The sequence below is a fragment of the Chryseobacterium sp. JJR-5R genome (assembly GCF_034047335.1).
GTDB lineage: Bacteria > Bacteroidota > Bacteroidia > Flavobacteriales > Weeksellaceae > Chryseobacterium.
In genome coordinates, this window is the sequence record NZ_CP139137.1 from 1,498,611 (window position 1) to 1,613,953 (window position 115,343).

At 39.2% G+C, this 115,343-nt stretch carries 87 protein-coding genes (2 of these 87 cut by a window edge); 51 read left to right on the plus strand and 36 right to left on the minus strand.

Translation table 11 applies throughout. From position 1 onward, the window contains the following. The 11 genes from SD427_RS06945 to SD427_RS06995 all read left to right on the plus strand — a co-directional run. On the plus strand, nucleotides 1–124 hold the end of the coding sequence (locus SD427_RS06945) for a hypothetical protein (protein ID WP_320560547.1). The gene continues 293 nt to the left of window position 1, outside the view; only the last 124 of its 417 coding nucleotides appear in the window; its start codon lies off the left edge, out of view; its stop codon occupies nucleotides 122–124. Beyond that, nucleotides 111–923, plus strand: coding sequence for a hypothetical protein (locus SD427_RS06950; protein WP_320560548.1), 813 nt, complete (start codon nucleotides 111–113; stop codon nucleotides 921–923). The genes SD427_RS06945 and SD427_RS06950 overlap by 14 nt, the downstream gene beginning before the upstream one ends. A 243-nt stretch (nucleotides 924–1,166) precedes the next feature. Further along, the gene (locus SD427_RS06955) at nucleotides 1,167–1,421 is read left to right on the plus strand and encodes a hypothetical protein (protein ID WP_320560549.1); all 255 of its coding nucleotides are present in this window, start codon (nucleotides 1,167–1,169) and stop codon (nucleotides 1,419–1,421) included. 76 nt (nucleotides 1,422–1,497) lie between these two features. Beyond that, on the plus strand, nucleotides 1,498–2,391 hold the full coding sequence (locus SD427_RS06960; RefSeq protein ID WP_320560550.1) for a TIGR01777 family oxidoreductase: 894 nt from the start codon (nucleotides 1,498–1,500) through the stop codon (nucleotides 2,389–2,391). Between the two features lie 119 nt (nucleotides 2,392–2,510). Continuing rightward, nucleotides 2,511–3,953, plus strand: a complete 1,443-nt coding sequence (locus tag SD427_RS06965) for an alpha-L-fucosidase (RefSeq protein WP_320560551.1) — start codon at nucleotides 2,511–2,513, stop codon at nucleotides 3,951–3,953. Continuing rightward, nucleotides 3,953–6,610, plus strand: a complete 2,658-nt coding sequence (locus tag SD427_RS06970) for a glycoside hydrolase family 3 N-terminal domain-containing protein (protein WP_320560552.1) — start codon at nucleotides 3,953–3,955, stop codon at nucleotides 6,608–6,610. Before SD427_RS06965 ends, SD427_RS06970 begins: the two co-directional genes overlap by 1 nt. Before the next feature lie 114 nt (nucleotides 6,611–6,724). After that, nucleotides 6,725–8,041, plus strand: coding sequence for a sorbosone dehydrogenase family protein (locus SD427_RS06975; RefSeq protein ID WP_320560553.1), 1,317 nt, complete (start codon nucleotides 6,725–6,727; stop codon nucleotides 8,039–8,041). Nucleotides 8,042–8,398: 357 nt separating this feature from the next. Further along, a complete protein-coding gene (gene lpdA, locus SD427_RS06980) occupies nucleotides 8,399–9,787 on the plus strand; it encodes a dihydrolipoyl dehydrogenase (RefSeq protein WP_320560554.1) in 1,389 nt (462 codons plus the stop codon). A 41-nt stretch (nucleotides 9,788–9,828) separates the two neighbouring features. Next, nucleotides 9,829–10,443 carry a PH domain-containing protein gene (locus tag SD427_RS06985; RefSeq protein WP_320560555.1) on the plus strand — a complete coding sequence of 205 codons (615 nt, stop codon included), beginning with the start codon at nucleotides 9,829–9,831 and terminating at the stop codon, nucleotides 10,441–10,443. Nucleotides 10,444–10,519: 76 nt separating this feature from the next. After that, nucleotides 10,520–11,107, plus strand: a complete 588-nt coding sequence (locus SD427_RS06990; protein ID WP_320560556.1) for a hypothetical protein — start codon at nucleotides 10,520–10,522, stop codon at nucleotides 11,105–11,107. Nucleotides 11,108–11,224: 117 nt separating this feature from the next. Continuing rightward, nucleotides 11,225–12,034 (plus strand): patatin-like phospholipase family protein, encoded by an 810-nt coding sequence (locus SD427_RS06995; protein ID WP_320560557.1) that lies wholly within the window; start codon nucleotides 11,225–11,227, stop codon nucleotides 12,032–12,034. A gap of 96 nt (nucleotides 12,035–12,130) precedes the next feature. Here SD427_RS06995 and SD427_RS07000 read toward each other — a convergent pair whose 3' ends face one another. The 9 genes from SD427_RS07000 to SD427_RS07040 all read right to left on the minus strand — a co-directional run bounded on the left by SD427_RS07000 (nucleotide 12,131) and on the right by SD427_RS07040 (nucleotide 24,600). Then, entirely contained in the window at nucleotides 12,131–12,580 is a 450-nt protein-coding gene (locus SD427_RS07000; RefSeq protein ID WP_320560558.1) for a hypothetical protein, read from the minus strand. 49 nt (nucleotides 12,581–12,629) lie between these two features. Continuing rightward, entirely contained in the window at nucleotides 12,630–13,349 is a 720-nt protein-coding gene (locus tag SD427_RS07005) for an ABC transporter ATP-binding protein (protein WP_320560559.1), read from the minus strand. A gap of 83 nt (nucleotides 13,350–13,432) precedes the next feature. Next, nucleotides 13,433–14,020 (minus strand): hypothetical protein, encoded by a 588-nt coding sequence (locus SD427_RS07010; RefSeq protein WP_320560560.1) that lies wholly within the window; start codon nucleotides 14,018–14,020, stop codon nucleotides 13,433–13,435. Between the two features lie 749 nt (nucleotides 14,021–14,769). Next, nucleotides 14,770–15,963 carry a hypothetical protein gene (locus tag SD427_RS07015; protein ID WP_320560561.1) on the minus strand — a complete coding sequence of 398 codons (1,194 nt, stop codon included), beginning with the start codon at nucleotides 15,961–15,963 and terminating at the stop codon, nucleotides 14,770–14,772. Beyond that, nucleotides 15,944–17,050 (minus strand): UDP-galactopyranose mutase, encoded by a 1,107-nt coding sequence (gene glf, locus SD427_RS07020; RefSeq protein ID WP_320560562.1) that lies wholly within the window; start codon nucleotides 17,048–17,050, stop codon nucleotides 15,944–15,946. Before glf ends, SD427_RS07015 begins: the two co-directional genes overlap by 20 nt. Further along, complete coding sequence (locus SD427_RS07025; RefSeq protein WP_320560563.1) at nucleotides 17,043–18,140, minus strand: glycosyltransferase family 1 protein; 1,098 nt, start codon at nucleotides 18,138–18,140, stop codon at nucleotides 17,043–17,045. Before SD427_RS07025 ends, glf begins: the two co-directional genes overlap by 8 nt. A 363-nt stretch (nucleotides 18,141–18,503) precedes the next feature. Further along, a complete protein-coding gene (locus tag SD427_RS07030; RefSeq protein WP_320560564.1) occupies nucleotides 18,504–19,412 on the minus strand; it encodes a universal stress protein in 909 nt (302 codons plus the stop codon). A gap of 208 nt (nucleotides 19,413–19,620) precedes the next feature. Further along, on the minus strand, nucleotides 19,621–23,355 hold the full coding sequence (locus tag SD427_RS07035) for an SbcC/MukB-like Walker B domain-containing protein (RefSeq protein ID WP_320560565.1): 3,735 nt from the start codon (nucleotides 23,353–23,355) through the stop codon (nucleotides 19,621–19,623). 6 nt (nucleotides 23,356–23,361) lie between these two features. Further along, entirely contained in the window at nucleotides 23,362–24,600 is a 1,239-nt protein-coding gene (locus SD427_RS07040; RefSeq protein WP_320560566.1) for an exonuclease SbcCD subunit D C-terminal domain-containing protein, read from the minus strand. Nucleotides 24,601–25,126: 526 nt separating this feature from the next. Here SD427_RS07040 and SD427_RS07045 point away from each other — a divergent pair. The 7 genes from SD427_RS07045 (at nucleotide 25,127) to SD427_RS07075 (ending at nucleotide 31,917) form a co-directional block, all read left to right on the plus strand. Then, nucleotides 25,127–25,687, plus strand: a complete 561-nt coding sequence (locus tag SD427_RS07045) for a PAS domain-containing protein (RefSeq protein WP_320560567.1) — start codon at nucleotides 25,127–25,129, stop codon at nucleotides 25,685–25,687. Nucleotides 25,688–25,747: 60 nt separating this feature from the next. Then, nucleotides 25,748–26,170 (plus strand): ATP-binding protein, encoded by a 423-nt coding sequence (locus tag SD427_RS07050; protein WP_320560568.1) that lies wholly within the window; start codon nucleotides 25,748–25,750, stop codon nucleotides 26,168–26,170. A 163-nt stretch (nucleotides 26,171–26,333) separates the two neighbouring features. Next, nucleotides 26,334–26,693 carry a response regulator gene (locus tag SD427_RS07055; RefSeq protein WP_320560569.1) on the plus strand — a complete coding sequence of 120 codons (360 nt, stop codon included), beginning with the start codon at nucleotides 26,334–26,336 and terminating at the stop codon, nucleotides 26,691–26,693. A gap of 32 nt (nucleotides 26,694–26,725) precedes the next feature. Beyond that, on the plus strand, nucleotides 26,726–29,218 hold the full coding sequence (locus SD427_RS07060) for a PAS domain-containing protein (protein WP_320560570.1): 2,493 nt from the start codon (nucleotides 26,726–26,728) through the stop codon (nucleotides 29,216–29,218). Nucleotides 29,219–29,642: 424 nt separating this feature from the next. Beyond that, nucleotides 29,643–30,074, plus strand: coding sequence for a hypothetical protein (locus SD427_RS07065; protein WP_320560571.1), 432 nt, complete (start codon nucleotides 29,643–29,645; stop codon nucleotides 30,072–30,074). A 54-nt stretch (nucleotides 30,075–30,128) separates the two neighbouring features. Next, nucleotides 30,129–30,509, plus strand: coding sequence for a hypothetical protein (locus tag SD427_RS07070; RefSeq protein ID WP_320560572.1), 381 nt, complete (start codon nucleotides 30,129–30,131; stop codon nucleotides 30,507–30,509). Nucleotides 30,510–30,795: 286 nt separating this feature from the next. Continuing rightward, on the plus strand, nucleotides 30,796–31,917 hold the full coding sequence (locus SD427_RS07075) for a 1-acyl-sn-glycerol-3-phosphate acyltransferase (protein ID WP_320560573.1): 1,122 nt from the start codon (nucleotides 30,796–30,798) through the stop codon (nucleotides 31,915–31,917). Between the two features lie 139 nt (nucleotides 31,918–32,056). On the opposite strand, the gene SD427_RS07080 is transcribed toward SD427_RS07075, so the two are convergent. The 5 genes from SD427_RS07080 to SD427_RS07100 form a co-directional block, all read right to left on the minus strand. Next, nucleotides 32,057–32,869, minus strand: a complete 813-nt coding sequence (locus SD427_RS07080) for a hypothetical protein (protein ID WP_320560574.1) — start codon at nucleotides 32,867–32,869, stop codon at nucleotides 32,057–32,059. Between the two features lie 224 nt (nucleotides 32,870–33,093). Next, complete coding sequence (locus tag SD427_RS07085; protein WP_320560575.1) at nucleotides 33,094–34,296, minus strand: PepSY-associated TM helix domain-containing protein; 1,203 nt, start codon at nucleotides 34,294–34,296, stop codon at nucleotides 33,094–33,096. Between the two features lie 77 nt (nucleotides 34,297–34,373). After that, nucleotides 34,374–34,994 (minus strand): hypothetical protein, encoded by a 621-nt coding sequence (locus SD427_RS07090; protein WP_320560576.1) that lies wholly within the window; start codon nucleotides 34,992–34,994, stop codon nucleotides 34,374–34,376. A 14-nt stretch (nucleotides 34,995–35,008) separates the two neighbouring features. Beyond that, nucleotides 35,009–37,189: a TonB-dependent siderophore receptor gene (locus SD427_RS07095; protein ID WP_320560577.1), complete on the minus strand. Its 2,181-nt coding sequence runs from the start codon at nucleotides 37,187–37,189 to the stop codon at nucleotides 35,009–35,011. Nucleotides 37,190–37,699: 510 nt separating this feature from the next. Then, nucleotides 37,700–38,839: a DUF3800 domain-containing protein gene (locus SD427_RS07100; RefSeq protein WP_320560578.1), complete on the minus strand. Its 1,140-nt coding sequence runs from the start codon at nucleotides 38,837–38,839 to the stop codon at nucleotides 37,700–37,702. Between the two features lie 289 nt (nucleotides 38,840–39,128). On the opposite strand from SD427_RS07100, the gene SD427_RS07105 reads away from it, so the two are divergent. Next, nucleotides 39,129–42,221 carry a hypothetical protein gene (locus SD427_RS07105; RefSeq protein ID WP_320560579.1) on the plus strand — a complete coding sequence of 1,031 codons (3,093 nt, stop codon included), beginning with the start codon at nucleotides 39,129–39,131 and terminating at the stop codon, nucleotides 42,219–42,221. A gap of 218 nt (nucleotides 42,222–42,439) precedes the next feature. Here the strand turns inward: SD427_RS07105 and SD427_RS07110 are convergent, their stop codons facing one another. The 5 genes from SD427_RS07110 to SD427_RS07130 all read right to left on the minus strand — a co-directional run bounded on the left by SD427_RS07110 (nucleotide 42,440) and on the right by SD427_RS07130 (nucleotide 50,603). Then, the gene (locus SD427_RS07110) at nucleotides 42,440–43,588 is read right to left on the minus strand and encodes a cytochrome-c peroxidase (RefSeq protein ID WP_320560580.1); all 1,149 of its coding nucleotides are present in this window, start codon (nucleotides 43,586–43,588) and stop codon (nucleotides 42,440–42,442) included. A gap of 1 nt (nucleotide 43,589) precedes the next feature. Continuing rightward, nucleotides 43,590–45,122, minus strand: coding sequence for a DUF6850 family outer membrane beta-barrel protein (locus tag SD427_RS07115; RefSeq protein ID WP_320560581.1), 1,533 nt, complete (start codon nucleotides 45,120–45,122; stop codon nucleotides 43,590–43,592). A gap of 1 nt (nucleotide 45,123) precedes the next feature. Next, complete coding sequence (locus SD427_RS07120) at nucleotides 45,124–46,359, minus strand: DUF4876 domain-containing protein (protein ID WP_320560582.1); 1,236 nt, start codon at nucleotides 46,357–46,359, stop codon at nucleotides 45,124–45,126. A 17-nt stretch (nucleotides 46,360–46,376) separates the two neighbouring features. After that, nucleotides 46,377–49,136: a TonB-dependent receptor plug domain-containing protein gene (locus SD427_RS07125; RefSeq protein WP_320560583.1), complete on the minus strand. Its 2,760-nt coding sequence runs from the start codon at nucleotides 49,134–49,136 to the stop codon at nucleotides 46,377–46,379. 1,026 nt (nucleotides 49,137–50,162) lie between these two features. Continuing rightward, nucleotides 50,163–50,603: a hypothetical protein gene (locus SD427_RS07130; RefSeq protein WP_320560584.1), complete on the minus strand. Its 441-nt coding sequence runs from the start codon at nucleotides 50,601–50,603 to the stop codon at nucleotides 50,163–50,165. A 283-nt stretch (nucleotides 50,604–50,886) separates the two neighbouring features. Here SD427_RS07130 and SD427_RS07135 point away from each other — a divergent pair, with 283 nt between their 5' ends. From SD427_RS07135 to SD427_RS07175, 9 genes are all read left to right on the plus strand, one after another. After that, nucleotides 50,887–53,391, plus strand: coding sequence for a PIG-L family deacetylase (locus SD427_RS07135; protein ID WP_320560585.1), 2,505 nt, complete (start codon nucleotides 50,887–50,889; stop codon nucleotides 53,389–53,391). 100 nt (nucleotides 53,392–53,491) lie between these two features. Next, entirely contained in the window at nucleotides 53,492–55,183 is a 1,692-nt protein-coding gene (locus SD427_RS07140; RefSeq protein WP_320560586.1) for a sodium:solute symporter, read from the plus strand. Between the two features lie 309 nt (nucleotides 55,184–55,492). Then, nucleotides 55,493–56,011, plus strand: coding sequence for a DUF2911 domain-containing protein (locus SD427_RS07145; protein ID WP_320560587.1), 519 nt, complete (start codon nucleotides 55,493–55,495; stop codon nucleotides 56,009–56,011). A 499-nt stretch (nucleotides 56,012–56,510) separates the two neighbouring features. Further along, complete coding sequence (locus tag SD427_RS07150; protein WP_320560588.1) at nucleotides 56,511–56,663, plus strand: hypothetical protein; 153 nt, start codon at nucleotides 56,511–56,513, stop codon at nucleotides 56,661–56,663. 489 nt (nucleotides 56,664–57,152) lie between these two features. After that, nucleotides 57,153–57,389, plus strand: a complete 237-nt coding sequence (locus SD427_RS07155; RefSeq protein WP_320560589.1) for a grasp-with-spasm system A modified peptide — start codon at nucleotides 57,153–57,155, stop codon at nucleotides 57,387–57,389. A gap of 156 nt (nucleotides 57,390–57,545) precedes the next feature. After that, nucleotides 57,546–58,424 (plus strand): hypothetical protein, encoded by an 879-nt coding sequence (locus SD427_RS07160; RefSeq protein ID WP_320560590.1) that lies wholly within the window; start codon nucleotides 57,546–57,548, stop codon nucleotides 58,422–58,424. Between the two features lie 2 nt (nucleotides 58,425–58,426). Next, entirely contained in the window at nucleotides 58,427–59,323 is an 897-nt protein-coding gene (gene gwsG / locus SD427_RS07165; RefSeq protein ID WP_320560591.1) for a grasp-with-spasm system ATP-grasp peptide maturase, read from the plus strand. 175 nt (nucleotides 59,324–59,498) lie between these two features. After that, entirely contained in the window at nucleotides 59,499–60,566 is a 1,068-nt protein-coding gene (gwsS, locus tag SD427_RS07170) for a grasp-with-spasm system SPASM domain peptide maturase (protein ID WP_320560592.1), read from the plus strand. 135 nt (nucleotides 60,567–60,701) lie between these two features. After that, nucleotides 60,702–61,112, plus strand: a complete 411-nt coding sequence (locus tag SD427_RS07175) for a DUF2911 domain-containing protein (RefSeq protein ID WP_320560593.1) — start codon at nucleotides 60,702–60,704, stop codon at nucleotides 61,110–61,112. A 144-nt stretch (nucleotides 61,113–61,256) separates the two neighbouring features. Here SD427_RS07175 and SD427_RS07180 read toward each other — a convergent pair whose 3' ends face one another. The 3 genes from SD427_RS07180 to SD427_RS07190 form a co-directional block, all read right to left on the minus strand. Next, nucleotides 61,257–62,324 (minus strand): protein kinase domain-containing protein, encoded by a 1,068-nt coding sequence (locus SD427_RS07180; protein WP_320560594.1) that lies wholly within the window; start codon nucleotides 62,322–62,324, stop codon nucleotides 61,257–61,259. Between the two features lie 110 nt (nucleotides 62,325–62,434). Then, nucleotides 62,435–65,728: a reverse transcriptase domain-containing protein gene (locus SD427_RS07185; protein ID WP_320560595.1), complete on the minus strand. Its 3,294-nt coding sequence runs from the start codon at nucleotides 65,726–65,728 to the stop codon at nucleotides 62,435–62,437. 122 nt (nucleotides 65,729–65,850) lie between these two features. Beyond that, a complete protein-coding gene (locus SD427_RS07190; RefSeq protein WP_320560596.1) occupies nucleotides 65,851–66,159 on the minus strand; it encodes a helix-turn-helix transcriptional regulator in 309 nt (102 codons plus the stop codon). 515 nt (nucleotides 66,160–66,674) lie between these two features. Here SD427_RS07190 and SD427_RS07195 point away from each other — a divergent pair. After that, nucleotides 66,675–67,280 (plus strand): hypothetical protein, encoded by a 606-nt coding sequence (locus tag SD427_RS07195; RefSeq protein WP_320560597.1) that lies wholly within the window; start codon nucleotides 66,675–66,677, stop codon nucleotides 67,278–67,280. 519 nt (nucleotides 67,281–67,799) lie between these two features. Here the strand turns inward: SD427_RS07195 and SD427_RS07200 are convergent. The 3 genes from SD427_RS07200 to SD427_RS07210 form a co-directional block, all read right to left on the minus strand. Beyond that, a complete protein-coding gene (locus tag SD427_RS07200) occupies nucleotides 67,800–68,753 on the minus strand; it encodes a hypothetical protein (protein WP_320560598.1) in 954 nt (317 codons plus the stop codon). Between the two features lie 239 nt (nucleotides 68,754–68,992). Then, nucleotides 68,993–70,168, minus strand: a complete 1,176-nt coding sequence (locus tag SD427_RS07205) for a hypothetical protein (protein ID WP_320560599.1) — start codon at nucleotides 70,166–70,168, stop codon at nucleotides 68,993–68,995. 283 nt (nucleotides 70,169–70,451) lie between these two features. Beyond that, on the minus strand, nucleotides 70,452–71,012 hold the full coding sequence (locus SD427_RS07210; protein WP_320560600.1) for a hypothetical protein: 561 nt from the start codon (nucleotides 71,010–71,012) through the stop codon (nucleotides 70,452–70,454). Between the two features lie 871 nt (nucleotides 71,013–71,883). Here SD427_RS07210 and SD427_RS07215 point away from each other — a divergent pair. Next, nucleotides 71,884–72,714 carry a GLPGLI family protein gene (locus SD427_RS07215; protein ID WP_320560601.1) on the plus strand — a complete coding sequence of 277 codons (831 nt, stop codon included), beginning with the start codon at nucleotides 71,884–71,886 and terminating at the stop codon, nucleotides 72,712–72,714. 12 nt (nucleotides 72,715–72,726) lie between these two features. Next, nucleotides 72,727–72,999, plus strand: a complete 273-nt coding sequence (locus SD427_RS07220; RefSeq protein WP_320560602.1) for a hypothetical protein — start codon at nucleotides 72,727–72,729, stop codon at nucleotides 72,997–72,999. 611 nt (nucleotides 73,000–73,610) lie between these two features. Here the strand turns inward: SD427_RS07220 and SD427_RS07225 are convergent. Beyond that, nucleotides 73,611–74,732 carry a hypothetical protein gene (locus tag SD427_RS07225; protein ID WP_320560603.1) on the minus strand — a complete coding sequence of 374 codons (1,122 nt, stop codon included), beginning with the start codon at nucleotides 74,730–74,732 and terminating at the stop codon, nucleotides 73,611–73,613. Nucleotides 74,733–75,805: 1,073 nt separating this feature from the next. Between SD427_RS07225 and SD427_RS07230 the strand changes: the two genes are divergently transcribed. The 6 genes from SD427_RS07230 (at nucleotide 75,806) to SD427_RS07255 (ending at nucleotide 85,735) form a co-directional block, all read left to right on the plus strand. Then, nucleotides 75,806–76,612 (plus strand): cell wall anchor protein, encoded by an 807-nt coding sequence (locus SD427_RS07230; protein ID WP_320560604.1) that lies wholly within the window; start codon nucleotides 75,806–75,808, stop codon nucleotides 76,610–76,612. Nucleotides 76,613–76,616: 4 nt separating this feature from the next. Continuing rightward, complete coding sequence (locus SD427_RS07235; protein WP_320560605.1) at nucleotides 76,617–77,099, plus strand: hypothetical protein; 483 nt, start codon at nucleotides 76,617–76,619, stop codon at nucleotides 77,097–77,099. Between the two features lie 18 nt (nucleotides 77,100–77,117). Then, nucleotides 77,118–83,936, plus strand: a complete 6,819-nt coding sequence (locus SD427_RS07240; RefSeq protein WP_320560606.1) for an RHS repeat-associated core domain-containing protein — start codon at nucleotides 77,118–77,120, stop codon at nucleotides 83,934–83,936. A 3-nt stretch (nucleotides 83,937–83,939) separates the two neighbouring features. Continuing rightward, on the plus strand, nucleotides 83,940–84,329 hold the full coding sequence (locus SD427_RS07245; RefSeq protein ID WP_320560607.1) for a hypothetical protein: 390 nt from the start codon (nucleotides 83,940–83,942) through the stop codon (nucleotides 84,327–84,329). Between the two features lie 109 nt (nucleotides 84,330–84,438). Continuing rightward, nucleotides 84,439–84,609, plus strand: coding sequence for a hypothetical protein (locus tag SD427_RS07250; RefSeq protein WP_320560608.1), 171 nt, complete (start codon nucleotides 84,439–84,441; stop codon nucleotides 84,607–84,609). 958 nt (nucleotides 84,610–85,567) lie between these two features. After that, the gene (locus tag SD427_RS07255) at nucleotides 85,568–85,735 is read left to right on the plus strand and encodes a bacteriocin-like protein (protein WP_320560609.1); all 168 of its coding nucleotides are present in this window, start codon (nucleotides 85,568–85,570) and stop codon (nucleotides 85,733–85,735) included. Nucleotides 85,736–86,052: 317 nt separating this feature from the next. Here the strand turns inward: SD427_RS07255 and SD427_RS07260 are convergent, their stop codons facing one another. After that, entirely contained in the window at nucleotides 86,053–88,188 is a 2,136-nt protein-coding gene (locus SD427_RS07260) for a catalase (protein WP_320560610.1), read from the minus strand. Between the two features lie 361 nt (nucleotides 88,189–88,549). Here SD427_RS07260 and SD427_RS07265 point away from each other — a divergent pair, with 361 nt between their 5' ends. From SD427_RS07265 to SD427_RS07275, 3 genes are read left to right on the plus strand one after another with little or no spacing between them, the layout of a single operon-like run. Further along, nucleotides 88,550–89,728: an acyl-CoA dehydrogenase family protein gene (locus SD427_RS07265; RefSeq protein WP_320560611.1), complete on the plus strand. Its 1,179-nt coding sequence runs from the start codon at nucleotides 88,550–88,552 to the stop codon at nucleotides 89,726–89,728. Then, a complete protein-coding gene (locus SD427_RS07270) occupies nucleotides 89,725–90,450 on the plus strand; it encodes a PIG-L deacetylase family protein (protein ID WP_320560612.1) in 726 nt (241 codons plus the stop codon). Before SD427_RS07265 ends, SD427_RS07270 begins: the two co-directional genes overlap by 4 nt. Next, on the plus strand, nucleotides 90,450–91,034 hold the full coding sequence (locus SD427_RS07275; protein WP_320560613.1) for a class I SAM-dependent DNA methyltransferase: 585 nt from the start codon (nucleotides 90,450–90,452) through the stop codon (nucleotides 91,032–91,034). Before SD427_RS07270 ends, SD427_RS07275 begins: the two co-directional genes overlap by 1 nt. On the opposite strand, the gene SD427_RS07280 is transcribed toward SD427_RS07275, so the two are convergent. Then, on the minus strand, nucleotides 91,004–92,185 hold the full coding sequence (locus SD427_RS07280) for a glycosyltransferase (RefSeq protein ID WP_320560614.1): 1,182 nt from the start codon (nucleotides 92,183–92,185) through the stop codon (nucleotides 91,004–91,006). The two genes, SD427_RS07275 and SD427_RS07280, sit on opposite strands and share 31 nt — an antisense overlap. 589 nt (nucleotides 92,186–92,774) lie before the next feature. Here SD427_RS07280 and SD427_RS07285 point away from each other — a divergent pair. Continuing rightward, nucleotides 92,775–93,869: an NAD(P)-dependent alcohol dehydrogenase gene (locus SD427_RS07285; RefSeq protein ID WP_320560615.1), complete on the plus strand. Its 1,095-nt coding sequence runs from the start codon at nucleotides 92,775–92,777 to the stop codon at nucleotides 93,867–93,869. 436 nt (nucleotides 93,870–94,305) lie between these two features. Continuing rightward, on the plus strand, nucleotides 94,306–94,665 hold the full coding sequence (locus SD427_RS07290) for a hypothetical protein (protein WP_320560616.1): 360 nt from the start codon (nucleotides 94,306–94,308) through the stop codon (nucleotides 94,663–94,665). Between the two features lie 306 nt (nucleotides 94,666–94,971). Here the strand turns inward: SD427_RS07290 and SD427_RS07295 are convergent, their stop codons facing one another. Continuing rightward, nucleotides 94,972–97,524: an AAA domain-containing protein gene (locus tag SD427_RS07295; protein WP_320560617.1), complete on the minus strand. Its 2,553-nt coding sequence runs from the start codon at nucleotides 97,522–97,524 to the stop codon at nucleotides 94,972–94,974. A gap of 188 nt (nucleotides 97,525–97,712) precedes the next feature. Between SD427_RS07295 and SD427_RS07300 the strand changes: the two genes are divergently transcribed. Continuing rightward, the gene (locus tag SD427_RS07300) at nucleotides 97,713–101,378 is read left to right on the plus strand and encodes an Eco57I restriction-modification methylase domain-containing protein (RefSeq protein WP_320560618.1); all 3,666 of its coding nucleotides are present in this window, start codon (nucleotides 97,713–97,715) and stop codon (nucleotides 101,376–101,378) included. A 62-nt stretch (nucleotides 101,379–101,440) separates the two neighbouring features. Here the strand turns inward: SD427_RS07300 and SD427_RS07305 are convergent, their stop codons facing one another. Beyond that, on the minus strand, nucleotides 101,441–102,085 hold the full coding sequence (locus SD427_RS07305) for a TaqI-like C-terminal specificity domain-containing protein (protein WP_320561030.1): 645 nt from the start codon (nucleotides 102,083–102,085) through the stop codon (nucleotides 101,441–101,443). 137 nt (nucleotides 102,086–102,222) lie between these two features. Between SD427_RS07305 and SD427_RS07310 the strand changes: the two genes are divergently transcribed. Continuing rightward, the gene (locus tag SD427_RS07310) at nucleotides 102,223–102,831 is read left to right on the plus strand and encodes a master DNA invertase Mpi family serine-type recombinase (RefSeq protein WP_320560619.1); all 609 of its coding nucleotides are present in this window, start codon (nucleotides 102,223–102,225) and stop codon (nucleotides 102,829–102,831) included. 71 nt (nucleotides 102,832–102,902) lie between these two features. Here the strand turns inward: SD427_RS07310 and SD427_RS07315 are convergent, their stop codons facing one another. After that, the gene (locus tag SD427_RS07315) at nucleotides 102,903–103,265 is read right to left on the minus strand and encodes a helix-turn-helix transcriptional regulator (protein WP_320560620.1); all 363 of its coding nucleotides are present in this window, start codon (nucleotides 103,263–103,265) and stop codon (nucleotides 102,903–102,905) included. 563 nt (nucleotides 103,266–103,828) lie between these two features. Between SD427_RS07315 and SD427_RS07320 the strand changes: the two genes are divergently transcribed. From SD427_RS07320 to SD427_RS07330, 3 genes are all read left to right on the plus strand, one after another. Then, nucleotides 103,829–104,401, plus strand: coding sequence for a hypothetical protein (locus tag SD427_RS07320; protein ID WP_320560621.1), 573 nt, complete (start codon nucleotides 103,829–103,831; stop codon nucleotides 104,399–104,401). Between the two features lie 618 nt (nucleotides 104,402–105,019). Further along, nucleotides 105,020–107,590, plus strand: coding sequence for a TonB-dependent receptor (locus SD427_RS07325; protein WP_320560622.1), 2,571 nt, complete (start codon nucleotides 105,020–105,022; stop codon nucleotides 107,588–107,590). Between the two features lie 231 nt (nucleotides 107,591–107,821). Next, the gene (locus SD427_RS07330) at nucleotides 107,822–108,031 is read left to right on the plus strand and encodes a hypothetical protein (RefSeq protein ID WP_320560623.1); all 210 of its coding nucleotides are present in this window, start codon (nucleotides 107,822–107,824) and stop codon (nucleotides 108,029–108,031) included. Between the two features lie 72 nt (nucleotides 108,032–108,103). On the opposite strand, the gene SD427_RS07335 is transcribed toward SD427_RS07330, so the two are convergent. Together SD427_RS07335 and SD427_RS07340 are read right to left on the minus strand one after the other, a co-directional pair. After that, nucleotides 108,104–108,997, minus strand: coding sequence for a cation diffusion facilitator family transporter (locus SD427_RS07335; protein WP_320560624.1), 894 nt, complete (start codon nucleotides 108,995–108,997; stop codon nucleotides 108,104–108,106). Nucleotides 108,998–109,057: 60 nt separating this feature from the next. After that, nucleotides 109,058–109,435 (minus strand): helix-turn-helix domain-containing protein, encoded by a 378-nt coding sequence (locus SD427_RS07340; protein ID WP_320560625.1) that lies wholly within the window; start codon nucleotides 109,433–109,435, stop codon nucleotides 109,058–109,060. A 105-nt stretch (nucleotides 109,436–109,540) separates the two neighbouring features. Here SD427_RS07340 and SD427_RS07345 point away from each other — a divergent pair, with 105 nt between their 5' ends. The 4 genes from SD427_RS07345 to SD427_RS07360 all read left to right on the plus strand — a co-directional run bounded on the left by SD427_RS07345 (nucleotide 109,541) and on the right by SD427_RS07360 (nucleotide 112,222). Then, nucleotides 109,541–110,170 carry a nitroreductase family protein gene (locus tag SD427_RS07345; RefSeq protein WP_320560626.1) on the plus strand — a complete coding sequence of 210 codons (630 nt, stop codon included), beginning with the start codon at nucleotides 109,541–109,543 and terminating at the stop codon, nucleotides 110,168–110,170. Nucleotides 110,171–110,711: 541 nt separating this feature from the next. Next, nucleotides 110,712–111,248, plus strand: a complete 537-nt coding sequence (locus tag SD427_RS07350) for a hypothetical protein (protein WP_320560627.1) — start codon at nucleotides 110,712–110,714, stop codon at nucleotides 111,246–111,248. A 78-nt stretch (nucleotides 111,249–111,326) separates the two neighbouring features. After that, nucleotides 111,327–111,575 carry a hypothetical protein gene (locus SD427_RS07355; protein ID WP_320560628.1) on the plus strand — a complete coding sequence of 83 codons (249 nt, stop codon included), beginning with the start codon at nucleotides 111,327–111,329 and terminating at the stop codon, nucleotides 111,573–111,575. A 53-nt stretch (nucleotides 111,576–111,628) separates the two neighbouring features. After that, nucleotides 111,629–112,222 carry a hypothetical protein gene (locus SD427_RS07360; protein WP_320560629.1) on the plus strand — a complete coding sequence of 198 codons (594 nt, stop codon included), beginning with the start codon at nucleotides 111,629–111,631 and terminating at the stop codon, nucleotides 112,220–112,222. A gap of 251 nt (nucleotides 112,223–112,473) precedes the next feature. Here SD427_RS07360 and SD427_RS07365 read toward each other — a convergent pair whose 3' ends face one another. The 3 genes from SD427_RS07365 to SD427_RS07375 form a co-directional block, all read right to left on the minus strand. Next, entirely contained in the window at nucleotides 112,474–113,127 is a 654-nt protein-coding gene (locus SD427_RS07365) for a hypothetical protein (RefSeq protein ID WP_320560630.1), read from the minus strand. A gap of 150 nt (nucleotides 113,128–113,277) precedes the next feature. Then, on the minus strand, nucleotides 113,278–113,901 hold the full coding sequence (locus SD427_RS07370) for a CatB-related O-acetyltransferase (RefSeq protein ID WP_320560631.1): 624 nt from the start codon (nucleotides 113,899–113,901) through the stop codon (nucleotides 113,278–113,280). 270 nt (nucleotides 113,902–114,171) lie between these two features. Next, nucleotides 114,172–115,343, minus strand: partial view of an erythromycin esterase family protein gene (locus SD427_RS07375; RefSeq protein ID WP_320560632.1) — the 3' portion only. Its footprint extends 97 nt past the window's final position; 1,172 of the gene's 1,269 nt are visible here — the last part of the coding sequence; the start codon falls outside the window, past its right edge; the stop codon is at nucleotides 114,172–114,174.

Genomic DNA, 115,343 nt, shown 5'->3' on the forward strand with positions numbered 1-115,343 from the left:
AGAAAACTTATCTGAACTTTTATGTTTATCATGGATGATCCTTTCACCCTTATTAATTGTTATTTCTTTAATTATAAGTGTCTCCGATTTTAATTTAAAAAAACAAAACCATGAAAATGCTTAAAAACCATACCCTCACCTACGATAACGAATGCCCGATGTGCAATATCTATTCAAATGGCTTTATTAAAGCCGGGATGCTTGATGCCGACGGAAGGGAAGCTTTTACGGAATTGACCCTGGATAATAAAAAGACAATTGATTTCCGCCGGGCAAAAAATGAAATCGCCTTGATTGATCATGAAACAGACAAAGTGATTTACGGTTTGGATAGTTTGCTTTTAATCATCGGGCATTCTTTTCCAATACTGGAAAAAATTGCAAGGGTACAGCCTCTGTACCGGTTCTTTAAAAAGCTGTATTCCTTTGTTTCTTACAACAGGAAGCAGATTGTTCCGGCAGGAAAAGAAGGTACGGAGGAATCCTGTATTCCTGATTTTAATCTGAAATACAGGTTGGTTTACCTTATATTTATAGTACTGTTTTCATCTTATGTCTTAAGTTTGTTTACGGTGAAATCAGGATTGGATTTACATCAGAATTTTCTCAGGGAATTTGCAGTCTGTTTAGGCCAGATAGTTTGGCAGACGGTGTTCTTGAAAACTTATCTGAAAGAAAAAATATGGGATTACCTCGGAAATATGATGACGGTTTCCCTGATCGGGACCCTGCTTTTAATCCCGGCCTTATTTACGGATTTTAAGCCTGTTTTTTACCTGATGTATTTCGGGGCTGTGGTTTCCGTTATGTTTCTGGAACACATAAGAAGATGCAGAATATTAAAACTGAATTTTCTTCCGACTGTTTCATGGACGGTTTTCAGGATGACCGTTCTGGCAATAATTATTTGGATGAATTTTTAACAACAATCAAATATTAATCATAAGATAATTTCAACAATCCATCTACAGACCGTCATCAAAGCCGATATCCAAACGGTTTTTGACCTGGCAAGAGATATTGATCTTCACCAGCAATCCACTTTTAAAACAGATGAAAAAGCGATTGCCGGAAGAACTTCAGGATTAATAGAACAAGGGGAAACCGTAACCTGGAGAGCAAAACACTTGGGCGTTTATCAGACACATACTTCAGAGATCATACAGATGGAAAAGCCATATCAATTTACGGATATCATGATAAAAGGGACCTTCAAATCTCTGAAACACCGGCACATATTCAGGCAGGAAGGGCAGCATACCATCATGACGGATATTTTTGAATTTGAATCTCCGCTGGGCATCATCGGAAAACTGTTTAACAGGTTTTTCCTTAAAAACTACATGACCGGTTTTCTTCTGGAACGTAACAGGCTGATTAAAGCAACTGCAGAGATCCAAGCCGGTAAAGTGCAGGTGTAAACAGCCATTTTCGATTATAACCGAAGACTTGCTGATGCAGTTGACAAAACATCTTTTAATATCAAAACTCAAAAAAATGAATATCATTATCGCCGCCGGAACCGGATTTCTCGGTAAAAACCTGGAACAGTATTTTACGGAAAAAGGGCATCAGGTCCATATCCTGACCCGAAACCCGAAACGTGAAAATGAAACCTACTGGGATGCCAAAACCCTGGGCGCATGGAAAGACCTGCTTGAAAATGCGGATGTCCTGATCAATCTTACGGGAAAATCCGTTGATTGCCGGTATAATGCAGAAAATAAAAAGGAAATCTATTTTTCAAGAATCGACAGCACAAAAGTACTTCAGCAGGCTGTAGATCAGTGTATCAGTAAACCTGAACTGTGGCTGAATGCAAGTTCCGCAACCATCTATATCCATTCCGAAAACCGACTGAATACAGAAGAAAACGGAATCATCGGTGACGATTTTTCCATGAATATCTGCAAAAGCTGGGAAAAAGAATTTTTCAGGGTCAATAATGAAAAGGTAAGAAAAGCAGCTTTGCGGACTTCCATTGTTTTAGGAAATAACGGCGGTGCTTTTCCCAAGCTGAAAATGGTTACGAAGCTGGGGCTGGGCGGAAAGCAGGGGCCGGGGACCCAGAAAGTAAGCTGGATCCATATTGATGATTTCTGCAGAGCGGTAGAATTTATCATTGATAACAAAAATATTTCAGGCAAAGTGAACGTAACTGCGCCGGAACCTTTGTCCAATGTAGATTTCATGAGCAAATTACGAAAAGAAATGAAGATCCCGTTCGGGCTGAATGCTCCGGTATGGCAACTGAAAATCGCATCCGTATTCCTAAAGACGGAAACCGAGCTGCTGCTGAAAAGCAGGAACGTATATCCTGAAAAATTAATCCAAAGCGGTTTTGAATTCATGTTTCCGGATGTGGGATCCGCATTTCAGGATCTGGTTTAAAATAAGTACACCCGAAAAATTCAACTATTTAAAATTAAAAAATTACTGTCTTAAACATACCACATTAAAGGTTTGCCGTTTTATCAAATGATGATTAAATTAGCGCAAACTAAAAATAGATGCCGATCCATCAAAAAACGAAAACCCTGTTTCTCTCATCCTTATTTCTGTCCTCTGCTCTGTTTTCACAGGCGCACAACGTTTCCGAAGGTTACCAAAAGCCGGATGACCCTCTGGTCATGAAGAATCTTGAAGAATGGCAGGACCTGAAATTCGGGCTGTTCATGCATTGGGGAACCTACAGCCAGTGGGGGATCGTGGAAAGCTGGAGCTTGTGTCCGGAAGATGAATCCTGGACGCAGCGCAGGCCTGAACATGGGAAATCGTACAATGACTATGTGGCAAACTACGAAAACCTGCAGACAACGTTCAATCCTACACAGTTTGATCCGCAAAAATGGGCGGACGCAACGAAAAAAGCGGGAATGAAATATGTGGTGTTTACCACAAAACACCACGACGGTTTTGCGATGTTTGACACCCAGGAATCCGATTATAAAATCACATCGCCCAAAACCCCTTTTTCCAAAAATCCTAAAGCAGATGTTACAAAAGAAATCTTCAGTACCTTCAGAAAAGAAGGATTTAAGATCGGTGCCTATTTTTCAAAACCCGACTGGCATTCTGAAGACTACTGGTGGCCGTATTTCCCGCCGAAAGATCGCAATGTTAATTATGATCCGAAAAAATACCCTGAACGATGGGGAAATTTTAAAAAGTTCACCTTTAACCAGCTTAATGAAATCACTTCCCATTACGGAAAAATAGATATCCTTTGGCTGGACGGCGGCTGGGTGCGGCCTTTCCATACCATTGACCCGAATGTGGAATGGCAGAGAACCATCAAGGTGGAGCAGGATATCGATATGAATAAAATCGGGGTGATGGCCCGTAAGAACCAGCCTGGCATTATTGTGGTAGACAGGACCGTTCCCGGAAAATGGGAAAATTATGTAACCCCAGAACAGGCCGTTCCGGAGCATGCGCTTTCTATCCCGTGGGAAAGCTGCATCACCATGGGTGATTCATTTTCATATGTCCCCAATGACCGTTATAAATCTTCCCAGAAAATCATTGAAACCCTAATCAAAATCATTTCAAGAGGCGGGAATTACCTGATGAACATCGCGCCCGGTCCCAACGGTGATTATGATCCGGTAGTGTATGAAAGATTAAAAGAAATTTCAGGATGGATGGAGAAGAACGGTTCTGCGGTTTTTGCCACAAGAAGCCTGGCTCCGTATCATGAAGGGGATTTTTACTATACCCAAAGCAAAGATCAAAAAACGGTCAATGTCTTTCATCTGGATGATAGAGCAGATTACCGTTCTCCTGCAATATTAACATTCACTGTTCCTGAACATTTTGAACCCCGGTCCGTAAAAGTTTTAGGAATTCCGGGTAAAGTTCAATGGAAGAAATCCGGAAAGTCAATTGAAATAAAAATTCCTGAAGAAAGATCCAGTCTAAAATATTCAACCGTAATCCAGCTGACACAATAATGAAATTAAACAGTATATACATCGGGATTTCATTGTTGAGTTCCGTTTTTACCCAAGCCCAGAAACCATTATACAAAGACGCGAAACAGCCTGTGGAAGTAAGGGTTCAGGACCTGCTTCGACGGATGACCCCCGAAGAGAAATTCTGGCAGTGTTTTATGATCCCCGGAGATCTGGATAACGTTCCCAAAGGGCAGTATGCCCACGGAATCTTCGGATTGCAGGTGAGCGCGGGAAACCGGGGAGGCGGTGCGGCCGGGCAGCTCTTGACCTATAATGCCAATGAAGATGCGGAAAGGCTGGCCAAGAAAATCAATACGATCCAGAAATATTTTGTGGAAGAATCCAGGCTGGGCATCCCGATTATCCCTTTTGATGAAGCACTGCACGGGCTGATGCGCGAAGGAGCTACCGCTTTTCCGCAGGCAATCGGTTTATCGGCAACCTTCAATCCTGAACTGATGAAGGAAATTTCAGGGGCGATTGCCAGGGAATCTAAATTAAGAGGGATCCGTCAGATTCTTACGCCGGTTGTCAACCTTGCAAGCGACGTCCGGTGGGGAAGGACAGAGGAAACGTATGGTGAAGACCCTTTTCTGACGTCGGTAATGGGCGTGAGTTTTGTCAGTTCTTTTGAAAAACAGGGCATTATCACCACACCGAAACATTTTTTAGCCAATGTGGGCGAAGGCGGCCGGGATTCTTACCCTATTCACTGGAGCCAAAGGTATCTCGAAGAAACCCATTTAATCCCTTTTAAAAAAGCGTTTAAAGAAGGGAAGAGCAGATCTGTCATGACTTCATATAACCTGCTGGACGGAAGGCCCTCAACGGCAAATCACTGGCTGCTGACCGAAAAACTTAAGAAGAAATGGGATTTCAAAGGATTTGTGATCAGTGATGCCAGTGCGGTAGGCGGTGCCAATGTGCTGCATTTTACGGCAAAGGATTATGACGATGCTTCTGCCCAGGCTATCAATGCGGGACTGGATGTTATTTTCCAGACCGAATACCAGCATTACAAATTATTTATGCCTCCGTTCCTGGACGGCAGGATTTCCAAAGAACGGATGGATGATGCAGCAGCTAGGGTTTTAAGGGCGAAATTTGAATTGGGGTTATTTGAAAATCCTTACGTTTCCGATGCCGATGTTGCAGCATTAAAACAAATCAACCACAAACCGCTGGCCGAAAAAGCGGCAACTGAATCCTTTGTCCTGCTTCAGAACAACAACCGGACACTGCCGGTTCCTGAAAGAGTGAAAAAGATTCTGGTAATCGGTACTGACGCTGCCGACGCAAGATTGGGAGGCTATTCCGGGCCGGGAAACAAAAAAGTAAGTATCCTGGACGGCATCAAAAATTACGTTAAAAATAAAAAAATTGAGATTACCTATGCAAAAGGAATCGACTGGAACCTACAGAAATTTGTTACTGTTCCTGCAGGATTTCTGTCATCAGAAAATCGGAAAGGATTAAAAGGACATTATTTTTCCAATTCTGATTTAAAAGGAAATCCTGTACTTGAAAAACAGGACGGGCAGATCAGTTTCAAATGGACTTTATATTCCCCGGATCCTGAAAAACTGCAGCCGGATAATTACAGTGTACGCTGGACGGGGAAGCTTGAAGCTCCGGATTCCGGGAAATATTCGCTTGGGTTGCGCGGAAATGACGGTTTCAGGCTCTATGTTAACGGAAAAATGATGATTGATAACTGGGAAAAGCTGAGCTATTCTACAAAAACAGCTGATATGGATTTTGTAAAAGGCCGGAAATACGATATCGCGGTTGAGTTCCGTGAAAACAGGGGCGAAGCCAACATAGAACTGATCTGGAACTACGGGCTGCATGATTACCGGAAAGATTTTACGCAGGCCTTACAGCTGGCCGGCCAGGCAGATTATATCATTGTGGCCGCCGGAATCCATGAAGGGGAATTCCAGGACCGCTCTTCGCTGAGCCTTCCCGGAAATCAGGAAGAATTTATTCATGAGGTTTCCAAATTAAATAAGCCGGTAACGGTTGTTCTGGTAGGCGGATCTGCCATAAAAACCACCAACTGGAAAGATAAGGTCGGAGCCATTCTGGAGATCTGGTATCCCGGTGAAGAAGGCGGGAATGCCGTTGCCAAAATGCTGTTCGGAGCAGAAAACCCATCCGGTAAACTGCCGGTTACATTCCCGGTTGAGGAAGGGCAGCTGCCACTTACCTATAACCATCATCCTACCGGAAGGGGAAATGATTATTACGACCTGAGCGGTGAACCTTTGTATCCGTTCGGTTTCGGATTAAGCTATACAACGTTTGAAATCTCGGATCTGCAGCTCAATAAAACAGAGTATACCGGAAATGAAACCATTACTGCAAAAGTAAACGTTAAAAATACAGGTTCAAAAGCAGGGAGCGAAGTGGTGCAGCTGTATGTAAAAGACCTTCTGGCTTCGGTGTCAAGACCGGTTTTGGAACTGAAAGGTTTCAGGAAAGTACATCTGCAGCCGGGCGAAACCAGGCAGGTGATTATTGAAGTCCCGGTGAAAGAACTGCAGTTTCTTGATTCGGAAATGAACTGGGTAATTGAAAAAGGAGCCTACCGGATTATGGTAGGAAATTCATCCAAAAATTTACCGTTGAAGCAGAATATTGAAATTAAATAAGCTTTAAATACAATTTTACCAGCTGAATACAGGAACCGTTCTCTTTTTAGGGAACGGTTTTTGCAACTTCTGAAGCAAAATATTTTTAACATACCATACCATATTATTTAACTTATGAAAAAATATATCCTATCGGCAGCCACGCTGCTTTTTTTCAGCTGTAAGGAAAATAAAAATCAAAACGCCCCGGGAATAGATCAGGTCGTTACCAAGACAGATACCCTGAAATTACCGGCACCCGATGAGAAAAATGCAAAAAACAAGTTCAGCAATGTCATTGGATGGCCTGCCGGAAAAGCTCCGACAGCTCCTGAAGGCTTTACCGTGACCCGTTTTGCGGAAGGTATCAAAAGCCCGAGAAATATGATCCAGGCTGCAAACGGTGATGTTTTCGTGGTGCTTTCAAACTCTGAGCGTACAAAAACGGAAAAAATTAAAAACGATATCAGCGGCAAAAGCGATGCTGAGGTCGGCGGTAAATCTGCCAACCGGATTATCCTTTACCGGGATGCCAACAAAGACGGAATACCGGAATCTTCTTCTGTTTTTCTGGATAATCTGAACCAGCCGTACGGAATGCTGATCATCAAAGATAAATTTTATGTTGCCAATACAGACGGGCTTTGGGTTTACCCCTATCAGGAAGGCGAAACCAAAATCACAAAGCCCGGAAAGAAAATTGTGAGTCTTCCCGCCGGTGGATACAACAACCACTGGACGAGGAATTTGATTGCCAATAAAGACCAGTCGAAAATCTATATCTCCGTAGGATCAGGAAGCAATGTAGGGGAAAACGGAATGGAATACGAGGTAAGACGGGCCAATATTCTGGAAGTAAACCCTGACGGAAGCGGAGAGAAAATCTATGCAGCAGGACTTAGGAATCCTGTCGGGATGAGCTGGAACCCGTCTACAGGAGAACTCTGGACGGTTGTAAATGAAAGAGATGAATTGGGCGACGAATTGGTTCCTGATTATCTGACGAGCGTTAAGCAGAATGCATTTTACGGCTGGCCGTATGCCTATTTCGGAAAAAATGAAGACCCGAGAAGGAAAGGTGAAAAACCGGATCTGGTAGCCAAAACAATAGTTCCGGATGTTCCTCTTGGATCACATACCGCATCCTTAGGCCTGTCTTTCTACACAGGGAACCAGTTTCCGGAAAAATATAAAAACGGGGCGTTCATCGGGCAGCACGGTTCATGGAACCGTTCTTCACTGGTAGGATATCAAGTTGCTTTTGTACCTTTTGCCAACGGAAAAGCATCAGGTTCGTACGAGCCTTTTTTAACCGGGTTTATCGCGAATGAAGCAAAAGGAGACGTCTACGGAAGGCCTGTAGGAGTATTACAGATCGCAGACGGTTCACTGTTGGTAGCCGATGACGTAAGCGGAATTGTCTGGAGAGTAGCTTATACAAAGAAAAAGTAAATCTTAAAATCATTAAATCTTAAAAAAGAGAATGCGTAAGCGTTCTCTTTTTTGCTTCAGGCTCGGGTAAATTAAGACAGAAGTATCAGATGTTCCGGATCGTTATTGACAGTATACACTCTGAACACCGAACAGACTGTTTCAGCACACAGGTTTATTAAAAAAATTAAAGCCAATGAAAGGGTTTCGGACTGCCCTTATTAAATATCATAAATCTTCAGGCAGAAGCCGTTAACAACTTTCCACCTTTATATCCGGCGGCTCCACAAATGCTGGCAGAAAAGCTTTATTCAATCCCTTCACTGAATCATGGTTATCCAATATTTTTTCCTTAAATTCGCATAAAATTTTATACTAATGAACTACGATATTATTGTCATCGGAAGTGGTCCTGGAGGATATGTTACAGCGATCAGAGCAGCACAGCTGGGTTTTAAAACTGCTATTATCGAGAAAGAAAACTTAGGAGGGATCTGCCTGAACTGGGGTTGTATTCCTACCAAAGCTTTGTTGAAGTCTGCTCAGGTATTTCATTACATCAACCATGCTGAAGATTACGGACTGAATAAAGTGGAAGCCGGATTCGAGTTCCCGAATGTCATCCAGAGAAGCCGTGGGGTAGCCAATAAAATGAGCAAGGGAATTGAATTCCTGATGAAAAAAAACAAAATCGATGTAATCCTGGGAACGGCCAAAGTTCAGAAAGGGAAAAAAGTTTCCGTAACCGATAAAGAAGGTAAAGTAACCGAATATTCAGGTACACATATCATTATCGCTACGGGAGCGCGTTCAAGAGAACTGCCGAACCTGCCGCAGGACGGTAAAAAGGTAATAGGATACAGACAGGCACTGTCTTTACCTGAGCAGCCGAAATCTATGATCGTCGTAGGTTCAGGTGCCATTGGGGTAGAGTTTGCCGATTTTTATAACACCATGGGAACAAAAGTAACGGTAGTTGAATTCATGCCGAACATCGTTCCTGTAGAAGACGAAGAAATTTCCAAGCACCTGGAGAAATCCCTGAAGAAAACCGGTATCGAAATCATGACGAATGCTTCTGTTGAAAGCGTTGATACCAGCGGGGAAGGGGTTAAGGCAACTGTAAAAACTGCCAAAGGGAACATCATGCTTGAAGCGGATATCTTATTGTCTGCAGTAGGGATTGCGGCCAATATCGAGAACATCGGCCTTGAAGAAGTGGGCATCCAGACGGATAAAGGAAGAGTGCTGGTAAACGAATGGTATGAAACTTCAGTACCGGGTTACTATGCGATCGGAGATCTGATACCGACTCAGGCTTTGGCACACGTTGCTTCTGCCGAAGGGATTACCTGCGTAGAGAAAATCAAAGGAATGCATGTTGAAAAAATCGATTACGGCAATATACCGGGATGTACATACTGCCACCCTGAAGTAGCTTCTGTAGGCCTTACTGAAAAGCAGGCTAAGGAAAAAGGTTACGAAATCAAAGTAGGGAAGTTCCCTCTTTCTGCCAGCGGAAAAGCAACGGCCAACGGAAATACAGACGGTTTCATCAAAGTTATTTTCGATGCTAAATACGGGGAATGGTTAGGCTGCCATATGATCGGTGACGGTGTTACGGACATGGTGGCGGAAGCGGTAGTCGCAAGAAAACTTGAGACCACAGGCCATGAGATAATCAAATCCATCCACCCGCACCCAACGGTTTCTGAAGCTATTATGGAAGCAGCGGCAGCGGCTTACGGTGAAGTGATCCACATTTAATAAATAAAAATACCATAACCAACTAATAACTCAATAAAGGTATGTTTAAGAAATTAGCGGCAGAAGCATTAGGCTTAGGGGACATCGGTAAGATTATCCCATCCCAGGATTATGATAAGGTAGACTCGGACGATTACATCTTATCCGAAGACAATGAGAAAATTTTCTTCCTGATCAAATCCAAAAGGGACGAGTACTGTTTTACCAACAGGGCTTTGATCCACATCGACGGCGCAAGCGCTCTGGACAGAAAAAGAGTGCTGAAACGATATGAATATTATGAGTTTCCTTTTTCAAACATTGTTTTACAGACGGCGGGAACCATTGACCTTGATGTTGAAATTTCTTTTAATATCGGAAATATCCCTTTAATGATCAGTGTGGCAAAAGGCCAGATCGATCAGCTGAAAGACTTATACAAAGCACTTTTAGCGATTCAGCAGGTGGTGCACCATAATCAGTCTTTACTGGGTTTTTCAAATGACAGTCTGGTGAAAGCCGTAGCAACTGTAGCATCCGGTAAACAGGAAAATGTTTCCAAAAGCCAGGAACTGAAGGCCATCACCGAATATATTTTCGCATGGAATACCAACAGTTTCGACAGGTATACCCAAAAGGATTTTTCCAAAGTCTTTGAAAAGTACATCAATAACTAGAATCTAACTTCTAATTGAATAGTATAGTTATAATTAAAGCTCAGATTTTATCTGGGCTTTTTTTAAATAGTTACTTATGAAAAAACTAATTTTTTTACTGGTCCTCTTTTGCTTTAATTTAATGTTTTCTCAGGGAATGAAGGGCTTTTTTCCGGCTGAATATGTTCTGAAGAATTCAAATGATACAATAAAAGCGCAGGTGAGAAATGTGGGCAGATTTACAAACAAAAAATATTACTTTGCAACAGTTCTGTTTAAAATGAAAATGAAAGATGAAAGTGGACATGAAACCTGGGTAGAACCTGCTGATGTTGAATACATTAAAATAACAGATGAAAATAATATAAAACATGAATATTTTTCTTCTTCAGAACGGCTGCCACAAGAGAAAGGATTAATCGAAATTATGTATGAAGGAAAAAATATAAACTGGTACAAGGATTATTATAATCCAACGCTCCGTATGCAGCTTGAGATTAAAGGATATCTTGTTGATAAAGAAAAAAATATTTTATACTCAGGCTTTTTTAACGATATGAAAGGAAAATTGGGAAAAATAATCAGTGCCTATCCTGATTTAAAAGAAAAGCTGAAATCGGTAAAAACAGATCAGGATTATATTGAAATTTTACGATTATATGATTCCAGACTGGATAAGAAGTAATTTATAAGCCATAGGTATGTTTGTTTTTTTTCGGAATTTTTATTAAAATAATTTTAAAATCAATACAATTGAAAAATTAATCCTGCTTTTTCCTTTCTGTTTTCTTAATTTTATTTCATGAATTCAGAAAAAACCGGGCTTGTTTTATCCGGAGGCGGTACCAAAGGCATTGCCCATGCAGGCGTTTTAAAGTTTCTCAGGGAAAAAGATATTGAGGTAGATATTCTTTCCTGCTGCAGCGCAGGTTCTATTGTAGGCTGCCTCCATGCTGTGGGGAAAACGCCGGAAGAAATCCTGGAATTTTTTAATTCCATTTATTTTTTCAACTGGAAACATTTTGCTTTCAATAAGCCTGGACTGGTTTCATCCGTTATTTTCAGGAATTACCTCCATCCCGTTTTCGGGGATATGAAACTGGGAGATCTGGACATGGAAGTACGGATTGTGGCCACGGAACTGGTCACCGGGACCGAAAAAATATTTGACCCGGATTTCAAAGTAGTAGATGCCGTTATTGCTTCGTGTTCCATTCCCGGAATTACCACACCCTATATCATCAACGGTGAGATGTACTGTGACGGCGGCGTCCTGAATAACTTTCCTGCCGATATCATCAGGGAAGATTGTAACAGGATGATCGGTGTTTTTGTATCTCCGCCCCACAATATTAAGATTGATGACCTGAAATCCATTAAAGCCATTGTCTCCCGTTCCTATGACCTGCTTTCCTACCGGGTGGAGAAAATTAAGTTCAACTATTGCGACTGGTTTATTTCATCCCAGGAACTGTCGAGCTACGGAACTTTTGAAAGAAGAAAAGACCGGTTGGAAAAAATCTATAATATCGGATACCAGGCTGCCCGGGAAAGCTTTAACGGAAGCTGTTTTCAGGGAGCACAGAAATCTGCACCGCAAAAAACAGTCTGAATTGATCTAAATTGATCTGATCTGATGGTCTCTACATTTATATTAGACAAAACAGCTAAAAAAACTCCCACCGCAAAGTGAGAGTTCTGATTTTGATTAATATTTTACCACATATCCATCTTGGTTGACAATATTTTTCCCATTCTGATCATCTACATTCAGTGTGTATGGTGCTTTTTTTGCCGAATCGGTTAGATAGTTTCTCCAGATCTGATAGGTATAGCCGTTATTGCTGAATTCAAAATAATAATTTCCGCCGGTACCGTCCGGAATCATTTCCCCGTCGCTGATGATCATGTTCGGTTTTGAAGTAACTTTCCCGTTAGCCGCCCAGGATTGGTAAAGATACTTCCCATTAGGCTGGCGGTCTATTTTAATCTTAAATTTTTTCGTTTTGATAATAACGGATTTCGGTACCTGCTGGTAAAGTGCGGTACTGCTACTGCCGCCCGTCGCACCGTGAGGCAGGTTGCCATTATGGTTATGGGCATAAACCAAAGAAAACTGAGCGATACAGAGTGCCCCGAATAAAATCTTTTTAATCATGTTGATCATTGCTTTTTGTTGATGCTTACAACCATCAAATTTAAAGCCATTAAAGATGGGCTGCAGCAGTTTCGGTCTGTGTATAGTGGGCAAAAGCTTCTTCCAAGCTCCCGAATTTGCCTTTAAATTCATCCACGGCACAGTCCTGGAGAATATTCCCTTTATGGATCAGGATTACGCGTGAACAGAGTGCTTCCACTTCCTGCATAATGTGGGTGGAAAGCAGTACGGTTTTCTGCTGTCCTATTTCCTTAACCACGTTCCGGATTTCGATGATCTGGTTAGGGTCAAGGCCGTTGGTCGGTTCATCCAGGATCAGTAAATCCGGCTGGTGGATAATGGCCTGGGCAAGGCCTATCCTTTGCTTGTACCCTTTGGAAAGCTGTCCGATCTTTTTTCTTTTTTCAGGTGTAATGCCTACAAGCTCAATTACTTCATCCACCCGGGATTCCGGGATTTTATGGATATTCGCTACAAACTGCAGGTATTCTTTGACATACATTTCCAGGTACAGCGGATTGTTTTCTGGCAGGAAACCGATCTTTTTCTTCGTTTCGATTTCATGTTCCGTGATATTTTTCCCGTTAAAGATGATTTCGCCTTCATCAATTTTCAATGCACCGACAATAGATTTCATAAGGGTTGACTTTCCCGCGCCGTTCGGGCCCAGAAGGCCGATGATCTCATTGTTGTCAATAGAAATGCTGATCTTGTTAAGGGCGGTCTGTTCACCGAATTTCTTGGTTAATTGATTTATCTGAAGAGACATAATGTACAATGGCTTTTTGCAAAAATAAAAATAAAAAAGCTCATTCCGGGGAATGAGCTGTATTAATATGGTGAAAATAGCAATTATTTTCTGGGCTTTCTGTTTTTACTGCCCGTTGTGTTGCTTTTGCTGCTGTTATTGCTGTTGAGCGATGCCGCACTTGAAGCTGAAGCTGTGTTTACAGGGTTAACAGGAACCATTCCGGCGGCTTTGTCATAGAGAGATGATTTTCCGCTTAGCTTTCCGAAGATCTTATCGATCTGTTTTTTGTTCAGCACCTGGGATTTCCCTACATATTTCCTGTTCTTATTGATGTACTGGATGAACTGAACCGTAGGCTGTCCGAAGTTTTTATCAAAGTGGAGCTCTACGATGTCATTGGGAAGCTCCAGGACGATATTTCCCTCGGGTGTATCGATAAACCCGTTGGTGATTATTTCATACAGGCCTGATACATCCCTGTTCAGGTTCTGAAATGAAAAGGAACGGAAAGTATTCAGATTGGCCGTATTTAAATCCTGGTAATTGATGGTAAATTTATCTTCTTTCTTATATAAACCTACAGAATTGTCTTTACCGATTTCTACCAGTGTAACGTTTTTCAGCACTTTAATCTGTGAGAAAGCCGAAATTCCGAATAAACATGTGAAGAGTAGAATTATTTTTCTCATAAGGTGGTTTTAATGTTTTATGTCTGATGATCTAATTAACAAAATAAAAATATAAAAAACAATTTTTTATTACTTAAGCAAAAGTAATAATTTTTTTTGTTTACAGATTATTAAAATCAAATATCTCTAATTTTATTCATCATTATTTGAATTATATTAATACTCTGATAATCAGTTTTATATGCTGATTATAATTTGCGTATGCTTTGTAAATTCATTTAAAATGATACCACGTATTTTCACTAATCAGTTAAGAATCAAGAGTTAATATTTATTTTAACATTGAAAAAAACTAATGTGTAATGAATATTAATTTTATGTAAAAAAATTAATTCATATTCAAATGATGGATCCGTTCCCCGAATCAACAGCAGGCAGTAAAAAGGTTCTTATGGTATGCTGAATGAATATTCCCCTGAAAAACGGATCAGGGGAATAATAAATCTGAATCTTAATGCTGGATAATCTTTAGAACCCGTCTGAATTTATTTTATAAAATAATTGCCTCAGATTCTGGTAATAACATAGGTTTTTATGAACAACGGTCTAGGTCTTCATTTAACCATCAGGTGAAAATCCCTCCTGCCTGGCCTACGATAAAAGGGATCGCAGCCGGTGTGATCTTAAGCAGCCTGCGTATTTACATCGCATCGGCACCCAGCGCTGCTGAATCTAAGAATCAGCGGGACAAACCAGAATAAGTTTTAAAAATTTTATTATGTTTCAGTGCTGGAATTTAAAACAGGATCTTAGATCCCTTCCAGAAGATCTACCGTCGAACCGTCCAGCTTTTCCTGGAATTCCCGGATTGCTGCAAGGCTTTCGTGATGAATCTCCCTTTCCAGGGTTTCAGGATTATGTATGTCCCAAACCCCACTGTGATGCCAGTTGAGCGGGAAATCCCAGTCCGGGCGGTCAATAATCGGATAGATGCAGCATCCCAGCAGCGGAATACCGCTTTTTAGAATAGACATGCATTCTTCGCTGATCATCTTCAGCCATGCGTACCTGTTTTCTCCTGCCATGCTGGTTTCCGAAATCACAACAGGCCTTCCGTACCTGGTGAATACTTCGTCTACAAGCGTATGAAGGCTTTTCCAGAAAGGGCTTGCCGGCATTTCATTCCAGGGGATATACCGGTGGTCGGTAACCGTCCACTGATTATCAAAATAGAAGTTGACGCCGATGATATCAAGGTATTCAGGTTTTCCCCTGAGTTCAGGGCACATCTTCCCGCTGAGGATATCCAGTACCTGAAACTGCTCCTGATGTTTTTCATGGGCATGCAGAACAAGCGCAGCATCTGAAAGATCAGGGGAGACGATGTGGATCAGGGGTTCTGTGCTCATGATCCGTACTTCGGGATCAATCTCTTTCATCATTTCAATCCCTTCGATATAAGCTTTCATCAGCATATATTTCACTTCCCATCCCTGATGTATGCAATAAGGGCTTGTTCCTCTTACATCGCCGCCCAGCCATGATAAAAAGCTGACTTCATTAATGGGCGTAACCACCAGTTCGCCATCAGGGCAGAGGCTTCTGTATTTCTGCACGAAGGCCCTGCACAGATGTGAGAACCTTCGGGCAAACATGGGATGTAAAGGCGTAAGGTCGTCCGGAAACCCGAAATGACAGATGTCCCAGATAACCTCAATGCCATTTCTTTGTGCACAGGTGATCATCTCTTCCACCTGGCTCCAGTCATACTGAAAAGGGGTTTTTTCCACCTGGCTCCAGCGGATGCCTTCGCGTACCGTACTGATGCCGATATCGCGGAGCCCTTTATAATCTTCGTCAATAAAACGGTCATGGCCTGTCAGGTCAGTAAGGTCAACGCGCTCCCCGAATGCATTCTGGTGGTCGGCACATTCAAATCCGGCCATGATGAATGACCGGAAATTTTTTTCAGGATTCCTGTACTTAGTATTGGGTTCCGTCATCTTCTTTTGTCATCTTTTTGAATAAAGCCAGCGACTGCGCAACTACCTGGTCCATATTATAATATTTATACGTCCCTAGGCGGCCGGTGAAGTAAACATCGGGAGTTTCTTCCGCCAGCTTTTTATACTGGTTATACACATCCTGGTTTTCTTTCCGCGGAATCGGGTAGTAAGGATCGCCTTCAGCCTTCGGATATTCATAGACAATAGCTGTTTTATGATGAACCTGTCCTGTAAGGTGCTTAAATTCGGTAATTCTCGTATACAGGTTGGAGGTAGGATAATTAACGGTTCCGGTCTGCTGGTAATTTTCAGTATCCAGCGTTTCAAAATGAAAATCGATTGAACGGTAAGGCAGCTTTCCGTACCGGTAATCGAAATACGTATCGATAGGGCCTGTGTAAATGAGCTTTTTATGCGGAATAATATCAACAATATCCCTGTAATTGGTATTCAGCATGATATGGATGTTTTCATGTGAAAGCATCTTTTTGAACATATCGGTATAACCGTTTTTCGGCATCGCCTGAAAGGTATCCGTAAAATACCGGTCATCTTTATTGGTCCTGGTAGGAACCCTTGCCGTAACCGAAGCATCCAGTTCAGAAGGATCAAGGTCCCACTGTTTTTTGGTATAGCCGCGAAAGAATTTTTCATACAGCTCTTTTCCTACCGCATTCAGCACTACGTCTTCAGAAGTAAGCACAGGCTTCCGCTGTTCGGCTTTCGATGCCAGAAAGCCCACAACCTCATCAGAGGTCAGGTTTTTTCCGTATAATGTATTGATGGTGGTCAGGTTAATGGGAATCGGTACCAGCTGCCCGTCTACGCTGCCCAGTACGCGGTGCTCATAAGGGCGCCAGTCTGTAAAACGGTTAAGATAGGAAAATACTTCTTCAGAATTGGTGTGGAAAATATGCGGGCCGTATTTATGGATCAGGATTCCCTCGTTGTTATAATAGTCATAAGCATTTCCGGCAATATGGTCACGCTTGTCTACAATTAATACTTTTTTTCCGGCGTTCGCCAGTCGTTCTGCCAGGACTGATCCGGCAAAGCCGCAGCCGACAATCAGGAAATCATACATAAATACCGTTGCTTTTTTTTACGTTGTTAATTAATAGATTCATTTTCTCAAAAGTGTTGTCCCAGGAATCATCGGCCAGAAATTCATCGACTTTCATCAGCCATTCCTTTTTAGATTTTTTGGCAAGTTCCTCCTCACCGTACATGATAAAGCTGTCTGCATCACTGGCAATGTACACCAGGTTTTCTTCACCGTAAGGCTTCACCACATCTTTTATCGGCGTGGAAATAACCGGAAGGCCTGCAGCAAGGTACTCGGGAGTCTTGGTAGGGCTGATGAACTCAGTGGATTCATTCAGGGCAAACAGGACAAGCGCAATATCCCAGTGGCTGATGTAATAAGGGAGTTCTTCATATTTCTTCGGGCCCAGGTAATGGATGTTTTCTGCTCTCGGAAGGTCATCCGGATTAATTTTTACCACAGGGCCTATGATTACAAAATGCCAGTCGGGTTTCCTTTCCGAAACTTCCCTTAACATTTCGATATCAAAACGTTCATCGATAACGCCGTAGAACCCAAACCTCGGGTGTGGGATCTCTTTCTGATCCGCAGGCTCATTCTGATTATGCCGTGCTGCCTGAAAATGTTCCTTGTCAATACTGCTGGGAAAAGGATGGATGTTGTGATGGCGGTCTTTCTTAGCCTGATACAACGTATGCCCGCCTGTAAAGACCACATCTGCTCTTTTGAAGAGTTCATTTTCCAGCGGCAGCAGCTGAGGCGGCGCAAAACGGAAAGCTGAAAGCTCGTCCATAGAATCATAAAGGGTTACCTGGGGTACAAGATGAGCCGTATATTCCAGTGCCATCGGGGTATAGTACCAGCAGACAAATTCCTTGATGTTCCGTTCTGCAATAAATCGGTCGACCAGTTTTTTCAATCTTTCATTGCGGTCGGCATCCCGGTCATCAATAAACAGGGAAACAATTGAAATACCGTCCTGTTGGACGATTTCATAGGCATCTGATCCGTAACGCGGTTCTTCAAAATAATAGACATGGTACTGTCTGGCAAAACGACTGAGCAAATGTTGCGGTCGCTGATACACGAAATTCCAGTGTAAATGGCTGAAACATAAAATATTCTGCATATAATAAGTGGTATTATTGCAGTTCAGAACGGTTAGAAATTCCCGGCCTGCTTTGCACAGGAATTGTGAAAGGATGCCGCGAATATGGTGGTGTAATCTGAACTGTTTTGTAAAACTATTATATAAAAAGCAGTTATTTTATGCACAAGATCATAAAATATATTTAAATTATTGGTTATATACAGCTGTTCTTTCTAAATATGTAAAAATTTGCAGATTAAACTCAGAAACTGATATTATTCTGCGGGCTTTTTAACAGACTGACAGATCAGATTCCGAAAGTGATAAGTAAAAAGCCTGCAAAGTGAGTGGTATGCGGTACTTTAGTATTATAATTATGCCTCATGTACATCTGCCTGCCGATTATCCGGGAGAAGGAAGTGCAATATCAAAACCTGCGCTTTCATCCGGCATTGCTTTCTGTGCCTCCGTTGTCTTCTTTAAAAAGAACAGGGGAACATCGGTATGATTGATGATCTGCTTAAAAAAGTTCTCTGAAAATAAAGATTTCCAGCTGTTTTCATCATGGTAATTAAGAATGATGATATCTGCATGGTCTATTTTTGAAAACTGTGAGATCTTGACAGCCTTTTCGTTGGTCAGTATAAATGAGGTGGAATATTTTACCGTATCCTTTGCCAGTGCGCTCCAGATTGAATTATAGGCTTCTTTTATCACATTAGCATCTTCTTCGCTGCAGATTCCGAGAAGGCTGATTTCTGCATTGTTTTTTTTGGCAATATTCTGAGAGACCATTAATTTTTCCTGAAGGTTTTCAATCACCCGTACAGGGACCAGGATTTTTCCAAAGTCGTAAGTGCGGCATTTTTCCGGAACCAGAAGAACTGAGCTGTTTGTCCCGGTAAGGATTTCATATGATGCGGATCCCAGAAAAAGTTCTTTTATGCTCTGCCTGCCCGAAGTTCCGGTAAGCACCAGATCCACTTTCTCAGAAGTGATACATTCATTGATGCTGCTGACCAGGCTGTTGCTCCCGATGATGGTATCTACACGCAGCGAACGGTTCTGTTCCTGGACGGCAAGCTTGATTTCACGGAGCCCGCGCTCTGCCAGCTCAAGGCCTTCTTTTACTTTTTCTGTACCAACTGCCTGTTTGCCGGTTCTGTCAATAATGTAATAATTGATGAAATTATGGAACAGGATGATTCGTGCCTTATGCCTTCCTGCCATGTGGACCGCCATCGTAACCGCATTGTCAGATTTCTCAGTAAAATCTACCGTTACCAGTATTGTTTTAATTTCAGTTCTCATCTTTCAAATATATAAGGTGATACGCTTCATTAATGACCGTTAAACAGATGCCATCATGATCATTTACGGATGATTTCATGATATACCTGTATTTAACAGGGAGTGAAAGTTAGTAAAAAAACAGCTGTTTAAAAAAGGAAAACCGGTAAATCATCATTAAGATGGTACTTTCTGGGTTGATCTCTTTCTCATGCCGGACCAGGATAAATTAATATCCGGTTACTTCTACCACACTTTTTCCGCTTTGCTGTTTGCTTACTTTAATCTGTACCGGGATCCGTTCCGTCATTTCCTGGACGTGCGAAATGACCCCGACCTTCCGGCCCTGGTTATGCAGCCTTTCCAGGGCATCCATGGCAATATTAAGCGTAGCCGGATCAAGTGATCCGAAACCTTCGTCAATAAACAGAGACTCCACCTTCATCCGGCTGGATGATAAAGAGGCCAGGCCCAAAGCCAGGGCAAGGGAAACCAGAAAAGATTCCCCGCCGGAAAGCGAGTATACCGTGCGGACCTCATCACCCATGTCCTGATCCACAACCTGCAGGCCTAGGCTCGCCGGAATACGTTCGATCCTGTACCTGCCGGTAAGGGCTTTCAAATGGACATTGGCATAGCCGAGCAGAACATCCAGCGTATATTCCTGGGCAATCTGGCGGAATTTTTTGCCGTCTGCCGACCCGATGATGTCATTCAGTCTTCCCCAGTTTTCCGTAACGGCCGCCTGCTCCGTGATGCTTTGCAGAAGGTCACCGATTCTGCTTCTATGCATCTCATCCTGCTGCAGGCGGAAACTGATTTCCCCTTTTTTCTGCTTTTTAAATTCAGCTTCCGTGTCAGTGATTGACTTTAATGCATGAAGCTCATCAGGCGGGCGTACGGAAATTCCTTTCTGCTGATGATCTTGTAAAAGCTGTCTTCTTTCAGCCAGCACGGAGCCGGCTTTGGTTACTTCTTCTTCAATCGCCTGTATAGCTGAGCGTTCGGCATCAAGCCATTCATGCGTCAGGGCCAGTAATTCATCCAGCTCCTGAATGTTCAATGCTGCATGATTTTTTATATTATACCCATCCATCCAGTTCTGCAGTTTTCCGGAAGCTGTTTCCATATCCGCTTTTAGTCCGGTTAAAGCACCTTTCAGTTCCGCATGCTGTACATTTGCTTTGGTAAGATCCAGAATCAGCTGTTGCTGTTTTGTTTTCAGTGATTCAAGCTGTTCCTGTGCATCTGATGCATCTGTTTTCAGTTTTCTTTCTGCCTCTTCCGCAGCCTGCCCTTCAAAAATCCCGTCTCTCTGCTGTTTAAGATGGAGGTAATTCTGCTGCTGTGCTTTAAAAGCTTCCGTCTTTTCCGTTACCGTTGCGGCAAGGGTATGAGCAAGGCTTTCCATTTCTTTGATGGTTGCCTCAAGGATGCCTTTATTCTTCCCGCACTGCTCCAGCTTTTCTGTATTTTTCTTCCACTTTTCCGCAAATTTTTCTATACGTTCTGTAAATGCAGCAGGTGCAGCCTTCCAGCTTTCCATCCAGCCCGTTGCATTAAAATAGAGAGAAAGCGACTGTTCAGCCTCCAGAAGCCCGGAAGATGCTTTATCTTTCTCCTTTGTTTTGCTGTTGCGCTGTTCCTGAAACAGGGCAATGGCTGTTCCGGCATCTTTTAGCTGTTCCGTAAGGCGGTCAGAGGTTTCCTTCATCTGATCGATAAGGTTTTTATCTTTCTCAAGCTGTTGTTTCCGGTCTTTGTAATCCTGGATCTTTGCCTGCAGGACGGCCTGCCCGGCTTTCAGCTCCTTCAGCCGGTTTTCAATCCAGATAGCCTTTTCAGCATCCGCGGTAGCACGGCTTTCTTCCGCCATATCAGACTGCTCCCAGACATGCTTCCTGTTTTCCAGTGCAGCCTGGAGGGTGATGATGGCTGTATCCTGATTCTGAATGGTTTTAGCGAGCGTTTCACATTCCTGCTCCAAAGCGTTATGCCGGCGGAAAGAGGCCATGTAGATGCGTTCATGTTCCGTAGACAACGTTTCCAGTGCGGACAGTACATTTTCCAGCTGTGGGTTCTGTACTACATAAGGATGATGCGTGCTTCCGCAGACCGGGCACGGATCATCATCCGTAAGAGCAGACCGTAAAGCTTCTATATTTTCAGCGGATGCCAGCCGGGCCTGTTCCAGCATCCGGGCAGAGGTTTCCTTCTGAATCTTTTCGGCGGCCAGCTGCAGGACAAGCTGTTCCAGGGTTTCCTGTTTCATCCGGTAATCTATCCGGTCTTTCAGCTGTTTCCTGTTTAAGGTTTCGTATTCAGCCCGGGAAGTATGCAGCAGTTCCCAGTCGGCTTTGGCCTGGATGGTATTTTCAATGTGGCGGACGGTTTCCGTTTTTTCCTGTTCCAGGGTTTCAGCAGGAATCATCAGCAATGCTGAAGCCCGGCTGTCATGGTTTTTTTTCAGTTCTTCCCATTCCTGCTTCTTTGTACGGACAAGCGTCTCCAGGTCTGCCTTTTTTATTTCTGCTTCCGTAATTTTCCCGCTGAGCAATGCCAGTTCATCAGCAGATAACTGAAGGGTTTCCAGTAATTTCTGTGCGTCCTGTAATTTAGAAAGGATGACCTCCCTGTTTTCCGCTACCGTGCTGCGGTCTGCATTTTCTGTTTTCCAGCCGGTTAAGGTTTTGATTTCTTCCGAAAGCTGATTGAATATAGTCTGTTTTTCATTCAGCAATGCCTGGTGGTCCCTGCTTTTTACTGAAGCCTGTTCTGCCTCAATACCGGATTTATCAAGCTGTTCCTTTTTCTCGGACAACAGGGTATCCAGTTTTCTGGCCTGTTCCAGCAGCGGTAAAGCATCCTGAAAGGCCCGGTTTTTTTCTTTAAAATGATGATCCGAATCCAGCAGCCGGACATCCAGCTGTTCTTTGTTTGCCTGAAGAGCTGCTGCCGTTGCATTCAGCGCATTCAGGGTTCCTGTTTTTTCTGAATGCTGGTGCGTGGCATTTTTCAGCGCATCTGCCCAGCTCCGGGTTTGCTGTGCCTGTTCGGCTGCCCATAGCTTCTGTTTCCGCGCAAGAACATTTAGTTTTGCATCCGAAGCCTCCTGAAATGCAGCCCGGGCTTCTTCCTGTTTAATTTGCATCTGGGCCATCTGTTCATGCCAGCTTATTTCTGCTACAAGGTCGTGCAGGTGCTGTTCCAAGCTTTTGAGGCTGGTTTCCAAAACGTTCTGCTCATCCAGCAAAGCGGTCAATTCCTCTTCACTGAAGGTGATGATTCCTTCTTTCCGGAGATGGAGGTCACGCAGTTTCTGTTCTTCAGACTTGAATTTTTCATAAATCTTTTTTGAAATCTCAGAATACACGGACGTTCCCGTCAGCTTTTCCAGTAAAGAAGACTTTTCATCTTTGCTGGCCTTCATAAAAGCCGTAAAATCGCCCTGTGCCAGCAAAACGGAACGGGTAAACTGATCGAAATTCAACCCGACCAGCCGTGCAATTTCATTCAGTGTTTCCTGTTTCTTACCTGGAATTGCAGTATTTAAAGTAATATTGGTCAGGGTAACCGTGTCAGACTGCATACTGCCTTCCGCTTTATTCCGGGCACGCCTCACACTCCAGCCGGCACGGTAATTGTGCCCGTCGATACCTCGGAAATCCACTTCGGCAGATCCTTCAGCAGTACCGTCCCTTAAAATACTCCGGACATCGCCCTGGCTGAGCGTGCTTCCCTGCACATCGCGTACTTCTATTCCTGTTTCCCGGGCCTGAAGGTAGCGTGGTGTTTTTCCGTACAAAGCAAGGCACAGCGCATCCAGTATGGTGGATTTCCCGGCGCCGGTAGCACCGGTAATCGCAAAAATTCCGGCTGAGCATAAAGGCTCGGCGGTAAAGTCTATTTCGGTCCGGCCTTCCAGAGAGGCCAGGTTTTTAATCCGTATGGCTAATATCTTCATTATATTCTATTCTGCATTGTTGTTACTGATTTCCCGTGTCACCTGTCTGAAAAGTTCCATCAGGCCATCAGGAATGGAACTGTTATACCGGGACTGATAGGCTTTTTCAAAAATATCAGAAGGCTGCAGCTCATTGAGCTGTTCCTGAGTAATCAGCTCCGGCACTTTTTTTACTGAAGCAGGATATATCTGATGGATTGTAGTTAGTTTCACATGTTTTCCCGCTAAAGCTGTTTCTATTTTATGTCGCAAAGCCGGTTCAGGGCCGTCAACCAGTACCTTAACTTCCAGGTATGGCGCCACTTCCGGATTGTCCCGGGCCGAAGGCAGCTGTTCCAGCAAGGCAAGGATTTCATGCAAAGGAAGCGGAGCAGGGGATATGCGCTGAAGCGGAACAAAAAGGGGGATTTCTATGGATTTCAAATGACTTATTTCCTGATCCAGTTCAAAAACAATAACCTGATGTTTATAATTGAGCTCTGAGAATGACATCGGCAGCGGGCTGCCTGAATACCGGATATGTTCTTTGCCGCCAATCCTCTGTGCTTTATGGATATGGCCTAAAGCTACGTATCTGATATCCGGATGGAAAGCGGCAGCCGGGATGCATTCCACGCCACCCATAATCAGCCGTTCAGTCTTATCCAGGTCTGTTACTTCAGCATGATGGGTGTGGAGGTGCCCCATGGCAATGATGGTTTGTCCTTGCTGTTTCTTTTGTTCCGCATAATCAAAAGCCTCCTGGTACAGGGCCGCAACACCTGCAGCATAAGGGTTTTCACAATCGGGAATAACCGGGTAGTCGCCCATTCGTAAAAAAGGAATGGCAAGGCACCATGTTTTAATATTTCCTGAAGGGTCATGCAAGGGAATTACCAGTTTTTCATAATTGATTTTTCCTTCTCCGTTTTTTTCTATTGTCCCGATAATGTGAATGTTCGATGATTCAAGAAGGGGTATCGGAGCTTCCAGGCGGGATGCCGAATCATGGTTGCCGGCGGTAATCACAATCTGTAAACCCTGCCTGGCTCCGGCGGCCCTGTTAAGAAAGGTGTAAAACAGCTTAACTGATGCTGCCGAAGGATTTGAGATGTCAAAAACATCACCGCTGACCAGAAGGACATCAATCTGTTCTGCCTGTATGGTGAGCACCAGCCAATCCAGAAACTGCCGGTGCTCGGCATTGCGGTCGTATTCGTGAAACAGCTGGCCGATGTGCCAGTCTGCAGTATGGAGAATTTTCATAATTCAGTCTTTTTGCAGTGCATTTTTATCATTGATTGACAATGCCTCATCATTTATTCATTCATTTGTTAATCCCAATGCAGATAATCCGGCTGCCGCCGGGATGAAGCAGATTCAACTGCTCAGAAAAGATATCCCGAAGGGCAGGACAGTCGGGCGGGGCAGATTAACCGGCAGCAAAGTAGCAAATAATTTAAAGCCGGTCAAGCCATTAGGCCTGATTCATTAAAATTTTATTAATGAGGTTCAGATGATTGTTTTAATGCCCTGTAAAGATAAAACCCAAGGTGAAGTTTGCTTTACGGAAAACCGTAAAATAAAAAATATGACCGGCCTTTGCAGGACTTCTGCATTATTAAATATTGACTGATGCAAAAAGATGGCAATGATCAGATTTAATAAAAATTCTGTAATTCTGTATGGTCTTAAACCATTTTCGTAACTTCCAATCTTAATTAACACCGTCACAATTACATTCCGGTATGCACAGCAAAGAACAAACAAATCAATACTTTGACAGACCTGAATGAGGAACTGGAAAATTATTTTCGAAATACCATCATCCCACAGCTTTGTGGACCGGTCCCTGATACTCCGTAAGTTTACCCCGCCTGCTATGAAGCAGTTCAGGCTGAAAGAAGGGGATATTGGGAGAGCGCTTGCCGATGTGGCGGAAAATTTCAGGTTTCCGACGTTTACAGATAATATAAAACATGTTATTGAAACCGGCGAAATCTTGGAAAAAGAAATCCAGGCCACGGACCGCCGGTGGTATCAGATGAATATCCTGCCTTATATCACACGTACAGACCAGCTTAATAATGGTGTTATTATTACTTTTATTGATATTACCTCCCGGGTAGAAGATCTTGCGGAACAGGAAAAACTGGTGGCAGAACATGAACTGCTGCTTGATACCATTGCCCATGATATTAAAACACCATTGACCAGCCTCGGACTGAACATTGAAATGATGAAAAGGCTCCCTGAACATGGTATGGTAAGATTTCCGCAGCTTGTGGGTAATCTGGAACAGAGTTTGCTTAAAATGAAGTCAGTTGTTAACGAACTGATTGACTCCCGCTGACAGGGTCAGAAATATAATCCTGTGGAATAACTGATTGATTTACAGAATATTATAGAAGATGTGAGGCTTGCCCTGGTACTGCAGATCAGTGAAGCGGAAGCAAGAATCACGTACGATATCCGGGTTTCTGAAATAATATTTGTCCGGCGCAAGCTGCGGAGCATCATATGCAACCTGTTGAATAATGCTATTAAATACCGTTCGGATGACCGGAAGCCTGATATAAAAATTGCGGCAGAAGCGGAAAACGGTTTTATGGTGATTGATGTTGAGGATAACGGGATAGGAATCCCATCTGCCCTGAAATATAAAATTTTTAAAAAATACAACCGGGTTGCAAATCAGAGAGAAGGAAACGGCATAGGGCTGTATCTGGTGAAGGAAATTATAGAAACAAGCGGAGGCCGGATTGAAGTGGAAAGCGAAGAAGATAAAGGATCAGTATTTAAAGTATATCTGAAACTGAGAAATCAGGAAATCTGAATGCAAAATCTATCAAATAGCGAGAAGAAATTCAGTCCTTTGATATAAACTATATTAGATGATACCTAAAGTATCTGGATCTTAAGCGGTAAAGCTTTACGCACGGGAGGATTTTAGCGAATGTTAAAATAATGAGAAGATCAATGCTACAGAAGATTAATGAATGAATAAAAATATATGTGTCCTTGAGGACAGCGAAGAAATCCTGGAACTCATCCACATGATTTTAGAACAGAACTATAATGTATACGGTTTTACCACCGTATCCGGATTTATGTCCGGATATACAGAGATGGCCCCTGATCTCTGCCTGCTTGATGTAATGCTGCCGGACGGCAATGGCCTGGAAGTCTGCAACAGCCTTAAAAATAACGGATTATCCAGACATGTTCCTATAATTATAATGACGGCAAATGCCGGGATACAGAAAATGAAAGAGATCTGCCTTGCCGATGATTTTATCTCGAAACCATTTGACATGGATGATCTTATCCGGAGAATCGGTATTCATATCCAGAATTAAAAAATCAATACAACCTACCATAACCTATCGAAATGCGCAGCCCAACCCGACTGGAGAAAACAGATCTTTTAACTATCCTTTGCCTTCGTACTGAACATGCTGTTGCAGTGTATACCGGAGAAGAGATATTAATAGAATTTGCAAATCCTGCCATGATGGGTGCATGGGGAAGAACCGGGTCTGTAGTCGGGCTTACACTGTCTGAAGCCCTGCCTGAAATCTCAAACCAGCCATTTGTCGCCATGTTGAAGGAAGTATGGAATACCGGTGTGGATAATGTGGGGAAGGCAATACCTGCTGAACTGTTTGTAGACGGACGGCTGCAGCAGTATTATTTCGATTATTCTTATCTCGCGGTAAAAGATGAAAACGGAAAGGTATACGCCATTTATCATACGGCGAAGGATGTGACCCAGAAAGTGCGTGACCGGAAGGAACTGGAAGAGGCAAGGGAACGACAGGAACTCCTTGAAAGAGAACAGCGGCTGAATGAAGAACTTGCGGCAGCCAATGAAGAGCTCCAGGTGACCAAAACGAGCCTCAGCATTCTGAATCAGGAGCTTGAAGCCCGGGTGGTCCAGCGTACGGCAGAACTGTCCCGTTCAGAAAGCCGCCTGCGCTTCCTTTTATCTGATGCACCGGTTGCCATAGCTGTTTTTCACGGGAGGGAACTCATTATTGAATCCGCCAACAAAAAAGTACTTGAAGTATGGGGCAAGCCGGATCATGTAATAGGGCTGCCGCTGCATATAGCCGTCCCGGAGCTGGTGGGCCAGGAATTCCTGCAGATTTTAGATGAGGTGTATATCACCGGAAAAGCATTTTACGGCTATGAAATAAAAGCTATGCTGGAACGGAACGGAAAGCTGGATGAAGTCTACTGTAATTTTGTGTACCAGCCCCTGAAGGATGAAGCCGGAGCAGTCAACAGCATCATGCTGACGGCAAGCGTGGTTTCTGAGCAGGTGATAGCAAGGAATAAAATACAATCTCTAAACGAAGAACTGCTTGCGATAAATGAGGAATTAAGCAAATCACAGGAACTCCTGCTGACGTCTAACCTTGATCTGAAAACCAGTGAGAACCGGTTAAATAAAATCCTCAGTGATCTTCCTGCACCGGTAGTGGTGCTCACAGGCCCGGATCAGATTATTTCCACGACGAACCAGGCATTGCTTACCTTCTGGCAACGTACTGCAGATGAGGTTTTGGGAAGACCGATGCTGGAAGTATTCCCCGAACTTAAAAACCAGGTGTTCCCAGGCCTATGGAAACATGTGCTGGAAACAGGATTATCACTCCAGAAACGCGAGCAGAAAGTCGTATTTAGAAATAAGTTTAACGGCGAAGACAGGATTTTATACGTAGATTACTTTTATCAGCCTCTTACGGACTTTGCCGGCCGGATAACCGCTGTTTTGGCAACTGTTTTGGACGTTACGGAAAAAGTCCGTTCAAGGCATATCATTGAAGAAGCAGAGGCAAAGCTGAGGCTGGCCATTGATTCTTCTGAACTGGGCACCTGGTTTATTGATGCAGAAAGCAGGATACTCACCGCATCTTCACGCTTAAAGGAAATATTCGGGTTTTATTCTGACGAAGAAATGTCTTTACAGGAAGTATTCAGTCAGATTATCCCCGAATACAAGGATGAAGTCATTGCCGGGCTGGATGCCGCCATTACAACAGGTGCCAGTTTTGACATGGAATATTCGATAAAGGGATACAGGGACGGCAACATCCGCTGGGTACGCTCAACCGGAAAACTTTATAATGAAGATGTCTTCAGCAAGGCTAATTTTTCAGGAACCGTGCAGGATATTACCCAGAGGAAGCTGGAAGAGCAGCGCAAAGATGATTTTTTAAGTATTGCCAGCCATGAACTGAAAACACCGGTTACTGCTTTAAAAGCATCCCTTCAGCTCCTGAGCCGCTACCGGGATAACATGGTGCATCCTATGGTGCCACGGCTGGTAGACCAGTCTAATGCAAGCGTACTCAAGATCACGGGATTAATTGACGACCTGCTTAATACCACCCGCACCAATGAAGGGCAGCTTCATCTTAATTACCGCCGGTTCAATGTGTTTGAAATGCTGGATGAATGCTGTACCCACATCCGGATCCGCGAAAAGCACGAACTTATTTTGCAGGGCATAAAAGGTCTGATGATTGAAGCGGATGAGGTACGGATTGATCAGGTAGTGGTAAATCTCGTAAATAATGCCGTTAAATATGCACCTGATCAGCGTGAGATTTATCTGATTGTTGAAGATCTGGGAGACCGTGCAAAAATTTCCGTGAAAGACTCAGGGCCGGGTATTCCTGCAGATAAAATACCGCACCTCTTTGACCGCTATTACCGGGCAGATTACTCCGGCGTGCAGTATTCAGGGCTCGGGCTCGGGCTTTACATCAGTGCCGAAATCATCAGAAAGCACCGGGGCGAAATAGGTGTAGACAGCGAGCTGGGCAAAGGCAGTACTTTCTGGTTTACTTTGCCTTTGCATAAAAATTTACCTTAACAGGCATTTAAGGTTCAATACAGAAAGTTATTGATAGATATCTTTATGCTCATCAATACAGATTTGATGAGTCTAAATTAATGTGATGAAACTTTTGTGCCTTCCGGACAATACAACTTCAGTATTCTTACAAATTTTCCTTATCATTTATAAACAATATTTTATTGCTATTCTTTCGGTTATTTATTGTTTTCAGAAGCAATAATTATATATTTGTATCGGCTGAAAAGATAAACAGACTTTGCAGAAAATTAAGTTTACGGTATTTAATATTTGTTATTGCTTAACCATTAGTTATCTTGAATAATAATCGAAGAAAAAATATTGAAATGGGGCATCCCGTAATTGTGAATTAAATAATGTTAATATTATTGTAACTGATTGCAATCAGAAATAATAAATAATACTCAAAAATTAAATTACAATGAAAAAATGTTTTTTAGCCGCTGTGATCGGCTTTACAGGATTGGTCAGTGCAAACGTACCGGAAATTAAATCTGATGTTTCTGAAGTTGAAGATTCACAAACCATCCATCTTTTTAAAAGAATCAAAATCGATGAAACCATAACGGATACCCATGGTACCCAGTGGCATATCTATGGCTGGGTGGATGTTTCAATAAGCTGGTCGGGTCCCAAAATCAATCATTACGATGTCCATATGACAGGTGGCGGGTACCACTATCATTTTCAGGGTAAAGTAGTAAGAGAGGAACTAAAGGACGGGACGATCAGAAATACAATTGACGGTTCTTTAACTGATGAAGATTCCGGTACGGAGGTAGCCATTGACAGCAATATTAAAACTTTACTGTATCAACTGAATGAAAATGTGATCAGGAATAATCCAGAATAAAGTGAATAATTATCAGCGGGAATGATAGTTCCCGCTAATTTAAATACCAAACATATGAAAAATATCTTTTTATTTTCAGGAATATTGATATGCCTGTCGTTCAGCAAGTCTCAGAAAAATGAATTCTTAGGAAACTGGAAGGTCATTGATTCTTACAATATTGAAGAAGTGGGTCTCAAGGAGATTGCTTTACACAGTATGATAAAGAAAAAAATAGTTGAGCAAAAAAGCCGGATCATTTTTACTGCCGACAGCATTATGATTAAGCAGAACGATATTATTTCTGACAGGAGTAAAGTCAGGGACCTGAGAAAAATCAGCAGAGACAGTCTGGTTTTTAAGTTTGATGATCATATGGCATCATTCAGGTTAAAAAACAACAGAACCGGTATTTTAACAGTCGATAAAAAAGCTGTTTTCCAGGTTGAAAGATAGATAAAAGCACCCGGCAGAGGTGCTTTTTTTCCTATTATCAGCATATGATTACCTTTAGGAGCCGGATAGTTTTAAAAATATAGGCTTTGTCTACGGCCGTTCTTTTATTTTACCGGTAATCTGAAATAATTTTAACAATTCAAAACCCACATATCACGCAGAATCTCCACACATCATCATTTAAAAATACTGGTTAAATTGGATAATTCTGCAAATAGGGAGCTTACAAAGCCATTAACTCAATAAATTTTTGTTTTTTTGCAAAACTTTAATTTTAGATAAAAATATGTCGGAGTTTGATGAGATCAGGTCTTTTTATGATCATGAAGTAAACGGTGCCTTGGAAAGTATTGCCAGGCATCCTATGATGCATGCCTTAATGCAGTTTACTTTCCCGGATTGTGAAGAAGATTTTTGGCTTGCCAGGTTTAAAAATACCCAATCCATAAGCGATTTTCAGCATCAGTGTATTTCACAGACCGTACGGCAGATTCTTATCCAGAGTTCAGAGGGTTTGACGACTTCCGGATTTGATGACCTGGATAAAGACACTTCTTATCTGTTCATTTCCAATCACAGGGATATCGTTCTGGATACTTCTTTACTGAATCTGGTTCTGCTGGATAAAGGGCTGATTATGACCTCTTCAGCAATCGGGGATAACCTGGTGCAGAAAAGATTTCTGCACGTATTGGCGAAATTAAACCGTAATTTTTTAGTACAGAGAGGATTGTCCATCCGCGAGCAGCTGAGCAGCTCAAAGCTGATGTCCGAGTATATTTACAGCTTGCTCCGGTCTGAAAACCGTTCTGTCTGGATTGCCCAGAGAGAAGGCCGTACAAAAGACGGCAACGACGCTACCCAGCAGGGTGTCCTGAAGATGCTTGCCATGGCAGCGGGAAGCCGCCCGCTGGCTGAGTTTTTTAAATCGCTCAGGATCGTTCCGTTATCCATATCGTATGAATATGATCCTACAGATGCCCTTAAAATGCCGCAGGTGATGGCACAGTCTAAAAACGAAGTATACATCAAAGACGAGGATGAAGATTTCAAAACCATGCTGAGCGGGGTACTGGGACAAAAGAAGCGCATCCATCTGCACGCCGGAAAAATATTGGAAGAAGAATTTGATGACATTGCCTCAGTAACCGAAAATAAGAACAAGCAGCTTCAGGCGATTGCAAAAATGATAGACCGCTCTATTATTGATAATTATAAGCTCTGGCCGACCAATTATATTGCCTTTGATCTGCTGAACGGCTCCAACATGTATTCCCAGCATTATAAAGAAGAAGAAAAACAGCTTTTTGAACGGCGCCTGGAAATGAGGATTGACAGTTCCGATGCCGATCTGAAGAAGAGCTTCCTGGAAATGTATGCCAATCCTGTGGCTAACAAATGCGGATAAATAGGAGAGGAGCGGAAGATCTGCTGAATCAATATAGGTTATTCTGAAAAAGAACCATTGGAAATCCTTTTTAAATTGAAAGCACGGTAAGTTCTTGAATTCCTGCACAATTTTGAATGTGCGGCTGTTTGCTTTGGTATCAGCGGATAAAAAACTGTCTCTTCGTCAGTCTCGTCAGTTCCCCGTACACATAGATTTCCATGATCTGCCAGTTGCTGAACTCATCAAAATCTTTGTATTCGGTTTTGTCGTTTGAGGCTCCCTGCCTTACCGTAACCAGCTGACGCGCTTCATTATAGGTGTAGTTTTCAATACTTGGATTCGGGGAAAGCCAGTCGTATGTCTCTGTTTTGCGGAGAAGCCCTTCATGGTAATGATAGATTACTTTATCATTCAGCTCGCCATTCCGGATGTGCTGGTACAGGGTGACCTGATTATCTTTATTGTATCCGTACAGGTTTTTTGCCTCCCGATGGAAATCTGTAACCTTTTCTTCAGTCAGATTTCCGTGCGCATCATACTGAAAGGCTGTTTTTTCTATTACCCTGCCGGTATTTTTTGAAATGACGGACTGTTCAGTCAGCCTATCCTGTCTGTATATATTTTTGTAATAAATGATGTTCTCTTTTCCGTCTTCTGTAGTAGTAAGCTGAATAATACAGCCTTTGTCATCCAGCTTTTTTGAGAAGACCTGGACTGAATTTTTCAAATGAAACGTAGTCTTGCTCTCTATGTTATTGCCGTTGTGGTCAAAACGGTCAGCAGCCGTAAAATTGAGGATGCCTTTTACATAATATTCCGTATGACCGGAAACCAGGATGCCGTTTTTCAGGTTAAATACCTGTAAGGTTTCCAGTTGCCGGATACCGTTTTCAAATACAAAAATGCTGTCAATGATCTTCACGGTTTGCGGAGGCAGGTGTATCTCTTTCGGAAGCATATCGTTTTTCATAGGGTAAATTTTAAGGTGCTGTGCGCAGGAATCAGTAAAAATAAAAACACATATGATGCTTAGGAAAACCTGCACATAGAAACTTCTTATGGGATTAATCATGTAATGATTTATTTGATTTAAAAATAAGGTATTTTGAGAAATTAAACCAAAGAAAATATTCCATTACATCAGGGAAGCAGCAATATCATTCGGGTGCTCATCTTAAAGATGTTTTAAAACAATTATTTAGCTTTCCTGAATTTATTGAACCAGAAAATAAATCCCGTAACCGGCAGCGAAAATCCGATGAAGCAGATGATAAAGTAAAAAATAATGCTCTTAAGGCCCAGGATTTCCCCGGTATGCAGCGGTTTGGCCAATGAAGTAAACTGTTTGCTGAGCGGCTTTTCCCAAAACAGTTCTTTGGATTTAAATTTACCCTTTTTATCAAATGTAATCTGGTCCGGAAGCATGGCTCCGAGCCAGTTACCGGTATTTACTTTGGTAACGACGAACCGCGGATTTTCTTTATTGGGCAGCTCAATTGTGGTAACGGCTTCATAAGGCAGGATTTTGTCAGCCGAAACCAGGATTTCCTGAAGGGACACCGGTTTTTCCTGAACGGCTGATTTTTCTTTCTGGCGGCTCAGCATATCATTAAAAATATGGTCAAAAGCATTGTTTTCTTCTTTTGAACTGACCGCTGAAACATTTGAGATCGATTCTCCGCCCAAAGAAACAATCAGTGCATTTTTCACCCACGGATAGGTAATGTATAAACCGGTAACAGCCATAAAAAACAGCATCAGGAAAGCATAAAACCCCATCGTGTTGTGCAGGTCGTAATTAATGCGCTGAAATTTTCCGCTGAATTTTACCGTTAAAGATTGCTTCAGGTGCCTGGCCTTTTTGGGAACCCATAAGACAAACCCTGAAAAAAGCAATAGGCATAACATGAGCACTGCCGCACCGTTGATCTGCCTTCCCGCATTTCCCATCATCAGGTTCCTGTGAAGATCGAGTACGATTTCAAAAAAGCGGTTCATGTTCACATCTGCCATTCCTAAATCTTTACCGGAATACGGATTGAAATAGCCTGCAGAATCAACATTATCACGGGTATAGGAAACCACGTAGCTCCGGTCTTTATCCACCGGGATCATGATGCTTTTCAGCTCTTTTTTTTCTCTGAGAAGGATCTCCCGGATCTGAGCAGGTGTTTTCCTGGATCTGGGCTTTTCCGTTACGAAAACTTTGTCACGGTTCAGCACATCCGAAAACTGGTTTTTGAAAGCATACAGGCACCCCGATAAGCAAACTACCATAATCACCAAAGCAGAAAGAAGGCCCAACCAGAGGTGGAGCAGCCCCATGGCATATTTAAAAAGAGATTCGTTTTTTCTTCTTTTCCGGACAAGTGTTTTTTGTAAGCGGGAATTCTTCATGATGGTAAACGGAAAAGCATTAAAACAAAACAAAAGCCTGCTTTAATGCTCAAAATAGTAAAAATTAAATATGAATCTTATTTTCTGCCTTTGAACTGCTGGTCCTTTACAATAGCCAGGAATTTGGTATACTGTTCCGGCGTAAAAACCTTTTTCAAGGCTTCTTTCCTCTGGTTGTCAAATTTTTCCCAGTATTCTCTGGCCAGATCATTATTTCCGTGGTAGATATCATGCGCATCATTGAATGATTTTTCGAAAGCATCATTGGCCGCATTGAGCATGGCAAACTGGTCTTCAGAAAGCTGTAATTCAGTTTTGATTTTACCTAAAAGCTGATTGTCATACCTTGGCCTTTTTCTGGAGTTTTCATCAACAAACTTATTGAACTTTTCCATCTGTCCCGCATCAAGGACTTTAGCCATTTCTTCTGCCTGCCGTGCCTTCAGTTCCTCACTCTTGATTCCCAAAGCCACACGGTCCATCTGTCCGCCCTGCGCTTTTGCCGCTTCAAAGTTCTGCTCAGACTGTTTCTGGTACCTTGCCGTAATCTCATCATAGCTTTTCTCCTGTTCAGGCGTCAGAGTTACTTCTGTCTTGAATTTTGAGTAGTCAGTACCTCTTTTCTTGTTCTCGCCGGAGCAAGAAATAATAAATGCTCCCAGGACGAATGCCGTTAATACCGTTTTGATATTTTTCATAATTGTTAATTGATTTAAAATTTATAATTGATTTGTGCTGAGAAGTTTCTCGGCTGGATCTGGTCAATAAAGCCTCCCCTGAAATAAGAGCTGTATCCTACCGCATCAAAGATGTTGTTGAAGAATACCCTTACGCCAAGGCCGTTTTTAAATGCGTATCCTACCTGTGCCTCCACGGTGGTATATTCAGGCATAAGGAAGGGCTTTGTGCCCGGAGTTACGCTGTTGGCATGCCCGCTTATGATTGTTTTCTGGGTATACTCATCCACAGGGCGTTTTCCTACGTAATAAATTCCGGCTCCGATATCCAGTCCGTCTAAAGCACCGGTATTGAATTTATAATTCAGCCATCCGTTTGCCGTATGTTTCGGGGCGTTCATGAGTGCTGATCCGTTCACGTAAGCAGGGCTGTCCTGGTATTGGGCATCCAGATAGGCCCAGCCTGTCATAATCTGTAAATTGGGCAGGATTCTTCCAATCAGCTCAACCTCAACCCCTTTCCTTCTGAGTTCACCAGCAAGCCCGAAGAAACCGGTGGCGTTACCCTGATCATTAAGTACAGAATAAGAAAGGTTATCGGTTTTGATATCGAACAGGGTTACATTGAATCGTAATTTTTCATTTAACCAGTCGGATTTTATTCCGGCTTCCCACTGTGTGGTTTTTGACGCACCCACTGTTCCGCCATTGAATAAAGGGTTATTGGCCGAACGCAAAGAAGTCGTTGTGGTGAATGACCCGAAAATATTCATGTTTTCAACAGGAGAAATCATCAAGCCTAATGTCGGATTCCATGCTTCAACTTCAGTCTCCGCAGTCACACCGTTGATTCTGCTGTATCTGATCCCCAAATGGGCTTTTAAATATTTATTGAAAGTTACAACATCCTGAGCCATCAGTCCGAAAGTAGGGGTAATGGTATTGACAATCGGGTTATTGGCAGCAAGGCTGAATTCATCCGGATTAATGTTCGGAGGTAAAAAATTATTAATATCATTAAGGACATTGATCTGGTCAATATTCTTGGCCTGGTAAGAAGTGGTGGTAACATTAGATTCCTTCCAGTCAAAACCTACTTGAAAAGTGTGCTTCATAAAACCGGTATTCACATCTGCACCAATAAAATCAAACTGGAAAACCTTATTCAGATCTTCACGGTCTGACCTGCCCAGGGTTCTGTTTCTGATTTCCCAGCCTGCATTGTTTGGTTTAGCAAGAGCTGCCCCTGTGTTTTCCAACTGATAGGAAGAACTGATAAAAGCCGCTCTTAATTTCAGCTTATCTGTAAGCTTCCGAATTGCTGTTGTTGAGAAATTAAATGTTTCTGTTTTAGCATTATCAGTTGCAAAACCGAGAAATTTTCTGTCAGGCATTTCATAGAGTGCTTCTGTATCCCCATTTGCTAAATTTACGGTTCCACGGTCCGGTGTCGTATTATTCTTCAGGTAATCCATTTCCACCACGATTTCCGTTTTGTCATCCGGGCGGATTGCCACGGACGGGTTTACGTAAATACGGTCTGTATTAACAAATCTCCTGAAACTGTTGCTGTCTTGGTAAGCTGCATTCAGGCGGACAGCAATTCTTCCCTGATGATCTAAAACCCTCTGGAAATCCAGGGTTGGCCTGTAAAAGTCCCAGCTTCCGTATCGGAAACCGACATTGGTATGATTGATGAATTTTGGCACTTTTGTCACAATATTAATCACTCCGCCTGCAGATCCCAATCCGTCTCCAATACCCTGGGTAACAGCAGCAGAACCTTTAATTACCTGAATACTTTCAACGCCCTGCATATCTGTAAGCATCGATCCGGTACGGAAATCAGAATCCATCATAACTCCGTTTTTAAGCACAGGAACCCCGCGATAACCACGGATTGACATACTTTCCCTTGTTCCGCCGTAGCTTCCGAACTGGGTTACCCCGGGAATATTTTTGGCAACATCCGTCACGGTAAGCCCTCCAAGCTGCTCTATTACCTTATGTGAAACTACAGAAATACTCTGAATCTGGTCCCTGGGCTTAAGCGGCAGCCTTGTGATTACTTCAAGGCCTTCCGGCTGTTTGTTTTTCTCCCCGAAAAGCTCAACTTCTTCAATTTTCAGTTCCTTTTTGATCGTATCATTTTTCTGCTGCGCGTGGGCAATTCCTGCCCCCAAGACAACCGAACACATAACTACAGTTCTTCTCATTGCATAGATTTGCATCAAAAGTATTATTTTTATTTATTCTAAATAAACTTTTATTACATGATATTTGTCAGATCATTCGGTGATATAATACGTGGGTTTAAAAATTAAGTCCGGATTCAGCAGATTGATTTATTAAAAACAGGAAGTGCCTTATCATTTTTTTATGCCCTTTTAAAATAACCGGTTCCTGCAGTCTGGGCAGCAGGTTCAGAAACACTTATTGGATATGGGCAGTCAGTTATTTAATCTTCTGTATATCAGGATCTTTATTACCCGGCTCGATGCGGTTGAAGGAATGCTGATACGATGCCGGGAGAAGTTATTTATTTTGAAGGTGTTTTCATGATTTTCTCTGTCAGTGCCTGAGAAAAGATTTGAGATTTCATATTGATAACTGCAGCTGGTGCCCAATGTACACATTGTGCAGATTAAATGTGTAATTAATTCTTTTAAGGCTTATAACTTCTAAGTGACTGTTTGTGATTGAGCCGTAAGGTCAAAAAGCAATATTTAAATTCCGGCAATCAGTTCTTTAAGTTTCTGCATATTGGGATCTTTCTCAATCGGGTTGATGTCGTTGAATGAATGCTGGGAAAGCGTTTCATTCAGGATTTTCACTTTCTGGAGCATCGGGACCACATACTTTAAAAAATGGTTGAAGTGTTCCGAAACATCAGAGTATTTGGTGGCCAGCTTATAGCCCGGCTTTCCGGAATGGCTCACGATAAACAGGCCTTCATACCGTAAATCCCGGATCAATATCCGGATCCGCTCATTCCTGATGTTGGGAAAGAAATTATTCAGGTAGATCAGCAGTTCTGCAGTTGAAACCAGCCGGTCCGGGTTCAGTTCAGACTGGAACCTCAGGTATTCCAGGAGCCTGGCTTTTTCCTTGGTTTTCTGCACCTTAGTAGAATCAAAGAATTTTTCAATCAGCTGATAGTTCATTTTCATGATCTGCTTATCCAGTTCAGGCTTGTTCTCAATTTCTTTGGTGATGTAACTCTGGAAAGGGAAGTAGGCAATGGAAGTTCTGGCGTGCAGGAGGTTGAACAGCTCAATATACTGCTGGTCAAAATGGCTGGTACAGAATACCCTCCCCAGGCATCCCGATATAAAATCAGCAATCCTGATCAGCTTTTCATCCGGATTGTCAGACATTTCAAAATTCCGGTCCGGATGGAACAGGTCGCGGCTGATGCTTTTCTTCCGTACATAGTCCTGCAGTTCCTGTTTGAATTCCCCATCTACCTCGCCGGCATGGATCGCATAGCTTTCATAAATGTGGTTATACTTTTCCACAAACAGCGACTGGAAATACTTATAAAAAGTCTTTTTGATCTTCAGGACGTCCCCGGACAGCCTGGATTTATCCACTACCATTACATCCACCACGAAGTCCAGCTTTTCAATAAGCTCAAGCAGTATTTCCTTCCTCTTCTTAAAGTTTTTATTTTTGATATTCCGGGACAGCATATCATTACCCAGCTTATGCTTAACGGCGATTTCATTCAGGATCTTCCTTGCTTTTTCCGTATCGGGATCTTTTATAATAACAGAGGTGTATATGAAATGGGAAAATGCTCCTTTTTTGGATAGGTCAGGATGTGCATTACCGAATTCGTCTATAAAAATTCTGGCTGGAATCATAAGCGGCTGTGGACTAAAGGGTGTTGACAGGTAAAGTTACGGAATAATGTTCATACTCAGGAATTTTTGGAGATGAGCGTGATATTAAATATATTTTGCATCCCATGATTGCTTCTGTATTGTGGAACAAATATTTTTATATATTTGAATCCTGTTATGCTAAATGCATACTTTAAACTAATCATTTATTTGCTTCATTTCATCATATGCACTTTCACAAGACGGACACAACTTAAATAATCCGGAAAGTGCTGAAATCAAACAGTATAATCTCAAAATCCCAATTGACATGATGCCTTTTACAAAAACAGAAACCAACAATACAGATTTACTTATAGAGGTGAACGGCTGGCCCGGTGCAGCCGCTCACTGGCAGATTATTAAAACTGATAGTGCACCTGTCATGAAACTGCTTTTCAGCGTGAATTGCCAGATATATAACGGACTGTTGAATGTTAAGATAACCAACCCGGATAATAAAGTACTCACCGCTTTTTATAGCAATGAACTGAATGATGCATCCGCTGCTGATCCGGCCAATTACATCATTAACGATGGGATGAAGATAACAGGCATTACCCTTAATGAAAACAAAAGTTCAGTAGATATTACGGTAGATACAATTCCTGAAGTACCGATCATATTGAAAGTCAATAACATTGCCGGCACCGATCTTAAAGAAACTTATTCCGGCTTTGCAACGGTATCAACAGACCCGGCTGTCGCAGGAACTTCTTCATTAATGGCAAAAGCACTTGCAGATAAAGAATGGTATGAAAAGACATTTTGTTTTAAAGAAAACAAAGATAGGCAGGTAACCGTCAATACAAACCTGGTTCCCACAGAAAGCTTCATCCTGAGCAAAGAACAAACCGGTCAGTTGGTAAATAACTGGCTGAATGGGATTTATGAGATGATAAAAGAACGTTCAGAAGGTAACCCGGGAATTATACCTTCTGTGCTCACCCAGAAATTGAGTTTCTCTGTTGATCCGCTCACCCTCCGGAAAGATACGCTCTTCATGCTTACAGTCAGCTTGTCGGTTAAGTGCAGCGATGAAAGTCAGAAAGATGCCGAAACTCAGGAAACCCATCTATCAGAAACAGCGATCATGACCTTATCCTGCCTTCCGGATGAAGATGGAAGTTATTCTAAATTTGTACGTGAATTTGAAGAAGCTTTTTCGGCGGATAATTTAAAAATGGCATTAAATACAGGCAAACATAAATCCCAAGAAGCCGGATCCGGACATCCTGAGGTATGTGTATTACGGCCTGATACAGAAGGGGTTTCAGCTCCGGGGATCGGTTACCAGATCAATATACAGCAGGAGCCGGTAGCGTTTGCTCCGAAATTAATATCCAGCCGTCTGATCAGCAGAACCGATGTGCGTGTCTATCCTTTTGATGCTGTTAAAGGAATAGACCGCACCAAACCTTCTTTGATCAGTTTCAGCAGTGTGGATGTGAATGTATGGTACCGGCATTTTTTTGAGCATTTTGATACCCTGCTCGGACCGGATTATTCCTCCGCCATTAAGATATTAGATGATAAAAATACAGATGAAACCAGCCTCCTGAAAAAATTGGAAAGCCAGAAAGAAAGCCTTGCCGATGTATTTAAAAAACTAATGGTCCCGGTTTTTAAAGACCAGATGAAAGCAGAGGTTCAGGAAGTACAGGAAGATTTCAGGCAGGCATTAACGGTAAAACTTTCAAATGCCGGTGATCTCAAATCAGCACTGCAGTTTCATACCCGTGTTTACGGCAACAATACACAGGCTTCTGCTTATCTTTACGGGAACATCATCCGCAATGCAATACCGGATACAGAGCCTGAGATATCCGATACTGAATTTACAGCAGGAAGGCTGTCACTGAAACCGGATGAAACCGCCGCCTTTAATGTTCTTATATCTTCTCCTGACCTTATAAAAGATAAACATGGTCGGGTAGTCCCGGTACTGCCTTTGGATCTGTCTTATACAGTATCTTCCGTTGTAATGTCCGGCAATGAAGACCTGAATGATTCTTCACGGTTTGAATTTATCAGTAAAGACAATGCCCTGTTGTCCGTGAGAAAACTGCATGAAAAAGCAGTTATGCTTCCGCTGCCCCTCAATGAGCTTCCTGCTGCTCCATTCCTGTCAGGGCAATCGGGACAGCTTATCAGATCTGAAACAGACCGGTTTCCTCCGGATCTGATGGCCTGGAATTATGAATTTACTTATAGCCAGGAATGCCATTATCTTCAGGATGTCCTGTACTTTGCTGTGGATTTTAACCGGGCTGCAGATAAAAGAGACCTGTTCAAGGGAGAACCTGCTGATGCTTTTACAAATATCGCCCAGTTCATTACTGTAATGCCGGATATGGCCGGTGCATTGGAGGAAATTCCCCATATTGATGATCAGAGTGGCAGCGAGGCCATTGCTGCTGCAAAAGCTGCGTTGACAGCCTTTACAGACATGGCACAGAATATCATCACCGGCTTTGCGGGCCGGGAACCTGATGCCTGTTTTGCGTCCGGCAATATGCAGTCCCGCACAGATTCTTCCCACCGTTTTACAGTGAAGGAAAGCTGTGAAACGGTAGAACGCATTGAAAATGTACTTATCATCACGGTCAGTATTTCAGAAGAATCAAAAGAGGTGATCGGGAATCCGGAAATGCTGATCAGAGGATACCAGACCGAGCCTTACACAATTAAAAACGATAAAGACGGAGATTTCTGCTGTTATTTTACAAAAGACGGTCAGCCGCTGCCTGCCGATATCGGACAAACCATTCCGGAGAGAACAGTTGTGTTAAAAGAGTTGAATATTCTGGCCCATCAGGAGGTATCGGCATCCGTATTTTCGGAAAGGAACGCAGAACTTATCCCCGGCCGGCCTGTGAATCCGGATTTGGTCTATACAACACAGGAAGTTATGTTTCAGGACTATTATCCTGGTTTTTTAAATAATGATGCCGTTGATATTGCTTCCGTCAATTCAGGTAAAACGGTTAAAGGCACCTTACTGATGCACCTGAATCATTTGTTTGCCCTGCTTTTACAAAAGAATGGGCAGTCTGTGTTGAACTGCGCTGTGGAAGTAACCTATGATTATCCCGTTACTCCTTCTGACATCCGGACTAAGTTACCTGTAATAGCAATGCCGCTGTATTCAATGCATTTAGGCAATAATCCTGATAAAGCATTGGAAAGTATGCTTTTAAACTGGATTTCCGGAATCAAAGACTGGCTGGATCTGAATACTCCGGATACAACAGATGCCCTGCTGAACTTTAATCTGACGCTTTTTTCAAGCCTGACTGATGAACCTAAACCATTGATTAAGCTGGAAAATTTATACCTGAAAATGGAGGATATAAAAGAATAGAGAAATTTTATCAATACACTGTCCTGATCTGATCAAGATATAAAGATCCAAGGACGGTGTATCATACCATTAAAAATAAAACTGCCGTATGGCAGAAATGCCTGCACTTGTTTTTTCAGAACGTATTGGAAAGATCCGTAAATCCTGATTGATCTTGGCTGAGCTGAACCTTTGTTTTCCTTAGGTTTAATGGCCTAAGCATGCTTTATCCTGTTCGTTTACTGTACAGGAAATTCCGGCCTCCTCATTTTGTATTTTGTCCCGGACATCGAGGTAAGGAAAGAAACCAGTGCTTTAACCTCATCTTTATTCAAATGCAGGGGTTTCAGCAAAGAATCTGCGGAAGGATGAAGCGGATCCGATAATTTTTTTTCTGCACTCGGGTCAAGCTGGTGCATTCCGCTGTTGTATATGTTCACCACGCCTTCAAGTTTGTCAAACAGGCCGTTGTGCATCCAGGGCTGGGTAAGCATCAGGTCTCTTAACTGCGGGGTTTTGAATTTTCCTACATCTTCCGGCTTCCTGGTAATGTTGTACAAACCCAGGTCTTCATATTTTCTTTTATAATAGGTGAGCCCTATATTGTGGAAAGACTCATCGGTAAGGTACTGCCCGTTATGGCAGTTCATGCAGCGCGCCTTGGTACGGAAGATATGCATGCCGTAAATTTCTTCATCAGACAGCGAGCTGTATTTCCCTTCCAGGAACCTGTCGAAGCGGCTCGGCTGGCTTTTGATGGTTTTCTGGAAATCGGCAATTGATTTTACAATTTTGTCATACGTTACTTTTTCGGTTCCGTATGCACTTTTGAAAAGCTGCCGGTAGCCTGCGATGCCCTGGATTTTTGCAGGCAGCGTCTTCACGTCCATGGCCATTTCATGATGTGCTCCCAAAGGACCGGAAGCCTGTTCTTCAAGGCTTTTGGCCCGTCCGTCCCAGAAAAAAGAGGTTCTTTCTGCGATATTGTAAAGCGACATGGTGTTCCGGCTTCCGAGAAGATGGTCATTTCCCAGGGCAACGTGCCTCCTGTCTGACCAGCCCATTTCAGGATCGTGGCAGGTACTGCAGGAAATCTGGTTGGACTGGGATAATTTAGGATCGAAAAAAAGCATTTTCCCTAAAATGATATTCGGCTTTTCCTGTTCTGCAAAATAGGCCGAATCACTTTTAAGAGGAGCAAACTCCTTCCATTTTACGCCTTTGTCAATATTCGGTTCCGGCCATTCCGCAATGGCCTTTTTGTAGCTTTTTACGATGTCTTCAATGGACGGATCCTGAATGTTGGAAAGGTCTGTGCTCACTTTTGAAGTAAAGCTCCACAGGAAAATGATTATTAAACCTGAACCCCAATAAATACCTTTTTTCATTTTAAAATGTAATTCCTAAGCTTGCACCGGCAAAATTATTGTTTTTTTTCTGGATTTTCTGTATCTCGTACGCTGCAGAGACAAAGAATGCAGGAAGCTTTTCAAGTTTGATATCGTATCTCAGCGAAGCACCGAAAGTGGTAATATCGCTTGCCTGGAACCGGTAATCGTGCAGGATCCACTCATTGATCTCCTTGCTTGCCGTCATGCTCAAAGCATTGATGGATTTGTTGACCGTCCGTTTTGAAAAATAAGGCCGGAATGAGATCATCTGGTCAGAGTTAAGCGACTGGCGGTAGTCTGCTGTTATGCCCAGATAGGAATATTCAAATTTCTGCCCGGAATTGGGATAAAGCGTCCGTTCCTTAATCTCTTCATACCCGAAAAACGGGGAAGCACTGACTGAAAAATTTTCTCCGGTATATTGGTAAAGAAATTTTACTGAACTCATGAAATTTTCTGAGCGGTAGGCCTGTCTTTTAAATATCTGTTCGGTAGTATTGGTATTTACGGAATACCCGAATTCCGAACCGGTCCTTACCACGGCTTTGTAGTTGGCAGACAGTCCGATCCTGTGTTTTTCTTTCAGCGTCAGGAATTTAGCGCCTTCCAATTCAAAATTTTTGTTTTCCAGTTCTGAAATTTCAAAAGCGGTATTTGAACTGTTGTCTTTGTGGCTTTTGGTGTTGTTTGAACGTCCGGCTGAAGCCCGCAGATAAAAATCTTTCCCTTGTTTATTCGATATCTGGATGCCTCCTTTATACCCGAATTCCTCAAAAGTCTGCGCCGGATTTACCCCGCCGCTGAAAAAGTAATTGGAATTGCCCAAACCGATCATCTGGTACACAAAAGGTTTTCCCAAGACGCTCTGGAAATTAAGTGAGCTGTTTTGGGTGTATTTGTTGACAGTCCCGAAAACTCCGGCCTCATATTCCCGGAATACCTTATAGTTTACGCCTGCATTTACAGACAGGTCTGATGTGGTGCTCTTCAGCCTCGGGTCACGGGCGCGGTAGCCGAGCTGGGCAAGATAGCTTACTTCACCGCCCACCGTCCATCTGTTGATTTTCTGGGACAGGCCTCCTGCAAAAAAATACCGTTCCACATTCAGGGTTCCGCCCAGCGAATCTGCGGTGGTGTAAGGCGCAATGCGTTCATAATCCAGGTTTTCATTCCACCGGAACGTCTTTTTCTTCAGGTTCTGGTAGCTGGCTTCTCCCCATACGGAGCGGTTGGTATTGAGTTTTAAAAATGAGGATGCGCTTACGGAAAGCCCTTTTTCACCGGCACCCAGCTGTTCGCGGTATACCTTCCGGCGGTTATCGTGATAGCCTATGCTGAATTCTGAGAATGAGGAAGAACTATAATCCGACTTATTGGCCGGATTATCGTAAAACTGGCTTCTGAAATTTCTTTCAATACTGTACTGGTTGTTAATCTTAGGGAAGATCCGTGTGCTGTCCTGCGCTTTTATATACAGGGAAGCGGAAACGGCAGCCATCAGCAGTAAAGAGCTTTTTAAATTGGACATCATGTTATTTATTGTGGTCAATACCGTCTTTTAAGCTCGGTACGGCATCTTTGGTAAAATCATTGGTAGAATTGTTGGTATCCATATACAGGTTCTTGCCGTTTGAAAGTGTTCCTGATGTTTTACGCCTTACTGATTTCCCATACCTGTTTGCGTCATTATCCGTAGCTCCTACGGAGGCCCATCCGGAATCCATGCTGGCAGAAGTTAGGGTGTGAATGAATTTGGTGGGTACAGAATTGTTTTCTGCATCAACAATCCATGAATTCGGGATGGCATAAGCGCTTTTTGAAGTAACTGTACCTGCACTGTTTTGATACGTGTAGTCATACTTGAATTTCTGAAGGAATGAATCTTTGCTTTCGCCGGCCGGGAATCTTGCGATTACGTAGCTTTCAAAACCTCTGTTGTGCAGGAAAAACATATTAAACTGCATCTGCGTATAAATTACTTCAGCATTCGGAACACTTGGGTTATCCACCTGCCCTAAAGCCGGATTGGTAGACGGGAACTCAAAATCCGCATTATGCAGATCATAGGCTGTACTCGTATTCTGTTTGTGGTTGATGGCATTGTCTGCAATCACAATGAAATCCCCCGGCTGAACAGGGTACTGGTTTCCGGTTCCCGGTAATACCATGACACCTTTTACGGCAAAAGATAAATTGGGGTTGTATGGAGTAGGGTTTTTGTCATCTGTGGTAAGGAATTCAGACTGGCCGATGATCAGCTGATCTGCAAAAAGAACCTTACTGGTATTGTTGGTAATTTTAAAATAACGGCTGGAATTGTAATTCTTATTATCCGGCGTTTTTATCCCTGTGAAGAACACTTCCTCAATGATAAAGTCTTCATGGAATTTTTTTATAAACAGAGGGATGGTAAGGTTGGTTACTGCAGAGGTAATATCGGTCTGTCCTACACCGGCTGCCCTGGCTTCTTCATTGTTGGCAATCACGACACCGTTGGCTGTAATTTTATAAGATCCGTAAGGGAGGTCAAATGAAAATGTAGTTACATTAGACTCAAGTGTCTGCTTGATGACAGCACCTGTATTAAGTTCGGTAATCTCGATGTTGATGCCTTTGTAGGCAGTGATGCCCTCACCCGTAACGTTTAGCGTCAGTACGCCGTTCTGTTTTGCCGTTACGCCGAAATCATCATCGCTTGAGCATGAGGTTACGGTGAATCCTGTTGCCATGGCTGCTGCTAAACTTAGCAGGATAACGCTCTTTTTCATATTTTTCTGTATCTATTTTAAAAATTATAATTAAGTTCCATTCCGAAATACGGGGTATTCAGCCCTCTTCTGTACACCGTTACGTTGTTGAAGACATACGGAGCGCTGTAATTGAACATCCTCGTCACGAACATGGATGTCCGGATGGTTTTATAAATGCTTTTCGTGATTTTCAGGTTCCCCACAACCGTAAAGGTGTAATCTGTAGGCATATTGTCGGTCACTGACACATTCCGCACCAGCCACTGCTTGTAAGTATCCGTTTTGTCAGCCTCGGTGAACGGATGGATGATGCCGTCAACTCCATAATAGGATATAGGTTCTGCCATTCTCCGGTCTCTTCTCTGACGGTCAAACACGCTTCCCTGGAAAGATGCTGAGATCGTAAGGTCAAGGCTCGGAAGGTAGGTATCGATAAAAAGGTTGTAATTCATATTGGAATTAACGTATCCGTCATCGTTCCGGTAAATCCCGTAATAAGGGAACCCGTCCGGGCCGATTGATGCCGTGGGTTTAAACAGAAACGGGACTGAGTTCCTGTACTGGGTTTTGAAATAAGCAGCGCTCAGGGTAAACCGTGTATTGATGGCTTTGATACGTGGCGAGCTGTACCCGAATTCAATCCCGCTCTTCAGTGTTTCGCTGCCGTTCTCCGTAACTGCGTATTCGCCCATATTCTGCTTCACGGTGTAAGGGGTAGAGTTAAGATCCGGGCCGTTGTTCCACTGGGAAAGGTCTACCTGCGAGGCATCATACTGTTTGTAGGTATGAAGCACCGTATGGAGCATGCTCCGGAAGCCGTTGGTCATATTTTCTTTAAAATACGTAAAGAACAGGGTATGGTTCCGGTAAGACAGGTCTAGCCGTATTTCTTTTTTGATGCTTTTTGCCGCTTCAATGGCCTTGTTTTCCGTATTCTGTACATAGGTCATGAAATTAACGTAGCGGTACTGTGCATCGTTGTTGTAATAGTTAAGCTGCGTGTAATCCCAGAATTCCCGGTTCGGATAAAGCATCAGAAGGGTAGGCTGCTTGTAGAACTGCCCGTATCCTAAAGTAACATCCGTTTTCAGCGGGAAATTGTTGATCATCAGATGCGGAAGGTTGTACTGTAAATTTAATCTCGATTCTGCAAAAACCTTTTTGCTGATGGTATAAGACGGGTCTATTCCCAGCTGTCTGGAAAACCTTAAACCGGTATACAGCGTAAATTTATGCTGGTCTATGGCATAGCTCATCTGGTCTCCCAAGAAGGCTGCCAGTAAATTGGAGGCAGGGATGTCATTGAACGGCCTCGGCCTTGAATTGACAAAAGTAGCGGCATAAGGAGAATTCATATCGTAAATCAGGCCCCTGCCGTTGTTTTTGGAAAACCTCCAGTCCAAACCGGCTTCATAATGATGCGCAACCCCGAATGTATTGCCGTTGCCTGTAGCCTGAAGAAGTGCCGTGATATCCAGCGGTTTCCCTTCTGTGCTGTATTCGCTGATATACCTGAGCGCAGGGAAGATGCCTACATTTTCGCCCTGTTCAGTAGCCAGTGAAAAAGACCTCGGCCCGGAGAGCTGTACCAGTTTTGTCTGGTCGATTTTCTCGAATCCCTGACGGATGGCCGTATTTAAAATAACCTTGTCGAAGACGGAAGAAGGGTCTAAAGCGTACACGAAATTGTTGGTAAGGCTTACTCTCGTCCTGGTCTGTTTATATCGGTCGATATCAGGAACGCCGTTATCCGGGTCATTTTTCTTAGCATCAATATTGGTGGAAAAGTCGATGCTCGAACGCCACTCCAGCGGCCTGGACCCGAGAAATCCTTTTTTCACGGAGCGGATAGAGGCTGTGGCACGCTGATAATTTTCAAAATCATCTGTCGGGTTTGCCTTGGAATCCAGAAAGTCTGCGCCGGCATTGATCTGCCAGCTGTCGGAAACCTTAAAGCCTTTTCCTACATAATACTGCTTGCTGAAACCGTCTGCCTTAAACCTTGCCTGCAAAGGGGAGGCTCCGATTTTCCTTTCAATTTTTATCAGGCCTGAAGTCAGGTCCCCGTATGATGCTGAGGGAATCCCGCGGATGATTTCCACTTTTTCAATGTCATTGGTGGAGATCGTTCTCATATCAATCCCTGTGGTTGCCGTTTCTCTGGCTTGAGGGGAATAGCCGAACTGTGAGTTATCTAGAGAAACCTGCATGTCTGCGTTGGAATTGATCACGTTTCCGTCAACCATAAACTGCACGCCCAGAGATGAGGTGTCGTACTTTCCGGGCCCGTTGCTCATGTCACCGCGATTTTCACGGATAAGAGGCCTGTTGTTGATGCTCAGGGCAGGGGTTTTTGCCAATCCGCCGGGTAAAAGTTCCATCAAATCTGAAAAGCTTGATGGCTGCAGATGCTCCATTGCCTTCCGGTCAATAACAGACTTTGTCGTAAGCCCTGTGCTTTCTTTCGAGAACATCACCACTTCTTCGAGTTTATCTATGGCCTGGAGCCGGATATTCAGTGTTTTGGAAGCATCTACATTCACATCCAGTTCTTTTTCCTGGTAATTTGTGTGGGTAAGTATGATGTGGTGCCTGCCCCTGCTTAGGAAGAGGATAACATCTCCTTTTTCGTTGGTGACGGATGAATTTCCGGTGCTTTTTACAGAAACGTCCCCGAGTTCGCGCTGGTTTTCACCGGATGCATGGATGGTGAGCTGTATTTTCTCAGTTTGGGAGAATAAGAGCAAGGAGCCGAAAGGCATGAAGAACAAAAATGATAAAATCCTGAGTGTCATTATTTTACTTGTCTAAAAACAAATCAGCCGCAAAAATAGAAATTTAATCGGCAGATACAGAATTTATTTAGAACAAATTAAAATAAATGATAAAAATCATTGCTGATGGATGGTTCAGGATGATCAGATAAAAATAAACCATGCAGATTCAGCTGTTTTAATCAATACATGTTATAAAATGAATTTTTAAGGGATCTGATTTTATTTTCAATATAAATAATGCTGTTTCATCGTTAAGAAATTGTTTGTTTAAGGATGAAATTTCAAAATTATCTTTTTACCATTTATTTGAAGGATATATCCATCAATCAATACAATACAGAGCCATGATTATGATTAAATTTTTTTTAAAATCAGTTAGAAGAACTGGATTGGTTAGAAGCCAGGAAGTTACAGTAAAGTTTTATTGTTTTTGTTTAAGCAGTATCGTGTAATTATGGGAATCCTCAAACAGCTGCATATTAAAATCAGATTGTTCAGCTCATCAAAGAAATGAAGGAATGGCATGAGATATTTGGGAGCTGAAAATCAGGCTTGAATCCGGAACATACAATGTAAGACAGACAAAAGAAAAATCTGGTAATATAAATTCGTAGCCATACTAAGGAAGACAGTCTACCAGTTATCTTAAAGTAAAATCCCCGACAGAAGCCGGGGATTTTATTTTCAAAAATATTAAAGTGATTGGTATTATATGATGTGCAATTAATATGCCACACATAATTTGTTTTGGTATATCTGAAATAATTTGAGCGCAGTGGAGTTTTAAAAACGTCAATCCGCCTGCTTTAACAATGTAAAGTTATAATTCTTAAACAGGCCCTGAACTATTCATTAAACTATTTATTCAGGGAACTAAGATCTCAGCGCATAATATTTCTCAGCTTTAAACCAGTAGAATAAAACAATCCTAAAATATATTTTAAAGTCAGGAACCTTGAAAATGAACAAAAATGGAATTGTGAATTAATGTAATAATACGGATATAGTGTGCAGAAATTTTAAAAGATGAAAATATTTCTGTACCTATCGGACAAGAGACCAGATTAAGACACCAATTCCCGCGTAGGCAATGATGGTAATAATATCCGCTATAGGCTGTGAAAAGCGTTTTTCTGCAATTTTTTCGCCATTGATCTGGTTCTTATGGAATTTCAGTGTTTTTTCAGGATGATGGACCGGGTGTGCAACCAGGCTGTCGCCTTCCCATCTGTCCACTATTATTTTGTACGACCTGCCGTCAGCATTGATTCTAAAATTTTTGCCGGCTGCAAGTTTCTCTGTGACATTAATAGGAGCGGGCGTTTGTTGTACGTTCAGATTCGGCGGATTATTATTGGCAGGCGTTCTGTTGTTTTTAGATGCCTGTTTATTGTCACCTGCCGGATCTGCCTGTTTTTTTACCTGATACGTATAGCAGCTGCTGAGAGAAAATAATATAATAATGAGGTAGAGATTCTTTTGCATGGGCCAAATTTAAGAATTAAACGGAATATTTAATATTTTCTTTTAAAAGATGCCGTTTTTTCCTGTTCAGTTGTCTGTTGTCCGGATATCATGTTCTGTATAGTCCAATTAAAACGATTACCTTGAAAATCTGCATTATTTACCCAAAATACTTCTGAATTGTGCCGGCAGGCTTAACGGCTTCATCCAAACGTTTTAAACAGTTGGCAAAAATTGTGTTGCTTTTCTTTTAAGGTTAAAAGAAGAACGATTTACTTATATTTGTCCCGCAAAGCAGATTCAAATGTTCAAAAAATTTATCATTGTATTTATTCTTGGCTTCTTTACGGTTTTTTGTCCGGCCCAGCAGGTCCGGCCCTCAAAATCAGCAGAAATTTACCGCGAACTCAAAACCCTTAAACATATTCCTAAAGTGTTATACCTGGCGGCTCATCCCGATGATGAAAATACGGGATTGCTCTCTTGGCTGATCAATGACCGGAATGTAGAGACGGGTTATCTGTCATTAACCAGAGGTGATGGAGGACAGAATTTACTGGGAACCGAACAGGGAGCTGCCTTGGGATTGATCAGGACGCATGAGCTTTTGGAGGCGAGAAAGTTAGACGGCGCCCAACAGTTTTTTACCCGGGCAATTGATTTCGGGTTCTCTAAAAATACCACCGATACTTTTAAACAGTGGGATGAAAACAGCATTACCGCGGATGTGGTCTGGGTCATCCGTACCTTCCGTCCGGATGTGATCATCTGCCGTTTTCCGCCTACGGCTGCGGCAGGCCACGGACAGCATGCGGCTTCGGCGGTGGTAGCGGAAAAAGCTTTCAAGCTGGCAGGCGATAAAAATGCTTTCCCGGATCAACTGAAATATATTAAGGTCTGGCAGCCCAAACGCATATTGTGGAATACGTTCCGGTTTGGCGCAGTTAATACAACAGCCGAAAACCAGATGAAAGTTACGGTAGGGCAATATGATGCGCAACTGGGAATGGGCTATGGTGAACTGGCAGGATTAAGCAGAAGCTTACACAAAAGCCAGGGCGCGGGAACCCAGTCGGTAGCCGGGATCAGAACGGAATATTTTACCCATGTGGCCGGCGAACCCGCGAAAGGAACCCTTTTTGACGGAGTCGTAAAAACCTGGTCTGCAAAAGGAAACTCCGATATCGACCAATCTTTAGACAAAATTATTTCCGCTTTCAATTTCAATAACCCAAACCTTAGTTTGCCTGCTTTACTTGCTTTGCGGAAAAAGTTGATGGCGATACAGGATCCGGAACTTAAAAAAGATAAAATCAAATCGCTGGATCAGATCATTCTGAGTTGCGCCGGGTTTATGGGCGAAGTGGTGACCAACCAAGCTGAAGCCGTGGCCGGAAATGCATACAATTTCAAATTAAACCTGATTGCAAGAGCTGAAAACCCGGTTGTTGTGGAAAACGTAAAATGGCTGAACCAGTCGGAAAGCGTCAACAGGAAACTGTCCAGAGATTCTTTAATTACCATTCAGCATGATATTCAGATTCCTGCTGATGCCGCACTTACGGAACCGTACTGGCTGGCAAAGCCGGCGGTGAATGCGGCAACTTTCGCTGTTCCCAATGATACGTTGATCGGTTTGCCTGAAGCGGAATCACCGTTGAATGTTGTACTTGATTTAAAAATCGGCTTGGAAAAGTTGCGGGTAAAGCTTCCTTTATCGTTCAAGAAACTGGACCCGGTGCGCGGCGATGTGGTGGAAGCCCTTCGTATTGTTCCGGCCCTGGAACTGAAATTTACGCAGCCGCTTTATCTGGTAAAAGAAAATGAAGATTTGCATCTGAACTTAAATATTAAAGTCAATTCAAACAAAGCTTTTGGGAACGGCAAGCTGAACCTGATGTACAACGGCGAACGTTTGGGCGGCGCTGATGTCAGTTCAATCAACGGAAAAGATATAACAGTCGATTGCGTTATTACAAAAAACAAGCTTGTTTCGATACCATCCAGCCGTCTGCAGTTGGATGCTGATTTTGTTGCAGACGGAGTAACCTATAATAAAAAACAGGTACTGATCCAGTACCCGCATCTGCCTTCCTTACAGTATTTTGCGCCGGCAACGATCGCCGTCATGAAAGGCGATATCCGGGCGACGGTTAAAAAAGTAGGATATATCCAGGGAGCGGGCGATTTTATTCCTGAGTTCCTGCGCATGGCCGGTATCCAGGTGGATGTTTTGAAAGACGAAGATTTTTATGGCAATGCAGATGCATCAGGCGGAAACGGTAGTCAGAACAGATTATCGCAATACGATGCCATTGTCCTGGGAATCCGGGCAAATAATACGGAGAAAAAGCTGGGCCGCTGGATGCCTTTTTTATGGACTTATGTAAAAGCCGGCGGAAACCTGTTGATGCAGTACAACACCAACCAGGACGCGATGGTGAGTCAGTTGGGCATGTACCCATTCAACATTGCCAATAAGCGGGTTACTGAAGAAAATGCCACGGTGACCTTTTTAAATCCCAACCATAAACTGCTGAACTTCCCGAACAAGATTACAGCCGATGATTTCAAAGGCTGGGTGCAGGAGCGCGGCGCCTACTTCCCGGACCAATGGGATGCGGCTTACGAACCGCTTTTTGAAATGCACGACACCGGTGAAGAGCCGCTGCAGGGATCTACTTTATATACGAAATATGGCAAAGGGAATTTTATTTATACGCCTTTGTCCTTTTTCAGGCAGCTGCCTGCAGGAAATGTAGGGGCGGCCCTTTTGTTCCTGAATTTTTTATCGGCACAGAAAAACTGATGGATAATCGATTTAAAAACTGGAAGATCTGGTACGTGTTATTGGCCGCTGCGCTGATCGCCCAGATCATATTGTATTACTTATTTACTAAATTCTGGGCATGAGCAGTATCGATTGGGCCGTTCTCATTTTTACCTTAGTGGCTGTGGTGGTGTACGGCGTATGGATCGGCCGTGGCCAGAAAAGCAACGCCTCCTACCTGAAAGCAGACAATAAAATGCCATGGTACATTGTGCTGATCGGGATTATGGCGACGCAGGCCAGTGCCATTACGTTTCTTTCAGCGCCGGGACAGGCGTATACCGACGGAATGCGTTTCGTTCAGTACTATTTTGGGCTGCCTCTCGCGATGATTGTCATCTGCATTACCTTTATCCCGATTTTCCAGCGCCTGAATGTATACACCGCCTATGAATACTTGGAAAACCGTTTCGATAAAAAAACAAGGGTGCTCACCTCGCTGCTTTTTCTTTTTTCCAGGGGATTATCCACAGGGATCAGCATTTATGCGCCGAGCATCATCCTGTCAAGCGTTCTCAACTGGAATATTTACTTAACCAATGTATTAACAGGCGGCATCCTGTTGATTTATACCTATGTCGGCGGAGCCAAAGCGATCGCCCACACCCAAAAATTACAGTTTCTCATTATTCTGGGAACCATGGCTTTTGCAGGTTATCTGCTGATCCAGGATATGCCGGGCGGCATCGGTTTTAAGGATGCGCTGTATCTCGCAGGGAAATCCGGAAAGCTGAATGTGATCACTACAGAATTCGACTGGAAAGACAAATACAACCTCTGGAGCGGGCTGATCGGCGGTTTTTTCCTGGCGCTTTCTTATTTCGGGACGGATCAGAGCCAGGTCGGGAGGTATATTACCGCGAAAGACAACACCAACGCAAAAATGGGCCTGCTGCTTAACGGATTGGTGAAGATCCCTATGCAGTTTGCCATTCTCCTGATCGGGGCTTTGCTTTTTGCTTTCTTTTCCCTGAAACCGGCGCCGGTTTATTTTAACGAACGCTCTTATCAGCATTTAAAGGAAACACAGCCTGAACAGGCAACGGCTTTTGAAAAAGAGCATCAGGACCTGCAGGTAAAATTCAATGCAGAATCAAAAGAAATTTTAAAGCTGAAAGAAACCCATTCACCGGAGCTTAATCAAACCGTTCAGGATTTTAAAAATACACAGACCGAGGTAAAAGAACTTCACGGCAGGATAGAAGAGGCGATCAATAAGGCAGACTACAATGCGGAAAAAACGGATACCAATTATATTTTCCTTTATTTCGTAAAAAGTACGCTGCCTGCAGGGATGGTCGGCCTCCTGTTTGCCGTTATTTTCCTGGCCAGCTGGGGCTCCATTTCCGCGGCGCTGAATTCCCTGGCCGCCTGCTCTTTAAAAGATATCCATCTGATCTTCAGAAAAGAAATGCCTGATGATGCCACCGAACTGAAATACAGCCGCCTGCATACCTTAGCCTGGGGCATCTTTTCCATCGGCGTCGCCATGTTTGCGACACAAATGGGTTCGCTTATTGAAGCGGTGAATGTATTGGGTTCCCTTTTCTACGGCCCGATCCTGGGGATTTTCCTTGTTGCGTTTTATTTTAAAAAAATCAACGGGGCGAATGTATTTATTGCGGCCATCCTGTCGGAAATTACCGTAATTGCCGTGTATCAGTTCGATATCGTTTCTTTCCTCTGGCTCAACGTCATCGGGGCAGCAGCCGTTATTATATTTTCTGCAGTCGGATTGATTTTTTATAAGCCGAAAGCAGTAACTTCGTAAACGATTAACAATAATAAAAAAAGCCGCTTACATTCGGCTGAAAAATATAAGCGCCCGCAGATGATGGTGATTACGCAGATATAAATCCAATAAAAAATCTGCGCAATCCACTCAATCCGCGAGCTTAAATTAAGACTCAATATAAAAAGATAAACCGATCATTGAAAAGCATCATCTCCCGCAAATTATGATAACAGATACAGCAATAAAGTATCAAAAAAAATCTGCGTAATCCGCTTAATCCGCGAGAGAAAATCAACAGTCAGTAAAAAAACAGGTTGTAACAATAAACAAACAAATAAAAGTATTATGAAAACAATTTTTAAATCGGCTACCGTTCTTGTGGCGGCCATGACGATCTCCGTGAATGCCTTTGCCCAGGAAACCAAAAAACCGGCCAGCCCTGCCATGACGGCAACGGGGAAAATCAAGGATGCCAACGTTACCATCGCCTACAGCAGCCCTTCTGTGAAAGGACGTACCATCTGGGGCGGCCTGGAAGCATATGGTAAAGTCTGGCGCGCGGGTGCCAATGAAGCCACCACGTTTGAAACGGATAAAGACCTTACCGTTCAGGGCAAAAAACTGCCGGCCGGTAAATACAGCTTTTTCCTGATCCCTAAAGAAAGCGGAACCTGGACTGCCGTTTTTAACAAAGAGCCAAAACAGTGGGGCGCCTACAAATACGAGCAGTCCAAAGACGCATTACGGGTAGACGTAAAAACAAAAGCTTTACCAACTACCCAGGAAGCCCTGGTCTACAAAATCAACAAAAACGGTTTCACTATGGATTGGGATAAAATCTCGGTTCCTGTGGAGGTTAAATAGGTTTGAATTTGAAAAGTTAAATCCCGGTTTTGGCCGGGATTTTTTTTGGTTAAAATTTTGATTAGGTAGCAAAGATGATTAGGGTAAATTTCAGTGATATGGTCTGGTTTGTCCTGCAAAAGCTTTACAACAAGCTCTTTAAAATATCAAAAAACCTAACTGATAAAAGTTTCCGGTCCATTAAGTAGGACGCCATGCATGAGTGTTTTTCCTGTTCCGGGAGGCCCTTCAATAATACTTAACGCACTTATAAAAGCTTCATCCACCCCGTCTTTCTGACTGAGATTAAAACCGAATGGGATAATCTCAATAGGAGAGAAGTATGCATTTTTCTCTGGTTGTTTTGATCAAGGTAATTGGAAAGAATGGAGCTTTCCGGAATAAAAGATATTTTTTAAGGATAGCAAATTTTCAAGGTCTCCTTAATGTACGAAAAGTAGAACAGATAAAACACGACACGTTTTGTCGCATGAAAGAACCTGCTTTGGAAAAATAGTCGATGAAACTCAAAGCTACGATACAGGAAGATACAATTGATACAAAAACTAGTATTGTAGAATTTTTGGAGGATTCAAGAAAGCAGCACTTTGAAGTGAAATGCAGTTTCAGCATTTACCGGACAGGAATGAGTAAGAAGGAAAATGAAGAATAACATCATATTTCGAAAGTTCATCCTGTGATAATACTACACAGATCAACAGGCCCATTAAGTTTTCGCTGCCGAACACCGATTTTCTTTTTTTGAGATACTTAAAACAGGCCAGCTGAAACGCTGGCAGAACAAATTTGGGTTTTCCGGGCAGGAATTCAGGAATTAAAATACAGAATTTAGAAAATGATTTAACATAATAGTCATATCTCACTGTAAAATGACATAAATAATTTATTTCATTGAATTGAGAGTTATATATATTATTTGATTTAATTTTAATTAATTATTGGTAACCAGTGTTATACATAGCTGTTATATCTTATTATAGGGATTTAAAAATGTCATTTTTTTGATTTTAAATCTATTTTATTTGAAATAATATATATATTTGAAACATTGTTTATAAACTAATATTTACAGGAGAATCCCGAAAATCCTTTATAGAGTAGGGAATAAATATAATAACTATTAACAATTGAAATTCATTTTATGAAAAAATTAAAAGGTCTAAAGAAGCTTTTTTCTTCTTTTGAGAACAAAAAACTAAAAAATGCAGATTCAATATTCGGCGGATTGGCTATGGCCACTACTGATATGTGGTCGCAATCTTCTACAAGCCAGTGGAATTGTTCTGATATTGACACCTATGTTGATGGCCGGCATGTTCAACGTCAGGAATGTTTGACTGACGACTGCTCTGATCCTGTTATTACAAAGACAAACTAAACTAAAGAGACTGTCCATTAGGGCAGTCTTTTAATCTGAGATATACAATAATATTTTTATTTTTTCTAAAAACTATATAATATTCATTTGTAGTAAGATAATTTAAAAACAACATTTCTGTTCTTTAACATTCTATCACTTAGTTTTATTTTTATAATGAATAAAAATCTTTTTTTTCTTTCTATTTTCTTTATTTTATTTTCATGCCAGATCAGAAAATCTGACCATATTGTATATCTGAATAAAGTGAACGAAATCGACTACGTTTACCGTATTAAAAAAGATACATTTACTACTCTTAAGATGTATCAGAAGCTGTTTAAAAAGCATCCTCCTTTTAATTCAAATCTTATTGATGAGTACCAGACTTATATTATACTCTCAGATAAATATCATTTTGACTTCGGAGGTAAAGAAAGCCTGTATAAACTCATTCCTCTGGTTGCACCTAACTGGAAATATAACCGTCAAGATAAAGATCTCATTGACTTGTGTAAAAAGTATGGAATAGACAGTTTGGAAATAGAAAACAAAGTAGCTGACTGGAAAAAGGGACTTAACAAAAGATTGGTAGACTCTTTTTCCATTGCCTTTTTCAGAAATCAGGAATTCAGGATGCCTAAATATATTGAGAAACGGCAAAGCCTGAATGATAAAAAGAATGCTCAATTATTTATATGGACTTTCAAAAAGTATGGGTTTCCATCTACACAAAAAATAGGTCTTTGGGGAAATAATAATACTTTTATGCCTATGGGAAATATCCTAAATCATATGGCTGGATTAGACAACAAAGATTATCCTTATTTTAAAGAAAAAATCCTGGAATATGTAAAAACAGGGGAATGTACTCCCGAAGATTATGCGGAAATGATTGATAAGAGAGCCTATATGGAAGGGAAATACTGTGTTTATTGTGCGGTAAGTAATTCCCTTATCTCCGACAGCACAAAAATCAATAAAAACCGTAAAGAAATAGGAATGCCAGCATTAAATCATAGCAAAAAAATCAATACGGATTATTTAAAAAAGTAAATATGATACTCATAATTTCTGAAAATAATGAGAGAACAACAAATGAAATCATAAGTTGGCTTGTTGCTCTTAAAAAAGATTTTATTCGGGTACATGAAAATGAGGTATTTGAAATAAAGACAAGGAATAAACGTATATATGTTGAAAGTTCCAGAAATTGTTTTTTTATTGATGAAATTAAAAGCGTTTGGTACAGGAGAGGCGGTTTACGGTTTTTAAGAAAAAAATATGAAAATCAGGCTGTCAATATCCATATGAATGAGCACCAACATTGGCTTGAGGACTATGTCAGAAATTATTTGGAAAGCAAGGATTCCATTAATAAGGAAAGTAATTACCACGTAAATAAACTTATTGTTTTAGATATTGCAAGGGGAATTGGCTTTGATGTCCCGGAATATTTTTTGGCCGAAAATACGGATGGAGTAGAGCTAAACAATACGATTACAAAACCTGTTGCCGGTAATGGGGTTTTAAAGTTTAAAGACAGCTTCGGGTCCCTTTATACCAATGTAGTTGATACAAAAGAAAAAGATGATTTTTTTATCACTTTCTTTCAACAAAAAATTGAAAAAGATTTTGAGATCAGATCATTTTATCTCAATGAAAAAATCTGGTCTATGGCTATCTTTTCGCAAAATGATGATCAGACCAGAGTAGACTATCGGAAATACAATAAAGAAAAGCCCAACAGAAATGTCAGGTACAATTTACCAAAACACATTGAACAGAAAATCGTTACATTAATGAATAAATTAGACCTGGCTTCAGGCTCATTAGACTTTATAAAAAAAGGCAGTAGCATTTACTTTTTAGAAGTGAATCCGGTAGGTCAGTTCGGAAATGTTTCATTTTATTGCAACTATGGGTTAGGTTATGAAATTGCTAAGTCCTTATGAAAAAAACAATCAAAGAAAAAAATAAATTACCTCTCACATTTAAGTATATTGAATTTAAAAAAAGTCAGGTTATTGTAAAAAGCAAATCAAATCTTACTTTTTTTGTTGAATGTGAAAAATTTCAGACAGAATATCTCGTCAGGGCTAGGCCCTATAAATCAATTACCAGATTATTGTGAATTATTTTAATTTATTTAGTAATATTTTAATTACAAAAGGAGTTCAAAGAGTATTAATTATTGATTTACAGAGAGATCATGCGGAATTATTCCCTCTTGAGCTTTTTGATATTATTGAGGAGTTAAAAGAAAAATCAATAGAAGATACAATGCAGTCTTACGATTCTGAATCTCAGGAATTTATCAAAGAATACATTGAGATACTGTTGGAGAAGGAGTTTGGGTTTGTGACTAAAGATGAATGGGATGTTAACTTTCCTCCTTTTTCATATGATTTTAAGGTTCCCAATGACATTACTAATGCTTATTTGGAGATTGATGATCTAAGTATTCTGACTCAAGTCAATCAATCATTATCTAATCTTAATACGGCACATATTGTTATCTATTATAATCAATGTTTGTCTATTAAAGATATCAGTTATATAGAAAACTCATTCAAGGGTTCCCCGGTAACTTCTATAGAAATTTTCTCAAAGTATTCAGAGATTCTGAATGAAGAATTTTTCAATGTAGCAGATACAATCTGTTCCAGAATTTATAATATGGTATTTTACTCAAGTCCTCAAATACCGTTTAAGCTGCAGGACAAATTTAAATTCACAGTATCTTTTACCCATGAGCAAATAGAGCTGAAATCTTGTGGCAAAGTAGATCTAAAATATTTTAATGTTAATTTGCCTAAAGTATCAGAGGCAACGAACCATAATTCATGTCTCTATAAAAAAATTGGTGTTGATCGGGATGGCAATATCAAAAACTGTCCGGCGATGGCCCAATGTTTCGGAAATATTAAGAGTACTCCATTAGAAGAGGTGATAAAACAAGAAGATTTCAAAAAATACTGGAATCTTACTAAAGATCAAATAGAAACCTGTAAAGACTGCGAATTCAGGTATATCTGTACCGATTGCAGAGCTTTTACAGAAAGGAATACTACAAATAATTCCGGACTTGATGTTTCCAAACCTTTAAAATGCGGCTATAACCCCTATACCGTAGAGTGGAAAGAATGGAGTACAAATCCGCTAAAGAAAAAGGCAATACAATATTATAAGATGTAAGATATTACAGAAATCCGCAGCATCTCTAAACAATTTTTCTGACAGTTTAATTTTGTCTGCTACGATCAAACTTATATTAAACGTATAATAAAACACGACACCTTTTGTCGCATTACCGCAATAGCTTAGCAAAAAATGGTCAATGAAACTCAAAGCAATGATACAGGAAAAATCAAAGATGCCAACATCACCATCGCGTACAGCAGCCCATCCGTGAAAGGGCGTACCATCTGGGGCGGCCTGGAAGCATATGGTAAAGTCTGGCGCGCGGGTGCCAATGAAGCCACCACGTTTGAAACGGATAAAGACCTTACCGTTCAGGGCAAGAAACTGCCGGCCGGTAAATACAGCTTTTTCCTGATCCCTAAAGAAAGCGGAACCTGGACGGCCATCTTTAACAAAGAGCCCAAACAGTGGGGCGTCTACAAATACGCACCGTCAAAAGACGCTTTACGGGTAGACGTAAAAACAAAAGCTTTACCAGCAACCCAGGAAGCTTTGGTCTACAAAATCAACAAAAAACGGTTTCACCATGGATTGGGATAAAATCTCTGTTCCTGTAGAGATTAAGTAAGTTTTAATTTTAAAAGTTAAATCCCGGTGAGCCGGGATTTTTTTGTGGTTGTGTATGCATCGGCAAGGATGCCATTGCTCTTATATGTTTTCAAAAATTTGAACAATAATAATTTGTTATTCAAATTTTCTTTTAAATATTTGCCACTTTTCAAATAGAGGATGCCAGTTTGTTTCTACATCTACTATTTTAGATGATTGCTCCTCAAAATAATTGATTAAAAAATTAAGTTGAGAATGGCTATCATCACTAATAACTTTTATTTGTTCAAGTAGAAAATCAATTACTTCATCTATAGTAGGTCTTTCTGCTGGGTTTATTAGTAGCATTTTTTCTATAAAACTTATATAGTTTTTATTTTCACTATAATTTTCAAATTGAATTTTACAATCATTAGCTATCCACTTTATCCAATATTTACTTCCAGTCCATTTTTTTGAGTTTCTAGTCTGAGGTTTAGGCCACCAATCATGTAGTTTAATACCAACAGGATGATAACCATTTGTTAGTAATTCGAAAAAAATAACTCCTATTGCAAAAATGTCAGTAGCTGAACTTAAATCAGTTTTGTTCCATTGTTCTGGAGCCATATATGGTCTTGATCCATCGTGTAAATTAATATCTGTAAAAGCATTTGCAAGTCCAAAATCAGCTACTATTGCTAGATTATAGATATCTAAATCTGGAAGGTCTGTAAATTGCTCTCTAACATTTTGAATAAATATGTTCGAAGGCTTGATATCTTGGTGAGAAACTAACCCCTTTTTATAACAATGTCTTAGTCCGACACATGTATAAACGAGTATTGAAAGTTTTGTTAATATTGATACTTCAGTCGTTCTTATTAGCTTTGCCAAGTCATTGCCCCAATACCTGAATGATACAATAGGGGTATTTAGAACAATGTCAAAATCGGAAGGCCAATGAACAAATTTATTGTGATAGAAAGATAATTGAAGATACATCTCCCTCACAAATCTTTTTCCTATCTCTTCATTAGGAATATTTTCAAATGACTTTGGAACCTTAATACAGGAGTATCGAGGGAAAGTATTACTTCCATGGTCAAAAACAAATATTTCACCACACATACCTTCGTTAATATCAATACATTTTGCATCGCTCTCAAAACCTTCAAGAAGCTTTATTTTTTCCTTCTGTTCTAATTCAAAAAAATTCATCATACTATATATCGTTTTAAAATTATTGTCTATAAGAAAAATGATATTAATTATATTAAATCTCAAATAAAGTATTTAATTTATGAATAACAACTTTTTATAAAATTCAGCTATTATATATTATTTATACGCTTTAAAACTTCTTCTAAAGAAAATTCAGGAGGTAAGGGTTTAAACTCTTTACTTGTGTTTATTGATGATTTTATTCTCTGGAAATTTCTGAGTTTTTGAATTTCAATCTGTCCTACTAATATAGTATCATTTATACCACCTTTCAACTTTAATAAATCTTTTGTTGCTGTGTCCTTAGGTTGAGTCAATCTGGTATCACCATATTTGCTGGTGTTGACTTGCGCAACAAAACAGTGCAAATCTCTAGAAGTTGCTTCTACAATATTTGAAAAATAAGATGTATCCTTATTCCATTCGACACCAATTAATAAATCAATTTTTGCCTTTAATTTTTCTCTGTGACTAATATTAGCTAGTTCAAAACAGTAACATACTGAAAAGTAAATATTTCTGTAATTAATAATATCATAGCGAGACGGTATAGGTTTTGGTATAGCGAAATGATATTTATTAATCAAATGCTCCTCACCAGGAGAGTAGTTGTTTTTTAATCTAAAAATCACAGTTGCATCATTGATACCATTAATCTTTTGTGGTAACATAGAAACTACAAAGTTAAATGACGTATTATTTATGGTGAGGTGCTCAATGCCTGATACAGTCATAATTTGATTATCAATGGAAAATCTTCCTAATGCAGAAATTAGACGCATGGGCATAAAGTTTTCAGGAAATATTAATATTTGAGCATCTGACTTTCTCGCTTTCGATAGTATTTTGGATAATTTATTTATTCTTTCATGTGATAATATTGGTGAATCTAAAACACTTGCTATTATATTATCCTCTAAAACATCGGTATTTGCAAATGCAATTTTTGGATTGTACAATTTATCCTCTTTATTTACTGTAAACTTATTCAACAAAAAATTTTCTTCAGACCCATCTAACTTGTTTATTGTGTAAAATTTATTTTTAAGGTTTTGATTTAATTCGTGGCTTGGTCTATGCTTAGAATTTCCTATACGATATAAATTAAATGCAATATCCAAATAATCTATTTTTTTGAAAGATTTATTGCCTTTGAAAGTATCATTTTCATAGACTTCTTCTTCTTCATATTCCTCTAGAATATCATATAAAATATTGGTTTCATTTATTTCGGACTTCGTCATAGTTTTAGCACCAAATTTTTGAAACTCCTCAAAAGCAGAACCAATACAGCATTCCCAAAATTTTATAGGTCTTGGTGAATTTTCTAATAGTATAGGATCAAGTTTATAATTTTTTATATGAAGATTTTTGTCAATTAAATTTAGATGACCATTTTTTCCCTCTTCTGTATAATTTAACAATGGTATGGACACATAATGATGCCTAATCATATTAGACTTTCTAATTCTAAATCCTATTCTTCCACTAGATTTATCCGGATTTACAAAAGAAAATTCAGCAAACAATAAAGCGAAATTTTTTCGATTAATTTTATTGGACTGAAACTCAAAATTCTTATTTACATCATAGTCTTTTAAAAATTTTAAATTCAGTGAAATGCTCATTTCAAAAGCGAAAAATAAATATTGTGTTAAAGCATCATGCACTTGCATTGCAATTGCTGTTGGTAAAGTACTTTCTTTCGATTTATCACTTGCATCAATATTGTCTATTTGTTCTAAACAGTGAAATAAAAATTTCGTGAAAGAGTTAGGATCATTGTCTACAACAAATAACGTTAATATTTTTTCCCATAGTTTATAGAATGTTAAGCAATTTTCTCCTTTAAAGAATTTTAATATTTTATCTTTTTCTAAATCAGATATTTTTTCTCGTTTTCTAAGACCTAGATTTATTTTATGTGAAAGATAAACAGATAAACCAAATCGGTCCTCTTTGTAATCTTTTAAAGTTCTTATCTTGCCGTCAGTGCTATCATATGATAAATGGTAAGCACTTTCTTCAAATTCTATTAAGTTATCCTCATCATTTGGCATATCTCTAAATTCACTGGACTTCTCTTCAATTTCTTTTTTTAGTTTATCTATGACAACACTTGATTCATCTTTGTCAAAATAATGAATCATAGTTTTATCGCTTTGGCAATATAGAGAAGGATAACCGTTGATTTTAAAGATTCTATTTTCTGGCTTAATAAAATTTCCGTCAACAGAAAATGGCGAATCAACAACTTTTATTAAAGGATGAAAGTTTTTTAATATATATAGTTCAATTTCAGTCAAATCCTCTAACTTAAAACTTATTTTTTTATCAGATAATTGTTTTTTATAATCTTCAAAAGAGGTATAATATTCATCTAATAATTTACTTTCATAATCTGCTGTATTAGGCTCTGATAAAACGATTAAAATATCATCTACATATCTACCGTAATATGCAGGTTTATATTTCTCAAGTATAATTTTGTCAAAATCTTTTAGATATTCATTTGCTATAATCAGCGATGATTGCAGGCCTATTGGAATAATAAATTTTTTAATTTCACCATTTTCTGTAACTTCTTGTGTGAAGTCATATGGGATTTTCAATTGTAAAACTTTTTCTGTAAATGTTCGATGTAAGTTTTCCATTAGAATATTAAGATTATCTTTACCATCAGAGCGAAAATAATTTTCAGATATTCTCGCTGAGTAGTAATAATCTTTAATGTCTAAATTTAAGAAAAGAGTATTCTTATTATTTTTTAATAACTGTTGCGCAGTATTAACTGCATTATCTCGCCAATATTGATATTGAGAAAAATAGGGCTTATATAAGGCCGAACCAAAAACAACTTTTGATTTGTCTTTTGTTAATAATAATCTGTTTCCTATACACTCATCTGCTAAAGCAGCATCTTTAACTACGCCATCGTTAATCGTCCATAAAACTGCAATAATATGTAATTCAATTGGTGCATGTATAAATGCTGTAACTTTATCAAGAAAATATTTCTTTTTAATCCTTTTATTAGTAATAATATAATGAAGAGAGTTATTTTGAATAAATTTTTTAGGATATACTGTTACAGATATTTCTTCTAATAGTTGATCAAAAAATAGTTGATCTTTAGAATAATTATTTAATGCCTCAGTTAAAATTTTAAACTTATCTTCTAATGTAATTTCAGAAAAAGTAGGTTTGTTTATATCATCAACGTCCTTTGTATTAGAATATCTACTTACAAACTGAACTTCAGAAAAAACAAAGTCATTTTTCAAGTAATTCGTTTCAAACTCTACAATTTGTTCTCGCAATAATAAATCCCCTGAATCATAAAATACGGTTGTTCTTAGTTTATTATATGCGTTTTTTATATTTTCAACCGTAAATTTTCTCATATTTCTGTGAATCATAGTATTTTAGTTTTATTGCTCACAATTTAATGAAAAAAGTTAGATATGCATAAGTCTAGAATAGGAATTTTTCTTCGTATTTCTAAAACAAAAAATCCCAACTCTCGTCAGGATTTTCTTTTATTTTGATTTTTAAATTCTTTTTGTAGCTCATCTATTTCACTTTCAATCTTTTTTAATTCTTTTTCATTTAGTTTTGTAAATAAAAATAACATATCAATTTTAAAAAAATTACAGAACTTAACAAGCGTTTCTACCGTTGGATTTGTTTCTGCTCTTTCAATTCTACCCACTTGATTACTTGAAAGATTTATCTCGTTTCCAAGTTGTAACTGGGAAAGTTTATTCTTTAATCTATAAAATTGAAACAACTTTCCAATTTGAAATTTTAACTCTTCTATTTCCCATATATACATTTAGTAAATTTTGGACTTTCTTAAATTTTTCAACAACACATTTATGTGTTGTATTTGTTTTTTTATTATATTTGCAAAATAAGTTACATCAAAGTAACTTTGCGATACTTCAAATAACAATAGAAGCTATTGCTTAGAAATCTCGATCTGAAAACTGGTAATTTTTAACACACGAGACGATAAGCAGGAAGCTCACGACCTAGGCGTGGGCTCTCTTATCTGTGTGTAAGGTATACCAGTACCTCAGATCGGATATGTAGAGTTCCATGCCATTTTATTTTATGCCGGCCGGTATTCTGCGGCCTTTCTAAGCCGCTTTCTAAAAATACAGTATCAGACTGCACTATACAATGGGGTGTACAACTCATTGCGGCTTTACATTAAAGCTTATAAAAACACAAATTTCATTTATATCAATGCTTTCCGATGTCTTCTGGTTACTCAAAGACCTTACTATGTCCTTTTCAAACCAGAAGGCACTCAGGAAAGTTGTGTTTTCAATGCTATAAATCCATATGGCCAAGGCCAGGAAAACCATTAAATCAAAAAAAACAGAACCTATGAAAAATAATAAAATAGACCTGGAATCCCGGTTTTGGTCCGGCCGGAGCAAACATTCATCCGTACCGTTACTGGAACTGTTTTTCGAGTTCCATGACCTGGTGACGGCGAAGGAGCGTCTCAACCTCATCATGCAGTACGCGGTACAGGGGAAAACGCGGATCCCGGAAGATCCTTCGGTGGTCTTTCACTTCCACCAGTCGCTGCGGTCGCTGATCCGGGCCGGGTGGTGCCTCAGGAAGAAATCCGGGAAATGGATAGGAGAGGCAGTTCCGGATGCCGGCAATCCGCTGATGTACGGTTCGCTTTCGGAGGAAGAATACCGTGATCCGGTCAGGGTGTTCCGTCAAGCCTTTAAAGAGTACCGCACTGATGAACTTGAAGACTTCCTTTCGGACATCGTGTATTTCTCCCTCGGGACGTTCAACCATGTGCCGGAGCGCAATATCGTGGGCCCGTACCTCCACCTGATTAAAATGCTGGACGCGGCGTGGCTCATCGTGGAACGGAGAAACGGCAGAAAGAAATTAAAAGTCACAAAAACAGTCAGTGTGCAGTAAAGAAGCTTTAACACATAAGGCACATGAGATTGAAGAGGCTCGTGTTGCGCATATTTTAGAGCACATCAGAATGAAACCTCGAAGAGGTTCGACAATTCATTAATTAAATCAGAAAAATACCTGAGGCAAAATCAAAGATTTTCTTATTGGTTAAGCTTACTTCCGATCCGGTGGCTGAGCGGAGCCAAATCCACGTTATTATTTATAAAAATCTGCGCGGTTCTTTGGAATCTTTAACCACAAAAGTCACAAAAGATATTCTTGCTTCATTAAAAAATTAAATACCTGATGCTGAAAAGAGCACACAAAAGTTTTTAAAAACCTTGAAAAGGTTCGCGAATTCTTTAATAAAATAAATATGAGATGAGACAAATCTTTGATTTTTAATCTCATGTGTTCTGAAAATATTTTCAAGCTATTCAAATCTTCTCTGTGACTTATGTGTTAAATACAAGCCAATCATCTGTAAAAACATGTGGGAGATTTTAACCGACGAAGAAGTAAAGATATTTTTCAGAATCATTTCGGACATTGGGTGCGGATGTCGTCGGAACTATAATCCCGGAACAGGATCTTGCCGAAATTTTTCTCGGAACATAAGGTATTGGTCTTTCTCCCATCGCTCCAGACGGTATTTTCACCGTATTTGGAAAGGACGATCTCTTTTGACGGTTCGCTGAATTTGAAGGTGATGTATTTTTCCGAAGTGTATTCGTCCGGCACTTCATTGAACAGTTCAACCGTAAAAAACCGGTCTTTCACCACCAGTTTCCGGAAGGAATCCCCGAAACTGCTCGGGTAGATATTTTCGTTTTTCAGAACGTCGTATTTTTTATTCTGGTCATTTAACAGAATTAATATGGGCGCGATTTTGGTATCGGGATCCTGGGGATCGAGATCGCGGTTATTCGCCAGAACGACAATTTTGTCGGTAAAATGATCATTATTCAGGTCACCGTCTTTTTCCTCCACAACAGAATACTGATCCCCGGCAACAGAGGCAATGACTGTTTTGGAATCCAGGGTTCCTGAACTTTTAGTAATCGTATTCCCAAAAAACTTCGGATAGGCTTCTCTGACGTTGATCAGATCGACGGTCTCATATTTTCCGTCTTTATAAAATACAGCATACCACGGGCTTTTATGTTTGGGAATTGCTACGGTTTTGTTATCTTTTTTATACGCAAATACTTTTGTGTCATCAGCATTTTTATAGGATACTTTCAGAGAATCCAGGTAAGTTGATGCTTCGGAAAAATAATTATTGGCATCGTCTGCGATGGTGTAGAAATCTTCACCGTTTTTCTTTTTTAGGGCTGCAATGGTTTTATCACCCGGCAAAATGAAAACAATATCATTATTGTTCAGAACAAGGGTATCCGATTTTAAAGGAGCCGATGTTGTTTTTTCCTGAGATTGATTACAGGCAACAGAAAAAAAGGTAATAAGTACCGTTAAAAGAAGGTTTTTCATAATGTATTGGTTTCTTATCTTTTTTCTGCCCAGATTTATACGCATCCAATATTTCCTGCCCAGGCTGTTTGTATGCGTTTCTTTATTGCTTCATTCAATTTTTACAATATTGATATACATTACTCTGGTCTGATAATAAGGATCTCCTGCGGACTGGTGATGGTTGGAAAAATGCTTATGCCAGATGCCGATATTGTTATTTCAGCAATCTGGCAATACTTTTATGGCTATTGTATTTGCTAAAGATTTCCAGCACCTTCTTCTTCAAACTGTACGCCTTCAATGATCTCTTTCAACGGATTAAGACCATAGTATTTATTTTTTTTTATAATTTTTAATATTTCCGGATGAGCAGCTGTAATATTATAGAGTGATGTTCCTGCATTGTGCCATGCCGTACTGCTGTTCATGGGTTTGAATTTATAAAACGCCGGACTTTCAATATTGGCTACAAAGGCAACGATTTTTGCTTTCTCTTCCACGGTGAATTTTGTTGCCGGCGATTCGGTGAAAATGTCATCTTTATCTTCTTTAAACAGGTAATCTAAATAATTTCCTAATGCATAGATTAAACGATCATTGTCCTTAGTGGTATGTTGCGCGACATAATTCAGTAAGCCCTGCTGGATCTGTAATTTTCTTTCACAATTCTTTATGAAAAATATTTCTCCAGTTTTTTCAGTAATATTATTCTGTGGGTCAGCATATTGTGTATAAAGATCCTCCAAAACCAATTGATTAATTTTTTCTTCTTTATCATATCCGAAATCCGTAACCAGCCTCTTGATAAATTCTTTATCGTTCAGCAATAACCAGGTCAAATCTGTCTTGCTGTCATTGAAAAGATATTTATTTCGGGCAGTGATAAATTGAGGAAGGTCAATAATGAAGGAATTACCGTTAATTTTTACAAGGTCTTTTACCAAAAAAGTCTGAGTTAAGAACTTCTCATCCGGGACAATGAAAAGGTTTTGCGTATCACTGTACAAATCATATTGATTTTTTGTTCTTGTGCTTTTTAAACCGTCCATGGCATTACCGAATAAAGTGATCTGATCATTTGCCGATGAAACCATACCGCAGTCGGAATTTCTGGTAATTTTAAAAATATCAAATAGTTTTTTACTGAATTCTTCTCCTGAAATAAATTTGTATCCTGAATTTTTGAGACCCGTGGCTACAATATTCCTGGAAATATCAAAATCATTTTTAGACAGGGTATAGGGTTGCTCAGGTTCATTTTCTTCAGTCTCAACATTTTTTTGTTTTTCAATGAAGCTTTTAATTATTTCTATATCAATTGATTTTTCTGCCATTTCCATAGTTACAGAATCATTGTTTTTAGGCGTCTCCTTTTTTGGATCACCATTACAACTTGCCAGGATTAATAATAAGTTAAAGATTACTAGCTTCATATATTACATCAGTTTATTTTACCTTTTGTTTTTCCTGAGACAATTCCATTTCAACATGAACCTTATTGGATATTGCATAAATGTTTCATTCAGCTATAAATTGATTGATATGTAATTTCAGGGTACTTCCTGCTTTTCAGGTTAATTCGGTTTATTATAAATAATTATCTGATTTTAATTCCCCTTACTCCATTCATCGAGTACTACTTGATAACAGCTAACAATAATGGGTATTTTATTAAGAATGATTTCTGATACTTTTTAAATCCAATAATCAAAATTGTTATTCCATTCCGGGATAGCTGATGCCACTATTTTTTGTTTCTTCCCAAACTTTTTTAAAATCAGCAATATTATAATAGTTATTTTTTTTAAATTCTTCATCATATTTAACTCCGCCATCCTTACTTCCGAAAATGCTGAAAAAGTCATAATATTTGCCGCTTTTTTCACTGATCTTTGTACTGTAATAAGCAATTGACCCTAATACTCTTATTTTTTCAGACTCAGTGTTCAATGTTCCATTACTGCGGTCTGCTTCTTTTATCAGATATTCTGAAATCGCTTTTAAATAGGCTGACTGATCTTGTTCAGAAGCTTCTGATATAATGGTAAAGACCTCTTTATTTACAACAATATTACCATCGCATTTCTTTGTCCAGAGTACCTTCTGAAGTTCATCAATATTTTTATAATTTTTTCTCAGGACAAATGACAATAGGTCTTTGTCTTTGATATAGCCAAAGGTTTTTACCAATGAGTTTAAAAATGATATATCATGAATCTGTAACCAGGCGAAGCTCCCTTTGGTGTCATTGAACAAAAATTTATTTCTATTGATCATCTTCAATATATTATTAGATCTTACTTCCGGTAATTTTTCTACATCACGCCATTTTTGAATCTTAATTGGATCTCAGTCATTATCTTTATAAGTTTCCGGTATATTTGCTTCATAATCATAAATGTTGGGATTTGTCTGTTTGTAATCGATGATCTCCGGTAAATAATAGAAATCTGTGATCATTTTTTGCTTTTTAAAGATATAAGTACCTAAATATTCAGTACCATTATTAGGATACAGAATAAATAGCAAGAGATGTTTCAGCTTTATAAATTTAGTAAATAAAATATCACACTTCAAAGAATAATCAGTATTTTGAAAAAGTTCAGTTATTCTACAAGGTATTTATGGTTAACCGGATAAATATCGGAATGACAACTTTTGATTGTCCTTATAAGTTTTAATTACCGGAAAATAAGGAGGTAGCCATGGATTTTCCCCCGATAAGTACTTTTGCACTGGTTTGCCCGGTATTATTATCCGGTACATTTTTAACGGCAGGGCTAAGGGCTCCGTTGGAGAGATCTGCCCAGACTGATACGTAAGATGAATTGGCTGTTGCACAAACCGCATATTTTATCTTTCGGGCTGCGCTGTATTATCAATCGGGCGTTCAAGAATAAACAGATTTCAGGGATAACTGCAAAATGTGATGTAGAGAATAGAGGTTCCATTAATTTACTTAAATCAACGAATTTTGAAAGAATGGGCACAAATGCAAATAAACAGGGTAAATTGGAAAATGCTTTATTTTAATTGAATCAGGGTTCCATGAAAGTGGTTTGCTTAATGTTTGGTGTGTTTATGCAATACAGGATTTGTGCCGGGTATAAATAATTATATTTGTATTGAAATCATCTGAAGAACATTTATGAAAACAATAGTGTTATTTTGCTTTTTTATCGGAAGTTTTTTCCAGGCTCAAACGCATCGATATATTTATGAATTACAGTTAAAAATGGATTCGACTGAAAGCGGGCATCAAAAATTTTATATGCTGTTGGATATCAATAAAAACGAAACTAAATTTTATGGAAGAAATCTCTTAACAGCGGATTCTTTAAATAAAAAATTTGGTAATCTGGATAATAAGCATGTTGATATGACAGGCCAGATTATCAAAAGAAAAAAAGGTTCTTTTGATAATGAAAATTTTATCAATATCAAATTCGGCTATTATTCTTATAAAACAACCGATGTCATTAATTGGAAAATTGAAAATGATATAAAAAAATATGATGGTTATGATCTTCAAAAAGCTACAGCCGATTTTGGAGGACGGCATTGGATTGCCTGGTTCAATAAAAAGATCCCTTTTAATGAAGGACCTTATAAATTCCATGGCCTGCCCGGTTTAATTTTTGAAATTCAGGATGACAAAAATAATTTTATTTATAAGCTGGTTGCAAATCAAAACGATCCGGGAAATTTTTCTACAGATGATTTTTTGGAATCGAATTTTGGAATTGAAGCTGTTGTTATTACGGAAAAACAAAAGAGAAAATTACTGCTGGATTTTTACAATGATCCTTTTTCTTTTGAAAGAACAAATTTTTTAAATAGCCCGGATCTGAATATTAATATCGGAGGAAAGCAAATCAGGAGTATCGAAGAACTGAATACTCAGGTAAAGAACCTGCAGGAAATTATAAGGAAATATAATAATCCCGTGGAAGTTGATAAGGCGATGAATTACAAGTAAATCTATTAATAAATGGAAAGTATCCGTAAACAGATTTATGATTCGAGAAGGTTATTTGAAGTTAAGGATCAGATAGCGGAATGGGACTTGAAACCGCGCCATGGAATGCAGAAATGGAGGGCTCATGACCGATATGGATTTATTGAACTCACGATGAATGAATTGGAAATGTACATGAATGATAAAGGCACTGAACCTCAATTGAATCGTACTTCATATATAGATTGGAAAGTGGACGAAAATTTATTTCCAAAGGAATTGTACAATCTTCATATTGAAGAATAAAGATGTATGCTGACTTTATCAGCTCCTATATATCTGCTGTAAAAGGGCTAAATCTGAATTTTATATATGAAATAACTTTTGCAGGCTTTCATATTATTGACAGTTACCGAAAACATACTTATGTCAGAGCACTGGTGGAAGCCGTAATAAGTTGTTTCAATGAAGAGTATTATAATTCAGGTAAAAACCACAAAGAAGAATATCACACACTTGAAGAGATACAATACAGAATGAGACGAGATTCTTAATATGAAATTACAATAATTTGAATGCAGGCTAGGAAATACATCAGCTCATTAAAACCACTGTAAAAGCTGCTGCAACAGGTGTGTTTGAGTTTGTAAATAAGGGAAATACAATTATAAATATCTTTTATAAAAACGGGATTCCTGACGCCAAGTTAAAAGTTGACACGGAAAAGAGCTTCAGAACATATAAATGAAGAATCAGCGAAAGTCGGAATTATTCATAAAGAACCTTAAACATAAATTTCAGAGGGCAATTGACAATTTTGTCTTTATTGATATAATGCAGTTAAATAGACTGCCTGAATAAGCAGTCTATTTAATTGTATTCTGATACTGTATAGTAATAAAGGAAATAATCGGTATCTAATCGCCAATTCTGAAGACTAAAAGTTGCGTTGAATTAGCAGCCAGAGTCATCCCTGTCCCGCTGCAATTGCCTGATTGCCCTCTGCCTAAACGAATTTGCCAATTGGTTCCCGCAGGGACGGTTGTGGCATACGTAATTGTTCCTCCATGGTTGGATGCGTTCCCTTCAATATGGGAAGCTGTATTGTGTATCCTTGTTGTTGAAGCATTTAAAGGGAAGTCTACAATATAGGAACTGAGCGTACAGCCGGTATTATTATGCGTTGCTTCATAAACTACAGTCATTTGATAACTGCCTGCAGGAAATGTAATGGTACTGGTTCCGGTATTATAAGTTAAACCGGGAATGCTGTTTTTAACGACTGTCATAGGAATAACTGATGAAGCACCTGCACCCACGCCGTTTAAAAAGTTGGTCTGGGCACTTTCCAATCTGAAAATTGCCGGCGTAGGAACGGATAATGAACCTAAGGATCCAATTGATTTCACCACGCCGTTTGTATCCGCTACCAGTAATCTGTCTGTTGATGAGTTTCCGGAAGTGATTCCTTCCAGACGGAGCGGATCAGTTCCGTTGACATGAAGTTTATTTGCCGGGGTAGCGGTTCCTATTCCTATTCTGTCATTTGCCGCATCTACTGAGAATGTATTCCCGTCTACTGAAAACGCATTTGCTGTATTTCCCGTAAAACTTAGCGTATTGCCATTTTGGGTAACCGTTCTATTGTCAGTAAGCGTTCCGTTTGAATTATAGATATTTACAGGTGTCGAAGTATTGCCTGTATTTACCCAGACACTGCCGTTGAAATAATAATATCCGATGCTGTTGACATTGGCAACCTGTCCAAGGCTTGGCGTAGTGCCTGTCGGTGCTGTAATATCAGAAACATATAATAATGTTCCGTTTTGTAATGCCCCATAGGTTCCTGAAGTTTTTGAAGCCAACTGTTGTTTTGTAATCCGGGGAGCAATAATTCCATCTTTTGCTGAAACATCAGCAGATTTTCCCAGGACATCCAGAGAAGCCTGCGGCGTTGTTGTATCAATCCCTACCTGGGAGTATGCGATGCTACTCATGCAGGTAAGAGTCAATAATAAATAAGAAGTTGCGATTTTCATAAATATTTCATTTTTAAAGTTAATTTTTAAGATAATAATATACAAGCCTTAGTGTATTAAAGGAAATGTAAATTGAAAAAATAAAAATTCTCAACAAACAGAGAATAATAAAAAAAAGTCGACAATCAACACAGTAAATATTTTATCAGAGAAATTGGAGACTGCTTAATTGTTATTCAGGATTATTCAGTTTTTAGGATTAATATGTTACTTTGCATAGAGTATTGATACCACACTGCTTAACAAATATAGTTTTTTTTGAATAAAAAATAATAGTTTGGGAAAAATATTAATCATGATTTATTTTTTGCAGATCTTTATAAATTCAGGGCTAAAAGTTCACCATATTTCTTAAAAAGCACTTCAATATAATTAATATTAAAAACGATATAATCTTTTATACTATTCAATTCAAGGACAGGTTACCTGAGCTGTTTTTCCTATTTTACAAATAGGCAAGCTGATCCCCAACTCTTTGAATATATCCGATTCCTTAAGTATGACGTCACAATTGACAAATTAGGACAGCAAGTATTTTTCTGCTCTGATATCGTTCAATACTTTTGCACTTGAAATTCAGCATCAGGCACCAGCAAAAAAACAACAAATAATTTTTCTCAGCTCCATAATTATACTGAAAGATAAAAACGGTCTTCCATATAAAAAAGGACAATTTGATAATATCTCAGACCACCTTTCAAGATAAGAATTCAAGTTGATGATGGTTTGGCTTTTTAAATAAATCAGCGTAGATAAATTGATATGAGTTTTAAGGTATCAGATAGTAAGAATACCTGTAATAATATTCAGCAACAAATGATAAATATCACTTATGTGAGATAATTGTTTTCATATATTTGCCCCTATTAAACTATACCATATACATATTGAATACAGCAACTCTGTCTTTTCTTATCTTTTTATTTAATACAATAAATTCATTTTAAAAAAACACGACATGTTTTGTCGCTTTGTGAAATTACCTTCGCCAATGATAAGATATTATATCATATTATCTCATAAAACCATTTTACTAATCACAATTAATTAAACTCATTATAATTTCAATATTTATGAAAACAAAAATTTTATCATTAGCCATTCTGGCTTCGTCATTGGTTTCTGCCCAGGCCTGGAATATAACAGGTAATTCAGGAACGAATTCTGCCGCTAATTTTATCGGGACTTCTGATGCCAGCGGTTTGGTCTTTAAGACCAACAATACGGAAAGGATGAATATTGATGCTGCTGGAAAAATCACCTTAAAGCAGATGTCAGATCAGGACCTTTCTTTTGAGACGTTTGGACGCTTACAGTTCAATACCGATACCACTTCCGATGGTCTACATATTTTTAACAATAAAGAGATGTCTGCAGGCGCTGATCTTGTATGGATCAGTTCTGCATATCAGCCAAATGATACAGGTCTGTTCAGTATTTCCTCCCCGCCTTCGGCTACCGATTGGTCAAAGCCTGTATTTTCAGTAAGATCCAATGGTAAAGTTTTTATGGGGGTAAGATTGAATTTTATGCCGGCTTGCAGCGACTGCAATGAATACAGGCTTTTTGTTCAGGACGGAATCAGGACTGAAAAAGTAAAGATTGATATTGCCTCCGCAAACAACTGGGCAGACTATGTATTCAAAAAAGAATATAAGCTCAATACGCTGGAAGAAGTGGAAAGGCATATTGCAGAAAAAGGGCATCTGCCGAATGTCCCGTCTGCTGAAGAAATCGTAAAGAGCGGGATCAATGTAGCGGAAATGGATGCCAAGCTTCTGGAGAAAATTGAAGAGCTTACGCTTTACTCAATCGAGCAGAATAAACAAATCAAACAGCTGCAACAGCAGGTTCAGGAACTGATATCAGCAAAAAAGTAATACCATGAAAAGAAAAATACTATCGCTGTCTTCTTTACTGATAGGCTTCTTCGGCTTTTCCCAGACGGAAGTGTATTTTAAATATGACGAAGCCGGGAACCAGAGGTACCGGGGAACGAATTCAGCCGGCAGGCAGGCTCCTGAAGAAATTAAAGAAGTAAAAAAAGCAGAAGAAGTAAAAACCGCAGCTGCCGTGAAGCAGGATCCTGTGATGGACGAGAAAGCTTTTTTAAAGCAGATCAGATTATACCCGGTTCCTGTCAACGATTACCTGACCATCGACTGGACGGAGGAGGTGGACGGGCTTATCGAATTCGTTTCCCTATACCAGCACAGCACGGTGCACTGGAAGTTCCAGCAGCAGAATATCCCGGGTCTTAACAGGAAACTGAAAATCAACATGACCGGCTATGACTGGGGCGTTTATGTGGTCCGCTTTGCTTTGAAGGACGGCAGGGTATTCAGTAAAAACATCACCAAACGGTAAAACTTTTAACTAATAATAATGATTAACGAAATGAAAATGAAATTATTTTCATCATTTATACTGTCTTTATGTACGGTCATGGGCTTTTCACAGACCATCCTGTATCAGGCAGAAAGTACGACCCGGACAGTCCAGGATCCTCAGACGGTGGTACTGGCCCAGGGATTCAAGGCATCAGGAAGCGTATCGAATCCTTTTGTGGGTAAAATTGGCCCTGCGACGGAAAATCCGGGCGGCGGGCCAACGGATTCTAATGCGGGAGCTAGTAACTCATCAGGAACTACAGAAACTACCAGCAATAAATTTCATGATACTCGTGGAGGTATAGAAGTTGGTGGAGCAGGTCAGCTTCAGTTTGCCCTACCTATTGCTTTACCGCCGGGAGTTAAAAACGTAGCCCCGCAGATTAATCTTATTTATACAAATAATTCAGGAAATGGAGTCGCTGGATACGGTTGGAATATTTCAGGAGTTTCTTCTATTATAAGAATAGGAAAAAATATTGAAAAAGACGGTGATGCCCAAGGGGTCCAACTAAACTACTCAGATTATTATAGTTTTAATGGACAAAGATTGATTCTAAAGTCAGGAGAATATGGAAAAAACGGAGCGGAATATGTGACTGAGAAATATTCAAACTTAAAAATAAAATCTGTCGGGACGCTCAACCAGATTTATGTAGGATATCAAGGTCCGGAAATATTTGAAGTTATATTTGAAGATGGATCAGTTGCTATTTATGGAGCCATTTCTTATGGGTCTACCCAATCAATGTATAATGCAACAACTCCAATGGAATATAATATTAAAAGTTGGAGAGACACTAAGGGCAATTATATTAATTATAATTATACTCAGAGCAATAATGTATCTGTTATCTCATCTATTCAATGGGGAGGAAACGAGATGTTGGGTAAATCGCATTTTAATGAGATTGTGTTTAACTATACTACTAGGGATTTGAAAGAACAATCTTATGTAAAAGGCATTTCATTTATTCAAGATAAATTACTAAGTAATATTATTGTTAATACAAATGGGGGGCTGTTTAAGAAATATGCAATCAGTTACGTTAAAAATGGAACTAATTATCAGTTTGTTAAAGAAATAACAGAGTCAAATTCACAAAATCAAGATGCTAATCCTGTAACTTTCACTAACATCTCTGATCCTACTGTTAGCAATATATTTCAGCAAGATAATAGGTTCGATGATATTTATGGGGAGAATGTCATTTCCGGTGATTTTAACGGTGACGGTAAACCGGACTTTTTGAAAGGAAATGTGCTTATGCTTGGGAGACTGGACGGAACAGGGCAATTTATAAATGTTAGTTATACTGGGGATATTTTTGCAACAGGCAGTTTTAAGAATAGTAATAATATTCTTTCGAATAAACAGCAATTGTTTTCAAAAGAACTTAATTACCAGAGTAAATCATTAATCATCAGGACTTATGAACTCCAAAACAACTCTCTGGTAAATACTGGGACAAAAACATTCAGTCTTGCAGCCTATCCTAACATTTTTTATAATTTTTATGGACAGGTATTGGGAGGAATCGTTCAAATGGAACTTATCACCAAAACCAGAGAAGGCGATTTTGACGGAGATGGAATGTCTGATTTTATCATATATTTTGTAAATATTGAAAAAGATATTTCTCCTATGACAGATTGGTATGAGGAGCATGTTTATGAGCAACGCCAATTTTACGTCAACTTAGATAAAAATCTGATAAAAGAAGTTACTGGGAGTGATTTTTACAGTGCAAGTACTCATTATCCATACAATGATAATAAACCTTATATTAAAATAACGGATAATTGTTATATGGGTAATTTTACAGGTCTGGCGAAGACTGATATATTGACAATTACTAATAATAATTTCAGTGTCTATGAATTAGATACACAGCAAAATTTTATTAAGCTATTTTATACCAACAGAGAATCGTTAGATGGAAAAGTATACTTGGGGGATTTCAATGGCGATAATAAAACAGATATTCTCGCTCCGATAACAAATGATTCTTCTGATTGGAGAATGTATCTGTCTACAGGTAATGGCTTTAAAAAAGAATATTATTCCAACTTATTTTTATACCAACCCACCCCTCCAAAGGGACCTGGAAGAAAATTTAGAGAAATTGTAAGAACATATTCTACATCTGATTTAAATAGGGACGGTAAAAGTGATTTTATAATCTTTGAATCACAAAAATGGTTCAGAGATGGTGTATTAGACTGGAATAATCCAGATTCAAGCTATGGTTTCAATTATTTGAGAAACGAAGGTTCAGACGCTAATGGTAGGCCTATTTTCAGTAATGTTTATAATATAGCTCCGAAAGAAGCTACAGGACTCGGAAATCCGGATTCTGAAGATATTAATTATTCTATGTATGGGGAACATTACATTCCTTTATTTGGCTCATTCCGAGTTTCAAAGCTGAATACAGATTTTGCTATTTTACATAAGACTAAATTAATTACCTGGGATTTAGGAAGTAAACTAAATAAAATTTCTTCAATAAAATCAATCAAACAGGGCGGACTAACGACCGATGTAGAATATTCAACTTTGATAAATGACGGAGGTATTTATAAATCATATTTCGATACCAACGCAATAACTTATCCGTATGTTAATATTGCAGAAAATATAAATTACAATGTAGTTTCAAGATTGACGCAAGGACAGAGAAAGCAGGAATTCCGATATAGGGATTTGATTGGACATTTGCTGGGTAAGGGAATGATCGGCTTTAGGCAAGTGGCACGTTCAACTTTCTTTGCAAACGGATTTGAAAATACTAAGATTTGGACGGGAAGCGAGATCACCCCTGCTAACGAAGGACTACCATATAAGGACTGGACAATAAGAACGACTGACGAATCGAAAATTTTTCCGGCGGATATTTCGTTAAACAATACTCAGTTATTATCTTTTAAACAATATGATTATAAAATAGATAAGCTGTTAAACGGGACAATTGTTACCGCTGTTGCAGATGCAGACAAACCTAAAATTGTTACCGCAGTTAATCCTTCTGTAACAATTTCTAAAGATTTTCTAAAAAATATTAAGACTGTTCATACTGTAGAAACTTATAACAGCATTTATCTTCCGTTGAAATCTGTTAAAAATATAAATGATGGATTTGCTGTATCAACCTCTGAATTGGAATATTATCCTTCGGACACAACACCAGGAAGTAACTATAATATTGGAAAACCCAAAATAAAAACAGATATAATTCAGGCCTATGGTGATACAAAATCAATAAAAGAAGAATATACCTATGAAAATAATCTTTTAAAGACTCTTAAAACCTGGAATAGAGATAACTCAGGCTATTTATTAGAAACTTACTCTTATGATGGTTTCGGGAATATAGTACAGAAAGTTGGCAGTAACAGTTTAGATTCAAAAACAGAAACCGCAAAGACAGAGTATGAGGACAAAGGTAGATTTGCTGTTAAAAAAATTGATAATCTGCAATTGGAGACCGTTCTAAGCTATAACAATTGGGGACAGGTACTTACTGAAACTGATCCCCTAGAAAATACCATTACCAATACATACGATGGCTGGGGTAAATTGCTCACAAGCAAGAAAAACCTAGGCGGTACAACTGCATACACTTATGAGCTTGTATATGGTCCTTCTATTCCTCCTGCACCTGCACCGGTTATCGGAACGAAGTCTATAGAGTACTTTCCCGATGGAAATCAAAATATCACTTATACTAACTTGCTGGGACTGATTTATAAAACCTCTACGAAAGCTTTCGGACAGGGACAATTTATTTCAAAAGAAATCCAGTATGATGTTTTAGGAAGAAAAATAGGAGAAAGTGAGCCTTATTTTGAAGGCCAGTCAGCATCTCAGTGGAATTCAGTTTTATATGATGATTCTGTCTTTCCATCAAAAGCTACCGTTACTTCTTCCAATGGCAAACAGATGGAGGTGATCATTTCAGGAAGCATAACAACGGAAAAAGAAGTAAACGGCTATGGAAGAATAACTACAAAGGCTACAGATGCATTAGAAAATATTATTTCTTCAAGTGATAAAGGAGGAACAATTACTTTCTCATATAATGCTGCGGGAGAACAAATACAGGCTAAATATGCAGAGAATACAATAACTACTAAGTATGATGTCTGGGGAAGAAAATCCGAATTTAACGATCCTTCCAACGGCGTATATAAATATGAATATGAAGGACAAGGACAATTAAAAAAGATAATTAGTCCTAAAGGTACCAAAGAATATACCTATAACAGTTTAGGTCAGCTTACTACACAAAATGAAATATCAACTTCAGATAGCGGCCAGGCTACCAATAAAGTTATTTCTTATTCTTATGACAATAAAGGGCGAATTACTTCAAGGTCAGGAACCTCAAAAGGGAAGCCTTATAGCTCAAATGCAGTTTACGATCCGCAAGGAAGGTTAGTTTCCTCATCGGAAACAAGTAATGGAAAATACTTTATCCAGAAAGGGATGACCTATGATGATAATGGAAGAATTGTCTCTTACGAAAAACAGCTGTATTCTTCGGGGGTCATGACAAAAGTAAATATTGAGAATGTGTATAGTCCTTGGAATGGTGCTTTATATCAGGTAAAAAACCAGTCATCGGGAAAAATACTTTGGCAGCTTAACGATACAAATGCTAAGGGCCAAATCTTAGCTGCTAAACTTGGATCAACAAATATCAGCAATGCTTATGATGCTTATGGATTTTTAAAAAATGCTAATCATTCTTCAGCAACCACCCAAAATATTTTGAAGCTGACCTATTCATTTGATGCCATAAGAAACGAACTGAAATTTAGAAAAACAGAAGGTGATTTCTTTATTGAAGAATACTTTGATTATGATGATAACAACCGTTTGATTAATTGGACAGATCCTGTTACAGGCATTAAACCTTCAGCAAACAGAAATGTTTATGATATCAAAGGGAGAATCATGGAGAATGATCAAGTAGGTGCCATAAAGTATGAGAATTCCTCGAAAATATACCAGCCGACAGGAATGACGTTAAATACTGTAGGCGAGCTAAATTATACAAATGATCTAATCCAGACTATTGTTTATAATGAAAACAACGATCCTATATTTATTGATGGGATGAAAGGTGATGTTGCTTTCCAGTACGGATTGACGAGCATGAGACAGAGGGTAACTTACGGAGGAAACTTTGCTGGGGATGCAAACGGTAAATATACTAAATTCTACAATGAAGACGCAAGTTATGAAGTAGTGGTGGATAATACAACTGGAGCCGAGAAACACGTTATTTATATTGGAGGAACACCTTATGAAAGCAATATTGTTTTTATTAAAGATTATGGAGAAACTACGGGTTCATATAGGTTTTTACATAAAGATTACTTGGGAAGCATTTTAGCAATTACTGACGAAATAGGATACAAGATCGAGCAAAGGCATTTTGATGCCTGGGGCAATATGACCCACTTCAAGAAAGGTATTAATGCCGTTGTTACAGATCGTGATCAGATCAATACGCTTATTGCCAATGGAAATTTACTATTAGACAGAGGTTACACAAGTCATGAATATTTTCCAGAAGTCGGGATCATTCACATGAACGGCAGATTATATGATCCTCTATTAAGAAGATTTCTGAATGCAGACGAAAATATTCAGGATCCGTATAATACGCAGAATTATAATAAATATGGTTATGTATTAAATAATCCTATGCTATATAATGATTATACAGGTGAAGTTATTGGAATCGATGATATAATTATTGCTGTTGGTGTTGCTATCTTTATATCAGTTGCGACGGATTATTATTTAAACAGACCTGTTAACCTAGATAGCATGTTTCAGTCAGTATCTATGTCATTAATGTCTATGGCAGTATCTACAGGTATCGGGGACATCTTTAAAGCCGGAGGTGAGGTTGCCAAATCACTGGGGAAATGGACAATTGTAGCTAGAGCTGGTGCACATGCTATTGCACAAGGTACACTTTCTTTTATGCAAGGAGGTAAATTTTGGAGTGGAGCATTGAGCGGAGCTTTTGCCAGTGCATCTAATGATCTTTTAGGGCTTGCGCTGGACAATACAAGTTCAGGCAGTATCTTGAAAAGTGATGGTTTTTCGTTGCTTAATGGAGCGGTTAGTGGAGGAATTGGTTCTGTACTCGGCGGAGGTAATTTTTGGGTTGGAGCAGGACGTGGTCTTATTGTTACCACTTTTAATTTTCTTGCACACAAGATAGACAATGATCCAAGACCAAAGAAAAAAGGAAGTGGTTTTAAAATACCTAGACTTGGATTTAAACTCAAAGCTCCATCTCCACACGGAACATTAATGTCTATTATAACCGGCCAGTCAAGACATATGTGGGGACCTGATGCAGTTTCTATCTCTGTTTATGGACAGGTATCGTCAGGTATCAATGTCACAGGATCTTATGGCTATATTATGACATTGAATGGTAAATCAGGTTATTCAAAAATGTATGGGGGAGAAATAGGCGGCGGAACAGTTAATGTAGGCGGCGGAATCGTTTATACCGAATATTATTGCGCTTGTTCAGAGTCAAAAGTAAGTACCGGATTATTTATGGGTAAAGGATGGTCCGTAAATGCACAGCTGGATGATTTTGCAAAGTTAGGTTTTGGTGCATCTTGGAGTAATGATAATAGCTGGAAATATAATACCTATATGCTGTCAGTGAGTTTTGGTCTTGACCTCATTCCTACTGGGGTAGATATAAACTTTAATAAGAATATGTCTTCTCAGGATTTTAGGCAATTAAGAGGTATATTAGAATCTCAAAAATAAATTATGAAATATTATTATATATATCTTACCCTTATGTTGTGCAGTTTACTTTTTTTAAATTGTAACAAAACAAAAGTAGCCGAAAGAAAGTTTAATGACTATGAATTTAATACCTTAATTTCTGGACAGGGTAGCTTTAACATCGGTCATGCTTTTACTATTGATAAGAATGTTTATGTGGAGGATGATTTTGATTTCATCTATTATACCAAAAACATTGAGGAAAGAAAGTTTTTAATACCAGGCAGCTTTGGGAATGACAATTTCCCTGTCTACTGGAGAGAAGTTAATCTTCCTTTTAGAATTACAAAAAAGGTAAAAGGAGATACATTAATTCTGACAAAAAATAAGAGAAGATTTATTTTTAAAAGGGTTAAAAATTCGGATTTCTAAAACATAAGAAAATGAAGCTACGAAGGTAGCTTCATTTTTATTTTACTAAAATTTATTTTCTTTACTTTTAATAAAAATCTCTAAACTTGATGCTATCTAATCCATTTTATTGTCTGAGAAATTTGAATCCTCTGCATATCATTTTACGATTAACTCATTAAAGGCTCACGGGCTGGATTTCAGCGGATTTGTTAATCAGTTTTATAATTATGGAGGAAAATTCCCGGGAATTTTCAACTGGACAGATGCCATTAAAAATATTGTTAATTTTAAAAAATAAATAATGAAATATTTTATAAGCATATTTTTTATTTTTTTGATAAACTGTAAACAGGAAAAAAATAAGCAAAAAGAGAATGATATTATAAGTATAGTGCATGAAAGCAATGGTATTATAAATGATATTACGGGTAATTATTATATTCTTGACAATAGATTTAAAAGTTCTGGTAAACATAGTTTGGATATGACTTCTAATGACATTAATACGATTAAAAAAAAATTATCCAGGAAGATATATATAAATTAGAAAATAATTTAAAATTTGTTAAATCTTGTACATCAATTTGTCTATCAGAAATTACGATAAGATATAGATCAGGAAGAATGCAACACTTTATTTTTGATAATTATCAGTATAAATCTCTTATTAATGATCAATCATATAAAAAGATTGTCGATCTTGAAGAAGTTATATCAAAAATTATCATGGGAAAAAAAAATGATCCTGAATCTAAAAATGTAAATTTTTAAGATTAATTAAATTACTTTTTATAATTAGTTTAGATAAATACTTTATTGATATCTATATTATCAAGTATAAAATAATTGTATAAGTAAAATGCCCCTAAAAGTGTCTAACTTTTAGGGGCATTTTTTGTGGTAAAATTGAAATACAGTTTAAAATTTAAGATTGGATTTGTTTAAACTTTTACTAGCATATCAGTCTGCTTCAATGCAAAATGATCTGACGCTCTGTAAATCTCCTTTTTATCATCTGATTTTTCCTCTGTTCAAATCAATTATTTCTCAAAACACCGCTGTTTTTATGTATTAATGTTTTTTAGAGAAAGTCACAAGGATTAAGGAGAAAGCCGTTCGTTTTTTTATCTGATTTCGAAATTATTTGAAAAAGAATCAAAATAATACTTTAATCTTGGAAAATGATATAAATGTTTTATTATCTTTGAGAAGATAAAAAATTGTAAAATTTTATAACTGAACCAAATTCTATTATTATGAAAAATTTAAAAACTTTGTCAAGAAAAGAACTGAAAGCCATTAAAGGAGCGGCATCTGTTTCAAAATGTCCTCCCGGGAATTACTATTGTCCTGAAGCGGCAGTATGTGTCCCGATTAATGCAGAATGTTATATCATAGTACCGGATATACCGGCAGAAGGATAAGCAGCTCATTAATTAAAATTTAAAAAAGTTCTTCGTAAAGAAGAACTTTTAATTTATGTATCCGTCAGTATTCTTAATTCTCTTCATCGCTTCCCTTGAATAATCTTCAGAAGCAATATGGGGAAAACCAATATGTTCCGCGCTGCCAGACAAAATTCCTCAAATTATCTTATATGAGCAATTCTAAATCCTCCGGAAAAATTCTGACTTTGATATCAGTCACGATTTCTTTGATTTTCTTAAAACTACAAAATATTTAAAATAACTGTTCAGCCTTTAATAAAATATAATCAGCTGAACAGTTTTGTTTTTTATTTTTATGCCGGATTATTTCTGGCCTTTTCCAAGTCCCAAACTCGGTGATTGGCTATTGCATGGATAAATGATTCATCAGGATTGGTATGATCGGAAGTGATAATTGCAGAATCCTCATGTTTTTTATTCTTTACATTGCTAGCGTTATAGATATCATCCGTGTCCTGGCCAAAGTAGATGGCTTTACAATGTTTGTATGCTTCATTAACAAACAAAAGCGTTCCCGGTTTATTATCTTCATCCAACAGGTTTTCTGCTGACTGCTTACCGCTGCAGATGTATAAGGCATCAAAACAGACACTTGCTGTACTCGTGAGGGAGTGTTTTGGATGAAAAGTTGTTCCATCATCTCCTTTTACAGCAGCAAGGCTTCCTGCGATAATCTGTACAGTTGCCCCTTCTTTTTCAAGTTTTGCCTTTAAATCGCTTACGTCTTTTGCATGCACTCCGTTTTCCATGATAAAACCGATAACCCGGCTTTTTATGGTATCTTTAACTGTATTCTTCATGCTTAAAGCATCAGAACTCTTGGTTGCAGGCTCTTTTTCAGTACTCTGAAGTGTTTTTGGATCAGCGTCTGCAGGAATGCTTCCGTTAGGCTGTTCTAACACCGTTACACTTACACCCACTTTTTTAGCAACTGATGCTGCTAGCTCTTTATTGATAAAATTCAGTTGACCGACAACTCTTTCACGGATGGCAGGAATGGTAACTTTAGACAGTTCAAAAATCAATGCATTTTGAAGATGCGTTTTTTCAGGCCCGGACTGGCTGTTGTAAAATAATTTTGCCTGAGAATAGTGATCAACAAAGCTCTGGCTTCTTGCCCTGATTTTCTTACCATCAATCCGCTCTTCATGCGAAGTGAATCCACCGTCCTTCATCATTGACTGGAAAGGACACCCTCCGCCTAAGGTATTCGGTTCATAACTAACCTTTCCTTTTGCAATTTGCTGGCGCATATGCCCGTCTCGCTGATTATTGTGAACGGTATTGACAGACCGGTTAATAGGTATTTCATGAAAATTCGGAGATCCCAGTCTGGATAACTGGGTATCGGTATAAGAAAACAGCCTTCCCTGCAGCAATGGATCATTGGAAAAATCTATTCCCGGAACCAGATGTCCCGGATGAAAAGCAATCTGCTCAGTTTCTGCAAAAAAATTATCAGGGTTTCTGTTCAATGTCAGGGTGCCCACCAATTGAACCGGTACTTCTTCCTCAGGAATCAGTTTTGTAGGATCCAGTAAATCGAAATCGAATTTGTGCTCATCTTCTTCAGGAATAATCTGTACACCAAAATCCCATTCCGGAAAAGCACCGTTTTCAATGGCTTCCCAAAGATCCCTTCTGTGGAAATCCGAATCTTTTCCTGAAATTTTTGTGGCTTCATCCCAGGCTACTGAATGTACTCCTAATTTCGGCTTAAAATGAAATTTTACAAAGTGTGTTTTTCCCTCTTCGTTTATAAATTTAAAGGTATGGACACCAAAACCTTCCATCATTCTATAGCTTCTTGGAATTGCCCTGTCACTCATTGCCCACATAATCATATGCATGCTTTCCGGCATAAGCGAAATAAAATCCCAAAACGTATCATGTGCGGATGCTGCCTGCGGAATGGCATTATCAGGTTCAGGTTTTACCGCATGGACCAGATCCGGAAATTTAATTGCGTCCTGGATAAAAAATACCGGAATATTGTTTCCTACCAGATCATAATTGCCTTCTTCAGTATAAAACTTGATAGCAAAACCTCTTACATCTCTGGCAAGATCAGTACTTCCCGCACTTCCCGCAACAGTAGAAAAACGGACGAAGACAGGTGTTTCTTTCCCTTCTTCAGACAAGAAGTTTGCCTTGGTATATTGTGCCAGGCTTTTATTGATCTTAAAAACTCCGTGTGCTCCGGAACCTCTTGCATGTACAATTCTTTCAGGAATTCTTTCATGATCAAAATGAGTGATTTTCTCCCTTAAGATAAAATCTTCCAATAAGCTGGGCCCTCGCTCTCCTGATTTAAGCGAATCCTGATTATTATTAATTTTCAATCCTTGATTGGTCGTTAGAGCCTGATTATCATTTCCTGTGGTGAAGTTATCCAGCTGTTCTAATTTTGGATTAGAATTTTCTTTCATATCTATAATTAATTTTGTTATCTTCTTAATGAATGTTCAACAATGAAGCCAAAATATCTTTATTGCTGAAGTATTGCTTATATATTCTGATACGGGAAAATTATCAATTGAATAATCCTGTTTTAATCGTTTGGATTTTTATCATTATGTAAGTCCTACACTGCAACCGGCTCTGTTATATTTTTATTTTTCTTGTCTTTCATCAGTACATATTTCCTTGTTATTATATCCCGCGATATTATGCAGCTGATTATTGAGGCCATATTTAGATAATGGCATTAAAATGGGTGATAAGAAACCATAATAATCAATACGGTTGATTACTTTGTTCAGTTTTTACAAATAATTTATAATCAAAGATTTGAAATACACCTATAATAAGTCAGAGTTAGCAGGTTTGATAACTTCTTCACAGGTAATCGGTCATAATTCTATTAATGAAGCGGCAGAAACGGATTCTGTAGATTCTTTTCCTGTTCTTGCCGTATCGGAATTGCGATCCAAAAAACTTCTGACCGCCAGTATTCCTCCAAAATATGGAGGATCAAATCTGGGCTTGGCTTCCGGAACGAATCTGGCATTGCTCACAATTTTAAAGAATATCGGTAAAGGAAACTTGGTAGTGGGAAGAATACTTGAAGGTCATATCAATGCCCAGATTTTAATTAATCAGTTTGGCACTAAGAAGCAGAAAAAGATTTTTGCAGCAGATGCATTTAAGGGAAAAATTTTCGGTGTTTGGAATACACAGGCCGATGACGGCACTTACTTATCAGAAAATAATCAGGGTACCTATTACCTGAACGGCACTAAAACGTTTGCCACCGGAACGGATTATGTGACCCGGCCTTTAGTAACTGCTGCAATGAAAGACGGGTCCTGGCAGATGTGTGTCGTGCCTTTGGATAAGGTAAACGTTAAAAGTGATCCGGCCTGGTGGAATCCGATGGGCATGAAGGCAAGCAGAAGTTTTAAAATGACATTCCTCGAATCACATATTCCGAAAATCAACTTGTTAGGATCTTCAGGAAATTATTACCAACAACCAGGGTTCAGCAGCGGTGCAGCGCGCTTTGCAGCAGTACAGTTAGGAGCAGCTGAGCGATTATTAGATGAAACAAAAAAATATCTGGTTAGCCTAAACAGAACCCAGGATCCTTTTCAGAGAATGCGCCTGGCTCAGATGGCTATAGCGGTAGAATCAGGAAATCAATGGTTGCATGCTGCAGCACTGCGTATGGATTATTATATAGAAAGACCTACGCAGGATAATGGAGAAGGGTTTGTAATCTATATCCATATGATGCGTACCGCCATTGAACAGATTTGTACCGAAGTCATGACGCTGTGCCAAAAATGTATTGGTGCGCGCGGATTAAACGCGCCTTATCATTTTGAACGGATTATCCGGGATCTCAGCACCTATTTAAGACAACCTGCTCCTGATGCAATTTTGCAGGATGTGGGTAAGCATATCCTGGAATCTGATGTTTCAACAGATGAAATTTGGAACCATAACTTTAAAAAAAGTAAAAAATGAATCAAATAAATTATGAAAGTATTCCTTTAGCACCGGAGCAATGTGTTACGGGATTCGGTACTACGCTTATTATAGCCCCTCATGCAGATGATGAAAGCCTGGGATGTGGAGGCGTTATTTCATTGTTGAGAAAATTCGGGCAGACGGTCTATATCGTTCTGCTCAGTGACGGTACGTTGTCACATCCGAACAGTAAGGAGTATCCTGCCGAAAGCCTGAAAGCCTTGCGGGAGAAGGAACTGCTTGATGCAGCCATGATTCTGGGGGTGCCCGAGGAGAATATTATTTTCTGCAGGTATAAAGACAGACATGTACCTTCAGTATATGATGAGGGATTCAGGGATTCAGTAGAGAAAATATCCAGAATTTTTGAAATCCTTGAGCCTCAAAGCGTATTTGTCCCGTGGCGCAGAGATCCGCATCCGGACCATCAGGCTGCTTTCCAGTTGATAAATGCCTGTGGTACGGGGAATGCAAAAATATATGAATATCCTATTTGGATGGAAGAACTTGGCCAAACGGAGGATTTGCCTACTGATGAAGAATCAATTCCTTTCCGGCTGAATATAAGCAGTGTGCTTGATAAAAAGCAGGAGGCTATAGCACAGCACCGTTCTCAAATTACGGATCTTATTACTGATGATCCTGCAGGATTCCGGCTTTCAGCTGAAATGCTCAGCCGTTTTAATGTACCTTACGAAACATTTTTTATATCAAAATAATGGAAGAGAAAAAATCTTTAAACCCAGAATATTTCAAGGATGTATACGCTGCTAATGAAGATCCCTGGAATTTTGAAACCAGTGAATATGAAGCCGCAAAGTATTCGGTAACAATTGCTTCGCTGCCCGGGGAAAAATATGAAAATGCATTGGAAATCGGCTGTTCTATCGGTGTCCTTACCCAGATGCTTGCAGAAAAATGCATCCGCCTGCTGGCTACAGATGTGTCGGAAAAAGCCCTTAATATGGCAGCTAAACGCTGTGCTGAGCTGGATAACGTATCTTTTCAGCTGCTTAGTTTTCCAAAGGAGCTCCCGAAGGGTCAATATGATCTGATTATGATTTCTGAAGTGGCTTATTACCTTTCATACAATGACTGGGAGTATGCCATGAAAATCCTATTGGAAAGAATTCTTACAGGGGGACATATTGTCCTGGTTCATTGGCTCCCTGAAGTTCATGACTATCCGCAGACGGGGGATGAGGTGCATAACAGTTTTAAGAGATTCATGAAAAATAGAATGATCAATATTTCCTCAGAAAGAAGAGAGAATTACAGAATCGATGTCTGGGAAAAGCTGTGATCCGGGTAATGCTTAAGTTCCGTTTCTAAATCCTGGATTGCCGTGTCAATAGGAACCTTTGGATATTTTTTAAGATGATGTGTCTGATGTAGTTTCAAAATTTCTTCATACCATGCTCCGAAATAGCAGTGATTATTAAAAGAATAATAAATTTCCTCATTGACATCAATTTCAGGAATTATATTTTTTATGCTTTGATTGAAATTAAATCCGGCCCGGTTCTTCGATTCCCATAAATCCATCAGCATCTTCTTCTTGACGAGCCTGTTGCTGACGGTATGAAATGATTCTGTAGTAAAGTTTTTAAAATGGTCCGGATTTTTCCACATATTGAGCTGAGATGATAACCCTACCGTTACTCTTCCAAGATATCTTGCAGAGGTATGGACTCTTACTTTCAGGCTATGCCGAATCTTGGCATCGATATTTTGCAGCCTGTCAAAAAATGCGCAATCTTCCAGATCATCTACTACGGGGATCCCTCCTGATTTTTTATAACAGTCAGTGGTAATCGCAAAGCTGCCATTAAAATGCTGATGGTGCCTTGGATAGGGATCATGCGCGGAGCCGATGATTTTGCTTTCCAGTTCTGCAATTAAAAGCTGATACCGCTCATCCTTAAAATGGCACGCCCGGGTTAAGTTATCCAGGCATTCCAGTTCATCGTCATAAAGAAATATCCTGCCTCCGACAGCTTCTGCGCCGTTGTTTATTTCCCGTTGTGTCTGCGAGATCCAGTCTTTTGCTACGGTCGTATCGCCATCTGTAGTCAGTATAATTCCTCCTCCGTTTTTAAGAAGCCTTGTATAGGCACATTCCATTAATTTTCTCCGTATGTAGCCGATATTTGCCTGGTGTGAAGGTAATATTGCTTCTTCCAGGTAGATATTCATATGTGGATGATTGCGCTGGAATTCTTTTATGCGCGCTGCGGAATCATCTGAACAATTGTTTGCCAATACTAAGATTTCGAATTCTTCCGGCTTGACAGGCTTTCCGGAAAGATCAACCTGCATGGCAAATGCAGTAAGATTCTTTAAAATATATGCTTCTTCGTCCTTAACCGGAATTACGACACATAATTTTACACCGGATAAGATTTCAAATCTAGTAAAGAAAGAATGATCAGGGGATTCAGTATCATTTATCATGTGGCTAATAATATTTAGAAACAAATTATATATTTATTTGCAATTCTGATACCACCGGGGTTTTATTTATAGGCCAGAGCAGCAGACGAGCTGTAATGTGGTATTTAAACTTAAATACTGCAGGGAATGAAACGCTTATTAAACATTAAGATAGTAAAATTAAAATACACAATATCTGAAATCAAATAGCTTTGGCGGATGCATAAAAGGGAAAGGAACCAAAAGGCCTGAAACGGTTTTTATTATTTTTTCGAGTTTGCCATTTATAAGATAAACACCTGTAAACCGGCAGTTTGGTGAGTATTTCTTTTTAACCGCATATCTATAAAGTATTTGGCACCGTCAGAACCCGAACTCAGATATCCGCAAGCGCTCTTGGCAGAAAGTAGCAGGGAATAAATAGCGGAATGGAAAATAAATAATAGATTTTTCATAGGCATCAGTTTCCTGAGATGCACAAAAGAGTCTGATAGCATGATAAAAACATTTCAATTGCGTATTGGTCTGAAAGTTGTGATGTCAAAAATATCTGAGTAAATAATTTTTACTGATAATTCAGATTCAGAACCACATAAAAATAATATACATTATGGAAAAAAGTATTGTTAACAATGACAATAAATTCAGTGTAAAAGGTTTCGGCGCTTCCGGAAATTTGATCAATGGGAAATCATTAAAAGAAATGGATATTGTCCGGGACAAGCCTAAGTCAGATGAAGTACTTATTGAAGTCCTGTATTGCGGGGTTTGCCACAGTGATATCCACCAGGTAAATAATGACTGGAAAAATACAAGATATCCGTGCGTTCCCGGCCATGAGGTAATCGGGAAAATAATTGAAGTAGGATCTGAAGTTTCAGATTTTACAAAAGGCCAGATTATAGGAGTAGGATGTATGATCGACAGTTGCCAGGTCTGTGAATCGTGTAAAAACGGGGAAGAGCAGCTTTGCCTCGGAGAACATGGCGCTACCATGACTTACAACGGTTATTTCAATGATCCTGAATCAGACTATAATACATTTGGAGGCTATTCCAGCCACATCGTTGTTAACAAGGAATTTTTACTGACACTTCCTGAAAAACTCGAGCTTTCCAGTGCCGCGCCTATACTTTGCGCCGGCATTACAACGTATAGTCCTCTTAAGAAAGCCGGCATCGGAAAAGGTTCTAAAGTAGCCATTGTCGGTATCGGCGGTTTGGGGCATATGGGCGTGCAGATTGCAAAAGCAATGGGTGCAGAAGTAACGGCCATTACCACAAAAAAAGAAAAGCAGGAAGAAATACTCGGGTTGGGTGCCGACAAGGTGCTGATTTCAGATGATAAAAAAGATATGGAAGCCAATGAATTGGCTTTTGATTTCATTCTGGTCACTATCCCTTATGGTTTTGATATCAATCCTTATATACCGCTTTTAGGTGTCAAAGGTTCGCTGGTAACAGTAGGCCTTTTGGGGGATTATGAGAAACCGCTCAACAATATGGAAGTTGCAAAATTCAACAGGTCTGTTGGAGGTTCATTAATAGGCGGTATTAAAGAGACGCAGGAAGTTTTGGATTTCTGCGCAGAGCATAACATAGCACCGGAAGTAGAAATGATTAAGATTGAAGATATTAACAATGCTTTTGATAAAATAAAAAATGAAGAAGTCCGCTTTAGATATGTCATTGATATGTCAAAGTAATCAATACCTCTTTTAAAATTCAGTGCAGATTTCACCGTTTGCACTTTTGATTTTCAGATGGTTTTGTAAACATTGTAGTATGCATTTGCCATACTATACAAAGTATCGGATCATTCTATAAAACAAGCAATAAATCCTGACGCTCGTCAGGATTTATTGCTTAAATAAAAAGGAGTATTCTGAAAAGTGATATTATTTTCCATGATATGTATGAAATGCGGCTGCAGATGTTCAGACGGCATTGACTTTCTGTTTTTATCTTGGTGCAAACAAGATTCTGTGTTGTAAAGATGATAAGCATATTGCTATGCCTCTGGGATACAATGGGTTATTCATCAGTATAAATATAAAAGTGTATTAATATTCTAATTTTTTCATTTTATGTATATTCTGGCATATGTATTGTCATACCCAATAAACATCAAAAAACAAAATTATGAGCGATCAACAATCTGAATTAGAACACGTTGAAAAAACAATCGAACTGGTAGAAACCGGTATTGAAAAAGAATCCAAGACAGGGGCTGCACCCAATATCACAAGCTGGATCAAGATCCTTGAAGGCCGCCGCGGGTATGCACCCATTCTCCATGATTTAGAAAAATTGAAGGATGCCATGTCTGAGAAAGACAACAAAAAGATCTGCAGCCTGCTGGAAAAACTGGGGAATGCCACCGTTGAGGCTGCTGAAAAAGCAGAAAATGAAAAAGACAGCGCATCTGTTAAGAAGTTGGGAAAAGGTCTTCTGAAAATTTCGAAATTGGTTGAAAAATTAACAGGAGAAAAGAACAAGTAATTACGGGTACAGTATATTTATAAACTATATTGTATTGCGACTAAGCCATTCAGATTGTCTGAATGGTTTTTTGTTTATTGTGCAGGAAATTATCCATTGAGAATGCAAATACCTAAGACATTATGAAGGTTGTGGTTGGTGCAAAACAGATTTCTGCGGATATCTTAATTCACCTTTCCATTATACCACCATCAGAGATAAATAAAAAGCAGATATTAGTTACCGGCATTAAAGCCAAAAACGAAATAATACCGGAAAACAGATTCGTTGTTAATGATAAAAAGGAAGATTTTATTAATGAACTGCTTATAATTGATTTAATGTACGAATCAACTTCTTTCTCTCCTCACTTCCAGTTGTTGAAAACCTCAGCAAAGGAATTCCGTACTTTTCCAAAATTGCATTTTTCATCGCATCTCTTCCGGCTTGCAGGCTTTCCTTTTTATGATATTCATAACCATCCACTTCTATGGCTAAAACCGGATTTTTGCCCAGTTTATTATACATCAGAAAATCAAGATGTGTGGCATGGTGTCCGGCGTACCGTTTTTCTTCCTCAGAAAGCTTGTCAAAATCCAGCAGCAGGTTTCTTAAAGGAAAATGCAGGACAACATCGTATTTGGAAAATTCGTCTAGGGACAACACTTCTTTGATCAATACATACATCAAATTCTCGCTGTCGAAAACCGATTTTTTCTTTTGTTTTGACAAAAGTACCCTTCGTTTCTCTTCATATCCTTTGTACAGGTAATCAAAAACAGAGTGGAGCTCACTGTGGAAGGTGGTGAAGTTATGGTAATCAATATAGCGGATCAGGTCAGAGATATTACTGTCTTTCTCTGTTTCATTTCCGTTGACCACCAAGATCAGCTGATCTTTGGCTCTGGAAACGGCAACATTCAGACGGTTGGGGCTATCGGTAAAATCTGATATTTCATTGTCTACCGTAGAAAGAATGATCACATCATTTTCCCTTCCCTGAAATTTATCTACGGTATCTGCTTTAACTGTGGTTCCCTGAAACGTACTTTGTAAAGCTGACATCTGATTCCGGTAAGGCGTTACGATGCCCAGATCTGATTCTTCCAGGCTTTGCTGTGGGATAATTTCCCGGGTAATCACATCAATCTGCCGTTGGTTCATTCTTTCCCGAGCATGATTCCCGGCTACGGTTTTATAAACCATCAGGGGATTCCGGCCGGTCTTGGCTTCGGACAAAATAATCAATTGGTTGTTGTAAAATTTCCGGTTACAGAAATCAATGATCTGGGGATGGCACCTGTAATGTTCCTTTAAAAGGGTCTTCGGACAATCGGGAAATAATTTCGTTACCGATGAAAGAAGACTGTGGTTGGAATATCGGTACGCTTCGGGAAGCTGATGTGCCTGAAAAATAGGATCTGTCTTTTTTGCCGTCTCGGCATTGACTACATTGGGAAGCTGTTTCAGATCTCCTACAATCACCGCTCTTCTGGCACAGGATAAAGCCAGTACGCCCGTTGCCAGATCTACCTGCGAAGATTCATCAATGATTACAAAATCATAGACCATCTTCTCGGCAAGGCTTCTCCGGAGGGAGTAGGTCGTACTCATAATCACCGGATAGTCCCTGATGAATTCTTCTGATTTCAGACGCAGATCCGCTGCCGTATATTCCAGACGTTTTTTTTCCTGGTACTTTTGATGCAGGGCATGCCTGAAGAGCTGCATGGAGACTTCAGTATATGTTTTCATTTTCTCCCCGAAGGAAAAATCCTGCAACGCCGATTCCAGCTGTTGTTTCCTTAAGCTGAGCTCTGCAATTTTTGTAGTGTAGTATTTTGACTGGACCAAGCTGATCAATTCCTGATAAGACCGTTCATAAAAGGTTTTGTCTCGTACGCCATAGAGAAAAGGAAAAGTCAGTTTCCGCCACCAGTTGAGTTTTTTACCGGATTGCTCGTAGCTTTCAATGGTGATCCAAAGGGAAAGCAACTGATCAGAACTGACGTTTTTTTTAAAACGTACGTCTGCAAGTATATTAACAGAACCGGTAAAGTGCCGGTATTCGGTTTGTATATTTTCTGCTTCCAGTTTCAGGGAAGCCAGTTCGTTTTTGAATTCCAGTTTTTCTGAAAGCTGGGCAAAAAGTTGGGTGTTATATTCCTGTAAGGAACTTACTTCTTCAAGAGATAACCTCCAACCGGACAGATCCGGGATTTCAGTCTGGGATTCAATGAACTCCCTTTTCTTTTCAGAGTTTCCCAGAAGAGCAGCTATAAAAGAGATTCCGCTGCTATCCAGCTTATCAAAAACATTCTTGGTGGCAGAATTATTGCTCGAAACCACCGCCACACTCTGATCGTTCATCACCGCATTGGCAATGATGTTGAGGATGGTCTGGGTTTTTCCTGTACCGGGAGGCCCTTCAATAACGCTTAACGGACTTGAAAAAGCTTCATTTACCGCATCCTTTTGACTCAGGTTAAAACCAAACGGGAAAATCTCAACAGGAGAGGAGTTTATGCCTTTCTCCGGTTGTTTTTGATTCAGGTAATTGGAAAGAATGGATGCTTCAGGAATAAAAGATATTCTGTCATAACTATCAGCAAGAATATTATTGCCTTCTTCTGTTTTCAAGCCAATGGTCTCTGCAATTTCTTTCAAATAACCGAAAATACGTTCTGCTTTTTTGGTTTGCAGTGCAGATTTCACAATTTGAATTTTGTTCTGATTGTAAGTATAGGATTTACCGTTGTTTTTATAAATTACTAAACATTTATCATTCTTGAAAGAATAGGATTCTATTTCATCGGTTCTGTCCTTGCCATCAATGAAGATGGCTTGGGATTTAAGTTGTGGAGTGGTGTTTTTGATCATTGGTTGGTAGTTCGGTACAAATATAATAAACTGTTAGTAAAAGAAAATTCTAAAGGCAATTTTTAAATTGTCCCGAATTTCAGGATAATTTATTTTTAAGAAATCTGCGCGTTATGATTAGTTTTATTTGATCTTGTATACAACAAAATAATTGTCTAAATTAATCCCCTATTAAGATACAGCAACCATTGAAAACAAACCTACTTGAACCTCATAAAGCACTAAGTCCCGCTTATAAAAAGTTTAATCCACAATTGATTGATATACAGCAATTCGCTGAGAAATTAGAAGATTGTATCACTGCTATCAATTTGGTTGATGCTAGAAATGAAAGTGAGGAACATTTAAAATCACCTATAAAAAAGTTTTTAAATTCAACATTTTATAGAGACAACGAAATCAATACCAAAGAAAGAATTGATTTAGCTGTCTACCTGGGCAATGATGCGACTTCAGAGGTGGGGATTATCATTGAAGCAAAAAAGCCTAGCAATAAGTCAGAATTTCCTACCGTAAGCAACCTCAATAGAAAAGCTCTTCAGGAAATTCTGTTGTATTATTTGCGTGAAAGAGTAGACCACAAGAATAATAATATTAAGCACTTGATTATTACCAATGGCTTTGAATGGTTCTTTTTCAAAGCACGGGATTTTTATGATTTATTCTATAGTGATAAAGCGTTGCTGAAAGAATATGCACAATTTAGAGATGGTTTAAAAGACACGGATAAGACGCTGCTTTTTTATAATGAAATTGCAGCAAAATATATTGCCAAAGTAGAAGATCAGCTTCCTTTTACCTATTTAGATTTTCGTAATAAACAGATTTCTAATCTCAAACCAAAAGAGCTTATCAATATTTACAAGCTTTTTTCAGATATTCATTTGTTAGGCAAAGGCTTTGGTAATGACAGCAATCAACTTAATAAAGCATTCTATAATGAACTTCTTCACATTATCGGCTTAGAGGAAACCAAAGAAAATGGAAAGAAGGTTATCAAAAGAAAAGTGTACAAAACTGATGATTACGGGCCATTATTAGAAAATACAATCTTCACGTTAGAGGATAAAGATTATCTGAACAAAGTGAAAAATGTTCCAACTGAAAATAAAGCTTTCAATGTTGGTCTGGAACTTTGTCTCACCTGGGTTAACAGGATTTTATTTCTTAAACTATTAGAATCTCAACTGAGAAGTTACAACGGAAACTCAAAAGAATTTAAATTTCTAAACTATGAGTTTATTAACGGTTTTGATTCGTTGAATGAATTATTCTTTTCAGCCTTGGCAAAACCGCCAAAAGAACGTCACGCGAGGTATGCCGATAAATTTAAACACATTCCTTATCTGAATAGTAGTCTTTTCGAAAAAAATACACTTGAAGAACTGACTTTTGATATTACGGCTCTTATGGATGAGAATATGGAATTGTATTCATCAACAGTTCTGAGAGATGAAAGTAATAAGAAATTAACGGGTAAGCTTAATACATTAGATTACTTTTTTAAGTTTCTGGACGCTTATGATTTCTCGGCAGACTCCGGAATTGAATCTGAGTTTCAGCTGGAAAATAAAACATTGATTAACGCATCTGTACTAGGTTTGATCTTTGAGAAGATCAATGGTTATCGGGACGGTTCTTTCTATACACCGGGACTGATTACTATGTTTATGTGTAAAGAGACTCTCAGAAAATCAGTCACTCAAAAATTTAAAGAAGAATTTGAAGCAAGTATAGAAACTTTTGAAGATGTCGTTGATTACTGTAAGCAATATTTCAAAAAGGAGTATCGCAAGAAATTTAATGAGACGGTCAATTCAATCAGAATCTGTGATCCTGCTGTAGGATCTGGTCACTTTTTGGTTTCGGCTCTGAATGAAATGATTGCCATCAAAAGCGAACTGGGAATATTAGCCGATGAAAATTTTAGTGCTTTGCCATGTTCCGTGAAAGTTGAAAATGATGAAATCTATATTTTAGATGCCAATGATGAGTTATTTTCTTACAACAGGAAAGATCCACAGAGTTTGCTCATTCAGAAGGCAATTTTTCATGAGAAGGAAACGGTTATTGAAAACTGTTTATTTGGGGTTGATATCAATCCGAACTCGGTTAACATTTGCAGACTGAGACTTTGGATAGAACTTTTAAAAAATGCCTATTACACGGATGAAGGCGAATTACAGACACTTCCTAATATTGATATCAATATCAAGAATGGGAACTCATTAATCAGCAGGTTTGCTTTAGATGACAGCTTAAAAGCGGCATTTAAAAATAAGGAAATTAATTTTTCTGTTGCCGATTACAAACAGGCTGTAAAAGACTATAAGACAACAAACTCAAAATCTAAAAAAAGAGAAGTTGAGGAAATTATCACAATTATAAAAAATAATTTCAAATCCACATTAGATAATACAATCAGAGAGAAAGTTTCCAAAGCTGTAGGCTTGTATCAGAATGAAGAACAACGACAGCAAAACTTAATAGCTTTTGGTGAAGCCATAAAGAAAACAGAGAAGGATAATCTGAAAAAGCTTAAACTCAAGGCTGAGCTTGCACAGAAAGAAAAGGAAGAGATTCTGAACAATGTTATTTACATAAATGCCTTTGAATGGAGGTTTGAATTTCCTGAGGTTTTAGATGGTGATGGAAATTTTCTGGGCTTTGATGTGATCATTGGTAATCCTCCTTATATCCAACTACAAAAAATGGGAGCGGCCAGTGATGCATTGCAAAAAATAGGATATGAAACATTTGCAAAAACCGGAGATATTTACAGCTTATTTTATGAGTTAGGAAATAATGTGCTAAAATCCAAAGGACTATTAACGTACATCACTTCCAACAAATGGATGCGTGCGGCTTATGGAGAAAGTCTAAGGAAGTTTTTTGTTGAAAAAACAAATCCGGAAATTTTGATTGATTTCGGAGGAACGCAGATTTTTGATACCGCTACCGTGGATACAAACATTCTGATGTTTTCTAAGGATAAAAATAGACAACAAACTCAAACCTGTATTGTCAAAGATAAAGTGTTAATTAATTTGAGTGATTATTTTAGACAGCATTCTACAGATTCTAAATTTACTACTTCAGAAAGCTGGGTAGTCTTAAGTAATATCGAACTAAGCATAAAGTCTAAAATAGAAGCAGTTGGCATTCCTTTAAAAGATTGGGATATTAGTATAAATTATGGTATTAAGACAGGGTTTAATGAAGCATTTATAATTGATGGCAAAAAGAGAGAGAAATTGATTGCAGAAGACCCAAAATCAGCAGAAATTATACGACCCTTATTAAGAGGACGTGATATAAAGCGATATTATTATGAATTTGCTGATTTATATGTCATTACAACATTTCCTAGCTTAAGAATAGAGATAGACCACTATCCTGCTATTAAACAACATTTTATAAGTATTGGTTATAATAGATTAAAACAAACTGGAGACATTGGAGCAAGAAAAAAGACTCATAATCAATGGTTTGAAACACAAGATAGTATAAATTATTGGGACGATTTCAATAGACAGAAAATTGTATGGATTGAACTTGCTGACAAAGGAAGATTTGCAATAGATTTCAATGAAAATTACTTAACCTTAAATGGAACATTCATTATGACTGGCAATAATTTAGAATATTTATGTTGTGTTTTAAATAATCCCGTCATTAGTTGGCTTTTTAATACGTTCTGTATAAGTTCCGGTGTAGGAACAAATCAGTGGAGAGAACTTTATATGAGAAATTTAATTATACCGAAAGTGTCAGATAATATTGAAGAGAAATTTAGTCTTCTGTATCATGAGCTTTGTAATTTAAGAAATAAAAAAGAGGATTTTTTTACATAAGCAAAACGATATAAATGATTTACTTTACAACTTTTTGAAATTGAGTGATGAAGAAATACAATTTATAAAATCTCAATAAAACCTATTTCTTTTCTTTCTAATTCTGTAAGATTATATAAATCAAAAATTAGTTCATCAATTTTTAATTCGCAATCTCTAGTAAATTCAGCATTTTCCTTTTTTAGCTGAATTTCATTAACTAAATTTTTAAATTTTTGATTTGTTTCTTCAGATACTTGGAGAACTGGTATTTTTGAAAGAAATATTTTTCTTATTTCTCTTGTTCCTCCTTGCAATTCTGGGAAATTATCAATAAAACAGTATTTAAATAATGAAGAATTTAGAAAAGCTGTAAGATATGCTAACGTTTTTCCTGTTATCATAAATGATTTGTCATTTTGCATATAACCTTTATTGTCTAAATAAAATGGTAAGAATTTTGTCATATTTGGATACATCATTTTTTCACGAGAAAAATCGTCCCAATAACCAGTTGGTTCTTGCATTAAACTCCACCACGGACGATTGAAAACTTTGGTAGTTGAATTATCTCCTAACTTTCCTTTACCTTTATAACGTTCCAAATGCCGGCAAATTGCTGAATATCTATTTGGTATATCAGTATTCACAATGTCTTTTGTAGCACAAATTAACCATTTATCGGCAAATTCAAAACTATATCTTTTAATGTCTCTGCCACGTAAAATAGGTCGATAAAGTTAGTCTATTTTACCTCCATAATTTATTTTAATGGCATTTTGTAAGAAAAAAAGGTCTTTGTTTTTTTAGTTATTTATTGTATAATTTAAAATTATAAATAATAATAATTTAAACAAATAAAAAAATGATTTACGGTTACATTAGGGTAAGTACAGACAAGCAGACAGTAGAAAACCAAAGATTTGAAATCAATCATTTCTGCCAAAGTCAGGAGACAGTCGTGAACAAATGGATTGAAGAAACGATTTCCGGAGCAAAAAGTGTTGATGACAGAAAGTTAGGCAAGCTACTAAAAAAAATGAAAAAAGGAGATGTTCTTATTTGTTCAGAGCTTTCCCGTTTAGGAAGAAACTTATTGATGATTATGGGAATTCTTAATGAATGTATGAACCGTGATATTCAGGTATGGACAATCAAGGATAATTATCGATTGGGAAGCGATATAAGCTCAAAGGTTTTGGCGTTTGCCTTTGGTTTATCAGCAGAAATTGAAAGAAATTTGATATCACAACGAACTAAAGAAGCTTTAGCCAGAAAAAGGGCGGAGGGTGTTATATTAGGTCGTCCAAAAGGAAGTAAATCTGCAAAGACAAAATTAACAGGTCAGGAAAAAAAGATACAGGATTTGTTAGACCGTAAAGTTTCTTATTCTGCAATTGGAAGGATACTCGGAGTTCATCGGTTGACTGTAAGTAGCTTTGTTAATAATCAACAGCAGTTAGTTAAGCATTGATATAGATTTGAATAAAAAGAATCTGCATCAGTTATGAGACAGATTCTTTTTATTCCATAATAACTTGATTATTATTTAGTTTTATTAAATTTTTCTTTTACTTCAATTTCTAAGTTCTTGTAAAATAATTCTTTTTCAGCAGTAAGCTTTTCTTCTAAGTTAAAAGATTCCTTAATTACATGTAGGACATAATCCAATGATTGCAATGTAAATAGGGAATTGTATTCGATTTTTAGTGACTGACAGACTTTAAATAATATTTTCCAACTTGTAGAATGCTCATATCTCTCCAATCTGCCAATAGTGGTCTTATTCGATCCGATCAAAAGGCCGAGACTCTCTTGGGATATTTTTTGTCTAAGTCTTTCAACTCTTACTATACAGCCTATCTGTAAACCTAATGCGTCAATTTCTTCATTACTATATTCTTGCATACAGTAAATTTTGAAATATTAGATAAAATTATTCGATACAAATTTGTATCGAATATGATTTTTTTTATTATATTTGCTAAATAAGTTACAGCAATGTAACTTTGCGATACTTCAAAGAAATATAGAAGCTATTGCTTAGAATCTCGAACTGAAAACTGGTAATTTAAAGTACACGAGAAGATAAGTAAAGTAGCTCACGACCTAGGCGTGAGCTCTCTTATCTGTGTACAGGTATACCAGTACCTCAGTTCGGATAATGTAGAGTCTCATGCCGTTTTATTTTCATGCTGTCCGCTTTTCTCTACATCAAACCTAAGCCGCTTCTTCAAAATACAGTATCAGACTGCACGATACAATGGGGTGTACAACCTATTGCGGCTTTACATCAAAGCTTATAAAAACACAGATTTCATTTATATTAAATGCTTTCCGGTGCCTTTGGGTCACTACTCAAAGATCTTATCATGTCCTTTTTCAGATCAAAAGGCACTCGGGAAAGTTATGTTTTGGCTCCATAAATCCTTGTGGCCAGGAACACCATTAAATCACAAAAAACAGAACCTATGAAAAAGAACAGCATAGACTTGGAATCCCGGTTTTGGTCCGGCCGGAAGAAGCATTCACCCGTACCGCTGCTGGAAGTGTTTTTCCAGTTCCATGACCTGGTAACGGCTAAGGAGCGGCTGAACCGGATTATGCAGTATGCATCACAAAAGAAAACGCGAATCCCGGAAGATCCTTCCGTGGTCTTTCATTTCCACCAGTCGCTGCGGTCGTTTCTCCGGGCAGGGTGGTGCCTCAGGAAAAAACCCGGGAAATGGACGGTTGATATACTTCCGGAGCCCGGCAGCCCGCTGGTGCAGGGTTCACTTTCAGAAGAAGAATACCGGGACGCGGCGCGGGTCTTCCGCAAAGCATTTAAGGAGTACCGCCTGGAGGAATTTGAGGAGTTCCTGTCGGACATCGTGTATTTCTCGCTTGGGAATTTTAATCACGTGCCTGAGCGTGATATCATCGGTCTGTGCCTCCATCTGGCCAAAATGCTGGATGCGGCGTGGCTGATCCTGGAAAGAAAAGATCATAAAAAGAAATTCACGCAGGCAAAGCCAGCGGTATCTGCACTTCAGTCGCCATAAATTTTTCCGTGTCACTGAAGTTACTGATTACGGAACTCATCAGCGTTTTCTTGTCATAGGAATCGGCAAAGTATGATCAGAAAAATCAGGGTCAATATAAGCCTGGCCGTAAATCATAAAAAATAAATACTTATTTGAGCTCAGTCGCCATAGAAAAAATAGCATATCATTCCAATTACAGGCAGCAGGAAATAAGAACCGGCATGGAGTAAACTTCAGATGCCGGTTTTTGTGATCTCGGCAGGACTTTATTCAAATCAATTATTCATAGGTATGGATATTTATGATAAAGGTTATCAATTACTTACAACGATTGGTTATTGATGGTCTTAGAATAAAATGGATTCATTCACTGAATGATTGCATTGCCCAAGGAAATCTGGAAATGAGCTTTAGGTACATGATATTTACCGGTCAAAACACCAACTGAAAAAAGGGGGATTTTTAAGAATGATATAAATTGCAGTGATTATTATACAGGTTTTATTTGCGAAATGCCTTAATAGTTTCGAAATTTACAGGATTAATAATTCAGTAATATTGGCATCAGATACAGTAATTCATATAATGGCAACAGCGATGTGAAAAGTGATTCTGAAATCAGCCGGTTAAAATTTTATGAAAATAATTTTACAAACGCCTGTACTGTTTTTCTGTTTTGTTTCCGGGGCAACATCGATGCTGGGCGCACAGAATAAAATTACAAAGGATACAGTAGGAGTCCAGGCAATAGATGAGATCGTTATATCCGCTTCCCGCACCTCCGAAAGCATTATGAAGTCTCCCGTTAGTATCGAGTCCGTTAACAGCCTTCATTTTAAAAACAGTGCATCACCTTCATTTTTTGATGCGCTTGAAAATGTAAAGGGCGTACAGATGCTGGTTCCCAGTTTAGGTTTTAAGATAATCAATACACGCGGTTTTGCCAATACCACCAATGTAAGGTTCACACAGCTGGTAGACGGTTTTGATAACCAGGCGCCTCATATCGGAGCCCCTATCGGTAATGCCATGGGGCCCGGCGATCTGGATATTGAACGGGTTGAGATCATTCCCGGGACTGCTTCGGCACTGTATGGCCTGAATTCCGTCAACGGCCTGGCAAACTTTATAACCAAAGACCCCTTTGTCTACCGTGGTATAACGGTACAGCAAAAAGCCGGCGTCAATCATCTCAACAGCAATGCTTCGGATGTCACGCTGTTTACCGAAAACAGCATCCGGATTGCTGAAAAACTGTCCGACCGCTTCGCTGTTAAACTGAACGGTACGTTCACCAAAGGCTCTGACTGGATTGCTGATGACAGAACGGACCTGAATCCTTCCGCCAATGCCAACCTGGGTATTGCCGGAGGCGTGGACAATCCCGCTTACGATCCTGTAAACGGCTATGGAAACGAATCTTCCAACCGCCGTACGCTCACACTTGCCGGCAGGCGCTATGTGGTGGCACGGACAGGATACAGTGAAAAAGACCTCACGGATTACAACATACAGAATATCAAGGCAGATATCAGCCTGCATTATAAGATAAGGCCCAAAACGCTTTTGACCTACACCTATCGTTTTGCTGACCTGGACAATGTCTATCAGCGGGCCAACCGATTTGTACTGAAGGATTATATCGTTCAGCAACATTCGGTTGAGCTTAAAAATGATATTTTTCAGATCAAGGCGTTTCTGACCACCGAGAATACGGGGAAATCATTTAACCTCCGGTCTGCAGCGGAGAACCTGGATCGCAGCTTCAAGTCAGACAATGTCTGGTACAATGATTATGCAGCAGCATTTAACAGCGCAACAGCAAACCCGGGCACCGGTATCGCTCAGGCTCTCAACCAGGCCCGTGCCGTGGCTGATGACGGCAGGCTGCAGCCGGGGACCGCTTTATTTAAAAGTGCGGTTGACCGGCTGGCAGATATCAATAACTGGGATGAAGGCGCGGCGCTTCGGGTAAGGGATCAATTGCTGCATGCCGAAGGCCAGCTGGATGTCAGCAATCTGCTTGGGCCTGATTTTAAAAAGAACACCGGGCTGGATCTCCTGATCGGTGCCGATTATCAATCGTACATTATTGATCCTGACGGGAACTATTTTATCAATCCGGCTCAGGGCAGATCCTTTGATACCTTTAGCTATGGCAAAACAGGCAGTTTTGTGCAGGCAGGCAAAAATATGTTTCAGGGCCTGTTGAAATTATCAGCCACCCTGCGCGCCGATAAGAATGATTATTTTGATGTTACATTTAATCCGAGAATTGCCGCCGTGGTCGCGCCTTCCAAAGAACAGAGTATCAGGATGTCGTTTCAAAGCGGATCAAGATTCCCGAGTATCTTCGAGGCATTTTCCAATGTCAACAGCGGCGGGGTAAAAAGGGTAGGCGGACTGAGAATTATGTCAAACGGCGTATTTGAGAATGCTTACCTCCGCAGTTCCATCGATGGTTTTCAGGCAGCAGTGACAAGCGATTTTAACAGCGGAACGGCACTATCCGAGGCTATTGAACAGCGGAAGTATCTTCTCGTTAAAAACACATACACTTACCTGAATCCGGAACACATCAACTCTTTTGAAGCAGGGTATAAAGGGTTTTTTCTGCAGAGAAATTTAAAGGTGGATGCCGATTTTTATTTTAATAAATATGATAACTTCATCGCACAGGTCGAAATGAATGTGCCTAATACAACGGACCCCTCTCTCATTCCAACTTATCTTAATGACAGAAGTAAGCAGAGCCGCTACAGGATGTATACCAACTCGCAGAGCAGGGTCTACAACTTCGGAGCCAGCTTGGGTCTTTCGTATCTGTTCTGGAACCATTACACCTTCAGTGGCAATGTTTCGTATGCCAGGCTGAGCCGTACCGAAAACAATGACGGCTTTGAAGATGGCTTTAACACACCCGAATGGACGGGGAATGTTTCTTTTTCCGGAGAAAACCTCTTTCAGGGTATTGGTTTCAGCGTTTCTTACAGACAGCAAAGCAGTTTTTACTGGAGGTCTTTTTTAGTGAACGGGAACGTAAAACCGTATGGAACACTGGATGCTCAGATCAGTTATGATTTAAGCCAGGCAAAAATGAGTGTAAAAATAGGCGCGACCAACCTGACTAATACATACTACAATTCTTTTTTAGGCGGTCCTTCTATCGGAGGTTTTTATTATACCGCCGTTACTTATAAATTATGATATGTATTGGATCTCAGTTGACTTTATTATCCTGGTTTTCTTTTAAAACCTTCTGATTTTGCCACCGTACGGCAGCATTTTTTGGGTTAATCTCATAGCTTTACCGTTTTTTTGAACATTGTTACAGATTATTCTTTGCTTCATGGATCTGTTTCTTTAAATCAGTAATCAGTAAGAGTCAGCTAAAACATTATTTCCTGTATTTGTAATCAGGATCAAATACTGTTTGGAGTGAGGAACCTGAATTTAAGAAATACTACCCATGGTTTTGCTTACGAAAGCTTCCTGGATGAATTATCTGTCCAAGCCGGAAAAAATCTGTTGGCTTTACGGAGAGAATATTCAGATGAACGGACACATAAGCTCATTGATAAACTGGAAGAAGTTTCCGGCTGGAAAAAACGTAAGAAGAATGAAGGATACGGTATTGCCGTTACATAAAGCCTTTAATAGTTTACCGTATTGGATACGGTTTACCGTAAAACGAAAATCCCAAAAGTTTGATGGTATAAATTATTCCGGCTGAATAATGACAAAATGAACCAGTGGAAATTCTTTTTTTATATTTTCACGAATACGCTTAATGGCTTCGGTGATCTCTTCAGTATCAAGATGGTCTTCAAAATCGATAATGAGCATCAATACTACTTCTTCGGGTGACTGGTAAGTGGAGAGTATATTTTTTGTTCTGACCACCGCAGCATCTTTTTCAGCCAGCTTCGCAATTTTCTCCCTCGTTTCGGGGGCTATTCCTTCACCCATCAGTAAGCTTCTGCTCTCTCTGGCCAGGATAAAAGAAACAAACACCAGTATCAATCCTACAATGATTGAGGCGAGGCCATCAAGTTCAGGGATCTGGAAGGTATGGCTGATTCCCATCAATACCATAACAACGATAAGGCCTGCCACCGCTGCGCCGTCTTCAAAAACAACGAGAAAGCTTGCCGGGTCCTTGCTTTTAATGATCGCATCCCACCATTTCAGTCCATTCCGGGTTTTATTGAATTCTTTTACGGCAATAAACAAAGAAGTGCTTTCGAAAATTAAGGAAAGAACCAGAACGATATAGTTCCAGAACGGGTCTTTCATCACTTCAGGTTCCAGAATATGTAAGATCCCCTGGTAAACGGATAATGCGCCACCAAGACCAAATATCAAGATAGAAACAACAAAAGACCAGAAATACAATTCCTTGCCATAACCGAAAGGATGGGATTCATCTGCCGGTTTCCTGCTCTTTTGCAATCCATACAATAATAACAGCTGGTTAGTGGTATCAACAGTGGAGTGGATCCCTTCAGAGATCATGGAAGAACTGTTCGTGAATGCCCCTGCAATAAACTTTGTCAATGCAATCAGCAGGTTGGCGGCAAGTGCGCTATAAATTGATTTACGATTATTGGCCATTTATGGAACTAAGATATCAGATAGAAAGATTATTTAACGCTTCAGCGTATACGGATCATTTTATGATTTTTTTTCAGTTTTGGTCTTCATTCCCGAAATAATACGATGCCTATGGATAAATCCCCAATCTGCTATTGTGTTCGTGAGCTGTTTGAGTGATTTTCCGTAATCCGTTATTTGATATTCCACCGCAACAGGTGCCGTATTCAGGACATGGCGCTCGATCAATTCATTGATCTCCAAATCCTTTAATTCACGGCTGAGCATTTTGCCGGAAATTCCCTTGACTTCTTTCAGCAGTTCAGAATACCGCATCGGCTTATAGCACAGACATGCGATAATCGACATTTTCCATTTACCGTTTAAAATTTCCATCGTATCACTGATTGCAAGTATTTTCTGGCTGCAATCCTTTACCAGATCAAATTCCTGTTCCATACCATTCACTTAGTTACCCGTTTGTCACTATAACTTTTTGTCACTTAGTTACAAAGATACACATTGAAGCTATAACTTTGCTTCTTTAATTTATAAATAATAAAAATGGAATTAATCAAAAACCTGAAATGGCGTTATGCCGTCAAAAAATATTCAGATAAGCAGGTGAGTGAAGATAAAATCGGTCAGATTGTCGAAGCAATCAATCTTACCGCCTCTTCTTGCGGAATACAGCCCTACCGGCTGTTTGTCATCACCAGCCCTGAAGTAAGGCAAAAGCTGGGAGAAGGATCGTTCAATGCACAGATTCATGCTTCTTCTCATTTGCTGGTCTTTGCCGGATTTAATGAAATAACCGCCGGTTATATTAGAGATTATGTTGAAATGATGGAACAGCAGCGAAATTTGGAAAGCGGAGCGTTAAATGTATTGAAGGATACGCTGATCGATTATTTCTCTGTCCAGACACCCGGACAAAATGTAATCTGGTCAGACAAACAGGCATATATTGGTCTGGGTACAGCCCTGATTGCTGCTGCAGAGCTTAAAGTGGATGCCACACCTATGGAAGGGTTTGATCCGAAACTGTTCGACGATGTTTTAGGCCTTTCTGAAAAGGGTCTTCACGCTTCTGTTATCTTATCATTAGGCTACCGGGATGAAGCCAATGATTTTCTGGCTTCCATGCCGAAAGTCCGTTTACCCGGCAATGAATTTTCCATCAGAATAGATTAGTAAGCTAACCTAAGCGCCGGAAATATTTTTTAATCTCTTTAAATCTTGAGGTTACTACAACAGCCCCGACATTTGTCGGGGCTGTTGTTTACTTCAGGGATTTTTAGCAATACAGATAAAAATAGCATTCAAATAATCAGAAAAAGTATTCCGTTGATTAATAAATATCCCGGGAACGCAGTAATCAATCCATTTTTTATTGAGCCGACAGTGTTTTACCTCTTCACTGTAAACATGTAATCACTCAAAATTAAAAATGACTTAATGACAGATTTTAAATCAAAAAGAATGACTGAGGAAATACAGGTGGCCTAAAAATTATTGTGCTCAGAATTAACCGGTTTTTTCTTATCACTTTCCGTTTTTATAATTACACTGTTTGTAAGTAATTTATATTTACCTCTTGATGGGAAGGTGTGAAATTCTGTAAAATGATTTATATTGCAGATGTTTAGTAAATGAAACTGTTGAGTAACTGCGGGGGTATCACTTTACCATTAAAATGTTCCCCCTCCGTAAATCCCGAAAATTAATTCAGACTATGAAAAAGACTTTTCTTCCATTGCTCGTTTTTCCAATACTGCTCGTTTCATGCACGATGCAGAATAAAAGTAATAAGGGAAATACCCCGGAATCCTTCATGCCGATGCAGATCGGAAATTACTGGAAAGTTGATGCTCAAAACTACACAGAAATAAAGGATACGCTAAGGATCGACGGAAATTTATACTATCAGTTTTATTCTCTTGTCGGCGGTGATGCCGTTTCCAAAGTGTTTCTCCGGATTGATGAGAATAAGCAGTTGGTTGAATCCTGGCCTTCTTCCGGAGGTAAGGAATATGTCCGTGCCCGGTTTGGCGGTAAGCTCAATGAAAGCTTTTTTACGCTTAATGATAAGTCAGCCAATGATTATAAGGTCACAATCGTTGAAAAATCTGACCGGAAAATGACTTTTTCTTTTGATATGATTTACCATGATAATTTGAAAGGGCAACCGCATCTGGAAACGTATATCAAAGGACAGGGATTTGACGGAAACTGGAATGAGATCAAAATAGCTGGCAAACTTATTAAATAAGAATCGCAAATTATACGACACAGACAATCTGGCATTCGGCGAATTTTGATGAAAAGGAAATCTTGAAACGCTTAAGAATTGCTTGCCAAAACGTACGGCAGCGGAACAAAAAATTCCAATACAGATAACGGTCTCTACTGGAACGCTGAGAATGAAAAGAGGTATGTTTTCTTCGCGCCTGATTATGACAGACTGATTGATATAAACAGCAAAAACCTCTCTGAAACCTGCTATTGGGATCTTCAAAACGGAATGGTCAGCATCGGTGTGGAAAAATGTGATTCCGACAGATATTTTAAGGAAATGGGCGTAAAAGTTACGGAATGACCAGTTCCCTAATATATTGTTTGTATTCAGTTTATCATGTAAATCAGTTTCAAATGAAAATGAGAAATCCTTCTTTTGTTTTTAAATCTGACAGGATTTATTATATTCTGTTTGCTTTTTCGCTCAGCTGTTTTCTGAACTGTAACGGAGATCATGGCAAAAGCCGTAAAAACAGATCTGTCATTCCGCAGGCTCAGAAAATGAAAGCTAATCAGGCTGAGGTATTCCTGGCCTACATAGATTGTGTATTGAAACTCCCTGGTACAAAATTCAATGAGGCCGGAATTCGATCCTTAAATAAAAGATTTTCAAGTAAACTGCCTTTAGTGATACACGACCCAACGAAGGAAGATAATGGAAAAAACATCATCATACAGTATTATAAGAGTGAAGAAGTACAGAGTACAACGGGTTCGGAATTTATTTTCCTGATTCCTGAAACGATTACGGATTCTTTGGTTGTTGCCGATTTTACAGACCGTTTCGGGAGCATTAAGAATGAAAAACCGCTTATAGGTATTACGGCGCAGCCTCTGCCGGTACACATACAAGTTTCCTCAGACAGGGCAATGAAATTAACTTTTAAAAATAATGAAAACCGGAACCAGGCAGGCGTTACAACGGTTGAGGTCTTAGATTACAGGTAATTGGTCATAACGGGTAGAGTAGGGGATTCAGCCAAAATACCAGAGAAAGATAATTAAATACAAAAACTGGAAATCAATGATCGGTAGTTTTGATTGTCTGCTTGAATGGATTTCACTTTTCTGAATGTTATTTTCAGTTTAACATCATTTTCTTCAAAGCAGACATTATTTTTCTGTAAAAAATTGTAAAGTATTCGTCTGTGACTTCAAAGCATCTATCTAAAAGTCAGAAGTGAATAGTATTACAGATTTTAATATACATTTTTATCAGAAAATTTGAAATCCTGTAATTTCGGCAAGGGTCTGATTAATTTTGTTTTTTTTCTTTTACTTAACGGTTTTTCTGCACCTGACATTTCATCGGTTTCAGTGATAATGCCCTTAATCAGATCAAAATTCATTTCGGTGAAAATCGTATTTTCGTCAGTATATCCTTTGGTTGCATTATTGGTTAACTTTTTTACATGGATCAATTCAAAATTCCCATTTTGATATTTAAAACCGTATGTAATATTGCCGCTTTTAATTTCACTCCACATTGACAAAATTCCTTTTTCAATAAAAAAACTGGGGATTTGGTACCCATTATGTTTTCCATTGTTTTCTGCAGGATACTGAGGTTCAATTATTTTATCTGAAGATACTGCTAAATTCATTTTTCCATGAGGTTGAGACAGGAAAATGTCTACCCTAAGTGGCCTTGTCTCGTTTATTGTATCCATTTTTACCGTGATCTTGTCTGTCTTGCCATCATTGTTCAAATCCCCCTTTTCTTCTCTCACCTGATTGTCGTAGTGGCCTTTACCTTTAATATTTTGAGCAGATAAATTGATCTGGAATGAAATGAAAATGAGAACGAAGTGCCGATTGATGTTTTTTATAATTTTGAGCTTTGTCATTTTCAATCCGTTTAAACCAAGCTGATGCATGGATCAGCATCGGATGTTAATTTTGTTTTTTTATTCGTGGGGAAAATACGGGTTTAATAAAGACAGATTTCATTTTTGCAGATATTTAAAAATTGTAGAACTGCATGATACAGCTTTTATTCAGTATCAAAATTTAAGAGATTCTATATTTCCGCCGGTTAAGCTTTTCACATTTTCTGTTATCTTTTCGATATCCCAGTTCCACCACCTGATTTCCAACAGCTTTTCAATTTGTTCTTCTGTAAATCTTTTTCTGATTTCCCTGGCCGGGTTTCCGCCGACAATTGAGTAAGGTTCGACATCCTGAGTGACCGTGGAATTTGTTGCGATGATGGCTCCGTCTCCAATTTTAATTCCGGGCATTATTGTCGAATTATATCCGATCCAAACGTCATTCCCGATCTCCGTATTTCCTTTTGTAGGATAATTTTTACCATGCATAGCGTCTTTCCAAGCATCTCCGAAAATTGCAAAAGGAAAAGAACTTATTGATTTTGTCAGGTGGTTTGCGCCGTTCATGATGAACTTGACGTCAGAAGCAATCATACAGAATTTTCCAATGATTAATTTATCCCCGATAAAGTCGAAGTGGTATTTTACATTTTTTTCAAAATTATTTACATTTTCAAAATCGTCATAATAGGTGTAATCACCAACGATAATATTGGGATTTGTAATTATATTTTTAAGAAAACAAAGTCTGTCATAGTTTTCTAATGGGAATTTCAGGTCTTTATCCGGTGTTTTCATTTTTATAATTTTGTTGTTTTTCGTTAAGAAGTTACGTTCAACGTTCGGGGTTCTTCGCCTTGTTGGGAAATCGCGGTACGGGAGCCGGATTTATCAATATAATTCAACTGACAATTAAAATTGTTTCACTCATTGTTATCGGTTGGTTATTTCAGTTTTCAAATATATTACACAACACTTCAGAAATTATGAGATGGGTGGTTAAGTTTATTTACTATGCATTATAAAGGGTTAAAGATGAATTTTCGCATTTTGTAGTAGCAAACATTTTCAATCCAGAAGTTTTGAGTTTGTCGACTTTTTGATGAAGACCAGATAGTCGAAATCACTGGCTACACGGGCATCCCAAAATTCACGTTTCAAAGCGACTGCACCCGTATTCCGGAATTTCATGATATCATTCACGATCCGTTTAGCGAGTGGATCCGCTTCTGATCTTAAGCGCTTCAGGTCAAGGATTAAAATCGGGATATCCAAAGAATTCAACAGGTATTCCACAGTTCCCGGAATGGCCGTCTGCGCAATTTGCGGCGTCCGCAGGCTTTCTTTTTTCAGGGTATTGGAGAGTGCAGTATAAGTGCCTTCATAAAAAGCGAACCCAAAGGTAGTGTAATCATTTTTCAGAGCTTCTTTCAAAAAACTGCCCATTTCATTTTCCCTGTTGTTGATGTGGCCATTATGGGCTGAAACAACAATTTTGGAATTTGGGTAGTTTTCTGCAATCCACATTATATTTTCGGCCATCAGCTTATCTCTGGTGGCGTAGGATTTAGCGAGGTATTGCTCTATGATCCGCACATTCTGGAGAAACCACTTTCTGTCAATACCGGCTGGTATTTTTTCAGCGCGTTTTTTTGTGTTGCCCAGAAGAAGGTTAATATTTTCTTTCTGTTTTTTGGAAACAAGGGTGTGTCCTGATTTCTTTTGACTTGTTTTCGTATGGACCTCAGTTAACAGGGCGGAAAGTTCGTTGATATCGCTCTCCGGAAACTGATATTCAGAAAAGTCTTTTTTTAAATTGGCAAGCGCACCCTGGTAGAACTGCATATCAAATCCCGAAAACCGGATCTTGTCTCGATTTTGGCTATTATACTGTTTCATCCAATTGACGATGGACAGCATCTCTTCTGTCTGCCAGGTCCAGAAATGCATCCCTTTCAGCAAGGCTTTAGGGTCACCTTCTCCATGAACCACGTATTGATTGACGTTGTATGCCTCAGGCATTGATGCCTCGAGGGAGAAGATGTCGTAGCCCTTGTTCCGGGCAAGGTAACGGTACATTCTGTCTTTCAGTCGGTAGATCTCACCGGAGCCATGCGTGACTTCCCCCAAAGCCACGACCTTTGAATTCCCAACCAGCCGGTCCAGGACCTTCAGGTCATCATTTGCTTTCTGTTCCGGGTCAACAGATGAGAGGGGATAAACGAAGTTTAGAAGGTATT

What these genes read in the sequence shown, in the direction of transcription:
- SD427_RS06950 (WP_320560548.1), top strand. Translation starts at nt 111, where the DNA reads ATGAAAATGCTTAAAAACCATACCCTCACCTACGATAACGAATGCCCG.
- SD427_RS06955 (WP_320560549.1), top strand. Translation starts at nt 1,167, where the DNA reads ATGGAAAAGCCATATCAATTTACGGATATCATGATAAAAGGGACCTTC.
- SD427_RS06960 (WP_320560550.1), top strand. Translation starts at nt 1,498, where the DNA reads ATGAATATCATTATCGCCGCCGGAACCGGATTTCTCGGTAAAAACCTG.
- SD427_RS06965 (WP_320560551.1), top strand. Translation starts at nt 2,511, where the DNA reads ATGCCGATCCATCAAAAAACGAAAACCCTGTTTCTCTCATCCTTATTT.
- SD427_RS06970 (WP_320560552.1), top strand. Translation starts at nt 3,953, where the DNA reads ATGAAATTAAACAGTATATACATCGGGATTTCATTGTTGAGTTCCGTT.
- SD427_RS06975 (WP_320560553.1), top strand. Translation starts at nt 6,725, where the DNA reads ATGAAAAAATATATCCTATCGGCAGCCACGCTGCTTTTTTTCAGCTGT.
- lpdA (WP_320560554.1), top strand. Translation starts at nt 8,399, where the DNA reads ATGAACTACGATATTATTGTCATCGGAAGTGGTCCTGGAGGATATGTT.
- SD427_RS06985 (WP_320560555.1), top strand. Translation starts at nt 9,829, where the DNA reads ATGTTTAAGAAATTAGCGGCAGAAGCATTAGGCTTAGGGGACATCGGT.
- SD427_RS06990 (WP_320560556.1), top strand. Translation starts at nt 10,520, where the DNA reads ATGAAAAAACTAATTTTTTTACTGGTCCTCTTTTGCTTTAATTTAATG.
- SD427_RS06995 (WP_320560557.1), top strand. Translation starts at nt 11,225, where the DNA reads ATGAATTCAGAAAAAACCGGGCTTGTTTTATCCGGAGGCGGTACCAAA.
- SD427_RS07000 (WP_320560558.1), bottom strand. Translation starts at nt 12,580, where the DNA reads ATGATTAAAAAGATTTTATTCGGGGCACTCTGTATCGCTCAGTTTTCT.
- SD427_RS07005 (WP_320560559.1), bottom strand. Translation starts at nt 13,349, where the DNA reads ATGTCTCTTCAGATAAATCAATTAACCAAGAAATTCGGTGAACAGACC.
- SD427_RS07010 (WP_320560560.1), bottom strand. Translation starts at nt 14,020, where the DNA reads ATGAGAAAAATAATTCTACTCTTCACATGTTTATTCGGAATTTCGGCT.
- SD427_RS07015 (WP_320560561.1), bottom strand. Translation starts at nt 15,963, where the DNA reads ATGACGGAACCCAATACTAAGTACAGGAATCCTGAAAAAAATTTCCGG.
- glf (WP_320560562.1), bottom strand. Translation starts at nt 17,050, where the DNA reads ATGTATGATTTCCTGATTGTCGGCTGCGGCTTTGCCGGATCAGTCCTG.
- SD427_RS07025 (WP_320560563.1), bottom strand. Translation starts at nt 18,140, where the DNA reads ATGCAGAATATTTTATGTTTCAGCCATTTACACTGGAATTTCGTGTAT.
- SD427_RS07030 (WP_320560564.1), bottom strand. Translation starts at nt 19,412, where the DNA reads ATGAGAACTGAAATTAAAACAATACTGGTAACGGTAGATTTTACTGAG.
- SD427_RS07035 (WP_320560565.1), bottom strand. Translation starts at nt 23,355, where the DNA reads ATGAAGATATTAGCCATACGGATTAAAAACCTGGCCTCTCTGGAAGGC.
- SD427_RS07040 (WP_320560566.1), bottom strand. Translation starts at nt 24,600, where the DNA reads ATGAAAATTCTCCATACTGCAGACTGGCACATCGGCCAGCTGTTTCAC.
- SD427_RS07045 (WP_320560567.1), top strand. Translation starts at nt 25,127, where the DNA reads ATGAGGAACTGGAAAATTATTTTCGAAATACCATCATCCCACAGCTTT.
- SD427_RS07055 (WP_320560569.1), top strand. Translation starts at nt 26,334, where the DNA reads ATGAATAAAAATATATGTGTCCTTGAGGACAGCGAAGAAATCCTGGAA.
- SD427_RS07060 (WP_320560570.1), top strand. Translation starts at nt 26,726, where the DNA reads ATGCGCAGCCCAACCCGACTGGAGAAAACAGATCTTTTAACTATCCTT.
- SD427_RS07065 (WP_320560571.1), top strand. Translation starts at nt 29,643, where the DNA reads ATGAAAAAATGTTTTTTAGCCGCTGTGATCGGCTTTACAGGATTGGTC.
- SD427_RS07070 (WP_320560572.1), top strand. Translation starts at nt 30,129, where the DNA reads ATGAAAAATATCTTTTTATTTTCAGGAATATTGATATGCCTGTCGTTC.
- SD427_RS07075 (WP_320560573.1), top strand. Translation starts at nt 30,796, where the DNA reads ATGTCGGAGTTTGATGAGATCAGGTCTTTTTATGATCATGAAGTAAAC.
- SD427_RS07080 (WP_320560574.1), bottom strand. Translation starts at nt 32,869, where the DNA reads ATGAAAAACGATATGCTTCCGAAAGAGATACACCTGCCTCCGCAAACC.
- SD427_RS07085 (WP_320560575.1), bottom strand. Translation starts at nt 34,296, where the DNA reads ATGAAGAATTCCCGCTTACAAAAAACACTTGTCCGGAAAAGAAGAAAA.
- SD427_RS07090 (WP_320560576.1), bottom strand. Translation starts at nt 34,994, where the DNA reads ATGAAAAATATCAAAACGGTATTAACGGCATTCGTCCTGGGAGCATTT.
- SD427_RS07095 (WP_320560577.1), bottom strand. Translation starts at nt 37,189, where the DNA reads ATGAGAAGAACTGTAGTTATGTGTTCGGTTGTCTTGGGGGCAGGAATT.
- SD427_RS07100 (WP_320560578.1), bottom strand. Translation starts at nt 38,839, where the DNA reads ATGATTCCAGCCAGAATTTTTATAGACGAATTCGGTAATGCACATCCT.
- SD427_RS07105 (WP_320560579.1), top strand. Translation starts at nt 39,129, where the DNA reads ATGATGCCTTTTACAAAAACAGAAACCAACAATACAGATTTACTTATA.
- SD427_RS07110 (WP_320560580.1), bottom strand. Translation starts at nt 43,588, where the DNA reads ATGAAAAAAGGTATTTATTGGGGTTCAGGTTTAATAATCATTTTCCTG.
- SD427_RS07115 (WP_320560581.1), bottom strand. Translation starts at nt 45,122, where the DNA reads ATGATGTCCAATTTAAAAAGCTCTTTACTGCTGATGGCTGCCGTTTCC.
- SD427_RS07120 (WP_320560582.1), bottom strand. Translation starts at nt 46,359, where the DNA reads ATGAAAAAGAGCGTTATCCTGCTAAGTTTAGCAGCAGCCATGGCAACA.
- SD427_RS07125 (WP_320560583.1), bottom strand. Translation starts at nt 49,136, where the DNA reads ATGACACTCAGGATTTTATCATTTTTGTTCTTCATGCCTTTCGGCTCC.
- SD427_RS07130 (WP_320560584.1), bottom strand. Translation starts at nt 50,603, where the DNA reads ATGCAAAAGAATCTCTACCTCATTATTATATTATTTTCTCTCAGCAGC.
- SD427_RS07135 (WP_320560585.1), top strand. Translation starts at nt 50,887, where the DNA reads ATGTTCAAAAAATTTATCATTGTATTTATTCTTGGCTTCTTTACGGTT.
- SD427_RS07140 (WP_320560586.1), top strand. Translation starts at nt 53,492, where the DNA reads ATGAGCAGTATCGATTGGGCCGTTCTCATTTTTACCTTAGTGGCTGTG.
- SD427_RS07145 (WP_320560587.1), top strand. Translation starts at nt 55,493, where the DNA reads ATGAAAACAATTTTTAAATCGGCTACCGTTCTTGTGGCGGCCATGACG.
- SD427_RS07150 (WP_320560588.1), top strand. Translation starts at nt 56,511, where the DNA reads ATGAAACTCAAAGCTACGATACAGGAAGATACAATTGATACAAAAACT.
- SD427_RS07155 (WP_320560589.1), top strand. Translation starts at nt 57,153, where the DNA reads ATGAAAAAATTAAAAGGTCTAAAGAAGCTTTTTTCTTCTTTTGAGAAC.
- SD427_RS07160 (WP_320560590.1), top strand. Translation starts at nt 57,546, where the DNA reads ATGAATAAAAATCTTTTTTTTCTTTCTATTTTCTTTATTTTATTTTCA.
- gwsG (WP_320560591.1), top strand. Translation starts at nt 58,427, where the DNA reads ATGATACTCATAATTTCTGAAAATAATGAGAGAACAACAAATGAAATC.
- SD427_RS07175 (WP_320560593.1), top strand. Translation starts at nt 60,702, where the DNA reads ATGGTCAATGAAACTCAAAGCAATGATACAGGAAAAATCAAAGATGCC.
- SD427_RS07180 (WP_320560594.1), bottom strand. Translation starts at nt 62,324, where the DNA reads ATGATGAATTTTTTTGAATTAGAACAGAAGGAAAAAATAAAGCTTCTT.
- SD427_RS07185 (WP_320560595.1), bottom strand. Translation starts at nt 65,728, where the DNA reads ATGAGAAAATTTACGGTTGAAAATATAAAAAACGCATATAATAAACTA.
- SD427_RS07190 (WP_320560596.1), bottom strand. Translation starts at nt 66,159, where the DNA reads ATGTATATATGGGAAATAGAAGAGTTAAAATTTCAAATTGGAAAGTTG.
- SD427_RS07195 (WP_320560597.1), top strand. Translation starts at nt 66,675, where the DNA reads ATGGCCAAGGCCAGGAAAACCATTAAATCAAAAAAAACAGAACCTATG.
- SD427_RS07200 (WP_320560598.1), bottom strand. Translation starts at nt 68,753, where the DNA reads ATGAAAAACCTTCTTTTAACGGTACTTATTACCTTTTTTTCTGTTGCC.
- SD427_RS07205 (WP_320560599.1), bottom strand. Translation starts at nt 70,168, where the DNA reads ATGAAGCTAGTAATCTTTAACTTATTATTAATCCTGGCAAGTTGTAAT.
- SD427_RS07210 (WP_320560600.1), bottom strand. Translation starts at nt 71,012, where the DNA reads ATGATCAATAGAAATAAATTTTTGTTCAATGACACCAAAGGGAGCTTC.
- SD427_RS07215 (WP_320560601.1), top strand. Translation starts at nt 71,884, where the DNA reads ATGAAAACAATAGTGTTATTTTGCTTTTTTATCGGAAGTTTTTTCCAG.
- SD427_RS07220 (WP_320560602.1), top strand. Translation starts at nt 72,727, where the DNA reads ATGGAAAGTATCCGTAAACAGATTTATGATTCGAGAAGGTTATTTGAA.
- SD427_RS07225 (WP_320560603.1), bottom strand. Translation starts at nt 74,732, where the DNA reads ATGAAAATCGCAACTTCTTATTTATTATTGACTCTTACCTGCATGAGT.
- SD427_RS07230 (WP_320560604.1), top strand. Translation starts at nt 75,806, where the DNA reads ATGAAAACAAAAATTTTATCATTAGCCATTCTGGCTTCGTCATTGGTT.
- SD427_RS07235 (WP_320560605.1), top strand. Translation starts at nt 76,617, where the DNA reads ATGAAAAGAAAAATACTATCGCTGTCTTCTTTACTGATAGGCTTCTTC.
- SD427_RS07240 (WP_320560606.1), top strand. Translation starts at nt 77,118, where the DNA reads ATGATTAACGAAATGAAAATGAAATTATTTTCATCATTTATACTGTCT.
- SD427_RS07245 (WP_320560607.1), top strand. Translation starts at nt 83,940, where the DNA reads ATGAAATATTATTATATATATCTTACCCTTATGTTGTGCAGTTTACTT.
- SD427_RS07255 (WP_320560609.1), top strand. Translation starts at nt 85,568, where the DNA reads ATGAAAAATTTAAAAACTTTGTCAAGAAAAGAACTGAAAGCCATTAAA.
- SD427_RS07260 (WP_320560610.1), bottom strand. Translation starts at nt 88,188, where the DNA reads ATGAAAGAAAATTCTAATCCAAAATTAGAACAGCTGGATAACTTCACC.
- SD427_RS07270 (WP_320560612.1), top strand. Translation starts at nt 89,725, where the DNA reads ATGAATCAAATAAATTATGAAAGTATTCCTTTAGCACCGGAGCAATGT.
- SD427_RS07275 (WP_320560613.1), top strand. Translation starts at nt 90,450, where the DNA reads ATGGAAGAGAAAAAATCTTTAAACCCAGAATATTTCAAGGATGTATAC.
- SD427_RS07280 (WP_320560614.1), bottom strand. Translation starts at nt 92,185, where the DNA reads ATGATAAATGATACTGAATCCCCTGATCATTCTTTCTTTACTAGATTT.
- SD427_RS07285 (WP_320560615.1), top strand. Translation starts at nt 92,775, where the DNA reads ATGGAAAAAAGTATTGTTAACAATGACAATAAATTCAGTGTAAAAGGT.
- SD427_RS07290 (WP_320560616.1), top strand. Translation starts at nt 94,306, where the DNA reads ATGAGCGATCAACAATCTGAATTAGAACACGTTGAAAAAACAATCGAA.
- SD427_RS07295 (WP_320560617.1), bottom strand. Translation starts at nt 97,524, where the DNA reads ATGATCAAAAACACCACTCCACAACTTAAATCCCAAGCCATCTTCATT.
- SD427_RS07310 (WP_320560619.1), top strand. Translation starts at nt 102,223, where the DNA reads ATGATTTACGGTTACATTAGGGTAAGTACAGACAAGCAGACAGTAGAA.
- SD427_RS07315 (WP_320560620.1), bottom strand. Translation starts at nt 103,265, where the DNA reads ATGCAAGAATATAGTAATGAAGAAATTGACGCATTAGGTTTACAGATA.
- SD427_RS07320 (WP_320560621.1), top strand. Translation starts at nt 103,829, where the DNA reads ATGAAAAAGAACAGCATAGACTTGGAATCCCGGTTTTGGTCCGGCCGG.
- SD427_RS07325 (WP_320560622.1), top strand. Translation starts at nt 105,020, where the DNA reads ATGAAAATAATTTTACAAACGCCTGTACTGTTTTTCTGTTTTGTTTCC.
- SD427_RS07335 (WP_320560624.1), bottom strand. Translation starts at nt 108,997, where the DNA reads ATGGCCAATAATCGTAAATCAATTTATAGCGCACTTGCCGCCAACCTG.
- SD427_RS07340 (WP_320560625.1), bottom strand. Translation starts at nt 109,435, where the DNA reads ATGGAACAGGAATTTGATCTGGTAAAGGATTGCAGCCAGAAAATACTT.
- SD427_RS07345 (WP_320560626.1), top strand. Translation starts at nt 109,541, where the DNA reads ATGGAATTAATCAAAAACCTGAAATGGCGTTATGCCGTCAAAAAATAT.
- SD427_RS07350 (WP_320560627.1), top strand. Translation starts at nt 110,712, where the DNA reads ATGAAAAAGACTTTTCTTCCATTGCTCGTTTTTCCAATACTGCTCGTT.
- SD427_RS07360 (WP_320560629.1), top strand. Translation starts at nt 111,629, where the DNA reads ATGAAAATGAGAAATCCTTCTTTTGTTTTTAAATCTGACAGGATTTAT.
- SD427_RS07370 (WP_320560631.1), bottom strand. Translation starts at nt 113,901, where the DNA reads ATGAAAACACCGGATAAAGACCTGAAATTCCCATTAGAAAACTATGAC.